Here is a 115,343-nt window from a genome sequence, read left to right as displayed (position 1 = left end):
TTAATGCTTGTCCACCTTTACCCGGATTTCCCCCAAGATAATTTGCTCCGTAAATCTGCACACTGGGCTGATTGGTATATAGAGTCATACTTCTGCCAGATTCAGGGGCGCTTAGACAGCCAAAGCGCGTTAATTCTGAGGCCGAAGAGTCCGTTAGGTAGCAATGATCTATTCCGGATGTAGACACAAACTCCTCATGGTTTTGGGCCATGGAGAAGGCCTTAGCTCGACGAAAATCTAGTACAGAGCCAGTAGCATTTTTCATTCCCGTGGGGATCCCATGGGCGTCCAGATCTAGCATCTTGGTACTGTCTATCTGTAATTGATGTTCTGCGTTACTCGTTGAACCGCTGCCTTCAAGATTGAAATAACTATGCTGAGTCAAGCTAATGGGGCAGGGCTTATTCACGGCGGCAAAGATCTCCATATAGAGATTATTCCCTACTAATCGATAATCTAGCTGTACGTTACAGATCCCCGGAAAGCCCATATCGCCATCAGGGCTGACTAAATTAAGACGAACGCCATCGGGCAGCGGCCCCATATGCCATTGCTTACGATTAAAACCTTCGGTGCCACCATGGAGGCAATTGCTCGCCTGATTAATATCTAACAAATATTCATCTTCACCGAAGCTCATCCTGGCATTGGCTACGCGATTGGCATATCTGCCAGCAATAGCGCCTAAGTGAGCGTCTTGCTTGAGGTAATCGTCAATTGAATCGCAGCCAAGTACGATATTGCCTCGCTCGCCATGACGGTCCGGAGTCCATAGGGAGCGTATTATTCCGCCTAGGCTCAATACTTCCATGGCTATGATGCCATTATCTATCCTGACACGTTCAATTTGACCACCACGAGGATCTGTCCAGGAGTCTAGCGGGCGAAAACGTACCATGAGATATCCTTAAATTGAATGATGTGAAGTATTGGTTACTAAGGCTAGCTAATTTATGAGCAATTATTATCCAAGGTAATAGTTCCTAGAGCCTTGGATAATAAGGTTTTAATAAACCTCTTCATTTACTCGGGTCGCGCCAGCACTGGCCGAACAGAGGTAAACAGTGGCTTCTAATCCTGTCTTTGTTGCGTATTGACTCTCAATTGCTTCGACCACTGCATCGGTCAAGGCATGATCCACTAAGGCCACGATACACCCACCAAATCCACCTCCGGTCATTCGCACGCCGCCGCGCTCGCCTATGACTTGTGAGATGATTTCGACTAAGGTATCGATTTCTGGCACTGTTATCTCGAAATCATCACGCATAGAGGCGTGGGATTGAGCCATCAGATCGCTTAATTTAGATATATTGCCCGCTTCTAACGCATGGCTGGCATGCTGAGTTCTGCGGTTTTCGGTTAGCACATGTCGTGCTCGTCGGTAGCAGACATCGGACAAGTCAGATTTAGCGGCTTCAAGTTGGCAGAGCTCAACATGTCTGAGGCTTTCTACTTCGAAGTGTGCGGCGACTTCCTCGCATTGCTCTCGTCTGAGATTGTATTCAGAGTTGACTAGTCCGCGCTGAACATTTGAATTCACTATGATCAGGCTCAGGCTATCAGGAATATGAACCGGTTCGCTGTCTAGGTCTTCGCAATCGATGAGCAGGGCATGATCTTGCTCGCCAAGGGCGCTGATCATCTGATCCATGATGCCACAGGCGCAGCCAACGTATTGATTTTCACCCCGCTGAGCCATCTGGGCTACGGCGAGTGGGGAAAGCCTAAGCTGGCTGCAATCATTGACTGCGGTGCCGAAGGCTACTTCTAAGGCGGCCGATGATGAGAGGCCAGCTCCTAAGGGCACATTACCAACCACAGAGATATCGAGTCCTTTAGCCGTGAGTCCGGATGCGGCCATGGCTGCAGTAAAACCTTTGAGGTAATTAACCCAGCCATCATCAGGATCCATGGTGCCTTCCTGTCCGAAGGTCCACTCTTTTATTTCTCCGGGGAAGGCATCGGATACGGCGCGATAGAGATCATCATCTCGGCGCTTTACGGCGAGGACCGTATGGAAATTGATGGCAGCGGGCAAGACAAAACCATCATTGTAATCTGTATGTTCTCCGATCAAGTTTACCCGGCCAGGTGCCAGGTAAAGATCGTCTGCAGTTGTGCCAAAGGTTTGCACAAATAATTTGTTCGCGCGCAGTGCGGGATTCGACATGCTTTAAAGCTTCCCTTATAAATTGTTTGCTCAATAACTGCCATTAGGCAGACGTTTAAATACGGCACTTGTTGACCGCTTCATTTTACTGTTTCATATCTAGCTTATGTATCGTCAACTAAATATGTAATTAAATATTACATAGGTTTTTATAGCATGAGTAAGCCAAGGCTGTAACTGAGTTTTTTCGATATTCTGATGTAATTCAGACAAATTGAGCCGTTTATCGTGGTTTTTAATCCTTTTTATAGGTTAACTTCTAGGTTTAGTGGGACATTCACCATAGAAGCAAGAGCGATGACTCAGGAATAAACTCCTTGAGCTCGCTCTACTTCGCAATACATTAGGACTTAGTCTTATGGACCTAGCTTTCTGTGATTGGGATAGGTGCTACCTCTTGGCCGCCGAAGACAAACTTGCTCAGTAGAAGGGTGACCAAGATAGTCGCAAATAAGGTTATCGCCATCATATGTATGAAGTGGAAAGGGCTCCACACGAAGGTGAATAGGGCGTATATCAATACCCCGAAGACCAGGCCAATCTTGATCGCCTTAGCGTTAACATTCTTAAACACCAAGGCGCAGATAAAGGCTGCTAGTACAGGCATAGAGTAGAGACCGTTGAGCTGCTGCAGCAGGGAGATGATGCTCTCCGATTGTGCAAAAACGGGTACTAGAGCGACGGAAATCAAGGTGAAGACCAAGGCCACACGTGTGCCTATCTTACGCACATCTGCATTGGGGTTGATGTAGTTCTGGTGGATATCACAGGTATAGAGAGCTGCTGCAGAGTTAAGGCAAGAGTTAAATGAACTTAACACAGCGCCGGCAATTACAGCCGCGAAAGCGCCGGATAACCAAGATGGTAATAGGTCACCTACCAACCTTCCATAGGCGACATCACCCACGTCACCATATAGCTTGAAAGCGACAATTCCGGGTAGGACGACAATGAAAGGCACGATCAATTTCATCACCACGGCGGCATAAAGCCCTTTCTGTGCTTCTTTTACCGACTTGGCGGCCAGGGCTCTCTGGGTGATCACCATATTGGTTCCCCAGTAGAAAATCTGAATGAAGACCATTCCTGTCAACAAGGTATGCCAAGGGATATCTGAGTTATCATCGCCAATAAGTGTAATGCGCTCAATGGGGATGCCTGAGAGATCCCAGTTAACTGCATTCATGGCCAGATATGAAACAATAATTCCCATGGCTATCAGACCTATGCCATTCAAAGTGTCGGATATGGCGATGGCTCTGAGACCGCCGAAAATGGCGTAGATGGCGCCGACAATGGCGAAGATGATGGCCAAGACTACGACGGATATTTGTAGGCCAAACATGGACTTCATAAACAGTGAGCCGGTGTAGAGCACCACAGGTAGCAAGATGAAGGCATAGCCCAGCATAAAGAGCACAGAGACCATGGCACGAATGCCCTTATCATTGTATTTTCGCTCCAGCAGCTCAGTCGTCGTGGTGCAGTTATACTCGTAGTAGATAGGGATAAGCCATTTTGCCAAGATGAGCAGGCCGATGGCGGCACCAATTTCCCACCAGGCAACCAGTAAAGCCTGGGCGCCGTTCATGCCGACTATCTGCTCGGCGCTGATATTAGTCATCATCAAGGAGCCTGCTACGACCACCCAACTCAGGCCTCCGCCAGCTAAAAAGTAATCCTTGCTGTCGTTGGCGTTTCGTTTGATGTTGCGACACTTGAGGTAGGTTATGAGTCCTACCGTAGCCGTTAGCCCTAAAAATATGACCAGTTGAATGATCTCTTCCATCTTGATTTCCTTTTTCTTATTCTAGGTTCACACTAATTTTCTGTTGTGGGAAGTCATCCTACGGCGGTTAAAACCAGTTGTTAAAACCAGTATTTATGCCAGCAGGATAACTCAGGTTAACACTAGTCTCTGGCCAGCTGCTGGAGTTGGCTACTCGAGTCGATGGGCACAAGAGTAAATTCGAAACTCATGGGCTGGGCCTTGATACGATAGGGTTCATGGACTTGTCTGCCCCATGAGGTATCTCCGCCTACACCCATCTGTTTGTAATCGATATTCCAGGTCACATAATCCCGAATGGGGATTTCGGCGCCATGATTTCGGGTCACAGGTACTAAGCCTGAAGCCGAGCTTTGAGCATCACCGCTTCTAAAGTCGATATCGGTCTGAGAGAAGGGCCATAGGCTGGTTTGTAACTCTTTAGCGGCGATGGCCATCAGGCCGCTTCCTGCATGATTAGTTACGGCTGCGTATCGAACCTGAGTTCGCTGGCCTGTTTCCTGTGGACGTGAGTAGCGGTGATATAACTTTTCGATAGGCAGTTGATACCAACCAAGTGGGTTGCCTGTGTATCGGTCGGCGTAAGTTTCTTCAGGACCGCGGCCGAAGTAACTCATGAATCGTCGGTCGAAGGGCAAGCGAGTGCTAAAGCCAAACCTGGGTAGATCCGCTAAATCCTTATTACCCGGCTCAAATTGGCTGTTAACCACTAGCTCTCCCTTAGTATTGAGCTGGTAGAGGGTGCTCAGGCTAAAGCCGAGTTTGGGATGGACTTGGGTGACCATAAGGCCTTTATTGTTAACCTTATCGATGGACTCGAGTTCAAGCTCAGATGCTGCATCTTGCCAAATTCCGCCCCATTCAGGCAGGCCATTACCGAGATCATTATCTGTTGGTGCTCGCCAGAAATTGACCATTAGGGGGGCGCTTATCTGAGGCTCTCCACCTGTGGTGACTCGGGTTAACCAGCCGGTATCTTTAGAGATGGCGTAGCTATTTTCATTGAGACTCAAGAGCCATAGGTCTGGGGTTTGGCTAATTTTGCTGGTGTGGCTTATCTTGCTTATCCTGGGTGAAGCCTGCTGGATCTCAAATTGCTCGAAGGCCAGTCTGTGACCCGAGGGCAACATGGGTTGTGGTGAATCGATTCGTGCGGTGACGAGTAGATGATAGTCGTAGTGTTTATTAAGCTTTAGTGCTTGCTCAGATCCGAGCTGGAAGTCGACAGTTTGACTCTTTCCGGCTGGAATTACCGGCATCTTCATCTGGCCGGTGTGGATTGATAGTCCATCTTGTTGCAATGACCAATTTAGCTCCAGACCCGCTGTGTTCTTAAAGTCGTATTTGTTACTCAGGTTCAAGCTTACCCTGGCGCCATCTATTCGAAAATTATCGAATCCAATAGGCTGATATACCTTCTTTACTTGGCTCAGGTGTGGATGAGGGTTGCGGTCGGGATCAACCAGGCCATTATTGAGGAAGTTGCCGTCGGTAGGCATATCTGGCTCATAGTCCTTGCCGTAGGCCCAATATCTTTGGCCTTTATCATTGGTGAAGGCCAGAGATTGATCGGCCCAGTCCCAGATAAAGCCACCTTGCAGGTTAGGGTACTGCTCGATGACATCCCAATAGTCTTGCAAATTACCCACAGAATTGCCCATGGCATGGGCATATTCGATCATGATTAGTGGGCGATCAGAATGATTCTTAGCATACTTTTCTATGCGTTCTATGGACGGATACATGGGCGCGACTATGTCGGTATAAGCTTGTGTGCCTGCCGGTTCATATTGGACCGGACGACTGGGATCTCGCTGTTTTACCCAGTGGTAAAGAGATTCGAATAACTTGCCTTCCCCAGCCTCGTTGCCCAATGACCAGATGATGATAGAGGCATGATTCTTGTCCCGCTCTAGCATACGCTCGACCCTAGCTTGGTGGGCTGGCAGCCAGCTCATCTCGTTGCCGAGCTGAGTCTTCTCGTCGATTGCCAGTGGATGGGATTCAATATTGGCTTCGTCGATAATATACATGCCATATCTGTCGGCGAGTCGTAGCCAGTAGGGATCGTTAGGATAGTGACTCGAGCGCACGGCGTTGATATTGCTTTGCTTCATCAAGCGTATGTCTTTTTCCATACTCTCACGGCTGACCACATGACCAGTTTTGGGATCTGTTTCGTGGCGGTCGACACCGCGTATTGTGATGGCCTTGTTGTTCACCAGTAGCTGGCCGCCTTTTATCTCTATATGGCGAAAGCCTATCTTCTGACTACTGGATTGGAGTAATGCTCCATCTAGGTCTCTTAGGTTGACGATAAGCTGATACAGGTTTGGTGTCTCGGCGCTCCACAGTTGGGGATGCTTGAGGGTGAAATTGAACAGCTCATCTTTCTGCCCGCCTAAACTGAGTGATTTAGCCCCTTTAGCGATATCAATGCCAGTGGGGGAGATGACTCGGTAATCTAGGGATATCTGCTTCTCTTTATGATGGTTCTTGAGCTTGAGTTTAAGTGCCATATCGGCGCGACTAAGATCGCCGTTGAGCCTATAACTTGCATCGATATCGACAACTCTCTGTGGCTCAGTGGCGTAAAGATACACATCTCTCTCTATGCCACTCATACGCAGCATATCTTGGCTTTCAAGATAACTGGCATCGCTCCAGCGGATGATCTTCATGGCGATCAGATTCTTACCCGCTTTCAAATAATCAGAGATATCAAATTCTGCAGGGGTCTTGGCGCCTTGGCTATAGCCCACTTCCTTGCCGTTGACGAACAAGGTGAAGGAAGATCGCGCCGCCCCAACATGGAAGAAGACCTGCTTGGCATTCCAGTTTTCGGGCAAGGTGATCACGCGTCGGTAGCTGCCAGTGGGGTTATGTTCGGTTGGCGCATTTGGCCAGGTCGTAGTGAAGGGATAGCGTTCATCTAGGTAGATGGCATGGCCGTAGCCTTGTGTTTCCCAGTTGCCGGGAACTTCAATGGTGCTCCAGCCTGACTCATCGAAGGAGTCGCTGGCAAAGTCAGATGGCACAGATTGAGGATTCTTGGCGTAATGAAATTGCCAGATCCCGTTGAGATCGAAAAAGTTGCTACTGTTACGGTACTCATCTTTAGTGGCCTTGCTGACCGAGCTGTAAGTAAAAAAGCTGGCGTGGGGGGCTTCTTTATTCACTTCAAAGATGGTGTGGTCTTGCCAACGATCGGCAGCCAAGGCGAGCTGGGCGGGTAGGCTCAAGCAGATGAGGCTAGCGGTTATCAGGCTAGTTAACTTGCTTTTTTTAGCTCGAGCAAAGCTTAACTCTGCTGGCATCTGTGTGTTAGGTATCAAGGTTAATATTCCTTTGTTATTGTTATCTTTTTCGCATTGATTCTATTGCTAAGTATTTTGCTATTCGGCTGCTTATTTTCTGATCCAGACGATGGCAATATGCTGTAGGTCTGGGCTGACAGCTATTCTTGAGGCGTAAACATGATGCTCAGATGGCACAGCTAAAGTCCCCACGGCTTGCCAAGTAGTTTTTTCCTTGGCCGATGACCAGGCCCTGAGTCGATTATCATCTATATTGAATATCCAACCATTGCTGCTCCAGGCGTAATCTTCGCTGCCATCATAGACAGAGACCAAAGGCGTGTGACTGCCAGATAGAGGCTCGAATCGCTTGATGATACGGTCGCCATCTTGTTGCTTATGCAGGTAACTGAAGGCTTTGTCGTTGGGAATTGCATGTATGCTGCGTCCGGCGTTTGCCACCACGAAGTGGCGTTCATCGGCGCCTAGTGTCAGATTTTCAGACGAAGGAATAGCTTCGAAATACAGGCTATAGGCATATCGAGCCCAGAGTAAGCTGCCTAATTCTGGGTGGTGGGCGTAGTAGCCAGTGGGGATCATGCTGTTGATGGCGCGGGTTCTGGGTTTGTCGCTCTCTTGCTGCCAAACACTCTGGTGGGGCACACCTTGTTCGACGATATAACGAATTCCAGCACTTGTGCCATGGGATTTCTTATCCGCCAGCTTATAGGCCAGTGGTTGAGGTGAGTATTCGCTCTCATCTGCTGTAAACGTCAGTTGTCTTATCTGAGGGGATGCGTTTTTAGCTAAATAGTATTCAAAGATGTCGTTATGCTCACCGCCTCTATCAGATGCGAATACTAAGCTCTGGCTATCGGCGCTAAATGCCGGCTGATTGTCATAGCCGTCTCGATTCGATATAGGCTTACCTATACCTAGCTGCCAATTGGATGTTTGCTTATCCAGCTGGAGAGGGTAGATCCAGATATCATAGCCAGCAGCGATAGCTGGGGAGGTAACTAAGGTGGTGGATAGTGCTAGCAAGGCGCCGAACACAGCTTGAAACAGTAGACTAGAACGATTGCCCGGGCAAGGGAGAAGAGCCTGTCCTAGGCCGCTGGTGCTATTTTGTGTTAACTCTGTATTGGCTTGGTTCACAGCAAGGTATTTCCCATCTTATGCAGATGAGAAATACCATACTAGACTGCTGGGATAATGTATACAATCTTAACTTTGTTGAATTTAGGCTTAACCTTTATTTTTCATCTCTGCGGCGTTAGATAAAGCCACATGAGACTCTGGCAGTAGGTCGTTGACTACATGGTCGACAAAACCGGCACCGGCGGCTTCATATAAATTGTATATGCTGTGGACTCCGGACTCTTTTAAAGATTCTCCATCTTCAGCAAATTGAACGATCGCGCTGAGTTTCCCCCGGTAATTTAGCCTGCGTAGCTGCTCTGCGGCAAATAAGTTACCTATATGGTGAGGCATGGCTAGCAATACGAGCTCCAGGTTCGGAGCATGTTCGAGCTTATCCCAGAAGTCCGTATCCGAGGCATCCCCTTGCACTACGTGACGTCCCTGCTTCTTGTGAAAATTAACTAGATCCAGTTTATGCTCTACGCCTAAGATTTCGCCGTCAAACTTGGCAGCTAATTCATCATAGGCACCGCTACCTATCCGGCCCATGCCTAAGATGAGGAATCTTGGGTTACCCACCTGAATAGGCCTGTCTTCCGGATGAAGGGGATGTTTCTCTAGTTTATGTAGTCGCCCTTGCATCTTGATGTAGAGACGATTAGAGGCGGCATTGAGCGGGGCGGCTAGCAGGAAGCTGATACTCAGGGCCACAGCTAAGATCACCATCCATTGTGGTGGCAGCCAACCCTTGCTGGTGGCTACGGCCGCGACGATCAAGCCAAACTCACTATAGTTACCTAAGTTAAATGAGGTCATGAGTGAGGTGCGGGATCTGAGTTTGAAACGGGTCAGCAGATAGAGAAACAGGCCTATCTTTAATGGGATCACTAACACTAAGATGGTCGCCAGACCTATGTCTGATACGCTAGGCAGGCCGTTGAGACCGACAGTCAGGAAGAAGGCGACCAGGAAGAGTTCCTTAAAGTAGAACAGGGACTTTGCCAGCTCAGAAGACTTGGGGTGGCCCGCTAATAAGATGCCGACAATAAGAGCGCCTAGATCGGGTTTCAGGCCAACAGCTTCAAATAACCAGCCACCGAGAACCAAGGCCATGACCAGGCCAAACAGCACTAGGAGTTCACCGTGACCGACACGGTCGAACGCCTTGTAAATAAGCGGCTTTGCAAAGGGAAGTAGGAGTAAACCGAAGGCCCACACCGAGGGGATGTCCCCCTTTGATATCGTCAGGAAGGCGACGGCGAAGATATCCTGCATGATGAGAATACCTATGGCGACCCGTCCATAGAGAGACTGCATGTCACCTTTATCTTCCAGTACCTTGACGGCGAAGATGGTGCTGGAGAAGCTCAATGCAAAGGCCAGCAAGGCTAGCTGGTTGAAATCCAGCCCCGTAAGCTGATCGAGTCCTATCATGCCGAGCAGCTTAAGCAGTGGGATGAAAAACAGCATAGATCCCATCAGGTGTAGGCTGGACCCTGCCCATACCTCAGCTTTAAATAGACTCCTGATGTCTAACTTCAGGCCGATGGCGAAGAGTAACAGGGTGACACCTAACTCGGCGAGTTGTTCGAGCAGGGGAAGGCTGGATTCATCTAGGCCAAACAGAAATAGTACAAAACCCGCAACCAGATAGCCGATCAAAGGCGGTAGTCCGACTCGGCTGACAAGCATGCCACAAGCCAGGGTGACGATTAGGATAGCGGGTTCCATGTTTCTCCAGTTTTCTTTTTGCAAATAAGAGTTAACTAGCTCTTATAGTATAAGAATTCGATGAAGTTTAAATGAATATTATGACAAACAAGAATAAGCCAGGTTCTAGGCCTGAAACCTGGCTTCACCATCACTGGCTCAAGAGAGTATCAAGGTGTTCGGAGAATTGAGCTGGTTTCATAAAACCTGTGACTCTGAGCTCATCCCGGTTCTCGCCTGATGGGTCAAACATCAGCAGTGTCGGTAGGCCCAATACGTCATAGTGTTCCAGTAGTTCGATATCTATATCATCATTCTTGGTGACGTCGGCCTGAAGAAAGACCAGGTTAGCCAGGCGCGCCTGAACTTGTGGGTCTTTAAATGTGATGGCTTCAAATTCCTTACAGGCCACACACCAATCTGCATAGAGGTCCAATAGCACTGGCTTACCTTGAGCCGCGGCTTTGGCCAATTCGGCGTTCAAGTCATCCAGAGACTTGATGCGCTTATGGGATATATGCTGTTCAGAGATTGCCGATACACTTGAGCCTTTATGACCTAAGTGTGTCATCACAGCCTGAAAGCCGTAGGAGAAGCTGGCAAGTAGCATTAATGTCAGCAGAATAGAACGGGTAGTCTGCTTCCAGTTAAACTCAGTGAGCTTATTCTGGTGCATTAAGTAACCGATTAAGGTGACTCCCCAGATGGACCAGAAAATATCTGAAACCAGCCCAGGCCAGATCCGGCCTATCATGACGATAGAAACGGCGATGAGCAGGAAGCCAAAGATTGTTTTTATCACATCCATCCAGCTGCCGGCTCTTGGCAGTAACTTTCCGCCAGAAGTGCCTATGATCAACAGAGGCAAACCCATGCCCATACTTAACACATACAAGGCAAGAAAGCCTTGTAGCAGGTCGCCTGTCTGTGCCACATACATGAGTGCACCGGATAGTGGGGCAGTAGTACAAGGTGAGGCGACTAGGCCAGATATAACCCCCATCATGAAGACGCCAATCACATTGCCGCCTTTTTGGTTATTGGAGAAGCTATTCATCTTCTCCTGCCATTTAGACGGGAGTTTTAGCTCATAGAGGCCAAACATAGACAGGCTGAGAACGAAGAACAAGACGGCCAGCGCTATGAGTACCGCTGGGTGTTGCAGTGCGGCCTGATATTTCATGCCTGCTGAGGCGACGACGAGCCCGAGCAGTGAGTAAGTGATCGCCATTCCCTGGACATACACCATAGACAGGCTAAAGGCCTTGGCCGTAGACAGTTTCTTGCCTTGGCCGACTATGATACCCGATAGAATCGGATACATGGGGAAGACGCAAGGGGTCAGCGCTAAGCCTATACCGAGTCCGAAGAAGATGACAAGAGTCCACAATAGGCTGTCACCGGACAACATCTGACTCAAGCTGTCTTGTTGAGTTGGGGTCTGTGGCGAGCTAGTTTCTGTGGTGGAAGTGTTAACTAGTGTCTCAGAATTGGCATCCAGTGAAACTGATTCATTATTGGCTTGCTGGTCATCATTGGCAGTGACCGCTTGTAAAATTGCCGTTCTCTTGGTCGGTGGGAAGCAGAGCTTATCTTCGGCGCAGCCCATAAATGTGACATCTAAGGAGCCGTCATTGGCGGCTTCCTTGATGGCAATTGGGATCTCGAGATAGGAATAGTAGACCTCTTGCTCGCCAAAATAATCATCTGTATGGGATCTGCCTTTCGGGATAGAGATCTCGCCCAGCGTTGCACCACGGGCTTCAAACTTGAGCTTGTCCCGATACATGTAGTAACCGTCAGCTATGACCCAGCTTACCTTGAGTTGGTTGCCTTCTTGGCTGAAATCGAAGACGAAGGCTTCATCCACTGGCATCAACTTAGGCTCATCTTTGAGGAAGTCGAATTTATTGCTACTGAAGATCCCCTCGCTGTGTGCCAAAGGTGTTAGCAGTAGGGAGGTGAACATTAATGTAATAGCTAAGGTAACTAATTTTTTCATGGGTGTGTGGTTTCTTGTTTCCATTTTAAATAGACGGTTAATTTTGGCTGAACATTCGATGACGCAATAAAGGGCCCTACACTCAGGCCATAGTATCAAGTTTCACGGATCCAATCTAAGTAGGCTGGTAACCCCCCTGTGATTGCCAGGGTAATTATCTCGGGTACCTGATAGGGATGAAGTTCTTGAATCTTTGCTTCCAGAGTCTGGTAGTTTTTTGATAAACATTTTATCTGCAGTGAAAATTCTTGCTCCTGACAAATGTTACCTTCCCATCGATAGACAGATGTCACCGGGGATGATATTTGGATACAGGCAGCAATATTTTCCTCTACTAAAGCATTAGCCAGTTGAGTAGCCGATTCTTGAGTAGGGCATGTGGTCATGACTAACATAAACTCATCTTGCATCTTTTCAGCGGTTCTCCCATAGAGAATTTAAAACTGTTTAAACAACATAGGTGACTTGAATGTGTTCAAAATCCATAAAGTTCAATAGAACTCAGTAAAACGTCGTACTTTAACGTGTTTAAGTCGCTTATACGTCATACTTTACGTTTATTAAAGCTTGCTGGCATATGGTAAGATTAAAATAGCTAGGTTAACACTTCAACTTGATTGCAATTTAACTCATACTCTTAAGCTTAAAATTAGTGGTTATTTAGGCCGATTACTAGTGAGCGCTAATTAGCGACTCTTTATGGTTTCGTTACCGATTAACCAAGGTTTTCCCTATGTCTTACTCGAGTTTTATTGAGTCTTACTTGAAAATAGACCCGGAAACCCCCATTTTGTTTTCATATTGAGTAAATAATTACTTATCAATTGCTAGAATTTGCGAGGTCAGTGTGTTTTTTCTTTTATTAGTTATTTTTGTTCTGGTGCCAGTCATTGAACTGAATGTACTGATCCGTGTCGGTGAGTCTCTAGGTAGCTGGACTACCATAGGTTTGGTTTTCTTCACTGCTATCGTAGGTGTATCTTTGGTTCGCAGCCAAGGGATCAGCACCTTAATGCAGGTACAAGAGAAGCTATCTCGAGGTGAGGCTCCAGGGCAAGAGATCGTCGAAGGTATGATGTTGGCGGTAGCGGGTTTACTGCTATTGATGCCTGGATTTGTTACCGATTTTATCGGTTTACTACTCTTGACGCCCTTCACCCGTATTCCCGTCGCCGGCTTTCTCTATAAGCGTATGCAGGTGAAAGTCGCCGCTAATGGTGGATTTCAAGCAGGCTTCGGTCCTGGTGGTCAAGCTGGCGGTCATCAGGGGGACAATCCATTTGGTAATCATGGCCAAGGTGCTAATCAAACCAGAAACCCAGAAGGTGGCGATACCTTCGATGGGGATTTCCAACATAAACCCGATCCTATCGAACAGCGTCTCGAGAGCCATCAGGTTCAGGATGTAAAAGAGGAAGATAAAGAGGGTAAAGAAGATAAAGATTCTAAGCACTAGAATCTTTACTTGTTAGGAACTTATTTTCGGGTTCTTCGGATAGAAATACTCTTCCCTGCTGTCTATGTGGCTGAATTTTCGCGTATTCTTGTAGGGGAGTTTCATAAAGCCAGATACTCCCTTCCCCTGAATTTTACCCACATGACTCAATATTCTATTTAAGCTGGCACGAAATGCTGCCTGCTTTCTGGGGTTGAGTAATCTTAGGTAACTGTGGATCTTCATATGCTTGGGTAGCACCTCGAAGATGATACATCCCGTATGGTGGATCTTATTTATCCAGACCAGCTCGGTCATTATTTCTGGGGGAAGTTCAAGGTTTTCGTCCGGGTCGCGGCCATCTTCGAAGTAGGAGTGCAGGCGAGATCTATCTTCCTGTGAGGGGGCACTCCCGACCTCAAACGGCAGTTGCTGCTCAGAGTCGATATCAAACGGTATGCTAGTGTCGTCCCGTTCCAGATGGAGCGTATTGCGGGCATTGAAGAAACAAGCCTTGAAGACACCTATGCGGCGGATCCCTCTGGCCAGAGTCACCATATTATTAACGGCTAATATCAGAGCCTGTTTCTCATCGGCGTTGTAGACAGCCAGATTTGAGTCGACAAAGATACCGGTTTCCCGCCAATGGATGGCTAAGCCTCCCGCGATAGAGTATTGGCTCAAGCGACCGACTGCGGCAATAAAGCCTTTCTCCGTATCTCCCATGCCAGCCATGAAGTTGCGGTAATATTTTTCCAGTTGCAGGTCGTCCATCTTATCTATGGGATCTTCTGTATTGTGCTCCTTGAGGAATGACTTCCTCGAGCTATATATCACAGTCTCAACATCTCGGTCTTCGGAAAGCTCCCAGATAGGTATCTCTTCAATTAATGCAGGCTTGGGAATATCAGGCAGATGCAGTCTATGGCTGTGAAGCATACTCTTGAGGAAGTAATCTCCGGCACGCTTACGCTGCTGTGGATCATCACTGAGCATACCGTCTAAGGTTCTGGCCAGTTCGACCGGAAGGCCGATTGAGGTAGCCTTGATTATCTTGCTGCCAAAACGGCTGGATTGCCCGGAGGCAATGGCATAGAGGGTCGCGGCCACACCTTGCTCATCGAAGCGAGTGCTAGATAGGGCACCGCTGAGCTGTTCTTCGCCAATAAAGTAAACGTCACCCATTCTGGCGTTAGTATGCTGATGATCGCTGGAGAGTAGATCCATCACGTTGCCATTGACTGGGTTTCCTTGAGCATCTCGTTGGGCGAACACAGCTGATCCCCAGTCTATGAGGGAGAGGTGATTATTTTTGATATCATAGACTAGGTTCGAGGGCTTGATATCACCGTGAACTAAGGGGCGACCATGGTGAAGATACTGAAGCACATGGGCAAGCTGCCTGGCGATACTCATCACCATATAAGCGGGTAACGCACCGAGTCTGAGGCAGAGCTGTTCCAGATCTTCCCCCGGAGCCCTGGCCATGACGAGAATTCCTTGCTTGCCAGCATGGGCAAACTTGATAGCTGGTGGGACATTAGGATGCTTGACCTGAGCCAGCATGAAGGCTTCCTCTTCCAACCTGTCTTGAACATTCTGTGGCAAGGTGACCCGAGAGAATTTAAACACATGAGATTCACCTTGAGAATTTATCCCGGCGAACACGAAACCATAGGCACCTTTACCTATGAGTGCTAAATCGACATATCCCAATTTCCCCAACTCTTGTTTACATAGCCTTATCCAAGCTCTGTGCTTTCGCGCATCATTTGCCTTGAGCAGATAGATGGATTGCTCTTCAGATATATAGAAATGCTGCAGTTGAGGACTAGGTTTAGGAGTTGTCTGTTTTGATGTGGTCATTTAGGGAGATAACACTCAGTCACTGAAGTAAGATCTGGCGTTCAGTATAGATCTAATCTTACATCAAATGCGAGGCCCATTGCCGTCAGTTCGTTTATCCATGAAGCCACTGCTTTTAACTCAAGGTCTTAATTTAGCAGCTTAGTAAGCTGGCTAACATTTTGGCTAAAACGAGTTGCTCAAAAATGTTCTCTCTGCCTATGGCATTATATTGGCGGCATCATTGACCTAAATCAATTCAGTTTTAAACCTTGGGATGTAATCTTATTCATTAAGAGAACAGTTTAATTGCCAAGGCAGATCATGCATCTGGCGGGGTTACTGAATAGGAGGGCATATGTCAGAAATTGATAAGGCTAGATTAATTGAATTATTAGCATTTCCAAGAAAACGCATTCTACAATCTATGGAGATGAGGTCTTGTCCTCATGCTGGTTTCTATAATGCTAACGATGAGCAGTGCCTCAACTGCCACCAGGAGATGGAGTGTGTATGGATGAACCATAATGATGAGCTGGTCGCGGTTGAGGAAAAATCGGTGACAGAGATTAAACAGCAGTTGCTCATCGCCGTCGATTTTGTCGATTCCAGTCTCACTCCCTATCATCTGTCGAGGCGAGATTGTGAATGTGATAATTGTGCCTGGCTGAAGAAAACGCAGAAATTCTTGGCTTTGAATTGATCCGCTTTATTGATTCTGGTTTATTTCTTCTGTTGTATTCAAGCTTTACACACGAGCAGGCTTCCTATTAGAGTATCGACCAAAGATAGCCTCCGCTCTCCAAGTCACCAGTACTGAATTGGACAGCCGTCGAATAGGACAGCAATATGGAACCCAGTTTTTGGCATGACAAGTGGGATGCAAAACATTTAGGTTTTCACTTAGGTGAGATCAATGCATTATTGATAAAATATTGGCCAGAATTAGCTTTAGGCAGTAATTACTCAGGCAGTGACATCAATGTGTTTGTCCCCCTGTGTGGTAAGTCTTTGGATATGTGCTATTTAGCTGAGCAAGGTCACAATGTGCTTGCCTGTGAGTTGAGTCAGAAGGCGGTCGAGCAGTTTTTCACTGAAAATAACTTACCCCACCAAATAGAACAATTAGATACCATTAATAAGTTCACTACCGAGCAGGTGACCATATTACAGGGGGATCTATTTACCTTAGATCCTGAGTCGTTTACTGAGATCAATGCCTTCTATGATCGCGCCGCATTAATCGCTTGGCCCGAGTCTATGCGTCTGGCCTATGTAGAGAAGATTGCTGCACTTATCCCTCCTAAGAGTATCGGCTTGTTAATCACCTTAGACTATCCCCAAGAGACACTTAAAGGTCCGCCATTTGCGGTGTCTGATGATTGGGTGATGTCGAATATGTCTGATACATTCGAAATTGAGAAGCTTAGTTGTGATGATGTACTGATGGATAATCAAAGATTCGTGAATAAGGGCGTGCCTTGGCTGAGTGAATCGGTTTATAAGCTAGTCAGAAAAGGCTAGGCGAGAACACCAACAAGTTGCCTAGGAGATACAGAGTAGACGCTTATTCTCGTTTTCTCGTTTTCTCGTTTTCTCGCTGCAGCTTTGCTGCGCTCTGTGAGGCAATAAAAAGCGACCAATAAGGTCGCTTTTCTGTTTTCGCTAAACTTTAAATCGTTTAGAGCCATGGGCTCAGCGATTAGAAGTTGTAACGTACACCGACTGTGAAGATGTTGTCGTCTTCTAGATCCACTTTTATACCCGCTAACTCATAGTCACCTTGATACATGGCATAATGACCATATATTTGAGTCGATTTAGCTATCTTATAATCGGCACCTATAGTGATCACCTGAACGTTGACGTCGGTAGCTGTGTCGATATCTACTGTGTCCTTAGTGATGTTCTTATAGTACTTACCGAAACCAGCTTCATCTTTACCGTATTGGGCTTTTAGATTAACGCCGTTTAGCTGGTAAGCTAGGTTGACGAAGTAAGAATTACCTTCTTTATTTGGAGTTGTCTGGCTTTCTGTGTTTTGGAACAGACTGCCCAGCTTGAAGTCACCCAATTTCACTTGGCCTACGACACGGTAAGCATCTATGCCACCGATAGTGTTATAGGCTACAGCTGCATAATAGTTTTGTACTCTTAGCTTCTTATCACCAAGAGTCGCACTCAGTGCGTACTGATCTTCATAAGATTCTTTACCTGCGTCATCTGTGTAGTTATCTTCCATCAGATATGTTGCGTTAAGTGTGACTAGACCGGCGATTTTGGGAGAGTAATACCATACACCGTCAGCTTTACGTGATTGACCACCTATCATACGGTTGATATCTGCATTGCGACTACCGAATAGATCGACTCCACCTTCGGCTTTCTTGAATACAGTATCGTTACGACCAACTAGCACAGTACCGCCTTGGGTTTTAAGACCTAAATAAGTGCTACGAGCCTTAAATACGTCTGAATTAGTAGAAGTGTTTTCAACCTGGAACTCCATCTGATAGATGATGTCGAAACCTTCGGAAATAGTCTCGCTACCTTTAACGCCTAAGCGTGAGGAGTTGGTTTCTAGTACTGTGCCACTTTTACCATCTTGAATTGTCGCGCCGGTATCTGAGTGACTGACTGATAGATCCAGACGGCCATAGAAATTAGGTCCATCGGCTAGCGCACCGAATGAAACTAAAGTTAAAACCGATGCAATAGAGGCAGAGATTAGCGTTTTTTTCATGTTTAAGTATTCCCAAGAACCTAAGTTCTTTTTCATTTTATAATAATTATTTATGGTTAATACACTTGGTTGTCGGGACACGCCCTCGCAACAAGTTCGGGGGTTATTTTACAGTCCCGTATCAATATAGTTGTGGGCAAGATCAAGTTTCCACTGTCACAAACCTCGTCTAGATCAAATAGTAACAAGATAAACCCTTTCAATTACAGCCTCTAGTTAATACCTAGTATTTGCAACATACACCAACAGGTACCTGTGCCTAACCAATCTAACTTTACCTGTTGCTTTATAAGGAAAAGCTAAAATTGTAGGGTAATTAATAAGACTTGTCTTTAAAATGTTAAAAAATGAACCTTGGTGATTTTTATGAATTATCTGGATATGGCATTACTTTTTCCGTTAGCTTTAGTCTTTAACTGGGAAATAAGATAAAATCTGCCAACTTTTGTTATGTGAACAAAATCTTTCCTTGTTAGCTATGCTCAGGTAAAGCTAGGTTCGTTTTGCGTTTCTGGCATGCTTGTTTGAGATTAGCGCTGTGAAGGAATGGTATTAAATTTATAGTCTGGAGTTACAGTTGGATAATCGGGTGCTCTCTGAAGCTTATCTTAATCGATTCGCGGGTATTGGCCGTCTCTATGGGCAAAAGGCCCTAGTTCAGTTTTCTCAATCCCATGTTGCCATCGTAGGTATAGGTGGCGTAGGTACTTGGGCTGCCGAGTCTTTGGCTAGGAGTGGTATAGGTGAAATCACTCTCATCGATCTCGATGATATTTGTGTTACCAATACCAACCGTCAAATACATGCCCTGAAACAGACCATAGGCGAATCTAAAGTTGAAGTCATGGCTCAACGTATTTTGCAGATCAATCCTGAGTGCAAGGTTAATCAGGTAGAAGATTTCATCACTACAGATAACCTAGGTGATTATTTCATTGGTAAAAAATATGCCAAGGAAGATCAAACTGATATTTTAGATTATGTTGTCGATTGTATTGATGCAGTGAAACCTAAGGCTGCAATGATAGCTTGGTGTAAGAGGCAGAAATTGCCCTTAGTGACCGTGGGTGGTGCGGGAGGGCAAGTTGACCCGACACAAGTTCAAGTGATTGACCTTGCCAAGACATATCAGGACCCTTTGCTGGCTAAAGTTCGTAACTTATTGCGGCGTGAGTATAATTTTTCTAAAAATTTACAGCGACGTTTCAGTATCGAAGCCGTTTTCTCTACAGAGCAACTCGTCTACCCTCAGGCTGACGGTAGTGTCTGTAATAGCAAGGCGAATGTAGATGGCAGCATGCGTATGGATTGCGCATCAGGTTTCGGTGCCGTGACAGTTGTTACCGGTACCTTTGGCTTTGTGGCGGCGAGTCGGGTTTTGACCAAGTTAGCCAATAAGGCTAACCACTCCTAGGTTTTATGATCTAGACCTGATTCATCAGGCCCGATTGGGAGATGGGATCGCTAAGTTCATCATCTGTTGAATATGGCGTGATCGGGAATGATATCAGGAAACAGGCGCCCCCGAGTTCACACTCAGGCTCGAACCTGATGTTTCCTTTGAGCAAGATAGCAGCATTATAAGCGGCCGAGAGTCCAAGTCCTGTGGCACCTTCGCTACGTGAAGTGGTATAGAAGGGCTCGAAAATATGAGTGGCCGCTTCTGTCGAAATCCCTGGGCCATTATCCTGTATCGAAATACTTAGGTTATTATCGACTAGCTTTGCCCTGATTATGATGATGCTCTTCTCCACTTTCTTAAAGGCGTGAGAATATGAATTGGAGAGAACATTACCTGTGATCTGCTTTAGCAGGCTTTGGTTAGTTTTTATTTCTAGTTCAGGAGCGATATCAAACTGCACTTCTACCTCTTGTTCAGTGAAGAGGATCTTCATAGACTCATGACTATCTATGAGGGCTTGCCTTAGATTGAATGTCTTCAGCTCTTCAGGATTCTGCCGGGCTGCAACGCTTTTAAACTTCTGTATCAGGGTGCTAGCCTTAGTAATATTGTTAACGATTAATGCACAGCTCTCCTGATGCTCTTCTAAGATGTCATTGATTTCCTCTAAGGTAGCGTCTTCACCGTGTATGAGTTGGAGCAGCTCTTTGACATGTATCATTTGGGAGGTTGCAGCCGTCAAACAGATCCCTATTGGGGTATTTATTTCGTGTGCGACTCCCGATACAAGCCCTCCTAATGCTGCCATTTTTTCCTGTTCGACTAACACTTCCTGAGCACGCTTTAATACCAATAAAGACTGTTCTAGTTCCTGAGTTCTCTCCTTTACCTGTCTTGCCAGCTCCTCTTTATAACTGGTTTCTAGGGCTAATAATCTTTCTCTATCGGTTAGTGCATCTTGCAGTTCCTGTTTCGATTTTTTAATGTCAGAAAATGAGGTTCTTAGTTGCTGTTGCATGGTATTGATTGCCGATGAAACTTGATGGAACTCATCTCCCTCCTTATTATTCTGATCAAATTTGAGCGGCTCGAAGGGGCTATCTAGATCTAATCGCTGACAATAGAGACTCAGCATATGCAGATGCCTGGCAACCATGTACCAAACGAGAAATAGGATGAAACCTGCGACGATGAATGTTTTTATCGCATTGAAAAATAATATAATAATGGCTCTTTTTAACAGTTTCTCATAGACGGCTTTAAGATCGGCTTGAACCAGTAGGCTGCCAACCGCAATAGTGTCATTTCCAGAGTCATAGGTGAGCTCGAACGTTTTTTCTATGGTATTTTCAGGCGTTGGGGTACCAGAGGTCCAGACTTGACCACTATCATCGTGGATCGAAATATAGGTGATGTCGGGTAGTTGAATTAAGCCATTGATCTGGGTGTTGATCAGCCTTTCATCGATCACCCAAATACTCGCCGCCAATACATCTAAGTTAACTTTTTCGATACTGGTAAACTGTCGGGTGATACGATCGACATCGCCTTTATAGTCATTTACCAGTTGAAAACCTGTGGTGATCAAGGTGATTAATGAACTAAATAATATGATTGATATTGTTAATTTACGGCCTATTTGGCTCTTGATTAACCTGCTAGTGAAAGTATGCATGGACCCTTTTCTTAAGCATTGGAAGCTAAGTCTGATCTGCTCACTCTCGCCTTCTCATTATGTCAAAGTAAGCATCCCTCCATAAGCATAGTCTGCCGATCACTTATTGAGTTAGTTAGTAGCTTAAAAATTAACAATAAAACTTAAATATCTGAAATTAATATTTTTAGTCTATTTGTGGCATTAATTTTGCTTTTACCTTGTATAAGTACAGTTTTTTGACACTAGGTATCCTTATGCAGAAAATAAACACACAGATATTTAAACCTTCGATGCCTAAGCAGCTGATCTTCAGCTCTATGCTTTGGTTGGCTATCGTGAGTGGGGCCTTACTATTTGCACCTGTAGGTATTTTGACATCAGTTCACTTAGAAGCTGCTGTTAGTGCTAATTCACATTTCATCGGATTGGGTTTCATTATTGGCATCGCTTACTTGATCACTCAAGTGGTGAATTATTTCTTAGATGAGGCTATCAGTGCGTTAAAAATAAAGCGGACTACCGAGATTATCGAAGAGAAAGTGAGGCTATTGGATCCGACTGAGCGCGCTCTTTTGCGTGAATTTTTTCTCCAGGGTGAGACCGTATTGACTCTACCGCAAAATGAACCTGCAGTTAAAAGTCTACTGGCGACTAGCATCATAGAGCTGTTGGGTAATCAAAAGAATTATGCAATACAAGGCTCAACATCGGATTACAAGATCTCCATGCGTGCAAGAATTTATCTAAATCGACAAGTGCTAAGATTGCCGGTAGGGGAGCCTAGCCAGGAAGAGATGAAAAACCTGATTAAAGCCAGACCCACTTTTGCCAATAACGTGACAACCCCGAGAAAGCATGCTGCTTAGGCTGATGCCACTGCTAAGTATTTTACTAAAATCATGCTTAATGAATGATAGTGTCTAAGCAATTATGCTGCTGGAGTTTGAGTGTTTGAAGTCAGCATAGGCGGGAGTCTAGAGCTTGAATTATAAAAAATAGGGGCAAAATAATATGCCCCATTTATATAAGAAGAAACATAAGTTTAAGGTGCAATTTATCGAAATCGGTTTATTTATTCTGGCTTAGATTTCTGAATAAACATCCACATAAGGTATCCCATGATACCTATGGTGCAGAAAATAACGATCATTGACATCAGTCCGATAGCGTTGCCAAACATCAAATCTAACCAAAAAGCCATAGTGAAGTCCTCTTTCAAAAATCAATTTCTAGTGCATACCCCTAAGCTAATCTTGTTTCGATGTTAATTTGCTGATCTCGATCAAGAATTGAATCGAATCGTTAATAGTCTGAGGGTGAAGTGTTAAATTTGTGCGCTGGATCTCATTTGGCTATTTCGACCTCTCAGGATTGGGAGTGATATAAGTTAATCGATGGGGACTCATTATTCCTATGTGAGGTATAAATACTCAGATGAGAGTGAAAATTGTTCGGTCAGTTATTTTCTGCTTTTAAAGACTTGCCATTAGCCGCCTCAAAGGTATAATGCCGACACTTACTAAGGTACTCGCTACTTTAGTAAGTCTATTTGATTAAGCCGGTGTGGTGGAATTGGTAGACACGACGGATTCAAAATCCGTTGCTTTCGAGCGTGACGGTTCAAGTCCGTCCTCCGGTACCAATCGAATAAAGGAACCTGCCATTGTGCAGGTTTTTTTATGCCTGAAATTCAGTGGCATTATTTTTCAGGTACTAAAAAGGGAGGCCAAACCTCCCTATTCAATAGAGTCTTTTACTCTAGATTTTTATAGTAATCAATGTTTAGCTCTGCAATATCTTCAGCGGTAAACCCAAGATGTCGTCTCCCGAGCCTGCCAGATACCAGATGATGCCAATGAGGGCTCCCACGGTGAGAAAATACCATACAGTCGAGAATATCTGTCCATACCTGTCCAGAGGTAACAGATGACTCTGATGGCGTGTCTTCCATTCGAATACTATCTCTAAGCTACCTATAAGAAGCAGAAATCCTAATAATGCCAAGCCTAAGGTGTAGCTTAGATAGACGCCCACAGCAGCCCCGGCGACACAGGCGGCCAGACCTAAGATGCTGTTCATGGAAAAGCTGATGCTCTTTAAGATGTGTCCACCGTCAAGTGGGAGTATAGGTAATAGGTTAAATAGGTTTAACAGGGCGTTAAATGCGGCAAGACCGGCGAAAAACACGTTGCCAGTTAACCAGTAGGCTATCAAAGCCATGATGGACATGAGTAGGCCAAAGGTTGGCCCCATGATAGATATCACTACGTCTTGCCAGCGAGTGTTGATCTTCTCGTCGCTGAGGGCTAGTCCTCCCATAAATGGGATCAGGTAGATGCCCTTGGTTTTCATGCCAAAATGTTTCATGGCTCTGATGTGGCCATATTCGTGAAATACCAAACAGGCGATCAAGGCTAAGGCAAACTGGAAAGAGAATAACCAGGAATAAGCGGCCACACTGGCACCGGCTAAAACAAGCTTAATGACTTTTGCGCTTTTAAGTAGCTTGAATCCCAAGGAAGCCAAGCCGACTAAACTGACTTTGCGTTTCGCTTCGACAGGCTTTACCGGCACTTGTCGTTCGATGTCTTTGCTGTTTCTACTACCTTGATCTACCAAAGAGCCATCTTTCATTAAGCGATAATCTAAGTTAAATGGTTGCCAAATGAGATCGATTTCAAGACTTATCTTTATCCTTTGGCTTGGTATAGCTTGTTCAGGGGCTGTATCGATATTGACAGGATTAACTTGAGTGGAGAGTTCAAAATCATGGCTTTTTAGCCCCTCATTATCTATAGAAGCCTGCTTGACGGAGACTAAGGTATCGCCCCAAAAAAGTTGTTGCCAACCCGCCATAGAGCCTTCTAATCTAAGCTCCTTACCTAAACAATCAATTTTTAATAATTCCACAAATTTTCTCTTAGATTTTTTGTTATTCAATAGGTTTTATGGGGGGATTATGCATGGAAAGTTTGGGGGAAGCGAGAGGGTAAAGTCTAGATTTAACGAGTAAGAGTTAGTTAAAATATAAGCAGAGCAGCTATGACACTTGCAGCCCTGACTTGAATCCTTAGGGATTAAACCAGAGCCACTAAGCCAAGGCCACTAAATTAGAACCTTAGCATGCTGAGTCATTAAGCTTAGGGCACTAACTGCGATTGTTATAATCGAAGGTGATCTCTTGATCTTGATTGAATACCATACAGGTACCGTGTTCTCTCTGAGTTCGGTTAAAGGCTTGGCCTATATGAATCTCGACATTGGCAAAAATGTGTTTATGAGCTTCTATGCGGTTTTCTTGGTAATAACCATCTATTTCCTGCTTGATCAAGGCATATTCGAGCTCTTCCCTTGCGAGTTCATCTAGCATGCGTTGCTTCTCATCCAGCATCATTTTGACTTGTTCTACCATCATGGCATCACCTTGCCATTCACTCTTGGGGGGCAGTTTCTTGAGTCTGGCTTGGATCTCTAACTTAGCCACAAACATAGACTTAATACTTTGATCTAGCTCTTTTAGGTTTTTCTTCAGGTCACTCTGTTTCATGGCACAAAACACTTCCGTTTTAGTGCCTGCGGTTGCACCTATTATCACGGCTTTAAGCCCCTTGTCGGCTTTAACTATGCCGCCAACGAGATCGCCTCTTCGTCCATTTGCATCACTGACTGTGAGCTTCTGTTTGGTCTTGGTGTGACTGTGAAGTAGCTGTTTAGTGACGAGTATCTCCCCCTGAGCATCGAGATCTGAATACTGGATAAATTGAGCGCAAATCTGGCCTTTAGCCTGGATTTTAGTCGATAGTTCATTTTCTTTGAGCTGTCTGCCTATGATCCCTTTACTAACAATCACATCGCCTTCTGCTATTAAGGTCGATGAATCGACAAAGCCCATTACGGTAATGTCCCCGGAGCTTTTTACTACCATGCCTTCGTGTACATCTCCTGTGATCATTACGCTGCCTTTAAAGTCGACGTTGCCATAACCAACATCAACATCCTTGATGTTGAGCACATCATCGACTTTCATGCCTGTCTTAGTCTCGACGGGCTGGCCTGCTACTATCGCGATCAGGTGATTCGAATTGGCTGGATCTAGCCCAGATCCATCGCCTTCTGTGAGCTGGAGATCTTTTCCGGGTACAGGGAATAGCACTTCACCATGTATGTTATAACCTTTACTCCCCAGTGTTGCCGGGTGTTTCACCATCAAGAGATCTTTAGGTTTCACCATGATGACGGAACCTAAATTACGCATATCTACTGTGCCATCTTCCCTCTCTTGGGGTTGCAATAAACGTTCTCTGGCGAGGGGCACTTTGCGTTCAAGCTTGGCGTTGGTGCCATTTACACTGGGTTTTCCTGTTGCTATGACACTACGACAAGTCTCACCAGGCTGAAGTTGAGTTAACTGTTTCAACAGGGTCTGAATCTTAACTTTACTCAGCCCCATGCCTACATTATTGGTTTTGAGTGATTTCAAGATATCTTGGATAGTGACTTCATTCCCCCCCCAAGACGCCGTGAGTTGCATCTGCGCGCTCATCTTATCTTCATTTATCTCTACTTCAATCAGGCCGTCGCGACGCTCGGCTATTTGAAAAAACTGTTCGAATTGACCGTCATCTTGGCCACAGAGTTGATTGACCTGAATGACTGCTTTTTGAATGCTAGGTTCGAGGGGAAAGAGGCAGTCGAAATCAGGGAGTGTCAGAAGAGTAAGGATCGCAGCTTCAGTGAGTGGACCATGTGTGTTAGGTGTCACCTTAAATTCGGCAAAGCTGTTATCGGCACTTAGTTCAATGAGTTCTGGAGATAGCATAGTCAATTCCGATGTAATGATTAATTATTATTTTTATGGGGTTTGTATTGCTTTACTACTGTCCGAGTATAACAGTATAAAGTTTCGGCTAAGAAGCCCTAACTGACTGAAAATTGAATGGAGTCTAAAAGATTGATACTAAATTGATTTTGAGCAACAAAAGGGCCGAAAGTGGATTTATCGGCCCTTTTGTTTAATTTGTCGGAATTACTGAAAGGGAACTACTTATTGAATTTGTTAGAATAAATCTTATATTTGTTGTTTTCGGCGATCACGTTTACCTGACCAAAATTATCTAGAATGATATCGCTATAGGCTAGATGTCGATTGGCTACTATGTGCCACACTCCACCTTTTTTTAGTTTTTTTACACTATCGCTTACAAAGTTTTTCACTATTTCGGTAGTGCCCTTGAGCCCATCGTGGAATGGCGGGTTAGAGATGATGCCATCAAATTTATCTTGAGTTTGGTTTAAGCCATCAGATGGATAGGTTGCGGCAATAAAATTATTGGCTTTTAATGTGAGCTCGCAAGAAGCTAGGGCCATGGCATTGATATCGACACATTCAATTTGTAGTTTTGGCTGTGCCTTGAGCAAGGCGGCTGCAATGACGCCGGCGCCGCAGCCGAAATCTAATACCCTGCCTTTCATCCTTGGCAGATTAGATAGCAATAACTTGGTACCTTCATCTAATCTTTTCTCACTAAATACCCCGACTAAGTTACACACAGTAATTTCGCCTTGGGGAGTATCTAACTGATATTTACTGACCCAATCAGCAAGTTTAATCTTGGGAGCCTGGTCGATAAGCTCACTGATATAAAGTAGACAGTGGCGAGCATTGTCTACTTTAAAAGGCTTATCAAAATAGGCAGGGATCTGTTTGACTATAGAGCGAACGCCGCCTTTATTTTCACCCACTACCACTAGCTGTCCACCAGGCTTCAAGTGCTGGCCGGCTAAGTTTATGAGGTAGGCGGCAAGTGCCTTCGCCTTAGGGTAATAAATGATCGCCGTATCAAACAGTTCGTCATTTGGCAGGCTATGGCCAAAAAATATCGACAGTTCTGAACTGGTTTCAGGCTCCATTTGCAGGTGATGATGGTAGTCCAGAGCCAGTGCGGTGACCTTATTGGCATGCTCTAATAGATGCTTAGGCAGATGATCGTCTTCATAATTGATTACTAATACATTTTGATTATCGAATAAATTACTATTTCTAAGAATGACTTGAGATGGATTAGTTAACACGACGACCACAGTTAGGAAATTTGAGCGCCTATTATATCTTAAAATTAAAGATCTCTATCAGTTTTTAGTCTGATATATACAGATATGGATTAGATTAAGACTTTAGGTAAGTGAATATTTCTAAATTTGCTTATGAGGGTCATGGAGGCTATTTAAAATAAATCACTATTACTAGTAACGACTTGGAGTAAATAGTAAAGGAGTGGATTTTTTTTGAAAACATTTGAACCCAGATATTTCAGTGTAAATTCTCTCCTTTAGGCAATATTTTTTAAGCGGTATAAGCATTCTTTGCCTAAGCTGTAGATACGTGAACTAGGTATGTATCTTCTTGGTTTGCTGGTGCAGTGGCATGGCTTATAAATCGCTTATGTGTGGATAAAGAATAGTAAGGAGACTGGTTAATGCGCCTCTTGGCTACATGGATGTTAATGCTGTATCTTTTTTGTTCTCACTCGAGCGCAGCTCAGGTCATAGTGAATAATTCAGCCATCGATTTTCCCTTACCCGCTCAAGAGTTACGCTTGATTTTTTCGATGCAAAAAATCTATTGGCCCGACGGTCAAAAAATTCAAGTGTTTATTCTTTCTCCCAGCTCAAAACTTCATAAAGAATTCTGTTTTAAACAACTAGATATGATGCCATATATGTTACAGCGAAGGTGGGATCGTTTAGTTTATTCCGGCACCGGAGAGCGGCCTATAATTTTAAACAATGAAGCCGAGATGCAGGCGCAAATTGCAAGCACTCCTGGTGCGATAGGCTATGTCGCAGATCTTAGTATTGGCGGTGTGAATAGACTGACTAGGAGTTTTTATGAAACTAGCCGCTAATTGGTTTATTGGCATATTCTTGATGCATGTTTCATTTTTTTCTTACTCCTCCGAATGGCAACTTAATGGTTTTGTCGGACAGGGATTTATCGCAGCCGATGATACTCAGTTCGTCGTTGGCGAAGATGACACTAGTTTCAATATTACCGAAGCGGCATTTGCTGTGTCATGGAAGCCTATGGAACACATACGTATTGCCAGCGCCCTCAGTTACCGGCAGTGGGGGAGTCTCGCCGAAGGTGGTGCTAATTTTGATTATCTATTTGTCGAATACAGCCATCAGGTGGGTGACGGGATCCTAGGTATTCGTGGCGGGCTATTTAAAAATGAAACTGGTTTCTATTCCAGTACCAGAGACGTTCCCTTTACTCGGCCGAGCATCATGTTGCCTCAATCTATCTATAGTGATTATTTTCGTGATGCGCAATTGCATATAGAGGGAGGAGATCTGTTTGGTATGCATCAGATATGGAACGGAGCCATTGATTGGCATGTGTCTGTTGGCAAGGTTGATGTCACCGAAGATTTAGACCGAAATGTGATGGGCAGCGAGAAGTTAGGTTGCTTCGGTTCTGAGCGCTATTACTCCGGAGATATAGAGTTTCAAAATGACAATCTGAGATTCGGTCTCACTTATTACGACGCAGAAGTCAGTTACCATCCCTATGAAGAGACTTATTACCCTGGTGATATAAGGTTAAAAAATTGGGTGGTCTCGGGACAATTAAGATATTGGATTCTAGAGTTTACAGCCGAATATATGACTGGGGATAGGCTCATCAATGGCCTGGTATTTCCGCCTATGGCCGATGAATTCGTCGACTCGGGTATTGGCTATTATCTCGATTTTAGGGCCTATCTTCCCCATGAAGTCGAACTTTTTGTGAGATTCGATAAACATATAGACGATAAAGATGATGCAGATGGTAAGGAGTTTGAGGCTACAACAGGTCTGCCGGCTTATTTTTCTTACACAGATGACTGGACCTTAGGGGCTCGTTGGTTTTTAAATAGTGATTGGTTGTTGGCCGCAGAATTTCATTGGGTCGAAGGCGCGTCTTGGGTGACCCCCATAGTAGCCCCAGATCCATCCAAGCAGTCGAAGCATTGGTCAATGTTTGCGCTGCAGCTTTCTTATCGATTCCAGTGGTGATGCTATGACTATGGCCTTGATTGAAGCTCGGACAATATTGATCAGTGTTAAGTGGAAGCTGCTGGCTCCAGTGATGATGCTATGACTATGACTATGGCCTTGATTGAAGCTCGGACGATATTGATCAGTGTTAAGCGGAAGCTGCTGGCTCCAGTGGTGATGCTATGACTATGGCCTTGATTGAAGCTCGGACGATATTTATCAGTGTTAAGCTGAAGCTGCTAGCTCCAGTGGTGATGCTATGACTTTGGCCATGCCTGAAGCTCGGACGATATTGATCAGTGTTAAGCGGAAGCTGCTGGCTCCAGTGGTGATGCTATGACTATGGCCTTGATTGAAGCTCGGACGATATTTATCAGTGTTAAGTGGAAGCTGCTAGCTCCAGTGGTGATGCTATGACTATGGCCTTGATTGAATCTCGGACGATATTGATCAGTGTTAAGCGGAAGTTGCTGGCTCCAGTGGTGATGCTATGACTATGGCCTTGATTGAAGCTCGGATGCTATTTATCAATGTTAAGTGGAAGCTACTAGCTCCCGTGGTGATGCTATGACTATGGCCTTGATTGAATCTCGGACAATATTGAACAGTGTTAAGTGGAAGCTGCTAGCTCCAGTGGTGGTGCTATGACTATGGCCTTGATTGAAGCTCGGACGATATTTATCAATGTTAAGTGGAAGCTACTAGCTCCCGTGGTGATGCTATGACTTTGGCCATGCCTGAAGCTCGGACGATATTGATCAGTGTTAAGCGGAAGCTGCTGGCTCCAGTGGTGATGCTATGACTATGCAGCCTGAATCTCGGACAATATTTATCAGCCTTAAGTGGAAACTGTTAGTTGCGGTACTGATCATTCTCACCATCTTAGGTGGCTTCTTAGGTGGCTTCGCATATAGGCAACTCATCAATCAGCAGAATTACTTACTGGAATTTCAGCGGGATAAACTAGCTCAAAACCTCGAGACCTCTATTTCTTTGAGTGTTGAGCACTCACTATCAGCGGCTCAACAAATAGCATTGCTGGTCAATGATGCTCAGCAAAGCCCATCTGGCTACCAAGCCATGTTAGCGCTTCATTGGCCAGATCTACAACTCTACTGGGAGCTTGAACGCTTGAGTCTAATGTCACTATCTGGCCAGGTGCTCGCCCATGCCGGTAGGTCACTGGAAAGCGAAGAGCTAGGCTGGTTTGAGTCGGCAGCGGTTAACTTGGATCCACATTGGCGCATCGTATGCCATCGAGAGTGTGTTATTCAGGTCTTAGTGCCTCACTTGTTGCAGGGCGAACCACACTTTTTATTTATGGAGTCTGGCCTGACGGATATTTTGGCTAGATTTAGGATCAATGAAACATTTGACCTGGCTGTGTTAGCCCCGACGACAGATGCTGATAAGGGGCCAAGCTATTGGGGGAGACAGGTTTATAGCATAAGTAATAAGCACACTAGCTTATTCCAGTTAGAGCTAGCAGCGGCTCAATTTACCTGGGAGCAGATAGAGAGCTGGGGAGGTATTTATAAGGTGGGCGATGAGCTATCTGTCCTGTGGATTTTTCCTTTGGCTAAAGGGGAATCCCCACCGGCTATATTAGTGATCAACAATATCAGTGATTGGCAGTCTCTTCTCAATGAATTTCAGGAGAGTATGTTGGGCACCTTGCTATTCAGCTTAGTCTTATCTGGAATTCTGGTCATCCTAGCTGCCTGGGCTCCTGTGGTTAGTTTGAGTCGTCATGCAACTCTGCTTCCTATGCTTGCAGAACATGATTTTGATACGCTCAAAGCCTTGTCACCTAAAACATCTTCACTCATTGTCGACGAGGTGGACTTGATCAATATTGCGACGCTAAATCTTGCCGAGCGGTTGCAGAATTTGGAGTTGGAAGTTGATGAATATACTTGTGAATTAGAGCGACTCGCCATGTTAGATACCCTGACGGGGTTACCTAATAAGGCCATGCTAAATCATGAGCTAAAGAAGACGATCGCCTGTGTCGGACGTATTCACGATAAGATCGCCTTGATGTTTCTCGATCTTGATGAATTTAAAAGAATTAACGACACATTAGGCCATAGTCAGGGAGACGAGCTATTAAAGATCGTAGCTAAGAGGCTGAATCATAGTGTCCGTGCTATGGATACGGTATTCAGGCAGGGGGGAGATGAGTTTCTTATTTTACTCAGGGGGATCCGCTCTGAAGAAGATGTGCGTAAGGTTATTCATAAGATCTTTGCCTGCCTGCAACAGCCGATAGTGTTAGGGCATCATAAATTGATCGTCACCACCAGTATTGGAGTTGCCTATTGTGAGAGCAATAATGTCAGGGCAGAAGAATTGATCAAATATGCCGATCTGGCTATGTATCAGGCTAAAGATGCTGGGCGTAGCAATTACCGAGTGTTCACCCAAGAGATGCTACAAAGGGCGAATAACAAGTTGATGATAGAGCAAGATATTGGTGCAGCTATCGAAGAGAAGCAACTGTCACTCTCCTTGCAGCCGATAGTGTCACTCCCTGATGGCAAGGTGAAAGGGTTCGAAGCGTTAATCCGCTGGCATCATCCTGAGAGAGGACTGATCATGCCGGGAGATTTTATTCCCGATATTGAAGACAGTGAAGCCATCATACAAGTAGGTAATTACGTGCTCGAAGAGGGAGGGGCTATCTTAGCCCGGCTGATTGAGCAGGGCTGGGAGGATCTCTACCTTGCAGTCAATCTGTCGGCGAAACATTATATGGACCCTGGTCTGATCCCTCTGGTTCAACGCATCTTGTCAAAATACAATATCCCCCCCCAAAGTCTACTGTTAGAGGTCACAGAGGAGAGTGTGATCGAGAATGTGGATCTAGCCTTGTCCTCGATGAGGTCATTGAAGTGTTTGGGGGTTCGAATAGCCATAGATGATTTTGGTACCGGCTACTCCTCCTTGAGTTACCTTAAGCAGCTACCCTTCGATGTACTCAAAATCGATCGTTGCTTTACCTCAGGGGTACTTGAAAATAGTGTAGATACTCATATTGTCACCACAGTCATAGATCTAGCACACAACCTAGGCAGAACTGTGGTTGCCGAGGGCATAGAGACTCAGGAACAATGTGATTTTCTCGCCGCAGCCAGATGTGAATTGGCTCAGGGGTATCTGTTCTCCAAGCCTATAGATGAGAGGAAGGCCTTCAGGATACTCAATGAGATAGAGGGTGATGGGGTGTGGCCAGTAGAGTCATTGCCCCAGCTCGCTAAGCTGGGGAGTTAATGCTTGTGTTTGTGGTTATTTATTTGACTGAGACTTGGACTTAGCTTTAGGCAGTAAGCTGATGAGTTTATTCGCGATATCTGTGTTGTCCTGATAACCTGCAAATAGGCTAGCTGCGGGACCCGTTGCGAATACTTGTACGTCGACGCCTGTGTGTCCGCCTGTAGTCCAGCCTGTGTTTGAGCGGCTATCTATGAGGTGCTTTATGCTTGTGGTCATCACCTCTTTACCTTGCATACGTGCTCGCGCTAATTGAGACGCTTCATCTTCATTCGGCTCGAAGCCTAAATTTAAGCTGACTCGTGCTAACCAGTCATCATGAATGAGGGCATCGTTTGCGATAAAATCCGGGCTGGCTTGTACACCCCTGATGATACTGGTATTCCAGCTATACTCGCCGTTGGCACCTATGCTTAAGCCACCGGTATTGTGATCTGCCGTTACTAGCATGAGCGTATTGTCATTGTTCCTGATGTATTGCTCTACGACTTCTATTGCATTAGCGAATTCTTCCATCTCGCCCATTGCCGTCACAATATCATTATTGTGTCCGGCCCAGTCGATCAAACTGCCCTCGATTAGCAGCACGAAGCCTTTGTCATGTTGAGATAAGAGTTCTAAGGCCTTAGCCGTCATCTTGCTTAGCTTGTTCTTGTCATTATCATCGATTGCCCATGGCAGTTGCACATTGGCAAACAGGCCAATGACCTTACCTTGTTTGATAGAATCCAGCTGGTTAAAGTCCGACAGGTATTGATATCCCTTAGCCTGGAATTTTTCTATCAGACTGACAGGGAAATACTTTTTGCCACCGCCCAACATCACATCGGTATCAGTTGTAAGGTAGCTTTTAGCTAACGCATCATAATTGCTACGGCTTTCATTGTGGCTGAGAAATGCGGCCGGAGTAGCATGGTTAATCTGTGATGTCACCGCCACTCCAGTAGCGAGTCCTAGAGCCTTAGCTTTTTCCATTATGGTAGGAATCGTCTGCTTATTGATATCGACAGAGATAGCCCCATTATAGGATTTAACCCCAGTGGCTAGTGCCGTTGCCGCGGCTGCCGAATCTGTGACATAACCACTCACTCTAGCTGGGTATGTACTCGAGGTTCCCACTAGCAAGCGGTCGAATACCGTCTGCTCTATCTCTTGTGTATCTGGGTTGTCTTTATAGTATCGATAGGCGCTGGTATAGGCGGGGCCCATACCGTCACCTATCATGATCACTATATTCTTAGGGACACTCGGTGCGTCACCTAACATCGTCTGCGCCGGAGTCATAGCTTGAGCAGCGACGCTCATGGTGCCGACTAGTGCCGCACCAGCCAATATACATAGTTTAAATATTGTCATTTTTTGCGTCGCGCCCATTGCTAATATCCTAGCTTGTTTTAACTCGTGCTTAGATTGGATTAATTAGCACATAAGTAATGTCTATATCACTTATGTGCTTAAGTCTGTGCTTCGATTGCGTCCATTAGCATACTTGTAATGTCCACATCACATAAAAGGCTTAAATCTTCGCTTTAAGCCTTGCTTCGATTGCGTCCATTAGCATACCTGTAATGTCCACATCATAAGCTGCTTCAATCTCTTTGATGCATGTCGGGCTAGTGACGTTGATTTCGGTAAGCTTATCGCCAATCACATCCAGGCCGACGAAGATAAGCCCACGTTTCTTCAGTTCAGGACCTATGCTGCGTGCAATGTGCCAATCACTTTCAGACAGAGGCTGGGCTACACCACGACCGCCAGCGGCTAAGTTGCCTCGTGTCTCGCCTTTTTGTGGGATACGAGCCAAGGAATAGGGCACTGGCTCACCATCGATGACCAAGATACGTTTATCACCTGAGGTGATGTCAGGAATAAAGGCTTGGATCATGGCATATTGCTGGCCGTAATTAGTTAGCGTTTCAATGATCACGCCTAAGTTTGGATCATCTTTCTTGACTCTGAAGATGGAGCTACCGCCCATGCCATCGAGTGGCTTGAGTATGATATCGCCTTTTTCCTGATAGAAGTTACGGATACGGGTCTCGTCTCTGGTCACAATCGTTTCCGGGGTAAACTCGGAGAACCAGGCGGTGAATAGTTTCTCATTGGCGTCACGCAGGCTCTGAGGCTTATTGACGATCAGTACGCCTTCCTCTTCGGCTCGCTCGAGCATGTAGGTTGCGTAGATAAACTCGGTATCGAATGGTGGGTCTTTGCGCATCAAGACAACATCAAGATCTGACATAGGCGTATCGATAGCTTCGCCTAATTCAAACCAGTTGTCAGGATCTTGTTTGACGCTTAAGGCGCGCATATTGGCCATAGCCTTACCATTAACCATGGCAAGATCTCGCATCTCCATATAGAAGAGCTGATATCCACGACTCTGAGCCGCGAGTAACATAGCGAAACTAGAGTCTTTCTTGATGTTAATGTCGCTGATGGGGTCCATCACTATGCCGAGCTTGATCATCTATTCGCTTCCTTATTTCCATCATATGTCGATGGACCAATTGAATTCTGTAATGTGCTTTTGTAAGAGGTTTAGCTGCTAATATTTTGCGCTCTTACACAATTTATTTGCTAAAGCCTAGAACTTGCTAGCATCCAGGCCTAGAACTAGAACCTATAAATCACCAAATTTGAGTTGCAGTGCGCTGATAGCCGTCAGCGCCGCGGTTTCTGTTCTAAGTACTCTAGGCCCCAATAAGATATCGGTAAATTTATCTTGCTCAGTCTTGAGTATCTCAGTTTCTGAGAGCCCGCCTTCCGGTCCTATTAAGAGTCTGACCTTGGGGACGTCGAGAGACAAGCCTTGGATACCATGAGATGCCCTAGGGTGCAGATTTAATTTAAGTGAATCTGTCTGTTCACCACACCAAGCTTCTAATGACATGGCTGGCCTGATTTCTGGAACCCGACTGCGGCCTGATTGCTCACAAGCGCCAATGACTATCTTCTGCCACTGGTGTATTTTTTTCTCTAATCTCTCGCCGGAGAGTTTGACACCACAACGCTCTGAAAACAGAGGTGTGATGGTATTGACGCCCAACTCTACAGATTTTTGAATGGTAAAGTCCATACGATCGCCACGGGAGATCACCTGTCCCAGATGAATATGTAGCGGCGACTCACTGGAGTTAATACTGGAAGATAGGATCTTAACAGAGACATTCTTCTTACTGGCAGAAATGATCTCAGCCAAATAGTCATGCTCGCTACCATTGAACAGGCTAATTTGTTCGCCCTGGCTCATTCGCAGCACTCTACCTATGTGCGATGCCGCCTCATCATGGAGTGCTAAGGTGTCACCGACTGCCAAAGGTGAGTCTTGGTATATTCTCGGGATTCTCATCTATTTTTTACTCCGCAATCTGGGTATTTACAGCAAGTGAGTCACAGGCTTGTTTAACAAAAGGGTTATGGTTTCCCTGAGTTCGAGCGATGGCTTGGTCTCTCTTGCATTCGATAGTATCAACTGGATAAGTTTTATCCCATGCTTTGAACAGTTTTAATTGGCTCTTGGCGATTTTTAAACCATAGGCGGCTTGCATGTAGAGATAGGTGCGGGCAATGCGTCCTCGAGTGTAGCTCGGAGGCTCAACCTTACGAGATTTAAAATCGACCACCATGGCGCATTGACCGTATTGCTCTGGCTTAGCGTTCCATTGGCTGAAGCGATAATTGCTCCGGTCGCCGTTAACCTCGCCAACGGCGGGCACCATATTATGCAGATCAGCCTCCATGATTCTAAATATAGGATCATTTTTAGTGCAATTTTTTCGTCCCCCCTCATGCCAACATTGTCGCTGGTGGCCCAATGCCCAGGCTGGGACTATATGTTCCCACTCGATGCGCTCGGCCCGTTTCTCTTGCTTTCTTGCCTGGTAGCCACAGCTTTCCAGATCCGGCCCCCACTTTTTCCCTTGGATTTTGATATCACAGCCACAATAGAAACTAGTGCTTGGCAGCTCATTGCTATAGAGCTTTTTTGCCAGTCGTTTAGCCTGGCTAAAGCTGGTAGGGTGAGAAGGTGATGCGAACGAAGGCGATGATAAGAGTAGACTTAGCACTAAACCCATAAAGGCAGCGCTGAGTGTCGAAAAAAATTTCAATGGTGTTCCCTAAAACAGGGCTAGCATGCCCAAAGACGATAGGCAGAACTAGTGTCTGCTCTTTTGCGGGATTTTACGGGATGAAGGGTAATAGAAGCAAGAGCTTGGTTGAAGTAAGATCAGTTAAGCTCTTTTCAGCTCCTGTTTGCAGCGTCTGCAACGATACTTGGTTTCACCTCTGACTATCTTATTGTGACGGCGAATGCTTAGAGGAACACTGCCACAACTGCATAAATAATCGAAGGTTTTACCTGCCACAGATTGAGTGTTTAGAGTATGAGTCGTGGCTGGCTCTAGTTGATAAATCTTAATCATTAAGGCTTGCCACTCCCTGCCATGGGGTTTGACCTTGCCATATAATTGATAAGCCAGCAGGTGACAGATTTCGTGGGGGATAACTTGGTCTATGTAGGCCTGATGGTTTTCTGCCAGTAAAGTGGCATTGAACCTGAGTAAATTGAGTTGCAGGTGAGCCGTGCCCGCACTCTTACCCTTGAGTTTAAAGTTGATTTCTGGCCGTGAAAAAGTCCTGTCCAGGCTGGCCTCTGCTTGTCGATAACAGTCTAATACCTGTTGAGCTACCTGCTGGTGGCGTTCATCCTCAAATTCATATTTGGCTTGCTCAGCCGAGCAGACTTGAGTTGTTTTTTTCGATCCGAATAAGTTAAACATGCAGCCCTGATTTACAACTATAGTGCTAAAAATGAATGCCAGAGCTGGGATTATACAGTAGTTAATACCATTGCGAGTTGGATAATGACACTAGTCAATTGATCATTGATTAGTGTCATTTACTCGCTAGGAATAAGAGGCTATAAGCTCTTGGCTCCTGCTATGACCATGGCTTTGATCTGCTCGACTATATCGGTTTCTGTTTTAGCATCGAAACCTTTCACTCTCGGGGTATGGATATGACCGACAGGGATCTTACTGTTAAATTGCTGCTGCAATAAGACTGCTCGGTATGAGATCTCATTCGATAGGTAACCACCGCCAGAGCCTTCAACTGAGGTGGCTGCTTGCAACTCAGATAAGGAGGAGGCGTTAAATTTGCCTTTCCCTTGAGTGGTGACACCATGGTTATCGTTTACCTTCCATTTAGCCGAATCTCCCTGCACTGATTGCATGGCTTTAACCGGGAGAGAAAACTCTACAAACTCGGGGCCGTTAAGTGTCTTACCATTAAACATAGGTGCGATTGGATTTTCATGGTTGGCGCCAGTGAGTATATTTAGGTTATCCGGTGCTGTTGCGCTGCGATTACGCCCAGGGAAGCGTTCGAGATCGAACTCGTCGCGACCCATGCTGACTGTGATAATCATATCCAGGCTATTTTCACGGTAATAAGGAGTGAGCAGGGATTCGATTATACCTAGATCGAAGTCGGCGAAGCGTACTGGGATCATAACCGTCTGTATTTGTGCTTGCTTGCCATTAACCGAGAATTGATAGCCATCCAGTGCCAATGCCGCTAAACCTGAAGGATTACTCTGATCGATATTACGGTCGAGGAAGAAAGGGTCGAATCCAGTCAGCAAGATTTTGACCTGGGTATCGGCCTCAAAGCTTATATTGCTGAAGCCTCTGGAAGACTTTTCGATAGCACTTAGGTTTATATCTCTTTGCCAGGGAGCAATTTTGAACGAAGGCGCTTGCTGCTTAAGCAAGGTTTTCATGGCCAAACGCCCCCAGTACAGAGGACGGTCATCCTGGCCTCCTGATTGTACATCCCTGACAGCCTGCTGCCAGAGTCGCTCTCCCTGTCTGGCAACCATCTGAGTCATTTTCAACTCATGGGTTTGCTCACTGTACTGTTCGCCTAAGCTATTGATCAAGGCTTGATAGCGTCCGACAACTTTGGGTATGGCTTGGACTGCGGTGGGGATGCGAGCCTCTTCTATATCCAGATTAGCCATAGTTGCTGTGCTGAACATTGCACCGGTGAAAAGTCCCGCAACTGCAATTGCTAAACTGGATTTCGTCATGGCTTGCTCCTGATATTTTCTGCTGTTATAGCTAATGATTTCTAGGGGGATTGATTTTGTTCTTGATGATTATGGAACAATTTAGTGGGTTATCAATTTGAATTGATTATGGTCTTATATAAGTATGCATGACAAGTGAGTGCAAATAAAGCATCTGGTTTGTTGCGTTTTTGGTGAGGTGTGGCAGCTTAAAGTCATCTGGGAGAAGTTTTAAGCTGTAAGTAGATTCAATTTTTTCAAGTTTTACTGCCGTTCTAAACTTGTATCAGGAGTTAGCTGCTTACTCGATTATTTGTGTTCCATTAGCTTTTACTTAGCGCTTTCTCCGCTCAGCCTCTGGCTTATAACTTAGAGCTTACTTTAAACCTACATCATCAATGATTGCAGTGATTCCTGGCTGCTGAAACGTTTGGTGAAGAAATCTAAGAATACACTGATGTTAGTGGCTAGCTGCCTTCTGCTCGAGTAGACACCATAGACTTTAAATGCCTCGATGGGCCATTCTTGAAGAATGGGTACTAGGGAGCCGCTGGCTAGCTCATTTTTGCATACCGAGTTAGATAACATGGCAATACCAAAATCATCCAGAGATAGCTTTTTCACCATCACGGCGCTGTTGACCCTGACCTTACGTTTGAAGCTGACCATGGTTTTTCTATTACCTTTCCCCAGGGGCCAGATGGGTGCTGAGCGTGAGGTACCCAATAAAATGCCATTATGATTGGCTAATTCTTGTGGTGTGGCCGGCGTGCCATTGGCCTTCAGGTAACCTGGGCTGGCGACTAAGATAGGTTGACGTTCAAACAGCAGACGGGCGACTAGGTCTGAGGATTGCAATGGCCCATATTTGATGGCGATATCATAGCCTTCACCGACCAGACCCACTTCACTGTCGGTAAACTGCACATCCAGTTCTACATTAGGATAGAGACGCATAAAGCTGCTACATAGATTGGCGATAAGTTCTTGGCTAAATGAGACAGGGATAGCTATGCGCAGGGAGCCGGAAACATGGTTATTGGTGTTCTCTATGGTGGCTTTAGCTGCCTCTATTTCGTCACGAATGCTGATGCAATGCTGATAGAAGAGCGCACCAACCTGAGTGAGACTCAAGTTTCGAGTATCTCGCTGCAGTAGACGTACGTCCAGTTGCTCCTCTAACTGAGCAACTTTACGACTTATGGTTGATTTTGGGATGCCTGTTTCGCGGGCTGCTTGAGAGAAGCCTTTGGCTCTAACAACCGCTGCGAACAGCATCATACCGTTAAGATCTGGCATGTTTTTATCACTGTCTCAAATATGGAACAAAGTGTCTATCCTAGTTTAATGGTATTTGACACCTTAACAAAGTTATATTTACGGGCTAAAAATTTTAGAGGCTAAGCAGAGGATCAATAGATGACCAGCAAAAATCAGCCCACAAACAAGACTCAGGCTCAATCTGCCGACCCGCTTTTCCTGAAAGCAGAACATCTGGCAAAAGACTTTTCGCTGTTTCCTGAACACAGCAAACAGAGCCTAGCTGAAGAGATCAAGGGTCTCTTGGGTGAAGATACAATTCAGTCTAACTTGAAAGAGTTGGAACTTCTCGATGTCGATGGTTACGTCGCGAAGGTGATACAACCTACATTAGATAAAAACCGTGCAGGTGCTAAGCGTGTGATTGCCGATCTTAAAGGCAAGCTTATTACTGAAATCCACCAAGGGCCTTTTTACAGTGCCGAGATCGAATTGAACTTCGGTACTCGCACTCGCCGTATTGGTTTTATTGCACAAGAACGTACCACTAATAACGGTGCTTGGATGCCTGAGCATCACTTGGCGGCATGTAAGGCCATTCGCAAGTTCGCAGAACTGGCTATGCCTATCATCTATCTTATCGACACCCCAGGTGCCGATGCAGGTGAAGTGGCCAACAGCCAGAACCAGGCTCACAGCATCTCTAAGGCGATTGCCGAGAGTGCTAATGTCGATGTGCCCACCGTAGGTATCGTTATTGGTGCCGGTTATTCAGGTGGTGCTATTCCACTTGCAGCGGCTAACATCTTATTGTCACTACGTGATGGCATCTTCAACACCATTCAACCTCAGGGCTTGCAGAGCATAGCCCGTAAGTACAACCTGTCATGGCAGGAGTGTGCTAAATCGGTAGGTGTTGCACCTGAAGAGCTATATACCTCGGGCTGTATCGACGGCATTATCGATTTCTCTCCGACGGATAAAGATGAGCGTCAGCATAACCTTCGCCGCGCTATCATCAGCAGTGTCGAAGCCGTTGAAAATGCCGCCGTGCAGTTTGTGCGAGAATCGAAAGACTTGCGTGAGCACTATGATCGCAGTCTGGCTCGTTTCTTGAACCCATCGAAGAGCCTAGAGGCGCTGGAGCACCACGCCGAGCTGTCGGTTGCTTTCAACCCGACCATGCACCTTAACTTGTTTGGTAGTTCATACCGTTACCTGCGTTATCTAACCCTGCGTAATCGTATTCAGTCTATCTCTCAAGATCAGTACGGTCGCCTGTCTAAGGTGAGCGTGCCTGAAGGTGACTTGCTTGCGCGTATTCAGCAAGAGCAAGACCGCGTATTCCAGTCTTGGCTATCAAGTCCGGATAAGCTGGTTTATGACGAAGAGCTAAACAAGCTTTGGGGTAATTTCACCGCTAAGCGTGATGAAGCCTCTACCGAACGCAACATGTTGACTCGTTTACTCTTGGGTGAGCCAAAAGAGAACTATAAGAAGGCCCGTAAGGCGCTTATTTTCAATATCAGTTGGTCTCTGTTTCACCGTTGGAAAGGCAATGCCGAGAACAACTTCAAAGGCCTGATCCAGTATCTGGAGACTCTTCCATCTGAAGTGACTCAGGCTGACTGGCCAGAGCTTAACAAGCTAACAGTACTGGATGTGGTTGTTCATGACGAATTACGTGAAGACTTCATCTGGCAGTGTCATAATATTCTTGTCTTCAACGCGCTTTATGACAATGTCGTTGGCAACTTAGCCTCTATCGCTAAAGAAGCCATGATGTCTAAGAGCTTGTCACGTGCATCGGTTGATAACTTACTACACAGTTCAATCGACCGTGCCTTATCGACTCAAGATGTCACCAACGATAAGAGTAAGTTCTACAAGTGGCTCAAGTATTTCATGAATCAGTCTAACCGTGCTGAACTCCTGACTAAGACTGAGCAGTGGAAGAGCGTAGGTTTCCCTCAGTTGAACGATAGCTTGTTCGTTATCTTGACTTACTTCTTCGAGCGTCTACTACCTGAATACTTCGCTAGTGAAGAAGAAAACAGTGAATATACTGGTGCAATCAATCCAGTACGTATCGGTCGTCGTAAAGATTTCTGGAACCGTCTCACCATGGGTTATCAGGATCTCTTGATCCAGAAGGTCCTTCGCGATCAGAAGCGTACAGGTAAGATGGGCTGGGAAAGTATTATCGGTAAGTTCTTCACCGATTTTGACGAGATCAATGGCGACAAGATGTCAGCTAACTTGCTTAACTTCCCCGGTTTCCGTCTCTCTATCGAAGATGCACTGGATAAAGGTATTCGTCCCTGTGGTCTTATCACAGGTTTGGCGGATTTTGAGCGTAATGGTCAACAGATGCGTGTTGGTGTTGCGGTCTCAAACACAGCTTTCCAGGCGGGCGCCTTCGATATGGCCAGCGCTGAGAAGTTCAGTGCGCTATTGATCGAGTGTGCTAAGCGTAAACTTCCTGTTATTTGTTTCATCAGCTCAGGTGGTATGCAGACCAAAGAAGGTGCTGCTGCACTCTTCTCCATGGCCGTGGTTAACGATCGTATCACACGTTTTATTCGTGATAACGAGCTGCCAGTGCTTATGTTCGGTTTTGGTGACTGTACCGGTGGTGCACAGGCGAGTTTAGTGACTCATCCATTAGTGCAAACATATTACCTATCGGGTACTAATATGCCGTTTGCGGGTCAGATGGTTGTTCCTGCTTACTTGCCTTCTACTTCGACTCTGTCGAACTACTTGTCGAGAGTACCTGGTGCGATGAATGCCTTGGTGACTCATCCGTTCAGCAATACTATCGATGACCAGTTAGCCAGTATCGATCCTCTAATGCCTAAGCCTACGGCTCAGATTGAAGATGTGATTGCTAATGCTCTGTCAACTTTAGTTCCAGAGATGATGTCTGCCGATGAAGAGATAGTTCAGGACGATCCTCGTGAACTAATGAAGCCTATCAAGAAGGTATTGATTCATGCTCGTGGTTGTACCGCAGTTAAGCTAATTCGTAAGGCCCATGATAACGGTATCGATGTTGTTTTAGTGGCATCGGATCCGGATATGACTTCAGTGCCGGCCGATATGCTTAAGGGTAATGATAAACTGGTCTGTATCGGTGGTAACACCTCAGATGAGAGTTATCTCAACGCATATTCAGTGCTTAAAGTTGCCGAGTATGAAAATGTCGATGCCTTGCACCCAGGTATTGGTTTCCTCTCTGAAAGCCCTCAATTTGCCGCGCTTTGTGTTAATAACGGCGTTAACTTCGTTGGACCTAGCGTTCACAGCATGACGACCATGGGTAACAAGTCTAATGCGATTAAGACGTCTCAGGACAATGGTGTTCCCGTTGTACCTGGTAGTCACGGTATCTTAAGCAATGCGGAGCAGGCGGTAAACGTTGCTAATGAAATCGGCTATCCAGTGCTGCTTAAAGCGGTACAAGGTGGTGGCGGTAAAGGTATTCAGGTCGTTGAGCGTCAAGGGGACATGATCAGCCTGTTCCAACAGACTGCTACCGAAGCCGCTGCGGCGTTTGGTAATGGTGACCTTTATCTGGAGAAGTATGTCACTTCACTGCGTCACATCGAAGTACAGCTTCTGCGTGATAAGTTTGGTAATACTAAGGTATTGGGTATCCGTGACTGTTCAGTTCAGCGTAATAACCAGAAGGTTGTCGAAGAGTCTGGTTCGACCATGCTGCCACCTGAACTGAAAGAGAAGGTACTTCAATATACTCTCGATCTAGGTAATGCGACGGATTACATGGGCGCAGGTACGGTCGAATTTATCTATAACTTAGATACTAACGAAGTCTACTTCATGGAGATGAATACGCGTCTGCAGGTTGAGCATCCAGTTACCGAGGCGACATCGGGTATCGATATCGTTAGTGCAGGTTTTGATATCGCTGCGGGTCGTTCGATTGAAGCTCTGGAGCCACAAAGCAAGGGTTACGCTATCGAAGTTCGTGTGACAGCCGAGAAGGCTGCACTGGATAGCAATGGTGTGCTTCAACTGTTACCGCATCCAGGTATGATCACCGAATATGCCATGCCAGAGCGTGATGACATAGAGATCATCTCTATCGCAGAGGCGGGTAAAGAGGTTTCACCTTACTATGACAGCTTGATCGCACAGATAATCTGCCGTGGTGAGAGTCGTGAAGATGTGATTAATAAGCTGCACGATTACCTCGCCGACCATGTGGTCATTAAGGGGATTGCGACTAACATTCCGCTACTGACTCGTATCTTGAAAGATGGCACCTTCAACGAAGGTGTATACGACACTAACTACTTGCCTCGTCTGATGGCCGAGTTAGATGTACCTGAATTGATTGCCGAGATGGAAGCCGCTGCGGAAACTGTCGGCGTCGATACTGCTTCACTGCGCGTCGGTGAGAGTAACGAGCTGAAAGTGATGGCACAAGGGGCTGGTATCTTCTACACCTCTCCAGCACCTGGTGAAGCCGACTTCGTTAAAGAAGGCGATATAGTTACTACGGATCAGACTTTAGCGCTTACAGAAGCTATGAAGATGTTCTCGCAGCTAACTTTGGCTGGTTATAATCGTCAGGATGCGGTTCTGTATCCTGAAGATAAGAAATATCGCATCGAGCGAATTCTTAACAGCAACGGTCAGCAAGTCTCTCAAAGTGATCTACTGTTCGTGGTATCACCTGTAGACAGCTAATTCTTTATCGCGCACTGCAATGCATGCGCTTTAGTCAGAGTTAACGTCATAATCCCCATCACATTCGATGGGGATTTTTTTTGCTTATTTTATTTATTTTCCCTTCAGCTTGTTTACTCGGGCCTTGATAAGACTCTTCTAGATTAATACCAGTTGTTATAAGAGCCCATGCTATATGGCTAATTGGGACTGGTTACCAAGCCAAGATTCAAACCTCATATGTTCAAAATTCAAATTTTCAATAACTTAAGACTATTTATAACTAGCACATTGCTGATTTGTCGATAACTGTTCTATTTTTAAAGGGAGCTCCTCTATGCCTGATTAAGGTTTCTATGCCTGATAAAATAACCAAGAAGAAGCTAAATAGAATCATAGACAAGATAGTCGATGTTTCGTCTCGAGCCCTAGGCGGAAGCGTTTTATTGCTGTTAGCTCACTTTGGTGTGATGAGTCAGGCACAAGCTCGTATCCATGACCATTCAGAGCAGTCAGAGTTCAACTTGAGTGTTAACGGTTTCGGTACCTTAGGCTTAGTGAGAAACTCAAGTGATGAACTCTATTTTCATCGAGAGCTCAGCATGAATGCCAGTGATTCTGAGTATTCCTTTAAGACTGACAGCTTGCTGGGCCTGCAAGTCAACGCAGATCTCACCGAGAGTCTAGATGCCATAGCTCAACTGGTATTAAAAGACAGGGCAAGCGATATGGCTCTGGATAGCTTAGAGTTGTTATTTCTGCGCTATCGTCCAAATCGTGATTGGGCCATCAGGCTGGGAAGGACCAACACAGATCTGTATATACACTCAGAATACAGAAACGTCAGCTATGCCTATCTCTGGTCCAGACCTATTCCTGAGTTTTATGCCATCACCTCAGTTATTGCGAAAATTGATGGCGTCGACATCAGTTATACCCATAATTTAGAAGGAGGTACCTGGGAGACTAAGTTGGCCTATGGGGTTACCCACTCTGTGCTAGCCGTACAGGCTAATCGTTTTGAGATCGATATAAAAAATGTCTTCGCGCTTACCTCCATCTATACGTGGGATGAGTGGACATTTCGACTCGCGGCCGCTGCGGTAGAAGTGGATGAGTTAGATTTTTTGTCTAATGACGTGGTTGATGGCCTTAATCTCGTGCCTGATACGTTATGGCCTGAGGCCAGTAAAATGGCCCAGGATATAGATGGGCCGGGTCAGAAGTTGCAATATTATGCTCTGGGTTTGCAATACGATCATATGAACTGGGTTATTCAATCGGAGCTTGGCTATGTCGACTCTGACTGGGGAATAATACAATCTTTCTACAATGGTTATCTGAGTGTGGGTTACCGTGTCGATGAGATGACATTCTATGGTGTATTGGCCAATATCGATAATTCAGGAGAGCCTACTAGCTATGCTTCACCGCAATTACCAGCTCACTTCCCCCTACAACTCACGGCACAAATTAATGCCTTGTATGAAGGGGCTTTGGAGGCTTTTACTTCTAGCAAGATAGAGCAGACGAGCTTGAGCTTAGGTATGAGGTGGGATCTCTACCCTAATACCTGCATTAAGTTTCAATGGGATCATATCTGGATCGATCAAAGGTCCGCGGCGATGTGGACTCAGGTTCAAGAGCAAGTCGGGGATACTGAGGTCGATCTCTTGTCAGTTAACTTTAGTTTTATCTTTAACCTATGAAGTATCTGATTGGATTACTCACCTTAATACTCACTCTGCCCCTTAGAGCCGAAGGGGATCTGCTGGTGGTGGTGAGCCGTGAAAGCCATGTCGAGTCATTGACCAAGAGTGAAGTGGTGGATCTGTTTATGGGCCGGTATGTGAATTTTCCCAATGGGGATAAGGCCAAGGTGTTCGATCTGGCACCCAAATCTGAGCTTAAAGGATTATTTTATCAAAAGTTGGTCAACCGGACGGAGGCGCAAATTAATGCCTATTGGGCCAGATTACTTTTCTCTGGTCGTAACACTCCCCCAAAAGAAACTGAGTCTGCGGATCAATTAATTCATGAGCTGCTGAGTTCGAGGCATGGTATAGGCTATATTTCTAGTCAGGATCTAACAAATTCACTAAAAGTGGTATATCGATTTGAGGCGCTTTAGACATCAGCTGTATTTTAAAGTAGCACTGGCTATCGCGCTGAGTGTGGCTCTTGTGGCTGCTCTGAGTTCATACTTTTTTTATTTCCAAGAGATAGAGAGGAATGAACTCGGCTTGTGGGAGCATGTTAATCAGTTGTCCAGAACCATAGAGAATACGGCTTCTATTGCCGTGTATGTACAGGATGCAGTGTTAGCGAGGGAGATCATCGATGGTTTGGCGATTAATGACGTAGTGTCAGAGGCTGAATTGATCAGTGATCCGGGATTTTCTGTGTATTCCGGAGAGGTAACGCTTATAGGCCGAGAGGGAGTCTCGACCCTGATCTTGTACCACCCTTTCTCAGAAAGTGAGGTAATAGGCCAGCTTAACATTTTGCCTAATGAGGCATTTATTCATTTTAACGCCAAGAACTCCGCCGTAAATCAGGCGCAGCAGTTGGCACTGCTGACTTTAGTCACGGCCTTACTTGTGTCGTTTATTGTCCATAAGGCGCTGACATCACCTCTGAATCGGATCATTAACCGTTTCGAAGAGGTGAAACCCGGTGAAGATATTAAATTAACAGTACCTAGATTTCACCAGAAGGACGAGATTGGCAGCTTGGTGAGAGGGATTAACTCTCTGGTCTCATCTCTGAATCAGTCTATAGATTCTGAGCGTAATTTGAGAGAAACGACTCAAGTCTTGGAGAAGAAATTCAGGCTCATTTTCGAACAAGCCAGTGCTGGGATCTGCCTTATAGATAATGACAACTTGCTGGTTACCGCTAACCCAGCTTTTCAGCGAATTATCTATAAATCACATACTATCTCAGATGCCATAGGCCTAAGGCTCACAGATTGGTTTTACAATAAACTGCAATTAGAGAGCTTTCTTACGGATATCAGACAGAGTCATAACTTAGATACGGTTGCCTTAGATCTTAAGATGAAGACCCTAGCGGGATCGCCCGATTGCTGGGTACATTGCTTATTTTCAAAGGTGTTAGATGACGATATGCAGAGCTGCCTGATGATCGAAGTGCTGATGTATGATGTTACCGAGCGAACCGAGAGGGAGATCAATACCCGTTTCGAAGCCGATCATGATGGTTTAACTCATCTTAGGAACAGGAGAGCCGGTAGTCGGGCTCTGATTGAGTTATTTGATAGGGCTGAGGCGAATGATAAGATCGCTGTGCTAATGAATATCGATCTGGATAATTTCAAAATAATCAACGATACCAATGGCCATGAGGCTGGGGACATGGTCTTGATCGAGATCGGTCGCCGTATGATGGCGGTGTTCAGAAATGACGATCTGTGTATTCGCTGGGGAGGTGATGAGTTTGTCGTAGGGTGTTACTTCGATAGCAGTCGATTCGAGGAGCGTAGTCTGCCGGCGATTGAGAAACTGGCCTCGGAACTCAGGTGTGTGTTAAATCAAGATGTGAAGCTCAGCAGTGGCGAAGATATTAAGATAGGCGCCAGCATAGGCATCGCCATGTATCCGCAGCATGGGGATAATTTGCAGTCTGTGTTGAAGGCGGCCGATAATGCCATGTATGTCTCGAAGCAGAAAGGGCGTAATCAATATAGCATCTTCGATTCAAATATTATGAGCGAGCCTGATTCTTGCCCTAAGAGTGAGTAAAGATGCTATTGATTAACGAGCAGAAAGGGCGTAATCAATATAGCATCTTCGATTCAAATATTATGAGTGAGCCTGATTATTACCCTAAGAAAGACTCTGAAACTAAGCCTCAGACAGAGACAAAAAATGAGTAAAGATGCTACTGATTAACGGGAAAAATAAAGCGGTACTAAATAGACCTAGTTTAATAACTCATGCTCTTCAGGAAGTTGGCGACTGATCCAGAGGATCAATTTATGTTTCATATTTGGCCCGTCTTCCTTGTCCACAGCCAGAGGCTGTATCAATTTATCTGTCACTAGTAGGCGATAGATGCACTCCACCTTATCTTTCGGTGAGATCCCTTTACCGAAATCGTCAAAGCCACGCTTTTTAGCATAGCCTACGCCAATTTCCATGGCGAGTTTTAACAGTTGTACATCGTGTTTACCTTGCTTCATATGAGCTTCCTCAAAAGGTGTATTGGTCTTTTAACCAAATTACCTGAATTGAATGAGATAGCAAGGTCAGGTTTTAGGTTTGAATCAAGATGGCCTGTCTGTTTTAACTTACTTTAATGCCTAGGATCTAAAGTCTAGCTTCTAGGAACTTCTGATGTCTCCAAAGCTGCATTTCATCTAGCCTTCATTTACCTATACTCGACTCTCTGTAAGCTCTTAGGTTGAGTTTAACTTTTTTCTTGGCCTCAGCAGATTGTCGAGAAATTTCAATTAGGTCTATGGTCCTGTTTGACACCTTAAAACCTCTATTTGGGAGGTTTTTAACTCATTGATTTGGTTGTATTTATTTTTATTGGTTTCTTTGTTTATGAGTGTTAGCCTTGGCTTCCGGTAACGGGTGAGATCTAGCAAGAGGCGTTAATTGAATAGAAAAAATGAGGTGTTCCTAGGGGACAATTTTAGTCATCTGGATATGAGTAATTCACATTTTGACCAGTGTAAATTCTATAACTGTAATTTTAACCATACAGATCTCAGTGACAGTCATTTTGTGGGCTGCTCATTTATAGAGCAAGGTGCCGTAACAGGTTGTAATTTTGAGTACGCTAATTTACAAGATGCGAGCTTTAAAAATTGTCAGTTATCTATGGTTAATTTCAAAGGTGCTAATTGCTTCGGTGCTGAATTTAGGAACTGTGATTTGAAAGGGTCTAACTTTCTAAAGACACGCTTTGCCAATCTGATAAGCAGACAAGTGTATTTTTGCTCTGTGTATATCACAGGTTGCAACTTGTCTTACGCTAATTTTGAGCGGCAATGTATCGAGAAGTGCGATCTTTTTGAAAATAAATGGATAGGTGCAAATTTATACGGGGCTTCGTTTAAGGGCTCAGATTTGAGCAGAGGTGAGTTTTCCAGTGATGTTTGGGGTCAGTTTAATCTACAGGAGTGCGATCTTTCTCATGCTGAACTATATGGTTTAGACCCGAGAAAGGTGGATCTGAGCGGCGTTAAAATTTGTATGTGGCAGCAGGAGCAGTTACTCGAGCCTCTTGGGCTGATTGTTGGACCCGATTAGCCTTAATAAGCTAGATAAAACTTAGAATAAACCACCTCAAAAAGGTGGTTTATGTTTATGTAATCTGCTGCCATGCTTATATTTATGTGGCATTTCAAGCAGGCTAGCTCCAGATATTGGAGATAAAAATTACACTCTAGGCATCAATTTTTAATCCCGGTTAGCCTACTTTTACAGTATCCCAGCTTATAAAGCATCTAAGCATCTAAGCGTTAGTGCTCATATCCAGTCAGCTCCATATAGCCTTCACCTTTATGGCTCCCCGAGACTATGACAGGTCCTTCCCAGTAACTGATACTCAAGGGCACTCTAGCATCTGGATTGAGCGCATCGGTGCGAATATCAATATTTTCTGAGGGTATCGAAATATTCCAAGCAACAGGATAGGAAATGGAGTCTATTTCATGCCAACTCGCTACTTGAAGATGAATATCTTTGGAGGCTATATTACGGCCGCTGCCATCGGCAAACATTCTGCGGCCGCTATAGAAGCTAGATTTGTCCTGCCCTCTAAGTTGGAAGAGCATCAAACTTGACCCATCTTCTAATCTAAGGGCAAACCAGTCCCAGCCAGCCTGTGTCTTGTTGAGAAACTGCGAGCTCCACTCTCGGTCCAACCAGGCATCGCCGCTGACTTCATGGTCTACTCCATCGATAGTTACCGAGCCTGAAACCTGGATAAAAGGTTGGCTGTAATAATGGGAGGCTACAGAAGCGTCGGCGCTTTTAATGCTGTAACCATTCTCACCCTGGAGCTGATAGGGCGCACTCGTTTCCAGTGTTAACTGATAGCTAAACTGCTCGGCATCGACCTTGAGCTTGGCGGGGAATAAGTCTGCTCCTGTGCCTGTCCACTGCCAGTCATCTATCTTTATGGTGAGAGGATTGGTTGAAACATCGGCCAGCCTTGGATGGCGCCTCGACCACCTCTCTTCGGCAAAGTGTAATGTCTTGCTCGTGATGGCTGCATGGGTCATAAAAATCTGCTTACTGGCCCAGTCTGAATCGATAAGCTTAATGTGTGAGGCTGCTTTCTCAGCGGCTTTCTCAGCGGGTTTTTTAGGGGGTGTTTTAGGGGATAGGGCGACACGGAACTGGGTCCATTGCAAACCTAGTTGCTTGCCTTCATCTGTCTCTAAATTGGCGGTGAGATACCACCACTCCTGACGAAAATCATCGTGGGATAGATGATCTTGGGGAAATACTATAGGTCTGCTTTTATCAACTTGAGTATAGCCAGCTGCATCATAGCCTAACAGGCTTACCATAGGCGATGATGTAAGCGTCGAGGGCTTAGAGCAGGCGGTAAGCATGGTGATAGCCAGTAATAAGGATAGGATTGGCTTAGGCATCATATAACTTCTCTCTGCAGGCTGGATATTAGCGGTAGCATGACTAGGGTTCGCATAAACATCATATAACCTCTCTTTGCAGGCTAGAGATTAGCGGTTGCATGATTAGGGTTTGCATAGACATCATATAACTTCCCTCTGCAGGCTGGATATTAGCGGACGTTTGGTTTGAATATACAAAGGAAAAGCCACGGCCAATAAGCTGGCGATTAATGCCAGTATGACCACCCGACCGTAGGCAAGCCAGTCCCACTCCATGGCGATACTCCAGCCGAAGGCTTGTAGGGTGACTTTATTGATCAGTAGATATCCTAAAATAGCCCCCGTTGGCAAGGCGAACAGGCAGGTAAACAACACGATAATCAACATCTGACCGAAGACGAGTGTGGTGAGCTGACGGCGATTAACTCCCATGGTGTAGAGCCTAGCCATAGGCGCCATTCTAGCCTGAGTCACCATAAAACAGGCGCTAAATAGTCCGATAGCCGCCACGAGTAAGGTCAAGGTATTTAATACCTGAGTGATAGAGAAGGTGCGTTTAAACATGATGATCGCCTGCTGCTTAATCTTCTTCTGGCTAAATATCATGGCATCGGGTATCGAGAATACGTGTTGTAACTCTTGTTGCAGTTTTTGCTGCAGCTGCAGTTTTACTTTGTCCGAGTTCCCTGCAAGGTTTATGGCCAGACTCATGGGCGTCTGTGGAAATCCATTGGCTCGCCAAGTCTCGGGGGAGATGATGACCTCGCCATAGGGATTACCGTAATCGTAGAACACTCCGCCCACGGTAAAGTGATTATCAGGCAGCGCCTGTAAGTCTATGTTGTCACCTAGTTCGAGGTTTAACTTGATGGCGAGAGGCTCGCTGATCAGCACGAGTTTATTAGCAAAAAACGCTGGCCACATATTCTCCACTGTCTCTTTAAATACTGTGGTCTGGATTAAGGACTGCTTATCTCGAGTGACGATATTGATGGGCAGCTTGTCTTGTTTACTGCTGAGGTACCACTGTTTATAGATGGCATCCACATCTTGGTGTTGCTTTAAAAAGGCTTCTACCTCGGCCATCTGCTTCGATGCTGGTCTGATATAGAGCTCGGCGTGGAGTCTGGCATCGAGCCAGTTTTTCAAGGTGCCCTCGAAGCTGCCCACTAAGGTATTCATGGATATATTGGCTGTCAGGGCGAGTAACATGGCCATCATAGCCAGTGACAGGGGGGCGATTAGCTCCTTGGTTTCGGCGACCTGATAATGTAATAAACCTTTAGGGGACACCTTTAATAGCTGACTGACCATAAATGCCAGAGACCAAGGCAGGGCTAAAGGGATGGCGATAACTACTAGGCCAAGCAGGACCATGGTATAGCGATAATCTTGGCTGAAGGGCAATAATATCGATGCCAGCAACCCTAGGGTGAGGGCAATCAATAATTGGTATAGATAGATCTTATCGGCACTTTTTTGCTCAGTGAAGTGATTTGAATTCCCGGCCAGAGGCTGGCGGATTAGCTGAATAAATAATGAGGTTGAGGCTGATAGGGCGGCGAGGAAAGTCAGGCCTATGGCCTGAAATAACCAGCTCAATTGCCAGTTACCCGGCAATATTTTAGCGCCATAAAGCTGCTCCAATGTGACCGATACCATAGGCTGCAGCCAATGACTGAGCTGTAATCCCAGCATAAAACCTATGATAGACCCCACTATGACCCAGAGAAGAAGCTCGATGCACAGGGCTAACATTAAAGGAGCCTTGGCTATGCCTTGTTGCTGAAGCTGTGTCAGTAATCTCTGTCTCTTGAGTAAGCTATAGCGAACCCCGTTATAGGCGATAAAGAGGCCGACCACGAATGCCAGCAGGCTCATAGCGGTCAGGTTAAGATGAAAGCTCTCAGTTAGAGCGATGAGACCATCGCCATTATCACTCTCAATTAACATGCCTCGATTGCCAATAAGGCGTTCTAAATGGCTCTTATTACTGCTTACGTCAGAGAACAGAGCGATATAACTGAGTTCATTGGGTCGCTTGAGTATGTGCTGAGCCAGAGATATATCCATTAAAATATCTGAGCCCAAGTTGCTGGCATCATCTAAGGCCATCACATGTATTTTGACGCCCCCGAGTACCAAGTCACCGTCTTGGGAGAACTGCTCAGCTAAGGATTTGCTGGCCAGCACTATAGGCGCGCCAGATAAGATATCTCCTAGGGGAATATTTAATGAGAAAAGTCCGCTGCCAGCTTTAGCTCTTGCTTCACTATTTACTTGAGAGCCGGAGGCTGGAAAAGAGGTGAGGGCGGCCATAAGGTCGCTACCTTGGATACGCCAACGTGTGCCATTTGAGTCACTGGCCACGCCTTGCAAGACTGGCAGGCTATTGTTGAAACCATTGGCGCGAATATCGAAGTACAGGTCTTCATCCAGACGCTTACTGCCAAGTGGCGGAATGATAGACCATTTGGCTTGCTGACTCAGTAGCTCGGTGGCTGAGCTGTAACTCGCAATGGCGTTTTCATTGGTGGTGCGAACCCCTATCAACAAGGTAACGGCCAGAATAATACCGATACAGATGGCACCAGCCTGTAGCGGGGCTTGGCGGTAATGGGCGAAGAAGACCTCAAGGCAGAGTCGGGTCATGGGGATAAGCTTGGTATCACTCATGTATTTGGCCATTATTCAGATGCCAGCGCCGCTGCATAAACTGGGCGCATTCCATGCTGTGGGTGACCATAATAATACTGGTGTCCTGCTCTGCGGCCAGTTCACACAAGAGCTTCATCACCTCTAAACTGGCGAGTTGATCTAAGTTGCCGGTGGGCTCATCGGCTAACAAGAGTCTAGGTTTATGGGCCAGTGCCCGTGCGATGGCGACTCGCTGCTGTTGACCACCGGATAAGGTTTCTACATGGCGCTTTAGTAAGGGTCTAAGACCTAAACTATCGACCAGATGATCGCACCAAGAGTTCCAATCTAAGCCGTTGAGTCTGAGTGGGAATGCAATATTATCTTCGACGTTAAGCGGGGTCAGCAGGTTAAATTGTTGAAACACCACGCCTAATGAAACTCGCCTAAAATGACTCCAGAGATTATCGCTCCATGATGTGGTGATTTCGCTCAGCAGGCTGAGGGAGCCCGCATCGGGACGTTCGAATCCGGCGATCAGATTAAGCAAGGTGCTCTTGCCACTGCCGCTGGCACCAGTGAGCGCTATGGTGTCACCTTGGGTGAGCAGCAGGTCGAGTCGGTCGAGGACCCTGTGAGAGACCCCTCCATCGATAAACTCTTTAGTGATCCCTTGCAGTTGAACTATCTGTTCTGTCATAAGGCTCCATTGGGAAAGGCCTGTTCCATTATGGCTAAATACTCTGGCTAAATACTCTGGCTAAATACTATGAGTGAGCCAGTTAGCATGTCGAAGCATACATCATTTCGAATCTGGACCCTTTGACCTTTACAGAGTCAATAGAGCCGCACTAATCATAAGCCTATCTTAGGCATAGCAGCTTGGGATACAAAGTTTAATTCGCTCAGGTTTTTATCGCGAAACCGCTTTTTTAGAACATGAATAGTAAATATGAAGTTTATTTACTATTCATGGCTATAAACTTGACTGCTTGCAACGTAAGATAGCCGCGAATTTTGTATGTCACTCTGTAAGCACAATGAATCAAGTTGTAAGAAAATCTGCTGCTTTACCTCTAGCGAGTCCTAAAATCGCCATCATAGGTGGTGGTGTGGCGGGCTCCACCATAGCCCTGCGTTTTGCCGAGCTAGGTATAGATACTAGCTTGATTGAAAAAGGTGACAGCTTAGTCAATGGCCCTCCCTTTTGCCATCTACATGCTGGCGGTAATCTTTACCGAGAAATATCAGATGAGCAGTGTTTAACCTTACTGGTGCAATCTATCGATACGGTAAAAGTATACCCGCAGAGCGTCAATAAGCGGCCGACCGTCATCGCACTACCAAAAAACGATCCCAGTGATCCCAGAGATTTACTGCCGCGTTTAGAGAAGTTACGCGCTAAATACGCCTATTTAGTCCAGCAAGACGCTAGCAATGAAGTGTTAGGTGAACCCGAGCAGTATTTTCGTTTGTTTGAGCGAGCCGAAATAGAAGCCCTTAAATCCAGCGCCTTGCCAGAGCAAGCCTTATGTCCGAGTGATTGGTTAGTGGCTTTCGCTCAGCATGTCGACTTGGACAACTTAAAATTCCCGATAGTGTTAGTGCAGGAATATGGCCTGTCAGCCTTTCGTTTTGCTGCTATCGCGAGCATGGCGATAGAGAATTTACCCGCTTGCCATCTACATACCAATACGCAAGTTGTGGCGTTGGAACAGCTCGCTGGCGCATCAGGCTGGCGTGTATCGATGAAAAAACATGATGAAATCGAGACCATTCATACCGATTTTGATTATGTGATTAATGCCTGTGGCTTTAAGAGTGGCGAAATCGATGACATGTTCAGTGCTAAACGTCGGCGTATGGTCGAGTTTAAAGCTGCCTATGTTGCCCATTGGCCAAAGTGCAGGGGCTTATGGCCAGAGGTTGTTTTTTATGGGGAGCGTGGTACACCCCAGGGCATGGCACAATTGACGCCTTACCCAGATGGTTATTTCCAATTGCATGGCATGACTCAAGATATCACCCTGTTTAAAAATGGCTTAGTGGCTAGCGGTGAAAATAGTGCCCAGCCGAAACTTGCCGAACGTTTCATCAATAAGATAGAGCGACAATGGCCGGCAGAGCTTATCGAAGAGAGAACTTTAGGTTCTATTGAGCATATAGCTCAATATATTCCAAGCTTTAGTCAGGCAAGCGTCGCGGCTAAGCCCTTATTCGGCGCGCAACAAATACCTGGGGATGATGCTGATTTACGCACGGCGGATGTGTCGTTTTATGGTAAGAATTATGCCCGTACCGAGATAGTGAAAGCCTCTTCGGCATTAGCCGCTGCCGATGCAATCTTGCAAGACTTGATTGCAAATGAGCTGGTGAACTCAGCCCTCATCACACAATACGCGGTTGAGCATTATTTCCCAGTAACGGGCCAATGTACTCAAGAAGAAGTGACTGCCAGAGCCGAAATGTTGGCTAGGCAGCGCCAGTACCCTCAAGCCTTAGCGAAGAACTTTTAACTTCAATATGTGCTTAAAAAGTATTAGCCGCCGGATACTTGTCTTATCCTCTCGGCCGGAACTCTTAGCTGCTGCATCAGATAAGCTTTGAAATCGGCTTGGTAAGGCTGATTATCTACGGCTTGTTGCATGCAGTACAACCAGGCTTCACTTTCTTTATGGCCCACGGACAGATGTTTATGAGCGGCCGGGATATTGATTGAACCATAATGCTGTGAATACAGCTTAGGGCCGCCAAGCCAGCCGGAAAGGAAATAAGCGAGTTTCTGACGGGAATCAGTAAGATCACCAGGATGCATATCCCGGATCTTCTTTGACGAGGAGAACTTGTCCATATTCTGGTAAAACTCATCAACCAAACGAGTCAGACCCGCTAAGCCACCCGCCATTTGGTAGGAGTTGTCACCAACACCAAATTCATCATTTTTTGAATTCATAACTTCTGCCGAAATCTGCTGTAGGGTTAACTCCAAACCTTTTGATGTAGAGCTAATACCACTGATTTTTGATTAGTTCAATATCGTACTTTGTTGAGGTCGCTTTCACCAGTAGGCGGAAGTTTTTCCGAACTTTGTTTGGAGCTGTACGGTCTTGTAGCAGAGGAATATCTCTAAACTTAATTTGGATGAAAGTCGTGGATATCAAACTGGAACCCTTGGCACCAGCTGGCTGAGATATTTTTTATATTGTCTTTCCGGCAATGATTTTGGGCCGGAATCCATCTCTTTTACTTACCTGTTAATTTTAATATGTGGCCTTACGGCGGAGAAGGGATTCGAAACTTCGTTTGGAAACTTTACCTATCAGTAAGGTTCAAAGTTACAAATCAGCCTGCCGACATCAGAAAGGGAAAGATAAAAGAGAACCATCTATGAGTTCTCAGCCTCACTTTGGCATTGAATACATAACTCTGCGATAGAGTGTATCGTGAGCCTACCGATACCAATACTCTCACCACATTCAAGACAAATCCCATACTCCTCGGGTTCGAGCAAGATCTGCTTGATACGCAGGAGGTGCTGCTGCATCAGCAGCTCACCGGCTTGTGCCATCTGTTGCTGCTGAATCGCGTCTATGCGAGATATTCGGCCGACCGCTTGCTGGTCGAGTTGCACCGGGGCGCTGCGTTCGTGGATTGATTCTATTTGCTGCTCTAAATCGATTAGCTCATGTCTGAGCTTAGTGAGTAGCTCTTGTTTCTCGGTTGAGGTGAGATCTGCTTGTTTCAAGAGTCAGTCTTCGATTTAGGATAGAACTTACTAAATTATCTGACTTACTTTGATATAGCAAGGGTAAAACAAGTGGGTATAGCAAGTGCAAACAAAGGATATTAAAAAGGTGCACTCAGCTCATGATTGGGCTTTGACTGTGCACCTTTGTCTATGTTTTTTCGCAACTCGCAACTCGCAACTCGCAACTCGTCGCTTATCGCTTATCGCTTATTGTTTAGTCTTAACTTTCATCTTCAAGAGAATATGGCAGTGGCTTAATCGTCAGCGATGAGCTTTCATCTCCTGCGATTCTAAGCTTGTCACTGGTTTGGGTATCATTTGGCAATACGGCAGTCAGTAAGACTTGCTCGCCGGATTGAACGACTTCGATGATGGTGCCGGTTCGCTTGAAGCCATCGTCTAAGGCTAGCTCTAGTCTGGTTTCCAGGCTGACAGTCTCGCTACTGGTGCCGCTTAGGATATATAGGGCGCGCTTATTGCCACCGCGATATTTCATCCGCGCTATGGTTTCCTGACCCATGTAACAGCCTTTCTGGAAGCTGATGCCGTTAATGCCCTGTAGGTTACACATCTGAGGCACAAACTGGCTCTGATGTGAGGCTGCTAGGTTGGGGTAACCCGATTGGATCTCCAGAGCCTGCCAGGCGGTGGCATCGACTATCTCTTGACTGATAGATGTGAGCAAAAGTGCTGCGGCTGTTTCTTCCATCATTATGATGAAACGGTCATTGTCTTTAAGCAGCAAGCCACCCGATATCACGGTGACCTCTTTGTCGATGCTAGTATTGTTGTCGGAGCCGAAACGCTCATCGATCCAAGTTTTCGCCTGTTCACCGGCGACGCCTAATAGTAAGAAGTTGTCGGTAACATCGACTAGATCAGCCTTGCTAAATACCGCATATTTAGCCAGTTGAGGTAGATCTAGGGCCAAGATATCCGCAGGCATCATCATGAACAGGGTATCTTCGAGGGAGAAGGTTCTGAAACTTGCCAGCATCTTGCCCTTGGGATCACAGTGGGCTCCCCAGCGCCATTGGTCGCTCTGTAAAGAGCTGATGTCCGTGGTGACTTGTCCATGGATAAAGCTGCGGCCTTGCTCACCTGTGACGCTCATTAGCCCCAAGTGGGACAAATTAGAGAAGAATAGCGATGGAATTGGGTCATTCAAGCTCCAATTGGGCTGAGAAACTGAAAGCGTCATATCATGATCCTAGGAAATAAACGGGCTGGAAAGGGATGATTGTAACTCGAAATTACCAGAGCGGAAATAAATAGCCCACATAATTGATAAAAATTATGTGGGCTATTAACTTTTAGTCTTGACTGGTATTTAGTGCAGCAGCATAGTGTGAATTGTACCTTCGATGGCCTTCATTTGTTCCACAGCCTCTTCGGCTTGATCTGAATCGACCTGTATCACCAGATAACCACTTCCAGCCCTAGTTTGCAGATTATGTTGAAAGGAGATTTTGATAATTTTTTAGAACAGCTTGAGCAGCTTGAAATGAAATAGCCCACATAATAAGTAAAATGATACGGGTATTAATTCGGTAATGACCTAAAGGGGTATTTGCCTAGGCAGACTGCTTTCTATGGGATAGCTATCAGTGCAGTAAGCGAGTTTTAAATAGTGCCTTCGATGACTTTCATATGTTCCACAGCCTCTTCGACTTGATCTTAATCGACCTGTATCAACAGATAACCAATTTAAGCCCTAGTTTGAAGATTATGTTGAAAGGATATTTTGATACTTTTTTAGAACAGCTTGAGCAGCTTGAAATGAAATAGCCCACATAATAAGTAAAATGATACGGGTATTAATTCGGTAATGACCTAAAGGAGTATTTGCCTAGGCAGACTGCTTTCTATGGGATAGCTATCAGTGCAGTAAGCGGGTTTTAAATAGTGCCTTCGATGACTTTCATTTGTTCCACAGCCTCTTCGAGTTGATCTGAATCGACCTGCATCACCTGATAACTAATATCAGGGCTAGTTTGGAGGCACTTATGTTGAACAGTTACTTTGATACTTTTTTAGAATAGCTTGAGCAGCTTGAAATGAAATAGCCCGCATAATAAGTAAAATTATGCGGGCTATTAATCTTTAGTCTCAGACTGGGCTTTAGTGAAGCAGCCTAGTGCGAATAGTACCTTCGATGGCCTTCATTTGTTCCAGAGCCTCTTCGGCTTGATCTGAATCGACCTCCATCACCACATAACCAATTTCAGCCGTAGTCTGTAAGTACTGGGCAGCAATGTTGATGCCTTTCTCTGCAAACGCTTGGTTAATCTTGATCAATATACCGGGACGGTTATGGTGTATATGCAGTAAGCGAGACGCGTTTTTATGTTGCGCCAGAGACACTTCCGGGAAGTTGACCGCAGTCATGGTCGAGCCATTATCTGAGTATTTAGCCAGCTTGCCAGCCACTTCTATACCAATATTTTCTTGAGCTTCTTGAGTGCTGCCACCCACATGAGGGGTCAGGATGACGTTATCTAGGCCCCGTAGTGGACTGAAGAACTCGTCATTATTCGACTTAGGCTCAACCGGGAATACATCGATAGCGGCGCCAGCCAACTTTTCACTGCGGATAGCCGATGCGAGAGCATCTATGTCGACAACTGTGCCGCGAGAGGCGTTGATTAAGATACTGCCTTGCTTCATATAGGCAATCTCGGCTTCGCCTATCATATTTTGAGTTTGCGGAGTCTCAGGTACGTGGAGACTGACGACATCAGCGAGAGACATTAACTCTTGCATCGAATGAATTTGCTGGGCATTGCCCAGTGACAACTTGTCTTCGATATCGAAGAAGATCACTCGCATGCCGAGAGTCTCAGCCAAGATGCCGAGTTGCGTACCAATATGACCATAACCGATAACACCTAAGGTTTTCCCACGGGCTTCAAAACTGCCTTGGGCACTCTTAAGCCATCCGCCTCTATGTGCCATGGCATTACGCTGTGGAATACCACGAAATAGCATAATAATCTCGCCAAGCACCAGTTCGGCAACGCTTCGGGTGTTGGAAAATGGAGCGTTGAAAACTGGGACACCAAGTTTTTCAGCAAAATCTAGGTCAACCTGGTTAGTTCCGATACAGAAGCATCCGATACCAACAAGCTTTTCAGCTTGGCTTAACACTGTTTCATTAAGTTGAGTGCGGGAACGAAGACCGACAAAATGGGCTTCTTTAATAGAAGCTATTAAGGCTTCCTCTCCTAAAGAGGCCTTGTGGTATTCGATGTTGCTGTAGCCTGCACGTTTAAATACATCAACCGCAGATTGGTGGACGCCTTCCAATAGCAGGATCTTGATCTTATCCTTGTCCAGCGAATGTTTCGCCATGATTTGGGTACCTTCTTCGATTATTGGTATTTTGTTAACTAAGTTTATTTTTAATTTATTAAATTATTAGTATTCTTTTGATACTTGTCAGACCAAAGTAGCATTTTTTTTAGGCACTGTGGAGGGCTAGATGGCTAAAGTTATTATTCTTGTATCAAAACAATAGAGTTTATCTGTATATGAGGTTCCTATTTTGAATAAACAGCTTACTTGGTTAGTGATTTTTATGTCTGTGTTGGTTTGGTCGGCTATCGAGCCCAAAGATCCGTTCACTTGGTTTTTGGAGGTGTTACCGGCTCTGGTCGCCTTGCCGGTTTTATTTCTGACTCGAGAGCGCTTTCCACTGACGCCTCTGGCTTATGCTTTGATATTGCTTCACTGCATCATACTTATGGTAGGTGGACACTATACCTATGCCGAGGTGCCCGTTTTTGACTGGATCGCCGATATTACTGGCTCAGACAGAAATAATTACGACAAATTAGGCCATTTTGCTCAGGGATTCGTGCCGACTTTAGTCGCTCGGGAGATCTTTATTCGCTTAGATATAGTTAAACCTGGGGGCTGGTGTAATTTCTTGTCATTGTGCTTCGCCCTAGCGTTTTCTGCATTTTATGAGTTAATTGAGTGGTGGCTTGCTCTGCTAACGGGGGATAATGCGGAAGCATTTCTGGGGACTCAAGGCTATATTTGGGATACTCAATCGGATATGGCGATGGCGCTGTTGGGTGGATTGATATATTTGATAACACTTGTTAAGTTCCATGATGTACAGCTGGCTAGGTTTAACGTATGACAGTGGATTGCTTTATTCATCATAAAGTCTACTGGTTTTTTATGCTTTAAAAGTCTAAGGCTATCATGCTTAATAGCTAAACCTGATTGTAAAGCAACTTTTTGTTTGATTTACATTTGATCGATACTTTTTTACTATAGCGTTACAAGTGAAACTATCCGAATCTACTAAATCTATAAACAATAGTAATCATTCTGGTTGATAGGGAAGATTGACCACCTCCGCCTTACAGAGAACAAGTAAACTTTTCAGGGAGAGAAGTGTATGAGTAAGATTGAAGAACTGGTGTTCTTACACCAAGTCGCCGCCCCATGTCACTTGGCTATTTTGGCCGAATCTATTGGACTCAAAACCCGTATAGTGAAGCAGGTATCTGAGCTTGATCCTGAGAGGGACCATAACTGTTTCTATCTGATAGAGCAGGAGGGAGCCGCGTTAGACAGTAAGGGGATCCCGCTATTGGCATCTCGTCTGGTGTCCCATGTTCCGGTTGCACTCTATCAGGTTAATCGCGAGAAACTTGATCCTGAGTCAGCCTTGTTACTTGGGATACGCGGTTTGCTCTATGCAGATCAGCGTATGGACCTCTTGTTAACAGGTTTAAGAAAGATGGTGGCCGATGAGCTTTGGTATGACAGGACTCTGATCAGTAAGATGTTTCGCCAACTGGTGAGCCGCTTAGACAAGACCAATGATTACTCACAAGATAACGCAGCCATGCTGCAGATGCTTACCAACAGAGAGCGCACTATCATTAAGCTTGTGTCTAGTGGTGCTAGAAATAAAGAGATCGCCCATCAACTCTGTATCAGTGAACACACGGTGAAGGCACATATCTCCTCTATTTTCAGGAAGACGCAATCGCGTAATCGCGTTGAGCTACTGAGATGGGCACAGACCTATCAGAGCCATTTCGAGCTCTGCTCCTAACAGGCAGTTACAAACAGTTATGCTTGATTAAACTGTCTACCTGGTAGTCATGATTTAATATTTAAGTGTTAATTTTGACCGCTGCCGAGTGATTGCTACTAACGAAATATGCTAGAACGGTCTTTATGGCCGCTTTTTTATGCCAGAAAAATACAGATGCTAAGGCTTATTAACTGCTGCTGTATAAAAAACGCTCTTTATTGTTGTTTTTTATTAAGGTTTTGTAAATATCTGTAACAGCTTAATAAATTGGAATAATGTATTTGTCATTAGACTCTGTTCTTAGGTAAGTATTTGATTTTTACTCGCTAAAGTCTCACTCTGAATTACTTGTTCTAATTAATGTTAAATGGTTTTGACTTTTCTCTATATTTAACAAGTATTTATAATCCATTAATGTGATTTACCCGTCTTTTTTTTGTCATTCAAGTCTGTAAGAATCCCCCCGCACGTTAATAAAAAATAACGGCATATTATAATAATGGGGTTGAATAAATGGATAATGTTAAAAAAATGTCAGTGCTTGCACTGTCTATTGCCGCAGCTTTGCCGATAATGGCCAATGCTGATGTGATGATCAGCGAATATGTAGAAGGAGATGGTGGCAACAAGAAAGCCATTGAGCTTTATAACACAGGAGATAAGCCTGTAGATTTATCTGGCTACACCTTGGTGAGACACGGTAATGGTGCCGCGACGGCTTCGTTAATGGTTACGTTAAGTGGCACAATCGCCGCTAAATCAACCAAGGTAGTGGTACATAACCTTGCCGATATTCCATTAGATGCAGGCATCGATCAGCTTACCAGCACAAACATGACCTTTAACGGTAACGATGCCGTTGACTTGATGAATGGCACTAAGGTTATCGATAGAGTCGGTATCCTGTCTTCCGATGATTTTGCCAAGAATATTACCCTGCAGCGTAAAAATGATATTAGCGTGCCCCAGGCTACCTGGAACCAGAGTGAGTGGACCAATAAAGGCACTAACTATTTGGCCGGACTTGGTGCTCGTAGCGGTGATTATGTCGGCGGTGGCGACGACGGTACTGGCGGGGTTGAGCCAGAATTTAGCTGTGTTGGCGCTAGCTTCACTCCTATTTATGATATTCAGGGCACAGGCTTTAAGAGTCCTTTAGTTGCAGAGGGTAAGTATAAGTCAGACTCAGCTATTACCATTCAAGGTGTGGTCACGGCTCGGGGTGATAAGCAAAAGGGCATCTTCGTGCAAGAGCTTGAGGGGGATGATTCAGTGTTCACCTCAGATGGTATATTCGTCTACCTAAATGACCTGGCTCCTGAAGCAATACAGCCTGGTGTCACTGTGTGTATTCAGGGCATGGTCGAAGAAAAATACGGTCAGACCCAGCTTACCGACATAGGTACAGATATCGCCATCTATGGTGATGCCGAGGTGCCAGCAGCGGAGCCACTGTATATCGTCGAAGGTGAAGCCTTAGCCGATACTCTAGAGCGTTTAGAGGGGATGAAGGTGAGACTCGATGCCAGTACCGACATGAAGGTTACCAACATGTATGGTCGCTATGGTGATTCTCTTGGGCTTATCTTGGCTCATAAGGCACCTTTGATGAAAGCCACTCAGGTAGAGCTACCAGGTTCTGATGCAGCGGCGCTACTACAGGCAAAAAATAAGCTTAATCAACTGCAGATCTTACCCAGCGTGAAGACTGATACTGGTGTGGTTCCCTATATTCAGGACTTTAACGCCGATACAGGCTACCTTCGCATCGGTGATACCATCACCAACTTAGAAGGCATGATTGGCTATGGCTATAGTAAATATAACCTGATGGCCACCAATCAAATCTCTGCAGCGGATCTGCTGCGGGCTAATGACAGAACTGAAACACCGGATATCGCGACAATCGGCGATATCCGCGTTGCCAGCTTTAACGTACTTAATCTATTTACCAGTGATAGCAGTGTCGGTGGCGCATTGAATGTATCTTGTAGAGATCAAGATGACGCCGATGCGAGCCGAGGTTGTGGCCGTGGTGCTCATAGCTTGGATGAGTACCTGTTGCAACGCACTAAGATAGTTAACGCTATCAAAGAAATGAACGCCGATATCCTTGGCTTAATGGAGATTGAGAACAACGGCTTCGGCGCAACAAGCTCGATTCAATATTTGGTCAATGCCCTCAATGCTGAGCTGCCGGCGGCCGACGCCTATGCCTTCATTGCCACTGCCGATTCTGAGTTTATCGGCACTGATGCCATTACTGTAGGGATTATCTATCGTCCGGGAAAGGTTAAGCCTAGTGGTGATGCCTTCATTATCGCCACGCCGGAGCAACATGCTCCAGCGGGAGTGGCGACACGTGAAGACTCAGATAAGGTCTCCCTTAGTCCTGCTTATGACAAGTATCAGCGCCACAGTTTAGGCCAAGGTTTTGCAGTCAACGGCGAGAAGCTAACCATTGTGGTCAACCATCTTAAGTCTAAGGGCTCTAGCTGCTTGGAAGATTGGACTGAGTTTGCCGAGAAGAGTGATCCCGCAGATCTACAGGGACACTGTAACGAATTCCGTGTATCTGCGGTTAAGGTATTGGGTGAGTCACTCAAAGATGTTGAGGGCGATCTGTTAATCATCGGCGATCTAAATGCCTATGGCTTAGAAGATCCTTTGCGAGTGCTAACCGATTTTGATGCCGCCACTTCAGATCGTGATATCGTCGGCGCATCTTGGACTACGCTCGATGGCAAGGTCTACGAGCAGACCGGTGGAGTAATAGATAAGGGGTTTGGCTATATTAACCTCAATACTCAGGTACATGGTGTAGATACTTATTCATACAGCTATGGCGGGGAGCTAGGTAATCTAGATCATGCTCTGGGTAATGCAAGTTTGGCACAGAGAGTCATAGATATTCAGGATTGGCACATCAACTCGGTCGAATCTAATTTGTTCCAGTATCCGGGAAAGTACTCCGGTGACTTGGCAAAGTCAGAGAATGCATTCCGCTCTTCGGATCATGACCCTGTGATTGTCGCTCTGAGTTATCCGTTACCGACTCCAACACCTGAGCCTAGTCCTGAACCTAAGAAAGATGATGGTGGTTCCTTAGGTTATCTGGGATTGGGATTATTATCATTACTGGGTTTACGTCGTCGTAAGCACTAATTTTGTAATGACTCTGTACTAAGCCTAAACCGCTTTTAATTTATTAAAAGCGGTTTTTTTATACTGTTTCTCATACTGTTCTTTAAATTCTATGAGTAAAGTTTATAAAAGTGTAACTTGGAATTAGATTGGTGATTAACTGGCTGTTTTCATGTGTTATTTACTTTCTCTATGGTAAATAATCGATCTTATCTTGCTGTTTTTAGGCCTGCGTCTTGCTTGTGTTCACCACTTAACCTAGTTCTAGATGCCTACATACCAGTATTCTAGCTGTGTTTTGGGCTTGTTCATTCATCTTGATTATAATGGTATCGCCTTGCAGGTTTTTACGCTTGCTAATGAATGAAAATGTTATTTATCTCTGATAAAACTCGGCTTAATTCATAGCTGTAACTTAATTCTGTATAATCTGACTCCATCACATTGTTTCATCGATAAAAAATGTATGGAAGTTTTCAACAGCATCTAAGGTTAAGCTCTACTGGCTGTTCTGGAATAGTGTTAACTCCTCTTACCTGTTTAAACTTACAAGGCTAGCCAGTAGACTGTGGCCTAATTATTACGACAATGGACCTAGTCATGAGTATTTGGTTTAGACCGGTGAGCTTAGAAACGTGTGCCAAGATGGAAGCAGGCATAAATGGCAAGGGCACCTTGATGCAAACTATGGGCATAAAGATCACCGAAATCGGTGACGATTATATCGTGGCGACCATGCCAGCCACTCCAATGGTTCATAATCCCTTAGGCATAGTTCATGGCGGAGCCAATGTAGCACTGGCGGAAACGGTAGCAAGTTATGCGGCCAACTTCGTGGTAGATTTTGAGAATTACTATTGTGTTGGGCAAGAGATCAATGCCAATCATCTTAAAGCTTCCAGAAATGGTGTGCTAACCGCGACGGCAAAACCTGTGCATTTAGGTAAGAGAAGCTCAGTGTGGGAGATTCTTATCCATAACAGTGGCGGCGATCTCTGTTGTATCTCACGTATGACCGCAGCTGTGGTGAAGCGCTAGCCGTTTTCTTTACTCATTTTTCTGTGTAATGAACTGTAGATTTAACTGAGTTTTGTTCATAATGTTGAATATATCTCGAGCTAGACACGCAGTAAGTTAAAGGGAGTAAACATAAAATGGACAGTATAATAATTTGGGAGTGGGTAGGCTATCTAGCCTCTGTGGTTGTAGCCATCTCGCTTATGATGTCAAACATCAAAAAATTACGCTGGTGGAACTTGATCGGTGCGGCTTTATTCGTAGCCTATGGCTTAGCCATAGATGCCTTGCCTGTTGCCCTGGTGAACTTCTTTATCGTACTCATAGATGCGTATTACCTGGTCAAAATGTATAAAGCCGAGAAAGCGCTTAATGAACAGCCCTGAGCTTAGCTTGAGCGAGAGATTCTGAGCTTAGCTTGAGCTAGAGATTCTGAGCTTAGCCTGAGCGAGAGGCTCTAAACTTAGTAAGCAGCTCTGAGCTGGAATAACATCTTGATCTGGATAGAAGTTTTGTGTTGATAAAAGTGCCTGCTAGCAGCATTCGTTAGCGGGTTTTTTTATGACTGACACCCATACTCCCACGTTTCCCCCCTAGTTTTATCAAGTTGAACCACATATATCTCTCCTAGAATACCTTTTCTACAGGGCTTAACTCTGTACCTGCCTTTTGTTGATTTATATCAATATCCATGTTTTAAAAAGATTAATAATCATTAAATGCCATTCAAGCTATTCGTTTAAATGTATCTATTCACAGCCTATTAAATTGTTAATCTGTAAAGTGAATTGCGTAAATCGATTTTAATCGTTTTTGAAACTTGTACTTTTGAACTAATATTTAGTCATCGACATTTTACCGCTAAGCAGGCTTGCCAAAAGAAATGGCTAAAAGCACTGACTAGAGCATTGACCAAAAGTATGGAGGCGCGACATGGCCACGATTTTGGATTTTATCGAAGACTGGTTGAACTAATCGACCCAAACGACTGAATTAAAGCATTAAAGAATTAAAGAATTAAAGAATTAAAGAATTGGAGAATAATATGACGACACAAGCTAACTACTTAACCAGCCAAAATGGCGCGCCTATTGCTGACGATCAAAATTCCATGACGGCAGGTGAGCGAGGTCCGGTACTGCTACAAGACTTTCATCTGTTAGAAAAACTCGCACATTTTAACCGTGAACGTATTCCAGAGCGTATCGTGCATGCCAAAGGCACTGGGGTTTACGGTACTTTTACTCTGACCAAAGATATGAGCGATTACACCATAGCCGATCATTTCAATGGTCTTGGCAAACAAACCGAAACCTTCATTCGTTTTTCTACCGTAGGCGGTGAAATGGGTTCAGCCGATGCTGAGCGTGATCCCCGAGGTTTTGGCCTACGTTTTTATACTGCCCGTGGTAATCACGACATAGTAGGCAATAACACACCGACTTTCTTCATCCGTGATGGCATTAAGTTTCCTGACTTTATTCATACTCAGAAGCGCAATCCTCAGACTAACCTCAAAGATCCACAAGCCATGTGGGATTTCTGGGCATTGAATCCCGAAGCCCTGCATCAGGTGACTATCTTGATGTCGGATCGCGGCATTCCGGCTAACTACCGTCAGATGAATGGTTATGGTTCACACACCTATTCATTGTGGAATGATAAAGGCGAGCGCTTCTGGGTTAAGTTTCACTTCAAGACCAAGCAAGGCATAGCAAACCTGACCCCTGAACAGGCCGATATTCTTAAAGGGATCGATCCTGATTCATCTCAGCGTGACATGGTTGCGGCGATTGCAGATGGTAACTTCCCACGTTGGGCGGTTAAGGTGCAAATTATGCCGGAAGCCGATGCCAACACATATCATATCAATCCATTCGATCTGACTAAGGTCTGGCCTCACGCCGATTACCCGCTGATAGAGATAGGTGAGCTCGAGCTTAATCGCATGCCAGAGAACTACTTCGCCGAAGTCGAGCAAGTAGCATTGGCCCCGAGTAACTTAGTGCCAGGTGTTGGCGTATCACCAGATAAGATGTTACAGGCACGCTTGTTTGCCTATGCCGATGCACAGAGATACAGAATCGGCACCAACTATAACCAACTACCTGTGAACTGCCCACATGCCACTAAGGCAAACCACCATCAAAGAGCCGGTGCCATGGCGGGGACTCAGTGTCCCTATAACGGCAGCCAAACTGGTGGAGATGCTAGTGTTAACTACGGGCCTAACAGCACTGCAGCTGCATTAGTTGAGCCGAGCAATTTCGCCGAGCCAGCACTGCGTCTCGACGGTGAAGCCGATAGATACAGCCGTTATAATCAAGATGATTTCACTCAGGCGGGTAACCTCTATCGAATCTTCCCCGAAGTTGAGAAGGCCAGATTGATCACCACTATTTGTGGCAGCTTGAGTCAGACGACTATGGATGTGCAGCAGACCATGGTCGAGCATTTCACCAAGGCGGATGCGGACTACGGTAAGCGTATCAAGCAGGCATTGGGCTTGTAATTCTTAGTCGTTACCTCTGTTGAAATTGAAAAGCCAGTGCTTAGAGCACTGGCTTTTTTGATCATAGTAATGAGTAATGAGTGACGAGTGACGAGTCGTAAGCTATAAGCGGTAAGTTAAGCGAGTGCTTTTCTTAAAACTTATAACTAAAAACTTAACGCTCGTGAATTAACGCTCGTTAACTAAAACATCAGGGTCGCGGCACCTAAGAGTGCAAACAATACCGCACATCCACGATGAATTAGGGTTAGCGGCAATTTATCCGCACTGAAGTTTCCGGCCATGACCACAGGAGCGTTAGCCAGAAGCATGCCCAAGGTCGTGCCCATGACTACCAGAGCTAGATCATCGTATTTCGCCGCTAATACCACAGTGGCTATTTGAGTTTTATCGCCCATCTCGGCGATAAAAAACAGAATGAAGGTGGCAATGAAAGGTCCCATCTTATAGAAGCGGCTCTCTTCACAATCGACCTTGTCCGGGACTAATACCCACAGGGCGATAGCAAAAAATGAAGCAGCGACTAAGTAGCGCGCATGTTCCGGGCTAATCAAGCCTATGGCCCAATTACCTAGCCAAGCAGCGGAAAAATGGTTGAGCAGAGTCGACAGGAAAATACCGAGAATGATTGCCGTTTTACTGCCCTTTATATGGCTAAATCGGGCGGCGAGTATGAGAGCTAGCAGTTGAGTTTTGTCACCGATTTCGGCGATCGCAACCGTGAAGGTTGATGCGAGTAGTGGTTCTAGTGCGTCCAAGAGTCTTCCTTATAGGGGGGCAAAAATCCGAGTACAGAAAACCGGCCCCCCTTTGTTTATGGGCGGTCACTGCACTCAGGTCTTGCAAAACAATATTGAGTCATCACGTCATATTGTTGTGAGCACCATGGCGTTGTGGCCAAGTATGTTGACACTCACTCAATTTTTGCCTTTTAGTAAATCGATTTCGACAACAAAAATTGCTCGCTACTCCCCTGAAGTAGAGGCGGGCATTATACATTTTGATGGCCGAGTCGCAATATCTGAGTTCTCGAATTGGTAATAAAGCTCAGTGAAAAAGTCACCAGTGACACAAGTGTTTCCTGCTTGTTGGAAACTTATTGAGCCAGTGTTCAAACTTGTTTACACTTGCTATAGATGGCTTGCTCACTAGGTTTGTAGCTGTTAATGTCGCAAGCAGTCATTTTAGAGAAAGAGCAGCAATGAAATATTCCTATCTGTTTTTAACCCGATTTATACAGCCTCAGTGGCTTTGTCGATAGGGTAAAACAACTATTAACTGAGCCATTGAGGCCAATTGAAACATAAGGTCGATTGACCGGATTCGATTGGGGGCTGTTAATGAAGATTCGAAATTGCTAAATCTCTCCTTCAAAGTCGTTCTAAATCTGACCTACCAAAAATCTAGAATAAAAATATATCTAACAGGACAATTTTGTGAATTTAAAAATGCTTGGCTCAATCGCTATCGTTGCGGGGACTGCAATCGGTGGTGGTATGTTGGCCCTACCTTTGGCCACGGCTTCATTGGGTACACTGCCCGCGCTACTCCTACTCGTTGTGATCTGGGGGATCTCCATCTATACCTCGTTATTGATGCTTGAAATTAATCTGCGCACCGGAGTGGGCGATAACGTACACGCCATAACGGGCAAGATTTTAGGCAAATTTGGTCAGTTGTTTCAGGGGGCCTCATTTATGAGTCTGCTGTTTGCCTTGACCATGGTCTATCTTATGGGGGGATCGTCTCTGCTAGAGTCGAGGTTTGAACCCTTAGGGATCACCTTGGACAACCAGGTCGCAGTACTCTTATTTACTGTATTATTCGGCGGTATTATTGCCGTTGGGGTTGGCTGGATTGATAAGATCTCTCGGTTCTTGTTCACGACTATGGTGGCTTTGCTGGTTATCGTGGTGGCTTTCTTGTTTCCCGATGTCAATTTGTCGGTCATGTTGTCAGATACTGCCAGTCAGGCGATTTCGACAGGTGAACTAAACAACTTGTGGTTAGCCGCAGTACCTATCGTCTTCACTTCATTTGGTTTCCATGTATGTATTGCGACGATAGTGCGTTATATGGATGGCGATCAAGTATCACTGCGCAAGATCTTAATTATTGGTTCAACCATACCTCTGATTAGCTATATCCTGTGGTTGATGGTGACTCTGGGGACCTTAGGTGGCGGGACTGTTTATGGCTTCGAGGGCTCATTGCCTTTGTTGGTGACAGCCTTGCAAGGTTTGGCTCATTCAGAAATTTTGAAGCAGTGTATCGACCTCTTCGCTAACTTGGCGCTTATTACCTCTTTCCTCGGTGTGACCATGAGTCTGTTTGATTATGTGGCCGAGTTGACTCGAGCCAAAAATGATTTTGCCGGTCGTGCTAAGACTTGGCTGATCACCTTCGTGCCGCCTCTACTGTGTGCTCTGTATTATCCTGATGGTTTCATACAGGTGCTGGGTTTCGCTGCCATTCCTCTGGTAGTGATGATCATCTTCCTGCCGATTGCTATGGCACTGAAGCAGCGTAAGCAGAACTTGGGTGGTTATCAGGTCTCAGGTGGTACGCCAGCGCTAGTTATTGCCGGTATTTTAGGCGCAGTTATCATAGGTTCACAACTTTCGGTTGCCCTATAGAATAAACGTCACTCCACTTATGTAGATGACCTTTACACATGCTTTGTAAGGGATTGATTCACACGCTGTCTTAATGGCGGTGGCATATGATAAAGTCGAGCACGAATAGAGATATTTGGCTCGGCTTTTTTATGCCTGCGATTTGGGGTAACGGCTAACCATGGCTCTAAAATAATAAAATATAAATCAGCACCAGCAAAACAGAATAATAATTAGCAATTAATAATTTGAAATGGAATTAACAAAATGAATAAATGGCTTCTCACCGTCGCTGTTGCCGCCACTTTTGGCGCACAGGCCGACGAAGGTATGTGGCAACCATACCAACTGCCCGCAATGGCTGACGAACTTAAGGCTAAGGGATTAGAGATAGATGTGAAATCTATCTCTAAATTAACTGAATTTCCAATGAATGCGGTTATCAGCCTAGGTGGCTGTACTGCATCATTTGTCTCTGCAAAGGGCCTGGCGGTGACTAATCATCATTGTGCCTATGGCTCAATCCAATACAACTCAACCCCAGAGAAAAACCTGCTTAAAGATGGCTTCCTAGCTAAGTCTTACAGCGAAGAGCTACCGGCGACACCGGGTTCTCGTATCTATGTGACCGAGGCGGTGACGGATGTGACTGACAAGGTCAAGCTGGGCTTAGAAAACAAGCTTGGTCACCATTATTATCAGGGTGTAGAGCTGAAAGAAAAGTCTTTGGTTGCCGAGTGTGAGGCCGAAGCTGGTTATCGCTGTCAGGTGCACAGCTTCCACGGTGGCTTAGAGTATTACCTGGTTAAGCAGTTGGAGATCCGCGATGTGCGTCTGGTATATAACCCAGCAGCTAGCGTGGGTAAATATGGCGGCGATACCGATAACTGGATGTGGCCACGCCATACGGGGGATTTCTCCTTCTATCGTGGCTATGTGTCTAAAGATGGCAAGCCAGCAGATTTCAGTAAGGACAACGTACCTTATGAGCCAAAGAGTTTCTTAAAGGTCTCGGCTAAAGGCGTGAGTGATGGTGATTTTGTTATGGTGGCGGGTTATCCCGGCCGCACTAATCGTTACCGCACCGCCAATGAAGTCGAGAACCAGTTCGAGTGGTCATACCCTGAAGGTAAGATGCTACGTGAGCGTATCATAGAGATCATCAAGGACACGGCACTTGAGGGCAGTGATGAGCGTATCAAGTATGAGAGCTTAATTGCAGGCTTGGCAAACTATGCCAAGAACTTCACCTCTATGATCGAGTTCTACGGTAAGTCGACCATACTCGAAGATCGTCAAGGTCGTGAGTCAGACTTGTCTAACTGGATCAATAAAACCAGTAAGCGTAAAGCCAAATATGGTGAGACCTTGGCCGAGCTGGATAGCTTGATTGCCGAAGGCCAGGAACATCAGGCCCGAGATACCATTTTAGGTTATATCCGCTACAGCACCATGATGCCTACAGCACGTAAGTTATATCGTTTAGCTAATGAGAAACAAGTTGACGATATGGCTCGTGAACCAGGTTATCAGGAACGTGACATGACACGTTTCAAGTCGAGCATGGAACGTATCGATCGTCGTTATGCAGCCAGTGTCGATAAGGCCTTAGTGTTCGATCTGCTTAAGCGCTACGCCGTATTACCCGCAAGTGAGCGTATTGCGGCTCTGGACAAGGTTTTTGGCATCGGCAAGAAGCTAGATGAGAAGCAGTTGTCTAAGACTCTAGATAAGATGTATGCCAAGACCACACTGGGTGACATGGATACGCGCCTTGCTTGGTTAGACAAGCCGGTTGCCGACTTTAAAGCCTCGAAAGACCCCTTCATTCAGTTTGCCGTGGCCATGTATGACACCGACATGAAAGCTGAGAAGAAGGATAAGGAGCTTGGCGGTAAGCTAATGAAAGTGCGCCCTCAGTATATGGCCGCGATTATTGCTTACAACACAGAGCAAGGTAAGCCGGTTTATGCCGACGCTAACTCAAGCTTGCGTGTGACTGTGGGTCATGTGAAAGGCTACTCGCCTCAAGATGGCTTAAAAGCTGTGCCATTCACGCGTCTGGAAGGCATTTTGGCTAAAGACACAGGTGCGGATCCATTCGATGCGCCGTCTAAGCAGTTGGAGCTTATAAAGCAGAAGCAGTACGGCGACTTCTACATGAAATCTATCGACTCAGTGCCGGTTAACTTCCTGTCGACCTTAGATACCACAGGTGGTAATTCAGGTTCACCGACCTTAAACGGTCGCGCCGAGCTAGTGGGTCTGCTATTTGATGGTGTTTACGAGAGTATTATCGGTGATTGGGGTTACGATCCTGAGTCTAACCGTTCTATTCAGGTAGATAGCCGTTACATGCTTTGGGTGATGAAGTATCTGGATAATGCGGATAACTTGTTAGCCGAGATGGACATAGTTTATTAGCGGCGAGTTATAAGCTGTAAGTTTTAAGCGATAAGTTAAGGACTATGAGTTTCGAGGTTCGAGATTCGAGCTACGAGCTACGAGCTACGAGCTATGAGATTCGAGATTTGAGCTACTAGCTTGCTAGTTTCTAGGGGAATCTCTAAGAATTTGAATCTAGGTGTTCACTTCGAATCTAGGGCTAAATGTTGAAGTTAAGCGGTCACTTAGGTGGCCGCTTTTTTATTTGTCAGATAACAAATTGAAATATTTGTCAGATAACAAATTTCTTAAATATCTATTGTGGGTTCATTGGGCTGGTTTTATTATTTGGTTAGTTTATTGAGAACCATAGCTTCATTGGTGTTTATTGCTTGCAGCAGGCTCACATGCAGCTACTTCTGTGGGACGCTGTAAATATGTCCCTATACGCTCTGCGGTTTCATCCTTGAAACCGAAGCCCACAGCCGCATCCACATCAGGTTATACATTTCTTCGATTTGATTTTTATTGCTCACTAGATTGCTTTGGACATGAATATAAGCTGTTAGGCAAACCAAACTGGAGCGATTAACCACGGAGGACTCGAAGGGTCACGAAGAAAGGCAAAGGCTAAAGTCTGTAGAGGTCTTCTATCTTCATCTTTATCTCAGTGTTCTCCGTGGAAGCGCAGCGCACTTCTACTTTGAACAAGGGGATATTAGGTGTGGGGCAGAGGTATGCCTGGTCCGTCTTTGTCGTTGGTTAAAATAAGCGACGAAGAAGCAAAAACCAACTGTTATTTGTCCTTTTGAGTGACTTGTTAGCATACCTGAACTCGATCATAAATTCGTTCATCAAATGGTTCGTAAAAATTACAATCTGATACATATAATGTGTAAGGAGAAATTGAGCTTGCAACAATAAATGGTATACCTGATTTTTTATTGATTTCGATTCCTGCATGCAATGTAGCTTGATTATTTGCATTAGAAGGTATTTCTGAAGCTAAACCTTCACTCTGTACCATTGCACCTTCAGTTTCACCTATCATTTTAGTTTTTTCTTCGGCATTGGCAGGCACAGTCCATTCTGCTTTACTTAAAATATTTAACCCTACCTCCGGTGAAAAATCTGCTCCATCCAATACTATTTCGGGAGATACAGATAGATTATCTTCTGAAATAGATATAGGAAACACTTCAAACCAATGTGCAACATATTCTTCCTTTATACAAATAGTTACTGTTTTTCCATTTTTCAAAATAAAGGACACTACCGAAGGGTATGAGCCCCCCTTATATATTTTCACTTTTGAAATACCACTATTCAAGGATAGCAATAATGTTTTTTCTTCCTTACTGATTTCAAAGTGCATGCTGAACCTATGGGTATGCTAACGCCCTAATAATGGGCAAAAAATTGTTGGCTAAAATGTTGAAGAACGAAAACATCCAACTGTTTTTTGTCCTTATTAATTAGCTTGTTATACATTTTTTACACCTGAAAGTGAATCTAGCCTTTCTTTGATTGCCACTTCAAGTTCATTGTAATTAGACTTTGCATATACTCTACTATGATCAGAAGTCCAACTAAGTAATTTTTCACTTCCATCATCTCTTATGGTTGATACATTTCTAATGTAATCCTGCAATTGTGACAAGATAAGAGTGGTTATTTTATGAATAGATTTGGGGTAAAAGGGAGTGCTGGTATGAATGGTTTCTGATGTTGTCATTATCGAGTGAAACAGATTCAAAATATCCTTATCTTTTTCTTCCATTGAATCACTTGATTTCAATTTATACTGAAGCTGTTCTGCTTCCATATTTAATTTAGTAAGTGATTCCCAAACCTTTTGATAAATATCGAACTCTTTATCAAAACGGCTTTGATCTACATGAGCTATTTTTTCCAAGGACTTTTCTAACATAAGATTAGACGCGTCGAGGTCTGCTTTAAGTTTTGATATTTCTCTATCTTTAGCCTTTTCCAAGTTAACTTTTTGATTTAAAAAGTACAATTTATATGCGGCTACATTTAGTGCAATAACAACTGCACTAAGCCCACCATATAACTCTAAAAATTGAAAAAATGTTGGCAAAGTGCTACCTCACTCTAGAAATGTATAACAGTATATTAGGCTGAATTCCGAATAAGAACGGTCTTAATAAGAACAGGTCTCCAGTACATTAATCACTCAAGACTAACAGTAAACCAATGTCTCAACAATGAGTTATAGCATAGAAAGAACTCAATCCCAGTTTCTCTGCCTGAGTGAAACAAAGAACCTCCATCATTGCATAAAGTGCAATGTTCACTCAGGGAAACCAACAAAGGGGTCGGCAACAAAGGGGTCGGGGCGAATAAGGTCAAATTTTCTTGTGATTCACCAAGTGCGGCTGCGAGCTTTCAAAACATGGACGTTTTGGCAGAGCCCACAGGGAAGACTCTTTTGAAATCAAGAGCCAGCGTCTCGCAGAACCTTCTCAAAATAAATAGTGCATATCCCTCGCCGGACAGGCGATAGATTGCATTGAAGGTAGATTAATAAACACACTTCCCAATACTAAACCAGTCAAATGAACCCAACAGAAAATGTAACCCGCTTCATTCGAAAACTAACAAGCTTTGCGGCAAAATGAGTTACAAACTCGAAACTTAGATTTACCCACAAACCTCAATCGAAGAGAAAAATAATCGGGTGTAGATGCGGCCGTGACCGTCCGTGACAAGGATGTCACGGCCGAACTTACAAGGACGTACTCGCAGTGTGTCACGGAAGTATCTGCACATCCCTCGCCGGCAAGGCGATAGGTTACATTGAAGGGGCGGTCTCCAATCAAACTACCCAAAATAAACTCAAGTTGAAGCTAAAACAAAAATGTAATTAACCTTCATTCGAAGGTCGGCAACTCTCTATGAGAAGAGCCTGCTCTAAAGCTGTCAGTTGTCTCATCTCTCCTTCTTTTAGATCGCCAAGGGCTAAACTTTGAATGTTTACCCGTTTAAGGTCGACAACCTTATAGCCTAATGCCTGACTCATGCGGCGGATCTGTCGGTTGAGCCCTTGGGTGAGTATGATCTCAAACTTGTTATCATTAAGGCGGGTCATCTTACAGGGGAGGGTGGTGACATCTCGGTAGCTGACGCCTTGGGCCATCTTGATTAAGAAACTATCCTCGAAATTGCCATCGACTTGTACATGATAAGTCTTGCTATGACCGAAATCTGGGTGCATTAACTGCTGCGTAAGCTCACCATCATTGGTCAATATCAACTGGCCACGGGAGTCCTTGTCTAAACGGCCCACTGGGTAGAGGCGTGGATTGTCAGGCAATAGATGCAACAGAGAGCTGGGGTCATGGGCCAAGAGGCGACAATCTGTGCCGACAGATTTATTCAGCATCCAATACTGCTTAGATTCGACACCCTGAATAAGCACTCCATCGAATTTGAGTATCTCTAGGCTAGTAAGGCCTGATGGGCTCTCGATTAAGCTGATGGTATCGATATGATTGGCCAGACGCCCATCTAGGGTTATATGGCCGTCTCTAATATAGCGAGTCGCGGCCTTACGGGAGCAGAGTCCTGTCATGGCAAGGTATTTAGCCAGCCGCATACTTGGTTTATCTTGAGTCATTAATCGGCGCCGTGATGGTGTAAATCCAGTTTAGGCGCAAGGTTAGCACCTAATCACTTAACTGCGACTAAGTTTAAGGCTTCTAGCTAGGTTTTAAGTCAGGCTATCAGGCTTTAACTCTGCTAGCCTGACTCAGCATGATACTGCTCTATGGCTAATTTTCTGATATTGAGCGCCAGTAACACGCACCAGAGCATAGTGATATTGGTCTGTAGCCACATATTAAGCGCGACCCAGCAGATGTCACCCCCCTCATGCAGACAAGGAGTGAAGTCTAAGGTGCTCCAGTCCAGTTGATAGATAAGCCCAGACGCACTAAGAAAGCCAAAGATGGCCAGAATAAATAGCGGCCTTGAGCAGATCTCCTTGTGGTTGAAGCGAGTCGATATGGTAAACAGGTGCAAGACGAAGGTCGACATCAAGAAGCTGGTGGACACCAGTCTATGCTCGTTTAAATAATTAATGGGGAAGACGCCGATGAGAATAATAGATAGTCCCACCCAAGAGCCTGCAATTGACAGAAAGTGGCTGAAGTCACCTAGCTTAAGCAAGTAAAGCCCATACATGGCGAGTAGAATGCAAGTGCCAGCAATAATCAGTGACATGTTAAACACATAGGCGAGAGGTGATTGAACATAATCGCCGAGGAAATCTGAACGTCTGAAGAAGACCTGCATGCCGATATCTTGATATTCCGCCCAGACAGAGATGGAGATCCCTACCGATGTGACGCAAGCACCGACTAAGATCATCAATACGACTAATCTGTGTAGATCATAATGGGTCGAATGGGTGTCGAGCTTAGTTTGTATCACAATGTTGTTTGATTCTCTTCAAGGATATATCAGGCTGAAAACAAAAAAGAGCGCATAAGCTGCACTCCTTCATTTATATCGACGAGTTATATCTAGTCGATACTCAATATCCCTATCAATTGGCTAACTAAGCACTTGCTGTTAGGCGCGAGCTTATTAAGTTTAATCTAAGTCGACTTTAATCTGCCCTATTTAAGCAAGGTCTACAATAGCACATTAGTTGTAGCCATTTTTAGCATGCGAATAAAGGTGCCATGAAATAGGCTTATGAAAGGAGGCGGATTAGAAAGCGGTAAGGTTTTAGGGAGCTAGGTTACAAATATTAAGAAGATATAAGGGGTAGGCTAGAAAGCAGGATAGGCTAGATGATGCTAAACATTCTCGTGTTCTCGTGTTCTCGTGTTCTCGTGTTCTCGTGTTCTCGTGTTCTCGTGTTCTCGCATTCTCGCATTCTCGTGTTCCTGCTTTATCCCCTCCATCTCTGGAGGGAACATTCAGCCGAGTTTTATTAGCTGGTACGCTTACGGAAGATGACAACTGAGATAGCGACTAGGGCCAAGATCATGCAATACCAAGCGTGAGTAACGGCTTCCAGTGGTGAGATACTGAAGGTCGATGCGATTAAAAGGGCCTGAGCTCCATAGGGAATAAGTCCCTGAACGATACAGGAGAAGGTATCCAGGATGCTCGCAGCACGCTTAGGAGTTACTTGATGCTTTTGTGCCAGATCTTTAGCGATATCACCGGTTACCACAATCGATACCGTGTTATTGGCGACACAGGTATTGGTCAGGGCAACGATGCCAGCCATGCCTAATTCAGATGCGCGAGTCGAAGCGCCACCCTTAGCTTTAGAGAACTTAGCGATTAACTTTTCGATTTGCTTGCTGACAAATTCCAGTCCACCTTGCTGCTGCATCAGAGCCGCTAAGCCGCCCACTAGCATAGAAAGGATGAAGATCTCCTGCATATTGCCAAAACCTGCATAGATATCCTGACCAAATTGGATAACGCCGTAGTCCATGGTGACTAGACCCGTAATACCGGCTAATAGAATACCTATGGTGAGTACTACAAATACATTAAGACCCGCAACGGCCAAGATTAAAATAGTCAGGTATGGGATCACCTTTATAAATTCAATCTCCTGGACGGCCACATCGGCCTGGCCTTGGCCCGCGAATGTGAAAGCTATTAGGGTGATGATTGATGCTGGAATGGCGAAGATAAGGTTCTCTCTGAACTTGTCTTTCATCTCACAGCCTTGGGTGCGAGTCGCCGCAATTGTAGTGTCAGAGATGATAGAGAGGTTATCTCCGAACAAGGCACCGGAGATAACCGCACCAGCCATCAGGGGCAATTCTATCTGGGCTTCGTTGGCAACACCAAGGGCGATAGGTGCGACTGCAGCTATGGTACCCATAGAGGTACCCATGGCAGTAGCTATAAATGCTGCAATGACGAAGAAACCGGGTAGTAGTAGGTTAGACGGCACTAAAGACAGGCCTAGAGCAACTGTGGCATCGACACCACCTGTCGCTTTAGCCACAGCGGCAAATGCACCTGCGAGCAGATAGATCAGACACATGGCTATGATGTTTGCATGGCCTATACCGGCAATGAAGGTATCTATGCTCTGGTTGAGTCTCTGCTTAGAGATTATCAAGGCAAAGATAATTGCTGGCAGTATCGCTACAACGCTAGGGAGTTGATAGAAAGCAAAATCAACGCCCTGGCTTTGGAAGTACAGTCCGGCACCGATAAACAGCGACAGGAAAAGAAATAGGGGTAGCAGTGCAATAAATGATGCGGTAGGTGCGCCATTAGTTTGAGTGCTTTTGTCTTGGGGACTCATAGGCGCATCAGATGAAGTGGTCAAATTGTTCTCTCTTGTCTTATAACTTTGTCTTAAAAACGGAACTACTTCTATTCAATTTTAGTTCTGTTTTGTTATGTAAATAAACCCTAAGTCCCATGCCTCCATAGCTGGAACACGTCGTCTACTCCTGCTTACCATATGAGTGAATTGTTAATTATCTAGCTCAACTACGTCTGGTATAAGCTCTATGGTAGATCTCAATAGTCGGCAGGATATGAGATAAATAGACGTCTGTCAATTTAGACGTCTAGATGTTTTTACTTCTATCTGTTTTTTTCTTGCCCGTTCAGAATGAGTTACCGCTATGCCACTGTTAGAGTGTGATTTTTATATAAACTGGAGACACTTTTCTTACTAGCCGTTATTGTTAACAAGATGTAGGGGATAAGGCAAGTGTTTCGCTGCTATCTTCATCTCTGCCATCCGATTATGTTCCTCCTAGTCGGTATATGTCACTCTGAGCTGCTGGTTGACCGAGATATTACCACCGCCAATCTTCATATCTGCCATCCGATTATGTTCCTTTATTGGTCTAGATATGGGTACAAGATATAGGTCTATTTAATTTCTTGTACCTCTGAAGCTTGATTATCCTTGCTGTCAGCTGCTAGTTGATCGAGATGTTGGCACCGCCAATCTTCATATCTGCCATCGGATTATGTTTCCTCTATAGGTCTAGATATGGGTACAAGATATAGGACTATTCTATTTCTTGTACCACTGAAGCTTGATTATCCTTGCTGTCAGCGGCTTGTTGCCTGAGGTATTGCCACCGCCAATCTTCATATCTGCCATCCGATTATGTTTCCTCTATAGGTCTAGATATGGGTACAAGATATAGGTCTATTTTATTTCTTGTACCTCTGAAGCTTGATTATCCTTGCTGTCAGCTGCTGGTTGATCGAGATGTTGGCACCGCCAGCCCAAACTCTCTAGTTTAATGGCAAATTCATCGGCTTTGGCCTCACAGTAACCGGCTTGGTTTTTTGCTTGCCATAAAGTCTCACTGGAGTTCTTTTTACGGTAGTTCACCTGACAGGGAACAGACTCTAATGGATTCTTGTAGATCACCTCGATGATCCTTTGTTGATTGTCTAGCTCACAGATATATTGTTCGCTCGCGTTGGCTGTCACGCTCAAAATGAGGCCGGTGAAGATGGCGATTACTTGGTATTGCATGGGAGCTCCTAAATCAATTGTTGAACTTTTTTCATTCAGTTTTAATTTTTAACCTTTTATTTACCCAAAGCCAACTAAAAGGTGCTGCTCAGGCTATACAAGTCCGAGGGAAAAACTTAAAATTTAAGCTTGAAAAACAAAGGGTCAAATAATGAAGTTACAAGAGATAGATAAAGTTGTATATCGTAGGCGCCTGAATGTGGTGACTATTGCGCTGGTTGCTGGCCTGCTCTTGTTATCCTTGGCTTTCGGGTCTGGACTCATAGCCTTGTTCGGTGAGGTTAATGATGTGAGCGGTGAGGCGACGGGGAATTTTCATCTTAATCTATTCGGCGTTGTCATGGCTGCCATACTATCTGTTGTGGTGCTTATGCAAGTCAAAGACAAGCCCTATATGACAGAAGTCTATTACGTCTGGCGGCTCAAGGCGGTGCATAACCGTATTTATCGTCGGTTAAAGAAGATCAAGGCCGCTGCTGCCACTCATGATATCGATGCCTTGGCCATATTGAGTTTCTATTATCAGGGGCAGAAGCTGGTTTATCAGCTCGATAACAACACGCTTACCTTAAGTAAGTTAGAGAAAGACATCAGTGACCTGCAAGCCGTTATTAATGAGCACCATCTGACGGTGTCGGCTGAAGATTTTAATGTCGAATTGCTCAGTAAGTTTTAAATAGGCAAAGTATCTCAGATATCCATTGGTGGCAGCATGCTAAGTTCTCGCAGAGATAGCATGGGTCACCACTGGTCTTTTTATTGGTTTAGTTATTGGTCTAGTGACAGGGTAGATTCGTGGTGACAGTCCAGTAATAGAAGGATTTGGTCTAAACTTGTAGTTACCATCTATACACCTCACCGCTTATCGCGACTAAGGTGAATCATGAAGAAAGCCATCATGGGCATCACCATGGTAATCATACTGCTTGTGGGCAATCTTTTCCCCCTACAAGTGACAGCCGATCATGCGCTCAACATTGCTATCGTCGAATACCCTCCCTATGAATTTACCCGCGACACACCAGAAGGTGGAATTGAGTTCGATGGCATATCGGTAAAATTGGTCGAAGAGGTCTTTAGACGCATCGAACAGCCAATATCCCTACAGGTTCTCCCTTGGTCCAGAGCGCTTAAATTATTGAAAGAGGGCAAGATTGACGGATTATTCGAGGTGCTTATTAGGCCTGAACGACTCGTCTATGCCGATTATAGTCGGCAAGTACTGATGGAAGAGGTGGTGATGCTATTTGTGGCTGAAGATTCGGATATAGAGTTCGATGGCGATCTGGCTACACTTGGTGATTATCATTTTGGTATGAGGAAAGACTTTAGTTATGGGACTGTTTTCGATAATGCGGTGGAGACCAAGCTGCTTAAAAGGGTGAGTGTCGATGTTACATCCTCGACCTTGTTGCTAAAGCTGTGTACTGGAGGCATAGATATTCTTATCGCCGAGAAGGACACCATTTTTTATGTCGATAAAGAAATTAAAGCGCTACAGACTAGTTCGTTAAAACGTTGTAAGAAGATAAAACGATTAGTAAAAGAAGTGCAATCGACACCGACCTATATGGCCTTTTCTAAGAAGAGTCATCTTAGCTATGTTAGGGATCAGTTCGATGTAATATTACTGCAGATGAAGCAGGATGGCAGTTATCAGCAGATCATAGGAGAATGGAAACAGTCTAATATAAAATAGTCTATTAGCTAATGATTGTATTGGCCAAGGGTGGCTTATCACTGAGAATGGCGCTGATTGATACGAGTTTTAGCGACTAGGTATGGACTTGATGACTTTAAGGTGAACCTGCTAAGGAGTTATAGTTAACCATTCTCCTTAGACAAGATATGCTGTACACAGGCCGATCTAAGTAATGAAGTGAAGTTCTTTACGTCCCCGTGATGGTTTAGGGCTTCTATGTATAGGCTCGCGATAAATTGGTTTCTTTTCACACCTTGGCTCTCAGCAATCTGATCTAATAGATCCCAAAACAACTTTTCTAATGAGATGCTGGTCACATGCCCCTGGATTCGAATGGATTTCTGAATAGGCAAGTAATGGCTGGTAGGGTTATCGAAATACAGATTATCCATGACTTTTATTCGCACACTCCATGTTATTTAATTTGTTGAATTCTAAGGTATTATATATCTTCACTGTCTTTATTACCATTCAGGGTAGCGTACAAACTTTCTAATTTACCTAGTAATTACAACTCATTATTTCTTATTCGGTTATGCGTGTCGGGATAAGATGATAATTTCAGGCTCTTGAGCTATGAGTTCAGGCATCTCTTTTTTTAGACGTTTGAAGTGTCCGGTATTTTGATGCTTTTCAAATGCTGCATGGTCGACAAAGCTCTTGATGAAGATGAAATGTCCCTGTTTTTCATTTTCTTGATGAAGTTCATATTTGACACAGCCCAGTTCATTTCGAGTCGGTTGAACTAAACTCTTGAGGAGCTCAAGTAGTGCTTTTTCTTTGCCACTCTGTGCCTTAAAACGTGTTAACACATTGATCATATTTGTGCCCGTAGTCAAGATTTACTGCCGATAATGAAAGGGTGGGCTAATGTAAGTGACTTGGTTAATGAAAGGGTAGCAAAGGGGTACTACATTTAAGTTAATTAGACTAAGTAACTTCTTTCTTTACAGCTCTTTGAGTCAGATCACTTTGTTAGTGAACAAAATTTAAAGCTATGGCTAATCAGGGTGAAAATATATTGACCAGAGTGTTTTTCGAACAGAAAATGATACTCATAAGATTAATAGCATCTTCCTATCTACTTGCGCGTCACCTAATATGACCAATGTACACTAAGGTCAGAGCTGCAAAATGATGACTAGCTAAAATAAAGAAGCCTATTTTAATTAAGGTTAGGTTGCTCTTTATTTGCAGTAAAAGCTGATTATCATTGATTCCTATTGAGTAAAAACTTCATTGAATATTTTTTTGAGTAACTCAATTTTACTGGTTTCACCTGGTTTGTTTTTAGACACCATGGAGAGGTTATATTAATAACTGGCACTTTTTATGGTGAATAATCTTGAGTCGTTGTGACTCGATAACCTATCGAGGATATATGATTTTAAGCCTGATGTTCATTGATTGCTATTGAGTAAAAACTTCATTGATTCCTATTGAGTAAATACTTCGTTGAATATTGTTTTTAGCAACTCAATTTTACTGGTTTCACGTGGATTATGTTTAGACACCATAGAGAGATTAAATTGGTAGCTAGTACTATCACTATGAATGATTTTTACTTGCTTGGACTCGAGTTCCTGTTGAATGTAACTCAGGGGGAGGTAGCCTATGTAGCAGCCGGAGAGGATTAAGGTTTTACGGGTATCAAACTGGTAAGCCTTGGCACATAGGTTGAGTCGTTTTAATTGCTCCCTTGCCTCAGAATCTATATCTATGCCAGGATGAATCGCCGGGGTCTGAGCTAGCATCTGGTTACTTATCTCATCATCTTCAAGCTGGAAAAATGGATGAGAATGGCTACAGCATAAATAGATGGGTTCGCTATATATGGTTTGGTAATCCAGTCCTTCGACCTGCTGGTAGCTAGGGAGTAAGCCTATATGGACTTTCTCTTTAAGCAGGCACTTTTCGATATGCTTGAGGGCTTCATTGTCGAGCACCAGATGCAGTTGCGGCTGAGCTTTATGTATCTTCTTCACTACCTCTGCCAGTTTTAGCTGCATATGCGAGTCTAATTGTTCGGCGCACAGTATGATTAATTCCCCACTCAACTCTTCACCTAAGCCATTAACTAGCCTAGAGAAGTCATTAAGCGAGTCGAATAACTCTATGCAGGCATGGTAGACCGTTTGGCCATCTTCTGTCAGGGCGAAACCGCCTCGTCCTCGGCTACATAACTTAAGCTTCATTCGGCTCTCAAGATTAGACATATGCACGCTGATGGTCGAGCGGGTCACACCAAGCTCAGCTTCTGAAGCAGAGAAGCCGCCGTTCTCGACCACAGTGCGAAAAATTCTCAGCAGGCGTAGGTCATATTCGGTGACTGTTTTGGGGAGGATAGAAGACTTGCTTATGGTTTTATTCAAATTTACCTGCTTAACATATGAAAGTTTTATGAGCCTAAAACATAAGGTTTATTGTTTTGTATTTAACCTGAGTTGTTTTTGCTATTCAATAGGAAACATTAACAGGCCTATCGAGTACCCGTTATTTTGCGTGAGGCGCAAACTGGTGCTCTAGGCAAGATGACTGCACACAGGAGTGATAATGCAACAAGTTAACGATTCAGGATTAGTGAAGTTAAGCTCTTATATAGATGGACGCTGGAGTGACAGCTCGGAGCGGTTCGATGTCATTAATCCTGCTAATGACAGGGTAGTGGCTCAGGTATGCAACGCAGGTATAGCCGAGACTGAAGCGGCTGTTGTTGCCGCTAAGAAAGCCTTACCTGCTTGGTCTAAAAAATCGGCCAACGAGCGTGCGGTCATTTTGCGTAGCTGGTTTAACTTGATGATGGAGAGTCAGGATGATCTAAGTCGCATCTTGACCTTAGAGCAAGGTAAGCCCTTAGCCGAAGCTAAAGGGGAGATAGCTTACGGTGCGGCCTTTATCGATTGGTTTGCCGAAGAGGGCAAACGAGTTTATGGTGATATTATTCCTTCGCCTACAGGTGATAAGCGGATTATCGTTATTAAGCAGCCTGTAGGAGTTGTCGCTGCTATCACGCCGTGGAACTTTCCTAATGCCATGATCGCCCGCAAAGCGGCTGCTGCTCTGGCTGCAGGTTGTACCTTCGTGGTGCGGCCTTCACCCTCTACGCCTTTGTCTGCACTGGCTATGGCCGAACTTGCCGAGCGTGCAGGCGTGCCAGCCGGTGTGTTCAACGTGGTTGTCGGCTTAGATTCATCTGGTATGGGCAAGGTGCTGACTCAGCATCCGGATGTGTCTAAATTCAGCTTCACCGGCTCAACAGCGGTTGGCAAAATATTGATGAATCAAACGGCCACAAGCGTAAAGAAGGTGTCGATGGAGCTCGGCGGTAACGCCCCCTTTATCGTATTCGATGACGCCGATATCTATGAGGCAGTCCAAGGCGCACTCATCTCTAAATATCGTAATGCAGGCCAGACCTGTGTCTGTACTAACCGTGTTTTAGTTCAGCGTAGTGTGGTTCAGGAGTTCACCGATAAATTTGCCAGTGCGGTGGCTGAGATTAAGATTGGCAATGGCTTAGCCGCTGGTGTCAACTTAGGCCCAATGATCACATCAGAAGCGGTCGATGGCGTGCATAAGTTAGTGGAAGAAACTGTCGCTGCAGGGGCAAAAATTATTGCCGGAGGCAAGCGCAGCGCTGCGGGTAACAACTTCTATGAGCCGACAATTCTGACTGGGGTCACTAATGATATGCCCTTGGCTAGCAATGAGATTTTTGGCCCAGTAACGCCTATCATCAGCTTCGATACCGAAGAGGAAGCCATTAAAATTGCCAACGATACAGAATATGGCTTAGCAGCCTACTTCTATTCCCGGGATATTGGTCGAGTGTGGCGTGTGGCTGAAGGATTGGAGTTCGGCATGGTGGGTATCAACGAAGGCATCATTGCTAATCCGGCGGCGCCATTTGGTGGTATCAAGCAATCGGGTAATGGCCGTGAAGGTTCTAAGTATGGACTCGATGACTATATGGAAATCAAATATATCTGCATGGGTGGTCTAAATAGCTAAGGCTAAATTGAAGCGAGTCTAGATTTTCTCTACAAGTCTGGCTTTAGCGTTTTAGGCAACTGAGACTGCTTAGGCCAGATGGGGGGAATCTGGGGTAATGTGACATTATTGGATCCCAGAAGTGAAGTCTAAGCTATCTAAGTCTAGTCATAAGCCTTATCTGCTGCAAATAGCTGTGGGCATATTCTAAGAAAACTTGCCAAGTCACTAAGTTCAGCGTAAAACTGCCTCAAAGAAGCTAAATCTCTCTACTTTTTAAAGAAACTGGAAGGCTGAATTTTGGATCATTTTGTTTGGAACATAGACCCCGTATTGATCTCCTTCATGGGGCTAAAAGTGCACTGGTATGGTGCCCTGTTTGCGACGGCTATCGCTTGTGGTTTTCAGGTGATGAAACGCATCTATATCAAGGAAAAGTTGCCTGTCGAGTCGTTAGATAATCTGTTGATGTATTGTGTTATCGGCATCATCATAGGTGCTCGACTGGCGCATTGTATCTTCTACGACCCGGCTTATTATCTCAGTAACCCTCTGAAGATATTTGCTATCTGGGAAGGAGGCCTGGCCAGCCATGGTGGTGGTTTAGGCGCAATTCTTGCGCTCTATTATTACCGCCGTAAGATGGATATGCCTTTCTTATTCCTGCTGGATAGATTGGCTATAGCCACTGCAATCTTTGGCTTTTTCGTGCGCATAGCCAATTTCATGAACTCAGAGATTTTAGGTCTGCCGAGCAATGTACCTTGGGCTATTATCTTCGAGCGTGTCGATATCTTGCCTCGCCATCCGGCTCAGCTATACGAAGCGTTCGCTTATTTGGCTATCTTTATCGGCCTATGGGCAGTGTATAAATACACTGAGATGAAGCAGAAAGAAGGCGCTATTTTCGGTCTGTTCCTAGTATTGGTGTTCAGTGCGCGTTTCGCTATCGAGTTCGTCAAGGTTAAGCAGGCGGCCTATGCCGAGGGAATGACCCTGAGTGCGGGTCAATGGCTGAGTGTGCCATTCCTCATCGTCGGAGTCGTGCTCTTGGTTTTGCCTTACTTGAATAAGAAAGTAAGGGCTTAATTCGAGTCATTTTATCTTAGAATAAAAAGGCGCCACAGACATGAGTCTCTGGCGCCTTTTCTTTAACTTATACCGGTTTATTATTAGGCGATAATCGTATCCAGACGATACATTACAGATCGTTAATCTACAGGTTAACGGCTTAAAAAATGGTGATAAATAGTGTAAAATAGCCGTATCAAAGTCACTGGCCTGTGACAGGCTTTTATCGCTGCTTCTTTGTTCGAATTTTTAATAGAAAATTTAGTTTGTCTATACTCAGATTTTCACTCTTAATCCATTACCCCATAAACGTAAAATAGAATTAGACTGGTATCCCAGTGTCTGAATTCACACTCTTATTTTCTTACTTAGAGGACTCGGATAGATATGTCATACGAAATACTCCTGCTGGGTATCGCCCTGTTGATCGCAATAGGCATTCTATTGCACCATCCCTCGAAAACTTTAGGGATCCCCTCTCTTTTGATTTTCATGGGCGTTGGTCTGGCGCTTGGCAATGGTGAGTTTGATTTCGTTTATGATAATCTGGCGGTGACTTCTATGGTCGGCGCCGTTGCGCTGAATATTATCGTGTTTGTCGGTGGCATTAACACTTCAAATGAGAGTATCAAGTTAGCCTATAGAGAGGGCGGGGTTCTTTCGACGTTCGGGGTCTTGTTCACCACATTGATCTTAGCTGCCCTGTTATATCCGCTGACCGAGTGGAGTCTGGTTATCTGCTTGTTATTGGCCGCAATAGTCTCCTCCACAGATGCTGCCGCCGTGTTCTCAATTTTAGAATCTAAGAAACTTAAGCTAAAAGAGAAGACTGATACTGTGCTCGAATTTGAGTCGGCGACCAATGACCCGGTAGCCCTGATTATGGTAGTCATTCTAACTGGCATCGCCTTGGCGCCGGAGAAGGCGATATCGGGTTGGGAGATAGCTCAGACTCTGCTGATCCAGTTAGGTGCAGGAATCATCATTGCATATTTGGTGGGAAGGCTCGCCGTTTATCTGCTTAACACCATACATTTAGAGGAGTATGGCCTGATCCCTGTATTCGTGTTGGCGAGTTTCATCATAGCGGCCTACGGCAGTGACTTGGCCGGTGGCAACATATTAATCGCCTCCTATGTGGTAGGCGTGGTGATAGGTAACGGCATTAAGCGAGGCAGGGAGGTCAATAAACACTTCTTCAATAGCCTCTCTTGGCTGGCTCAGTCGTTGATGTTTATCATATTGGGATTGCAGATTTTTCCTCAGACCCTGTTTTCAGTGTTCTTCTTGTCGCTTATTCCTGCCGCTTTACTCATGTTTGTGGCCCGGCCCTTGGCGGTGCAACTCTGTTACTTGCCTTTTAGAAAGGCGAGCTGGCGCAAGCGTTTGTTTATTTCATCTATCGGTCTCAAGGGGGCTACTCCCATAGTATTTTCCTTGATCCCTGCCGCCGCAGGCGTCGAAGGAGCGATAGAACTGGTACATGTGGTGTTCTTTATCGTGCTGTTTTCGATACTACTCCAAGGCGGCGCCATAGAGCCATTAGCCAATAAGTTGAAACTGAATAACAAAGCCAACCCTGGAAAGGGATAGCTAAAAGAGAAATAAATAATCTTTAATCTCTGTTTAGCTTGTTCACGTTGAACTAGCTTGATAATCTGCGGTAATGAAAAGCATATCCCTTAGTTACAATCCTCAGTTATCTTGGTGGCGCTCTCTTCTTTAGAGCGGCACATCTCATCATGTTCTTTAGCCGCCGGATGGTAGCTAATTGATCTCAGTCATAGTGTCTCCGGTGGTGTTAATCAGGAGTCAATTATGCAAGTAAAATCAAATTTTAAGCCCAATGTTAAATGTATCGATTCGGTCGAAGTAAACTGTTTGGATAAGCAGGAATCGGTTCAGATCACAAGCGATTTAAGCACGAAGAAAGAGAAGGTCCTTACGGGAGATCGTGCCACGGGTCAGTTACATTTAGGCCACTATGTTGGCTCCTTGCAGCAGAGAGTCAAACTGCAAGATATGTATCATCAGACGATCTTAGTGGCAGATATGCAGGGCTTGACCGATAACGGTCATCAACCGCAGAAAGTCGCATCGAATATTCTTAATGTGGTGGCAGATTACCTCGCGGTTGGTATCGATCCCCTAAAGACCAGGATCTGTCTGCAGTCCGCCATCCCAGCTCTGGCTGAACTTACCATGTATTATTCTAATCTGGTGTCTATCTCCAGATTAGAGCGCAATCCCACGGTGAAAAATGAGATCCAATCTAAGTCATTCGGTCGCAGTATTCCTGCGGGGTTATTATACTAATCCTACTAAATATGTGACCTTTCAGCGGGAGTTCAAAGCGCTGTAGGCAAGGCGGTTGCTTGAAGCTAATAGTTATTCTATATCGAAAGCATCTAACGCAGCATAAAGTGCTTTGAAACCCGCACGGTGTGAACCTCTCAGACATTCCACTTCTGTGTTTCATTGACTTCAAAGGGAATAACCATTTCTGCATCAATGCGCCTTGAATTGAAAAGCCTGAGAGGCTCTGAACTGACCATCTATTTAGTGAGATTGGTATGAACCTATCCTATCAGTCAGGCGGCCGATATCACGGCATTTAATGCCACTCTGGTTCCCGTTGGGGAAGATCAATTACCTATGTTGGAACAAACCAATGAGATAGTCAGAAGGCTGAATCATATCGCAGGCAGCGCCATCTTGACCGAGTGTAAGCCTCTGCTGAGTAAGGTATCACGCTTGCCCAGTACCGATGGTCTCAGCAAAATGTCTAAATCTATGGGCAACACCATAATGCTTAGTGCCAGTGAGCGGGAAATAACTAAGGCGGTTAAGTCCATGTATACCGATCCAGGCCATCTGCGAGTGGAAGATCCCGGTAAGGTGGAAGGCAACGTGGTGTTTACTTATTTAGATGCGTTTCATCCTGATATCGATTATATCCTTAGGCTTAAAGAGCAATACCGCTGTGGTGGGCTAGGGGATGGCAAAACCAAGAAAATATTGGAGGAGTGCCTGCAGGAAACCTTGAAACCTATTCGTGAACGCAGAGCTATGTTTATCGATGATAAGGCGCAGCTGATTGACATATTGAAGCGAGGAACCGAGCAGGCTCAGGATGAGTCGAATCGAGTGCTAATGTCAGTGAAGCAGGCTTTTGGTTTAAATCTGTTTTAAACCGCTCAAATTCAATTAGATTGCTATTTTTATGCGAATGGGATCAATAGTCCCAGCTCTCCAAGGCGCCATCCGAGCTCAGGGTGATTAACTGGCCGCTGGGGTTAATGGCCATGTCGAGCACTGTGGTCCCGGCGGTAAAAGCTGTGATGTTCCAGTGCTTGTTTTCCTTGCCTGAGCTTATATCCCAGCTCATGATTTTCTGTTTTGAGCTCGCTGTGATGAGCGTCTTGCCCCGGTCGACAAATATCGCTTGTCTAAAATAGCGATAGCGATCTAGGAAGGCTAACTGGCCGATACTCTTACCAGAATATGAGTCGACTATGATGTGTTTATCTAAGGCATCGGCGATAAAGAGTCTTCGCTCTGCCTCATCGAAGCTGATGCTGGTGATACGCAGGGGCAAGCTAAAGTCCTTGATCACTTGTCCATTGCTACTGGCCCAAATGAGCGCATGTCCATCATGGGCTGCCGACAATATTCGTTCGTCATATGAGAGAAATTCAACATGACTGATGGGCCCGTCATGGAGTTGAAACATAGATAATTGCTTGCTTTCGAGATCGACGCTAATCACAGAGCCTTCGTTCATACCGAGTAAAACTCGTTTTCCGTTTTGATTCAGAAACAGACTGGAGATACTGGCATCACTATCGAAGCCCTGTGCAAGCCAGGAGAGCTCGAGTCGGCCGCTGTTGAGATCAAATATCGATACTCGATGCTTTCCCGTCACCGCCAGGTACTGACTATTTCCGGAGAGTGATACCAAGTAAGTAGGCTCATCGAAGTCTTCTACCTGCCATTGATGTAACAAAGCTTTTGAGACGTTATCCCATACCGATAACTCACGGGTGCGGCTCAAGGTGACTGCAAGCTTGGCATCGCTGGACAGGTCTGCATCGATGAGATTGTCTGCGATATATCTATGAATTGAGTTTGCTTGCTGTTTGGCTACAGGTTTACTGCAGCCTGTGAGAATAAGACCGAATGCCATCATAGAAACGGTAACGATTATAGAGGCGAGCTTATTTGAGTAGTTATGGGACAAGATCAATCTGGCTCGAATCAATTAAGCGATAACCGATACTAGCATATGCTTAGCTAGTATCGGTTATTGGTCTTTTAACTTACTGTTTAGTGAGTTATTTTTGACTATTTCAATCTATAAATAACTTCGACCTTGTCTCGAATGCTGACCTGGCCCTCTTGATAGCTTTCGGCTACATCATAGCTAGGGCCGGCGTTCATGCGTAGCATCACTGGCTGAACCGGGCGCTGACTTAAGTAACGGATCTCCCAGATCCCTTTAATCTTCTCACCGAAGCCCTCGGCGAGTTTCTTGGCTTTTTGCTGAGCATCCTTAATGGCAGCCAGACGAGCCTTGTCTATGTATTCCTCTTCCTTGCTGGTCTTAAGCACTATGCTATTGATCCGGTTGATGCCCTCTTCGAGCGCCGAGTCTAAGATTTCATTGAGACGGGAAAGATCATCTATGGTGACGACCAGTCTGCGGCTTGCGCTATAACCTGTTAGCTCGGCGGGCTTGTCTTTCTGATAATGATATTGTGGCTGTAAATTCAAGTTGGCACTCTGGATCTTGTCTCTCGAAATACCAGCCTGCTTTAAGCGGGCGATAAACTTGGCCACGGCCTGATCTGAGGTGTCTTTAGCAGCCTTGGCTGTCTTCTCTTTGACGGTCACTTCGACATTGATCTCGGCCATATCGGCAGCAACCTCAAGCTGGCTGCTTCCCATGGTTTCTAAGTGAGGAAAACTCAGCTCAGCGGCTTGGGCGAGGGGAGAGATAAAGATAAGGCTGCTCGATACCAGTGCGGCTAAAAGTGTTTTATTCATGATTCTCTACTCCAGATCTTAAAAGTACAAAGGAAGATACTGTTAAAGATGCAGTTAAAAGTTAAAGGTAAATAGGATTTCTGAAGTTATAAACGCAGAGGAAACAGGAAAGGGTTTTATTTTTTACAGCTAATGCATCTAATTGTGAGTTATCGCCATCATAGATTGCCTGCCTAAGCTTAAGATCTCAAAATATCCACCCCTTGCTGGTGGATTTGTTTGTGGCTGTTTTCTTTGACTATACTATTGCTAACGGTGGCTGTGATTAGCTATGTCTTACCCCAGTGAAACAGCGTGAGCTATGGAGGTAGTATGTATTTTATTAGAAGAAACCTGTTGTTAGGTTTAGCCATTGTCTTATGCTATCTAGCTGTCATTCTCTACAGCGATAAACTTGAAGGTGTATCTTTATCTACTGAGGCCCATGTTTACGGTACCGAGCAGGCCTACGGCAGAGCCGCAGTAGACCATAGAGTGTCCTTGTCTGACATTCGTGACATGGCTCAAGTCAAAACACTAGGACCCCAATCTGGATACACTCAGTTAAAGAATGCAATTAACATCAGCAGTTATAATGAATTTTCCAGCGTGACTAATCCTACTATGGCTGAGGTCGGCAGCAATAAAAAAGGCAGTGGTGTTCAAGCTAATATGCTTAAAAGTAATCTTAGCAAAACCAGTGATAAAGTGATTGCCCGAGCGAGTGTTACCGCTAGACTCGAAGCCTTAAGGGAGTTACACCAGCAGCCTAGTTACAAGGTCAAGATCGAGAAGAGACGAGTGAACAGTGTGCTCAATTTGGCTATCTTTTTTCTGGGGGGCGCCATCATGCTCTTGGTGCTCACAGGGGATAATCACAAGCGTGAATTCGATAAGAAGATGGTATTTCTGTCGGCGTTAATCTTAATCGATTTTGTGTTTATCGGTGGCCAATTTACCATGTTAATGCCCTTGATAGGCTTAGCCGTACTCTATGGCAGGCATTACTTAAGCAATAATTTTACCCCTCATGAGGAATAGGGCTATTTAGAGCAATACTGGTACCGATTGCTAGTCATGATTAGCCTAAATTCATCAAGGGGGGCTCAGGTAAAGAAGCCTAAGGTGGGGAATATGAGTAATTCTAATGATTAAAGGCGCCAAACTCGCTCAAGTGGCTAAAGCAAAATACAGTATCGGCGAGCTGATACATCACAGATTATTCGGTTATCGCGGCGTGATCTTAGATGTGGATGCCGATTTTCAACTCAGTCCAGAGTGGTATGAGATGGTGGCGCGCAGCCGACCAGCCAAAGATAAGCCCTGGTATCATGTGTTGGTGGATCAGGCGAGTCATTCAACCTATGTGGCCGAGCAGAATCTTGAGGCCGATCTCAGTGGCGAGAAGATCAATAACCCCATGATGAATGACTATTTCACCGAGCTGCGAGGCGGGCATTACATCACAGATAGAAAAGCGAACTGATGTGCTCCGTAAACTTAATGCAGATCCTAATAAGCGCCTAAGGCTAAGCTAGGCTGCGATTGCTGTTAAAACCTTTTCTTGATTTAATCTATTGTTAACTGACAATGGACCCCCATCCCGTTAGAATACCCTTCAGATTATTTTTCATCAGAGCCAACTCCATGCATGTACACATCTTAGGCATCTGCGGCACCTTTATGGGGGGGCTAGCACTGCTTGCCAGAGCCGAAGGTCACAGGGTCACAGGTAGCGACGCCAATGTTTATCCGCCCATGAGCACTCAGCTCGAGGAGCAAGGTATCGAACTGATTCAAGGTTTCGATCCCAGTCAGCTTGGCAAAAACGAAGATGATGCACCGGACTTAGTGGTGATTGGTAATGCCATGAGTCGAGGCAACCCTTGCGTGGAAGCTGTGCTTAACCGCGGCATCGCTTATACCTCTGGGCCACAATTCCTGGCTGAGCATATTCTTAAGGGACGTTGGGTGCTGGCGATATCGGGTACCCATGGCAAGACCTCTACGTCGAGTATGCTGGCATGGATATTAGAAGATTGTGGCTATGAGCCTGGCTTCTTGATTGGCGGCGTACCGCAAAACTTTGGTGTATCGGCCCGCCTCGGTAATTCCCCATTTTTTGTGGTGGAAGCCGACGAGTATGACAGTGCCTTCTTCGATAAACGTTCTAAGTTTGTCCATTACCAAGCACGCACTCTAGTGATCAACAATCTCGAATTTGATCACGCCGATATTTTCGATGACTTGAAGGCGATCCAACGTCAGTTTCACCATGTTATCCGTACTGTACCGGGAGAGGGCAAGATCATCTGGCCCAAAGACTGTGAGGCGGTGCAGCAAGTGATCGATATGGGCTGTTGGAGCGAGCAAGAGGTTTATGCTGGAAACTGCGCGGATCTGGTATCGGTTAATAAAGGATCGTCTGCTGGGGACAACAAAGGCACTTGGTCTAGCCAGTTAATCGCCGCTGACGGCCACAAGTTCGAGTTATTTTTCGATGGAGAGTCTCAGGGCATCTTAGATTGGGCCTTGATAGGCCAACACAATGTTGAGAATGCTACCATGGCTATCGCAGCAGCGCGTCATGTGGGCGTTAAGCCACTGGCTGCTATTCAAGCCTTGGCTCAATTCGAGCCGCCTAAGCGTCGCATGGAGCTGATTGGTACTATCAAGGGTATAGATGTTTATGATGACTTTGCTCATCACCCAACAGCTATCGCTACGACTTTACAGGGTTGTCGTGCCAAGGTGGGAGAGGCCAAGATCACCATTATTCTTGAACCACGTTCTAATACCATGAAGAGTGGTGTACACAAGGACACTTTGGCAAATTCTATGTCCCTCGCTGACGAGGCATATCTCTATCAGGGCGACAGTATCGACTGGGATATCGAAGCTGCGATGGAAAAAGCCGAGTTACCCGTATCTGTGCTATATGACATAGATGAGATCGTGGCGGCTGTGGCTAACAAGGCGAACAGTGGCGACACTATAATTGTCATGAGCAATGGCGGCTTCGGCGGATTGCATAAGAAGCTGTTAGAGAAGTTGCAAGATCAAGTTGTAAGTTTATAAGTCATAAGTTTTAAGAAAAGGTCATAGGGAATTAAGTGTGTCCTCAATATTTCCTATGCTTTGTCTTGAGCTTACCGCTTAGTACTTACCGCTTATAACTATTTATCGAGATTTTATGAGCTATCCAAAAAAGCAAAAGTCGATCAGTTTGGCCTGGACAGGTGCCTCGGGGGCACCTTATGGGCTCAAGTTACTCGAGTGCTTGTTAGCCGCCGATTATCAGGTGTTTTTGATGATCTCCAGCGCGGCTCGTGTCGTGCTGGCAACCGAGGAAGGCGTGCAACTCAGTGCCAATGGCAATAAGGCTGAAGTACAGTTAAATGAGTTGTTTGCAGCCAGAGGCGAGTATGGGTCGCCGCTCAAGGGATCCTTACATGTATTAGGCAAGGATGAATGGTTCTCGCCCCCAGCTTCTGGTTCTGCGGCGCCTAAGCAGATGGTGATCTGTCCCTGCAGTACTGGCACTCTAGCCGCTGTAGCGACGGGAATGAGCAATAGTTTGTTAGAACGTGCCGCCGACGTAGTGATTAAAGAGCGCGGTCAGCTTATCTTGGTACCAAGGGAAACCCCCTTTAGTTCCATACATTTAGAGCATATGTTGTCTCTGTCAAAGCTAGGGGCGACCATAATGCCGGCGGCTCCTGGTTTTTATCATGATCCCAAATCGGTGCAAGATCTGGTAAACTTCATGGTCGCCCGAATTCTTGACCATTTGGGCGTAGAGCATGATTTAACAAATCGTTGGGGTTATGATAAACATAACGCCGAAGATAGCGATAAATAAGACACTTATAGAGTCAGTTGAAAGTAAAGTTGAGAGAGTTATGAAACACACGATTGAAGAGATGATCTCCGCCCAGGAGATCGATCTAATACTGGACCAATTAGCCGAGAAGATTAATGCTCATTATGCTAACAGCGAGCGCCTGTTGATGGTGGGCTTGTTGAAAGGTTCTGTGGTCTTTATGGCTGATCTATGTCGTCGTATCAAGGGCCATGTTGAGATCGATTTTATGTCGGTTTCCAGCTATGGCAATGCCATGACCAGCACACGTGAAGTGAAGATTCTCAAGGATGTGCAATCTGACATCAAGGGGCGTGATGTACTAATTGTTGAAGATCTTATCGATTCAGGTCACACACTCAACAAGATCCGCGAGCTGTTATTGTTGCGTGAGCCGAGTAGTCTAGCCCTCTGTACCTTGCTCGATAAGCCAGAAGGTCGTGAGGTAGATGTACCGATAGACTTTATCGGTCTGACCATTCCCAATGAGTTTATTGTTGGCTATGGTATCGATTACGCCGAGCAGTACCGTAACTTACCCTATATCGCTAAAGTGATTCCTTCAGAGTAAGTAATCCCAGGGTATTTAGCGAAGATAGTTTTATATTAAAATTCCCGCACTTGCGGGTTTTTTTTTACTTAAATGTCCCAATATAAGTTCATTCAGTCTCCGAATCTCGATTAATATTAATCGGTATCATGACTCGTTTTTACCGATGACATTAATTTATTCAATGGGATACATTCAGATTTTCATGGCCAGTGACATACTGGAATTAGGATATACATGGCGAATACAAAGAATTCCCCGGTTTACGCTCTCGAGATCAAAGATCTAAAGAAAACCTATAAAGGTGGTGTTGAGGCAGTAAAAGGGATCAGTTTAACGGTGGAGAAGGGGGATTTCTTCGCCCTGCTTGGACCTAATGGCGCAGGTAAATCTACCACGATAGGTGTGATTAGCTCACTGGTGCAGAAGTCTTCGGGAAAGGTGTCTGTGTTTGAACACGATATCGACAAAGAACTAGACTTGGCCAAGCTGCGTATCGGTCTGGTACCTCAGGAATTCAACTTTAATCAGTTTGAAAAAGTACTGCAGATTGTGGTTAACCAGGCCGGCTATTATGGGGTGAAGAAAGAGGTCGCCTTGAAACGCGCCGAGAAGTATCTGACTCAGTTGGATCTGTGGGAGAAACGAGATAGTCCAGCTAGAGCTCTGTCTGGTGGCATGAAGCGTCGACTGATGATAGCAAGAGCCCTGATGCATGAACCTCAGTTACTAATATTAGATGAACCTACCGCTGGGGTAGATATTGAGCTTAGACGCTCCATGTGGACCTTCCTCACCGAACTCAACGAGCAAGGTGTGACCATTATCTTGACCACTCATTATCTCGAAGAGGCCGAAATGTTGTGCCGTAATATTGGCATCATAGACAAGGGGCTTCTGGTCGAATGCACCAGCATGAAATCCTTGTTGAGTCGATTGAATATGGAGACATTCGTACTGGATCTTGGCAAGGATCTCAGTCTAGTACCGAGGCTGGATGGTATTAAGTGTCGCCTGATAGATAGTCATACTTTGGAAGTCGATGTGGCCAAGGAGCAGAGCCTTAATGGTGTATTTACCCAGCTCAGCGAGCAGGGCATAGAGGTACTATCCATGCGCAACAAGTCAAACCGATTGGAGGAGTTGTTTGTGGAATTGGTGGAGAAGGGATCCATTGAGCCGCTGGCACATCAGGAAGACTCAGCCAGTAAAGGAGCATCATCATGAACATGAAAGCCCTATATGCCACCGCATTTAAGAGTATTTTGACCAAAGAGATCAATCGTTTTACTCGTATCTGGATACAAACCTTAGTGCCGCCAGCGATCAGCATGACCTTGTATTTCCTTATCTTCGGTAATCTAGTGGGTAAGCGCATAGGTGAGATGGGCGGTGTTAGCTATATGGAGTTTATTGCTCCAGGCTTGATTATGATGTTGGTGATCACAGCTTCATATTCTAATGTTGCTTCGTCATTTTTCAGTGCCAAGTTTCAACGCAACCTAGAGGAGCTGATAGTAGCACCTGTGCCGCATTACGTTATGATTGCTGGGTATGTGGGGGGAGGAGTGGTTCGAGGCCTGTGTGTCGGCTCTATAGTGACCTTAGTGGCCATGTTCTTCGTCGATATCAGCCTGCATCACGTGGGTTTAGTCATACTCACAGTATTATTGACCTCGATCTTGTTTTCACTGGGCGGGTTAATCAACGCAATATTCGCTAACAGTTACGATGATATCAGCATAGTGCCTACCTTCGTGCTGACACCCTTGACCTATCTGGGAGGCGTGTTTTACTCATTGTCACTGTTACCCGATTTCTGGCAAGGCGTGTCACAGTTAAACCCTGTGGTGTACATGATCAACGTATTTCGTTACGGTTTCTTAGGTTACGCCGACATCAGTGTGCCATTATCTGTTGCCGTGATGCTGGGTTTCTGTGTTGGATTATGGGCGCTTGCCTATTACCTTATCAGTCGTGGAATAGGCCTACGTAGTTAACCTTATCGCGATAAAGTACGGGTTCCTAGGTGTCGGTATCTAGGGACTCGTTTCTCATTTTCTGCTCTTGCTGTTACTTATCTAAATACTTAATAATTTCAAATGCTTGCTCTACTGTGTTTGCGCCTAACTTAGCGGTGCAGCAGTGGCCTAGTGTGCTGGCGTGTTGTCTGATGCGGCTTAATACTTGTGCGAGTGACATTGGCTCAGTGGCCGGTATCCAGCTTAGATGCTTATTCGGAATATTAGCGTCTAGTGTATCTAGTTTGAGACAAAAGCTTACTCCAGAGGAGTCGAACAAGTGACTCAAATCGTCTATATGTCCTTGGGCTTCTAACTCCCAGTCTTGTTCATTTTCAAGGTAGACGAGTTCATCATCTTCCATGTGGATCAATATGGCGGGCCATTGGATTTTTGTTTGAGATTGTGAGGCAGGCTGAGCTGTATGTTTCATTTTATTTGTATCGCTTATCTTGTCTATTTTGTATCAGTATTATCTTCCAAGTTTGGCTCGGCCTCTATTTGCATTTTGCGCTCCTTGAGAAGATCTATGGTGACTTGATTGATATTAACGAGATCATCGAAGTAAGTATTCATCTCTTTGACCTCAGTGAGATATTCAGCATTATTGTTATCTTTCTTTTCCCAATAGCGCTTACGTTCAATTTTTTTTAACTCACTGGCTTTGAGAATGCTGAAATAACTTAGCTCCTGAGTTAAGCGGTATATCTCACTCTTGAGTAGATGCAGTAATTTCTCTTTTGAGATGACTTGCTGACTCAACAGAGCTTGCAGGGGGTCGATTGTATTTTCACGTTTATCTGAATCTGTCTCTGTGGTGATCCCAAACTCATATTCTATTTTATGCTGACTAGAATCTTTCGGGCAAATAGTCTGGCTAAAGACAACTTTATTATCTTTAATGCATTTATAAATACTATTGGCTTGAGCCGAATTAACCATAAGACAGAATAATAGGCAAGCCGCTAAACGACAATTTAACCTAAGTCGCTGGGGGGAGAGCTGAGATATTCTTGTTAGGATCTCTCTTGCCATTGGGCTTAACTTCCTCTGTATTACCTGTCATGTCCTGGTAAATAATTTAACGGACAAGTTTTAGCCGACTGTTTATTGGGTATTTACCCAAAATCCCTTCAGTCTTTAGCGCTGTATTTTCAATTAATACTATGGCGTAACTTACTAGATAAAACCAGTTTATTACATTTTTTGATGGACAGAATTAGCCCAAGTTTAATTGTTGTTTTAGAAGATTTAAGATTAATCAGTAAGTCGTGAGGAGCGGTATTTAGCAAGGGCACCCTTAGGTGCCCAGAGCCGATACTAGTGTGAGCTGTCTTGATGTGAGACGCGTGGGATTAGCGCTCGAAGCAGAGGTTATCAATCAAGCGGGTTGTGCCCATATAGGCTGCGGCGACAATCACTAAGGCTTTATGTTCTGCTTTAGATGCCGAGAGATCGATGGCGCTGCGAACTTCTAGATAATCAGGTTTAAAACCTGCCTCGACGAGCTCAGCTTTGGCCTGGCCAATAACATCTTCGATGGCCTGAGCTGACTTAATCTTGACAGACATGGCATCCATTACCTGTTTGAGTTTGGCGGCCTGCTTTTTCTGTGATGGAGTCAGGTAACCATTACGAGAACTCATGGCCAGACCCGACTCTTCACGTATGGTTTCGACTCCTATTATTTCGATAGGCATAGAGAGATCTTCGACCATGGTCTTGATCACCAGTAGCTGCTGAAAGTCTTTATTACCAAATAGGGCTACATCGGGTTGGACGATATTAAACAGCTTGCACACTATGGTCGCAACACCGCGAAAGTGACCCGGACGGCTGGCGCCACACAGCTGATCACAGATCTTGGGAACTTCGACATAGGTCTGTTGTTCTGTGCCCTTGGGGTAGATGACTTTTGGGGTCGGAATAAACAATAGTTCAGCCCCTGCATCTGTTAGGGCCTGTTGATCGGCGGCCAAGGTTTTAGGGTAAGCATCTAGGTCTTCATTCTGACCGAACTGCATAGGATTGACGAAGATAGAGGCGACCACATGATCGGCTCGTTTTACCGCTTCCTTGATAAGGGTGATATGGCCTAAGTGCAAGTTGCCCATAGTGGGAACGAAGGCGACGGTTTCGCCCTTGGCGTGCCAGGCACGAACTTGCTCACGTATTTGTGTTATCTCTTGGGTGGTGATCATCTTGATTGTGCCTGTCACTGCGCTTTGATAAGACCTGCCTGATGGCAATCCTTAGCTATTTTCATATTCTTGGTTATCAGCATCGCCGGCTTAACCTGTGTTATGCCGGCGACCTTGTCCATGGTTTTATCTAGAGGGACAAATAATTGTCTAACTAAATGTATGATCACTGCCCGGGAATATACCCTTCTCGACTTCATCGATATAGGCACGAATGGCTTCACGGATCTCACCGGTCTGCTTGAGGAAGTTCTTAGAGAAGCGAGGAATATAGCCAGTAGAGATGCCCAGAACGTCATGCATGACCAAGATCTGGCCATCTGTATCGGCGCCAGCACCTATTCCAATCACTGGGATAGTAAGGACTTCGCTGATAGCTTTTGCTAATGGCGCAGGAATACATTCGACCACCAATAGCTGAGCGCCTGCCGCTTCTAGGGCTTTGGCTTCATCTAAGATGCGCTGGGCATTGTCTGCATCACGTCCCTGGACCTTAAAGCCACCGAATACATGAACCGACTGAGGTGTAAGACCTAGGTGAGCACAAACTGGAATGCCACGCTCGGTTAACTTGGTCACTGTTTCTAATAGCCAATGGCCGCCTTCAACCTTGACCATGCTGGCACCGGCTTGCATCAGCACGGTAGCATTGGTCATAGCCTGCTCTGGAGTGGCGTAACTCATAAATGGCATGTCGGCGATAAGCAGAGCACGTTTAACTCCACGACGAACGCAGCGAGTATGATAGGCGATATCTTCGACCGTGACCGGCAGAGTATCATCATGTCCTTGAAGTACCATACCCATAGAATCACCTACGAGTAATACAGAAACTCCTTCACTGTCGAATGCGCTGGCAAAACTTGCATCATAGGCTGTGAGTGAAGTGAACTTTTTACCTTCCTGCTTAAACTTGAGCAGGGTAGAGCTAGTTATCTTAGACATAGTGACTTTCTTAAATCTGATTAAAAAACGGTTATGAATTCTTGATAGATAGTTGTTATATGCTAACTCCCACCAGAGTTCAATATTATCTGATTATTTGTTCTAATTCTGCGACCAAATCTTCATTGATAAGCCTGTTGAGTTCGGTACCACATGGCAGTGTCAGATTAGGTGCAATCTCGGCAAGGGGGATAAGCACGAAGCTGCGCTGTTTCATACCATAGTGGGGAACTGTGAGTCTGGGAGTCTCTATGGTCTGATCGTCATAGAGTAAGATATCGAGATCTAAGGTGCGTGGACCCCAACGTTCTAATCTGACCCGACCCTGTTCATTCTCTATCTTCTGTAATGCGTCTAACAGCTCGATGGGATCGAGACGAGTATGGAAACAGGCAACAGCATTAACATAATCAGGCTGGACTACATCGCCCATGGGAGCCGAGCGATAGTAAGAGGATATTGTGAGTGAGGGCTTGATGCTAGAGCCAGCGAGCTCGGTCAGTGCCTTACAGGCACTGTCGAGCTGAGATACTGGGTCGGTTAGGTTTGCCCCGAGAGCAAGATAAACCTTGGCCATTAGCCGGCAGGCTTATCCGTTGACGGGCTAGCTGCTTGCTCGCCTGTATTCTCCGAGGTCTTCTTAGCCGATGGCTTACGACGACGGCGCTGATTCGAATTACGGTTACGACTGCCCTTGTTGACTGAGCGAGCTATGACGCTACGTTGCTCTTCACCACCTTCGACAAAGCTCTTCCACCAAGCGGCAGATTTAGCCACTGCGCCACCCTCTGCGCTTGCTCTAAGCAATAACAGATCATAGGCAGCACGGAATTTAGGATGTTCGATAAACTTGAAGGCGCGTGTCCCTTGGTTACGATCGAATCGTAACTGTAGTTGCCAGATATCTTTCGCCGGAGTACTGAAGCGGCGTGGAATACTGATGGTACTACATTGTTGCTCCATTACATCGCCCATAGCGGCGTAATAGGCATCGTAAAGACTTAAACCACCCTCTAAAGCGATATCATCGGCGCGTTGACTGAGGGGGTACCAAAGAATCGCGGCGTAGAAGAATGCTGGAGTGACCGTTTTCTCGGCTTTTACCCGAGAATCTGTACTCTGCATTATGCTCTTCATCATCTTATTCGCCGGGCCATTTGGCTCATCGACAAGTTGACTATTGACCAGAGGGAATAGTGGTTCAAACAGACCTAGATCACGCATCATGTTGAAGTTATTCAGTGCATGACCATTGAAGAAGAGTTTAAGGATCTCTTCATACATGCGGGCCGCTGGGATATCTTTCAACAGAGGTGCCAATTCAGAAATCGGCGCAGCTGTGTCTTTCTCTATGGTCATGTTGAGCTTAGTGGCGAAGCGCACTGCTCTGAGCATACGCACAGGATCTTCACGGTAGCGGGTATTAGGATCGCCTATCATCCTGATGGTTCGAGACTGAAGATCCTGAAGACCACCGCCATAACTGTGAATAGAGAAGTCACTGATGTCGTAATAGAGCGCATTGACGGTGAAGTCACGGCGTTCGGCATCTTCATCTATGGTGCCATAGACGTTATCACGCAGCAGTCTACCTTCGGCATTGGTCTTGGAGATTTTCTCTCCCGAGTCCACATGATGACCGCGTAAGGTAGCAACTTCGATGACATCACGGCCGAAGACGATATGGGCCAGACGAAAGCGTCGGCCAATGAGTCGACAATTTCGGAACAGACCCTTGATCTCTTCAGGTGTGGCATTGGTGACAACATCAAAATCTTTAGGTTGTAATCCCAGGAGAATATCGCGCACGCCGCCACCGACTAGATACGCCTTAAAGCCAGACTTATGTAGGCGATAGAGTACCTTTATGGCGTTTTCGCTCATCTGTCTCCGAGAAATATCGTGATCTTGTCTCGGGACAATGTCCAGACTTAAGCCTGAATTTGTAGTTTCTTCAGTCGTCTGTTTGTTATCAAATAACTGTTTACAGAATTTGCTAATACGGCGAAAAATGGGACACCTCGGAATTGCATCTGTACCGTGAAAAAGTACTATGGGTTACAACAAGGCGGCTATGATACCCCAAATGAAACCTAATGAGTATATTCTTAAGCTTGGATGATTTCTGTTTGCTTAGGGACTAAGGAAAGATCGAATTGTGCGACGGCCTGAGAGACCATTTTTTCCATTTGTTGTTCAGGCGATACTCGGGCCTGGCCTAAAAATGCTAAGGCGGCATTGAAGCTAATTTGGGGCTGAGCCTTGTCTATGGCAGCGGCATAGTTCTGTTTCGAAAGTTTCATCCCTGGGCTGGTGCAGATTAGGGGTAAGTGGAGCCATGTAGGTGGCTGCTGATTAAACATCTGAAACAGACTGATTTGCCTACAAGTGGGGATAAGCAAGTCACTACCCCGTGTCACCTCGGTAATTTTCTGGAAACCATCGTCCATCACCACGGCCAATTGATAGGCAAATAAACCGTCACTGCGCTTGATGATAAAGTCCTCAGTGGCAAAGTTATTATCAACCCTGACTTCTCCCATCTGCACATCGTCAAACCTATCAATGCCTGCAGTATTGCGGATGCGAATAGCGCCGCTGATGTGTGGCTGAGTTAGCCGACCACAGCGTCCATCATAGGTCCCGCCCATGGCTTTGATCTGTTTGCGGCTACATTGACAGTAATATGCCTTGTCTTGTGCCACTAACTTGTCTATCTGGTGCTGATAAGTATCGAGACGCTCACTTTGATATAAGACATCGCCATCCCAATGAAGTCCGTAGGCCTCTAAGGTGCGTAATATGTCATCCGTTGCTCCTTGGATTTCCCGAGGGGGATCGATATCTTCGACCCGAACCAGCCATTGGCCGTTTTGTGAGCGGGCACGCAAATAACTGCCCAGAGCGGCAACGAGTGAACCAAGGTGTAAGGGGCCCGAAGGAGAGGGGGCAAAGCGGCCGATATATTGTTGGTGATTCAAATTATTTCACCTAAGACAAGATTAACGCAGAATTGGATTATAGAGGGGAGAGGAATGAGAGCGGGGCTAGGCCCCGCTTTACTTATTCTTGCCTATGCTTACTAGATATTAAAGCAAGGTGAGTCAGATTAGCCTGCCATCTGCTTTTCTTTAATCTCTGCAAGTGTCTTACAGTCGATACACTGATCGGCCGTTGGACGAGCTTCTAAACGGCGTATACCGATTTCGATGCCACAAGAATCACAGAATCCAAAGTCATCATCTTCAATTTTCTGAAGTGTCTTCTCGATCTTCTTGATCAACTTACGTTCTCTATCTCGAGCTCGAAGTTCTAGACTGAACTCCTCCTCTTGTGCTGCACGGTCCACAGGGTCCGGGAAGTTAGCCGCTTCGTCTTGCATGTGGCTTAGAGTACGATCGACCTCTTCACGCAATTGATTACGCCAAGCATCCAGAATCGTTCTGAAGTGGCTCGACTGATTTGCGTTCATGTACTCCTCACCAGGTTTTACCTGATAAGGTTCTACACCTGCGATAGCGAGCACGCCGAGTTTTTTAGTGCCTTCTGGCATAACGCATCTCCTGTTAATCATTTGCGTTGTAGGGCGCTTGTATTTTAAGGCCGATATCTATACCAGAAACTGATACAGCAAGCAAACTTTTTGTGTTGCGATAATGATATTCCTTGACTATGTCCCCTATTCTTAATTAATTCAACTTTTACCGTTCATTTAGAGTTTGACAGGACAGGATTTAATCAAGAAGGAGTGATTTGGCGACATTTCTGCACAATAGGCGAATATTTCGACGCCAGATTGATGTGCCTTTATGAGAAGTTGGGCATATTCTGGATCAATATGAGCGGCCGCTTGTACCGAATCGATACCAGTATGCTGCACCACAAAAAGTAAAACGCCTCTGTGGCCCAAGGCGACCATCTCCATTAACTCTCGCAGATGCTTCTGTCCTCGGGTGGTAACTGAGTCAGGAAAGTAGCCTTGTCCCTCTTCTAATAAGGTGCAACTTTTTACCTCTACATAGCAATCAGGTTTAGGACTCACACTAGACTCGTCCCGCAAAAGAATATCGATACGGCTATTTTCACTGCCATATTTCACTTCACGTTTAAGATAACCGTAGCCCTGTAGCTCTGTGATGACGCCGGATTTAATGGCATCTTCTGCCAGCTGGTTGGCTCTGCCGGTATTAATGCCAATAAGGTGGCCTTGGTCGGACTCGGCCAGCTCCCAGGTTCGTGAGTATTTACGTTTAGGGTTATCTGAGGTAGAAAACCAGACTCTTTCCCCCTCAAACAAGCAATTCTTCATGGAGCCAGTATTGGGGCAGTGAATGGTAACCAGGCTGCCATCTTCGAGTTCGATATCCGTAAGGAAGCGTTTGTATCTTTTGATTAATTTTCCCTGTTGGAAAGAGGGACTGAACTCCATGACTTGAGATCCACGATTATTGAAATAATGGCACAAGGTTATCAGCTTTTAACTGTCGGTATCGGATTCTATGCAGTAAACTGCGTGCAAAACTAAATAAGAAATAGTTCAGTAAGGAACCCCATGACAGACTTAATGAAAGTTACTCTTAGCAAAGATGCACCTGCCGCCCATTGGGGCAAGGCTGATGTTACTTTTAGCAATAATCTGGCGATTATTCATCTCCAAGGTGAAGATGAGTTGCGTCAGATCCAGCAAGCGGCACGTAAGCTGCGTAGCCAAGGTTTATCGACCATAGCGCTGGAAGGCGAGTTGTGGAGTGTGGACTCACAGTGGGCCTTCTCTCTGGGCTTCACCACGGCTAAGTCTGAACCAGATGTGCGTTGGACCGGTGATGACTCGGCTCAAACCGAACTCAACAACCGTCTCGAGAGTGCGAGTTTTGCGCGCCACTTGATCAATGAAACCCCTGAGAATCTGGCTCCTGTTAAGTTAGCTATTCTGGCTGCACATTGGTTGTCTGAGATCGGCGGCGATAAGGTGACTTACCGTATTATTGAAGGCCAAGAGCTTTTAGAACAGAAATGGGTCGGTATTCATGCCGTGGGCCGTGGCAGTGAACGTCCTCCAGCCATGCTTGAACTTGACTATAACCCGCTAGGAGAAGATGCACCTGTATCTGTAGCCTTAGTGGGTAAAGGCATTACATTCGACTCAGGCGGTTACAGTATCAAAGCCACTGAAGGCATGCTGGGTATGAAGTGTGATATGGGCGGCGCATCCACAGTGACAGCAGCCCTTGGTCTTGCGATGAAGCAAGGATTGAATAAGCGTGTGAAGCTGTTTCTTTGTTGTGCTGAGAATCTGATCAGTGGCCATGCCTATAAATTGGGTGACATCCTGACCTATAAGAACGGTGTTAGCGTCGAAGTGGTCAATACCGATGCCGAAGGACGCTTAGTCTTGGCCGATGGTCTACAGGCTGCATCAGCTACGGGTGCGGAATTGGTCATAGATGCTGCAACCTTAACTGGCGCGGCTGTGATGGCGGTGGGAACTAACTACAATGCTATCTTCTCCCCCTCGAGTGAAGTGCTGGCAATGGCACAAGCTAAAGCGGCCGAAGTGGGTGAGCGTGTCTGGCCTCTGCCGTTAGATCCTTGGCATCGCGAGATGTGTCCATCTGCCTATGCCGATACGGCGAACAGTCGTCCCATGAAAGGTGGTGGAGCCGGCGGCGCATCAAATGCGGCAGGCTTCCTGTGGCGTTTCGTGTCACCGGATGTGAAATGGCTGCATATGGATCTAGCCTCTGCCTTTGCCGACTCTCCAAATGGACTTTGGGCTGCAGGTGGTACCACACACGGTATGCTGACCATAGCTGGCTTGCTTCACGACTAAGTTTAAGCCTGATATAGCCAAGTTTACCCAGCCAGAGTGATAGTGACTCTGGCTTTTTATTTTGTGGGTGCTCATTCCTCGAGCAAGTTATACCGATTGGTATTGAGTCTGATATATCTGCTTATTTAGGCTGGATTTATCGCCCGTGTTCACATGTCACTCTGGCGCTGATGAGCTTCATATCTTTCCTGCTAGATGATGCAATGATTAGCCAGTTAGACTAATGGCCAAGATTGTAAAATATGGTATTCGACGCCACGTTCGCCGCTGACAGATTGATATAAGTGCATCTGATTTGGCGTCAGTGTGATCGGCGTTAAGCCCAGCTGCATCAGAGTTTCTTTAGGTAGCAACTTGGCTTTCCTGAGTAAGGTAATATGGGGAGTGAAATGGAGGTGGGGGCGAGTTAGCTGCTCGACGCCATTGTCTATGGAGCTGCTAGGTGCCGATTTTGACTGTATCGAGTGAATAATCCTCTGGCAATGTTCCACGGCGTAGTACAAGTCAGGATTGAGTGATACCTGAGTCAAGGAAGGCGCGGATAAACACAGGACTTGAGGTTTACGCCACAAGGTTAATTTGTCAAAGGTGATGCTAAATTTTGTCCAGCCATCGGTGTGAGCCATTAGATCGATAGCCTTAATTAACTGAGCAAGACAAGCATCATGGGTTTGACCGAGAAAGGCCAGAGTCATATGGAAATTGTTTCGATTGACTGGGCGGCCATAGCCTTTGTGGCCAGCGGCCTTCAATAGAGACTGAATATCACAGAGCTGATTAACTTGCTGCTTAGTTGGCGAGACACCTAAAAATAGTCGCTGCATCTTACTTCCCTCGTTCTTTATATTATGGCGTGAAAATACCTGTACAGGCTAAGTTTTTATTTATAAATGCATTTTTATCATATTTGACGACTCGGTGAGTCAGAGTTCACTGGGACTAGAGCCCATGCCATCGCCTCAGCAATAATGTACACTGGGTCGCCATTAATCATCGAGACCTCACTTCCCTTGAATCAGTTACCCATACACCAGCTGCTCTCGCCCTTGAGAGAGGCTTTTCATGCCAATAATCAAGTTATTCTGGAAGCGCCCACCGGTGCTGGTAAATCCACGGCCTTACCACTGGCCATGTTGGATTGGAGTGAGCTGAAAGGCAAAATCTTGATGCTGGAACCTAGGCGTGTGGCGGCAAGGAGTGTGGCGCATTATATTGCCAGCCAGAGGGGATCTCAGATAGGCACTGAGGTAGGTTATAGAGTTAGAGGCGAGTCTCGTTGTAGTGATTCCACTCGATTAGAGATAGTCACCGAAGGTATTTTGACTCGCATGATCCAGCAAGATCCCGAGTTAAGCGGAATCGCCTTGATTATCTTCGATGAGATCCATGAACGTCATCTCACTACGGATCTAGGTTTGGCGTTGGCGCTGGAGATCCAAGGATCATTTCGAGAGGATCTTAAGATCTTAGCCATGTCAGCCACGCTTGCTGGTCTGCCACTATCGACTCTGATGCCAAACGCCTGCTCACTGCAGAGTGAGGGCCGCAGCTTTCCGGTCGAGCTAGGTTATCGAAGCCTGGCTGAATCTAAGGGGCGAACTCAAGGGAGCAATCCTTATCAGAATCGCAACCAAATCTGGTTAGATCATATGGGGAAATGTATCGTCGACTTGCTCAATGGCGATGATAAAAGTCCTGCTAGTATCGACAAAAATGGTTCATTGCTAGCGTTTCTTCCCGGTCAGGGGGAGATCATGCGCCTACATGATTATTTGGCCAAGCGTTTAGATCTCAATGTATTTTCTCTTTGCCCCCTCTATGGCAGTCTGCCGGCTAAGGCCCAGGACAGGGCCATAGCTCCAGCCACAGATGGCAAGCGTAAAATCGTCTTGTCTACCAATGTTGCCGAGTCGAGTCTGACCATTGACGGTATCACTATGGTGGTCGATTCCGGTTATAAACGCCATGCCAGCTTTAACCCTAAAACCGGGGTGACGCGTCTGACACTCAAACGCATCAGTCAGGCATCTGCGGCCCAAAGGGCGGGGCGCGCGGGGCGTCTATCTGCCGGTTATTGTTTGCGCCTCTGGAGTCAAGAGGAGCAAGGGCGACTATTAAAGGCGGATGAGCCGGAAATTTTGCATAGCGATCTTCTTCCTATGTCACTGGATGCAGCCTGTTGGGGAGTCAAGGCGCTTAATGACTTACCTCTGCTGACGCAGCCTTCGAAGGCCAATGAGACCGTGGCCTGGCAGTTGCTTGAGTTATTAGAGCTGGTCGATGTACGCAGAACCTTGACTCGCCATGGCAGTCAAGCCTATCAGTTGGGATGTCATCCTAGGCTGGCGCATATGTTACTCAAGGCCAAGGTGCTTTCGGCAAATCAGGGGGATGCTCATCTGGTGGGATTGGCTTGTCTACTCGCTGGGATTTTAGAATCCCGCTCACTGGGTCGACATGGCGTCGATATCAGTAACTATCTTAGAGAGGCCATTCAGGGCGAAGCCGGTAAACAGGTACGTAGTTGGATGAAGAAGCTCAAGGTTAATCTTGACCTGAATCATCTGGTCTCATCTGTGGGTTCCGGTGATATTGCCCTGCTGCTAGCATTGGCTTTCCCAGACCGAATAGCTAAGAGCCGAGGTGTGTCTGGCTATCAACTGGCAAATGGCACAGGAGTGACTCTTCCCGAGCATGATCCATTGGCCCGGGCCGATTGGTTAGTGGTAGCGGATTTCCAGGAGAGTGAGGGCCGAACCAGTGGTAGAGTCTATTTGGCGGCGGAGATAGATGAAGATTTGTTTAAGAAACGCTTATCTTTTTTGGTCAAGAGTCAGGATTATTGTGGCTGGGATGATGGCAAAGGACGCTTTTTTGCCGAAAGGCGACAGCGAATCGGTCAAATTGTCTTGAGTAAGACAGCCACCAATAAGCCGGCAGTCGAGCAGATAAAAGCGGCAATATTTGAACAGGTTTATAGTAAGGGATTGGAATTGCTTGATTTTAACCCTAAGACATTACAGCTCCAACATAGAGTCAAACTAGCAGCCGAGCTTGATGCCGATACTGGCTGGCCGGATATCGGCGAGCAACATCTATTAGAGACCTTGGAAGATTGGCTGGGACCTTACATTAACGATGTCAGAAGCTTGTCACAACTGCGGGCTCTTGACTGTTATACTCTGCTGCTTAATCTGTGTGAGTGGGATAAACAGCAGCGCCTCGACAAGCTTTTCCCCTGTCATTGGCCTATGGCGACTGGCACCAGAGCGAGTATTACCTACGATGATGCGGGCAGGGCCAGGCTCAGTGTCAGGCTACAAGAAGCATTAGGTATGGCGCAGAGCCCTATTCTAGCTAATGGTAAGCTTACTGTGACCATGGAGCTGCTCTCTCCGGCCCGTAGACCTTTAGCCTTAACTGCCGATCTGGCCAGCTTCTGGCAAGGGCCATATGTTGAAGTTAAGAAAGAGATGAAAGGCAGGTATCCCAAGCATCTGTGGCCAGATGATCCTGCCAATACCTTACCGACCCGCTTTACCAAGAAAAAGACATTTAGTAGAAATGATCGCTAGTTCCCTGGGCTAAGTTCCCGGGGATTGAAACCTTTTTTCGGAATCATGATGACAAAGAAAGTAGTATCTAAACAAGGTGCCAAGAAAGCACCATCTAAAGCTAAGCCGCGTAAAAAGTCTTCAGCTAAAAAAGTATCCCCTGGTTGGAAGCGTAAAGTCTGGTCTATCAGCTGGAAGCTAGGTGTTATTGCCATAGCTGCAGTGTCTATTTACAGCATCTATCTGGATCAAATCATAGCGCGGAAATTCGAAGGGCAGAAATGGCACCTTCCCGCTCAGGTATTCAGTCGCTCCATGGCCCTTTATCCCGGCGCCGCAGTCAGTCATAGCCAATTGATCTCTGAACTTAAGTTACTTGGTTATCGTAAGGTTTCTAACCCCAGACAGGTGGGTGAGTTTTCCGCTTCTAGGACTAGAGTCGATCTCTGGCGTAGGCCTTTTCTGCATCCTCAAGGGGATCAGGCGGAGCAGAGAGTGATGATAAGCTTCGACTCTCAAGGTGTGGATTCAGTTGTCAGAACTGAAGATCATCGTCAACTGGCAGTGTTTCATCTCGAACCTGTATTACTGGATCGCATCATCACAGGTGATGGTGAAGACAGGCTGTTTGTGAAAGCCGCTAAGATGCCGCCAGCGATTATCGAAGCCCTGATTCTAGTGGAAGACAGAAGCTTCTACGAACACCACGGCGTGAATCCTTTAGCTATTCTCCGAGCCTTGATGGTTAACATAAGCGCTGGAAGAACTGTGCAAGGGGGCTCGACACTGACCCAGCAGCTGGCTAAAAACTTCTTCCTGTCCAGCAAGCGCTCACTGGTGCGTAAGGCCCGTGAAGCCTTGATGGCCCTGATCATAGATTTTCGTTACGGCAAAGATGAGATCTTAGAAGCGTATCTCAATGAAGTGTACATGGGTCAAGATAAGGCCCGTGGCGTACACGGCATGGGGCTAGCGTCTCAGTTTTATTTTGGTCGTCCTATCGCCGAATTGACTCTGTCCCAACAAGCCTTCTTAGTGGCCGTGATTAAGGGACCTTCTTATTACAATCCTTGGCGTTATCCTGAGCGAGTTCAGGAGCGCAGAGATCTGGTGCTGAGACTCTTAATGGAAGGTGAGAAAATCTCTGTGGCTCAATACAAGGCGGCCGCCGAGTCTCCTCTTGGATTGAGAAAATCAGATAGACCCGTGCATCAAAAGTTACCCGCCTTCTTTGCCGTGGTGAAACACGAACTGGCGAGACGATTCGGAGATACCTTACTCAAGCAGTCGGGAATTAAGGTTTACACCACACTGGATCCTATGGCTCAAGAAGCGGCTGAAAAATCGGTCAAGAAGGTGATGGCTCGACTGGGTAAGAATATTAAGCAGCTTCAGGTAGGCATGGTGCTGACCGATAAGGCTTCTGCTGGCATTGCTGCCATGGTGGGAGATAAGTCTCCTGGCTACAAGGGCTATAACCGCGCCGTTGAAATACGTCGTCCTATAGGTTCCCTGATAAAGCCTTTTGTCTATGGTACTGCGCTTATGCAAGGTGATAAATATAACCTGGCGACGCCACTGAAAGATCGGCCTATTACCTTGAAAAATGGTCAGGGTAAAACCTGGTCGCCACAGAATGTAACCAGAAAGTTTAGCGGTGAAGTCCCCTTACTTACGGGTTTGAAGAAGTCGATGAATGTGCCTACGGTAAACTTGGGCATGGCCATAGGAGTCAGTAGTGTGGCGACAACCTTAGACAAGGCGGGGTGGAGGGAGCCTATCTCTGAGTATCCTTCTATGCTGCTTGGGGCGGTTAATGGATCGCCCTTGATGGTGGCTCAGGTTTATCAAACCATTGCCGATCATGGTCGATACCGTCGACTATCTTCCATCACAGCGGTTTTAGACAAGGACAATAATCCACTGCCTGTATCAAATATTCCTCAGAGTCAGGCGATGGACCCCGCGACAAACTTCTTGGTGCAATATGCCATGACTCAAGTGGTGCAATCAGGCACTGCAACTCGTCTTGGTAAGGCCTTCCCAGGGAAAGTTTTAGCGGGTAAGACAGGTACCAGTAACGACTCTCGCGACTCTTGGTTTGCCGGTTTCGATGAACGTAATGTGGCGGCAATTTGGGTTGGACGAGACGATAACGGTAAGACTGGCCTTTACGGCAGTAACGGCGCCATGGCCGTCTACCAAAACTTTCTCGAAAATCGTCCGCCGATCAGCTTAAGACGTACCCCTGTCAATGGCGTGGTGAATGCACACTTCGACAGAACCACAGGTAAGGCCATGGAAGCAGGCTGTGCAAACACCATAGCACTGCCCGCATTGGCTGCAAGCTATCATCCTGCCATAAACTGTGGTGAACCCTTGTCTTGGTGGCAGAAGCTAACTGGTGGTTGATCTAGCTAATTATACCAAGTGGTATTAGTTGGCAAGGAGGGCTTGTGGAATAACAAGCCCTCTCAGTATTTTCAACTTGGTATCTTGGCTGGTGTTGATGTTTGCTTAGTTGCATAAGGCATTAGCATCATCTTGTCCAAGACCCCTAGCTTCATTCGAAGTCGATGCAAGGGGGCGGCCAATTAGGTTCGTCTCAAAATCCCATTTTATTTTTCAATAAGATTAATTGCTCAAATAAGCTTGTTACAAATGACCCAGTCTAGATGCGGCTGGGCCCTTGAATGGCATTTCCGCTCTATGGCATCCATGCCCAGCACTTAGGTCTGGTGATAAATTCAAATAGATCTAGGGTGTAATAATACGTTTAAATACCCATTAGAGAATGATTCTATTGG

At 45.5% G+C, this 115,343-nt stretch carries 91 protein-coding genes, 1 tRNA gene and 1 pseudogene (1 of these 93 cut by a window edge); 41 read left to right on the top strand and 52 right to left on the bottom strand.

What is annotated here, in order from left to right; genetic code table 11:
• The 8 genes from SVI_RS17500 to cutA all read right to left on the bottom strand — a co-directional run.
• On the bottom strand, positions 1-898 hold the 5' portion of the coding sequence (locus SVI_RS17500) for an aldose epimerase family protein (RefSeq protein WP_013052978.1). The gene continues 137 nt to the left of window position 1, outside the view; the window shows 898 of its 1,035 coding nt (coding positions 1-898); the start codon lies at positions 896-898; the stop codon falls past the left edge of the window.
• Positions 899-1,006: 108 nt separating this feature from the next.
• Complete coding sequence (galK, locus tag SVI_RS17495) at positions 1,007-2,173, bottom strand: galactokinase (RefSeq protein WP_013052977.1); 1,167 nt, start codon at positions 2,171-2,173, stop codon at positions 1,007-1,009.
• Between the two features lie 364 nt (positions 2,174-2,537).
• Complete coding sequence (locus SVI_RS17490) at positions 2,538-3,962, bottom strand: solute:sodium symporter family transporter (protein ID WP_013052975.1); 1,425 nt, start codon at positions 3,960-3,962, stop codon at positions 2,538-2,540.
• Positions 3,963-4,084: 122 nt separating this feature from the next.
• A complete protein-coding gene (locus SVI_RS17485) occupies positions 4,085-7,297 on the bottom strand; it encodes a glycoside hydrolase family 2 TIM barrel-domain containing protein (protein WP_231847749.1) in 3,213 nt (1,070 codons plus the stop codon).
• 72 nt (positions 7,298-7,369) lie between these two features.
• Positions 7,370-8,416 (bottom strand): TolB family protein, encoded by a 1,047-nt coding sequence (locus SVI_RS17480; RefSeq protein WP_013052973.1) that lies wholly within the window; start codon positions 8,414-8,416, stop codon positions 7,370-7,372.
• Between the two features lie 90 nt (positions 8,417-8,506).
• On the bottom strand, positions 8,507-10,132 hold the full coding sequence (locus SVI_RS17475; protein WP_013052972.1) for a cation:proton antiporter family protein: 1,626 nt from the start codon (positions 10,130-10,132) through the stop codon (positions 8,507-8,509).
• A gap of 130 nt (positions 10,133-10,262) precedes the next feature.
• Positions 10,263-12,113, bottom strand: coding sequence for a protein-disulfide reductase DsbD (locus tag SVI_RS17470; protein ID WP_013052971.1), 1,851 nt, complete (start codon positions 12,111-12,113; stop codon positions 10,263-10,265).
• A gap of 95 nt (positions 12,114-12,208) precedes the next feature.
• Positions 12,209-12,523, bottom strand: coding sequence for a divalent-cation tolerance protein CutA (gene cutA, locus SVI_RS17465; protein ID WP_041420065.1), 315 nt, complete (start codon positions 12,521-12,523; stop codon positions 12,209-12,211).
• Between the two features lie 437 nt (positions 12,524-12,960).
• Between cutA and SVI_RS17460 the strand changes: the two genes are divergently transcribed.
• A complete protein-coding gene (locus SVI_RS17460) occupies positions 12,961-13,569 on the top strand; it encodes an FxsA family protein (protein ID WP_013052969.1) in 609 nt (202 codons plus the stop codon).
• Positions 13,570-13,581: 12 nt separating this feature from the next.
• Here SVI_RS17460 and SVI_RS17455 read toward each other — a convergent pair whose 3' ends face one another.
• Entirely contained in the window at positions 13,582-15,414 is a 1,833-nt protein-coding gene (locus SVI_RS17455) for a protein kinase domain-containing protein (RefSeq protein ID WP_013052968.1), read from the bottom strand.
• 337 nt (positions 15,415-15,751) lie between these two features.
• Between SVI_RS17455 and SVI_RS17450 the strand changes: the two genes are divergently transcribed.
• Positions 15,752-16,096, top strand: coding sequence for a hypothetical protein (locus tag SVI_RS17450; RefSeq protein ID WP_013052967.1), 345 nt, complete (start codon positions 15,752-15,754; stop codon positions 16,094-16,096).
• A 146-nt stretch (positions 16,097-16,242) separates the two neighbouring features.
• Positions 16,243-16,917, top strand: coding sequence for a thiopurine S-methyltransferase (locus SVI_RS17445; protein WP_013052966.1), 675 nt, complete (start codon positions 16,243-16,245; stop codon positions 16,915-16,917).
• 178 nt (positions 16,918-17,095) lie between these two features.
• Here SVI_RS17445 and SVI_RS17440 read toward each other — a convergent pair whose 3' ends face one another.
• Positions 17,096-18,136, bottom strand: coding sequence for a porin (locus SVI_RS17440; protein WP_013052965.1), 1,041 nt, complete (start codon positions 18,134-18,136; stop codon positions 17,096-17,098).
• Between the two features lie 577 nt (positions 18,137-18,713).
• Between SVI_RS17440 and tcdA the strand changes: the two genes are divergently transcribed.
• Positions 18,714-19,550 (top strand): tRNA cyclic N6-threonylcarbamoyladenosine(37) synthase TcdA, encoded by an 837-nt coding sequence (gene tcdA / locus SVI_RS17435; RefSeq protein ID WP_013052964.1) that lies wholly within the window; start codon positions 18,714-18,716, stop codon positions 19,548-19,550.
• A gap of 10 nt (positions 19,551-19,560) precedes the next feature.
• On the opposite strand, the gene SVI_RS17430 is transcribed toward tcdA, so the two are convergent.
• Complete coding sequence (locus SVI_RS17430) at positions 19,561-21,213, bottom strand: sensor histidine kinase (RefSeq protein WP_013052963.1); 1,653 nt, start codon at positions 21,211-21,213, stop codon at positions 19,561-19,563.
• Between the two features lie 236 nt (positions 21,214-21,449).
• On the opposite strand from SVI_RS17430, the gene SVI_RS17425 reads away from it, so the two are divergent.
• A complete protein-coding gene (locus SVI_RS17425; protein WP_013052962.1) occupies positions 21,450-22,061 on the top strand; it encodes a superinfection exclusion B family protein in 612 nt (203 codons plus the stop codon).
• 206 nt (positions 22,062-22,267) lie between these two features.
• Here SVI_RS17425 and SVI_RS20930 read toward each other — a convergent pair whose 3' ends face one another.
• Positions 22,268-22,396: a DUF3149 domain-containing protein gene (locus SVI_RS20930; RefSeq protein WP_013052961.1), complete on the bottom strand. Its 129-nt coding sequence runs from the start codon at positions 22,394-22,396 to the stop codon at positions 22,268-22,270.
• 356 nt (positions 22,397-22,752) lie between these two features.
• Between SVI_RS20930 and SVI_RS17420 the strand changes: the two genes are divergently transcribed.
• Positions 22,753-22,837 (top strand) — tRNA-Leu (locus SVI_RS17420).
• Between the two features lie 140 nt (positions 22,838-22,977).
• Here SVI_RS17420 and SVI_RS17415 read toward each other — a convergent pair.
• The 3 genes from SVI_RS17415 to SVI_RS17405 form a co-directional block, all read right to left on the bottom strand.
• Positions 22,978-24,105 (bottom strand): site-2 protease family protein, encoded by a 1,128-nt coding sequence (locus SVI_RS17415; RefSeq protein WP_013052960.1) that lies wholly within the window; start codon positions 24,103-24,105, stop codon positions 22,978-22,980.
• A gap of 238 nt (positions 24,106-24,343) precedes the next feature.
• The gene (locus tag SVI_RS17410; RefSeq protein ID WP_013052959.1) at positions 24,344-26,014 is read right to left on the bottom strand and encodes a DUF342 domain-containing protein; all 1,671 of its coding nucleotides are present in this window, start codon (positions 26,012-26,014) and stop codon (positions 24,344-24,346) included.
• 221 nt (positions 26,015-26,235) lie between these two features.
• On the bottom strand, positions 26,236-27,267 hold the full coding sequence (locus SVI_RS17405) for a methyltransferase (protein ID WP_013052958.1): 1,032 nt from the start codon (positions 27,265-27,267) through the stop codon (positions 26,236-26,238).
• Positions 27,268-27,698: 431 nt separating this feature from the next.
• Here SVI_RS17405 and SVI_RS17400 point away from each other — a divergent pair, with 431 nt between their 5' ends.
• The 3 genes from SVI_RS17400 to SVI_RS17390 all read left to right on the top strand — a co-directional run bounded on the left by SVI_RS17400 (position 27,699) and on the right by SVI_RS17390 (position 32,508).
• A complete protein-coding gene (locus tag SVI_RS17400; protein ID WP_231847748.1) occupies positions 27,699-28,100 on the top strand; it encodes a hypothetical protein in 402 nt (133 codons plus the stop codon).
• Positions 28,084-29,253: a hypothetical protein gene (locus SVI_RS17395; protein ID WP_041420064.1), complete on the top strand. Its 1,170-nt coding sequence runs from the start codon at positions 28,084-28,086 to the stop codon at positions 29,251-29,253. Before SVI_RS17400 ends, SVI_RS17395 begins: the two co-directional genes overlap by 17 nt.
• Before the next feature lie 780 nt (positions 29,254-30,033).
• Complete coding sequence (locus SVI_RS17390; RefSeq protein ID WP_013052953.1) at positions 30,034-32,508, top strand: putative bifunctional diguanylate cyclase/phosphodiesterase; 2,475 nt, start codon at positions 30,034-30,036, stop codon at positions 32,506-32,508.
• A 15-nt stretch (positions 32,509-32,523) separates the two neighbouring features.
• Here the strand turns inward: SVI_RS17390 and SVI_RS17385 are convergent, their stop codons facing one another.
• The 7 genes from SVI_RS17385 to SVI_RS17355 form a co-directional block, all read right to left on the bottom strand.
• Complete coding sequence (locus tag SVI_RS17385; protein WP_083779945.1) at positions 32,524-33,864, bottom strand: alkaline phosphatase; 1,341 nt, start codon at positions 33,862-33,864, stop codon at positions 32,524-32,526.
• A 160-nt stretch (positions 33,865-34,024) separates the two neighbouring features.
• Positions 34,025-34,978: a glutathione synthase gene (gene gshB, locus SVI_RS17380; RefSeq protein WP_013052951.1), complete on the bottom strand. Its 954-nt coding sequence runs from the start codon at positions 34,976-34,978 to the stop codon at positions 34,025-34,027.
• Between the two features lie 153 nt (positions 34,979-35,131).
• Positions 35,132-35,860, bottom strand: coding sequence for a 16S rRNA (uracil(1498)-N(3))-methyltransferase (gene rsmE, locus SVI_RS17375; protein WP_013052950.1), 729 nt, complete (start codon positions 35,858-35,860; stop codon positions 35,132-35,134).
• A 7-nt stretch (positions 35,861-35,867) separates the two neighbouring features.
• Positions 35,868-36,587, bottom strand: coding sequence for an endonuclease (locus tag SVI_RS17370; protein WP_041420453.1), 720 nt, complete (start codon positions 36,585-36,587; stop codon positions 35,868-35,870).
• A gap of 156 nt (positions 36,588-36,743) precedes the next feature.
• Positions 36,744-37,292, bottom strand: coding sequence for a SprT family zinc-dependent metalloprotease (locus SVI_RS17365; protein WP_013052948.1), 549 nt, complete (start codon positions 37,290-37,292; stop codon positions 36,744-36,746).
• A 140-nt stretch (positions 37,293-37,432) separates the two neighbouring features.
• The gene (locus tag SVI_RS17360; RefSeq protein ID WP_013052947.1) at positions 37,433-38,605 is read right to left on the bottom strand and encodes a hypothetical protein; all 1,173 of its coding nucleotides are present in this window, start codon (positions 38,603-38,605) and stop codon (positions 37,433-37,435) included.
• Between the two features lie 366 nt (positions 38,606-38,971).
• Positions 38,972-39,883, bottom strand: a complete 912-nt coding sequence (locus tag SVI_RS17355; RefSeq protein ID WP_013052946.1) for a LysR family transcriptional regulator — start codon at positions 39,881-39,883, stop codon at positions 38,972-38,974.
• Positions 39,884-40,003: 120 nt separating this feature from the next.
• On the opposite strand from SVI_RS17355, the gene SVI_RS17350 reads away from it, so the two are divergent.
• From SVI_RS17350 to SVI_RS22020, 5 genes are all read left to right on the top strand, one after another.
• Positions 40,004-44,560 carry an ATP-binding protein gene (locus tag SVI_RS17350; protein ID WP_013052945.1) on the top strand — a complete coding sequence of 1,519 codons (4,557 nt, stop codon included), beginning with the start codon at positions 40,004-40,006 and terminating at the stop codon, positions 44,558-44,560.
• Positions 44,561-44,895: 335 nt separating this feature from the next.
• On the top strand, positions 44,896-46,248 hold the full coding sequence (locus SVI_RS17345; RefSeq protein ID WP_013052944.1) for a hypothetical protein: 1,353 nt from the start codon (positions 44,896-44,898) through the stop codon (positions 46,246-46,248).
• Positions 46,245-46,670 carry a hypothetical protein gene (locus tag SVI_RS17340; protein WP_013052943.1) on the top strand — a complete coding sequence of 142 codons (426 nt, stop codon included), beginning with the start codon at positions 46,245-46,247 and terminating at the stop codon, positions 46,668-46,670. The genes SVI_RS17345 and SVI_RS17340 overlap by 4 nt, the downstream gene beginning before the upstream one ends.
• Positions 46,657-48,303 (top strand): sensor domain-containing diguanylate cyclase, encoded by a 1,647-nt coding sequence (locus tag SVI_RS17335; RefSeq protein WP_049791120.1) that lies wholly within the window; start codon positions 46,657-46,659, stop codon positions 48,301-48,303. Before SVI_RS17340 ends, SVI_RS17335 begins: the two co-directional genes overlap by 14 nt.
• 2 nt (positions 48,304-48,305) lie before the next feature.
• Positions 48,306-48,437 (top strand): hypothetical protein, encoded by a 132-nt coding sequence (locus tag SVI_RS22020; protein ID WP_013052941.1) that lies wholly within the window; start codon positions 48,306-48,308, stop codon positions 48,435-48,437.
• Between the two features lie 45 nt (positions 48,438-48,482).
• Here SVI_RS22020 and SVI_RS17330 read toward each other — a convergent pair whose 3' ends face one another.
• Positions 48,483-48,743 carry a DUF5062 family protein gene (locus SVI_RS17330; protein WP_013052940.1) on the bottom strand — a complete coding sequence of 87 codons (261 nt, stop codon included), beginning with the start codon at positions 48,741-48,743 and terminating at the stop codon, positions 48,483-48,485.
• A 421-nt stretch (positions 48,744-49,164) separates the two neighbouring features.
• Between SVI_RS17330 and SVI_RS17325 the strand changes: the two genes are divergently transcribed.
• Positions 49,165-49,821, top strand: coding sequence for a Qnr family pentapeptide repeat protein (locus tag SVI_RS17325; RefSeq protein WP_013052938.1), 657 nt, complete (start codon positions 49,165-49,167; stop codon positions 49,819-49,821).
• A gap of 212 nt (positions 49,822-50,033) precedes the next feature.
• On the opposite strand, the gene SVI_RS17320 is transcribed toward SVI_RS17325, so the two are convergent.
• The 3 genes from SVI_RS17320 to SVI_RS17310 form a co-directional block, all read right to left on the bottom strand.
• Positions 50,034-51,176 carry a lipocalin-like domain-containing protein gene (locus SVI_RS17320; protein WP_013052937.1) on the bottom strand — a complete coding sequence of 381 codons (1,143 nt, stop codon included), beginning with the start codon at positions 51,174-51,176 and terminating at the stop codon, positions 50,034-50,036.
• Positions 51,177-51,296: 120 nt separating this feature from the next.
• Positions 51,297-53,831 (bottom strand): ABC transporter permease, encoded by a 2,535-nt coding sequence (locus tag SVI_RS17315; protein WP_157608724.1) that lies wholly within the window; start codon positions 53,829-53,831, stop codon positions 51,297-51,299.
• Positions 53,824-54,492 carry an ABC transporter ATP-binding protein gene (locus SVI_RS17310; RefSeq protein ID WP_013052935.1) on the bottom strand — a complete coding sequence of 223 codons (669 nt, stop codon included), beginning with the start codon at positions 54,490-54,492 and terminating at the stop codon, positions 53,824-53,826. The genes SVI_RS17315 and SVI_RS17310 overlap by 8 nt, the downstream gene beginning before the upstream one ends.
• 340 nt (positions 54,493-54,832) lie before the next feature.
• Here SVI_RS17310 and SVI_RS17305 point away from each other — a divergent pair, with 340 nt between their 5' ends.
• Positions 54,833-56,308 carry an FAD-dependent oxidoreductase gene (locus SVI_RS17305; protein ID WP_013052934.1) on the top strand — a complete coding sequence of 492 codons (1,476 nt, stop codon included), beginning with the start codon at positions 54,833-54,835 and terminating at the stop codon, positions 56,306-56,308.
• Between the two features lie 23 nt (positions 56,309-56,331).
• On the opposite strand, the gene SVI_RS17300 is transcribed toward SVI_RS17305, so the two are convergent.
• The 4 genes from SVI_RS17300 to serA all read right to left on the bottom strand — a co-directional run bounded on the left by SVI_RS17300 (position 56,332) and on the right by serA (position 60,891).
• A complete protein-coding gene (locus tag SVI_RS17300) occupies positions 56,332-56,745 on the bottom strand; it encodes a group II truncated hemoglobin (RefSeq protein ID WP_013052933.1) in 414 nt (137 codons plus the stop codon).
• Positions 56,746-57,177: 432 nt separating this feature from the next.
• On the bottom strand, positions 57,178-57,537 hold the full coding sequence (locus SVI_RS17295) for a TraR/DksA C4-type zinc finger protein (protein WP_013052932.1): 360 nt from the start codon (positions 57,535-57,537) through the stop codon (positions 57,178-57,180).
• Positions 57,538-57,760: 223 nt separating this feature from the next.
• A complete protein-coding gene (gene ygfZ / locus SVI_RS17290; RefSeq protein WP_013052931.1) occupies positions 57,761-58,741 on the bottom strand; it encodes a tRNA-modifying protein YgfZ in 981 nt (326 codons plus the stop codon).
• Positions 58,742-59,661: 920 nt separating this feature from the next.
• Entirely contained in the window at positions 59,662-60,891 is a 1,230-nt protein-coding gene (serA, locus tag SVI_RS17285; protein WP_013052929.1) for a phosphoglycerate dehydrogenase, read from the bottom strand.
• Positions 60,892-61,084: 193 nt separating this feature from the next.
• Here serA and SVI_RS17280 point away from each other — a divergent pair, with 193 nt between their 5' ends.
• The 6 genes from SVI_RS17280 to katB all read left to right on the top strand — a co-directional run bounded on the left by SVI_RS17280 (position 61,085) and on the right by katB (position 69,272).
• Positions 61,085-61,687, top strand: coding sequence for a DUF2238 domain-containing protein (locus tag SVI_RS17280; protein WP_013052928.1), 603 nt, complete (start codon positions 61,085-61,087; stop codon positions 61,685-61,687).
• Between the two features lie 264 nt (positions 61,688-61,951).
• Positions 61,952-62,617, top strand: a complete 666-nt coding sequence (locus SVI_RS17275; protein WP_013052927.1) for a helix-turn-helix transcriptional regulator — start codon at positions 61,952-61,954, stop codon at positions 62,615-62,617.
• 495 nt (positions 62,618-63,112) lie between these two features.
• On the top strand, positions 63,113-65,764 hold the full coding sequence (gene exeM, locus SVI_RS17270) for an extracellular exonuclease ExeM (protein WP_013052926.1): 2,652 nt from the start codon (positions 63,113-63,115) through the stop codon (positions 65,762-65,764).
• 579 nt (positions 65,765-66,343) lie between these two features.
• Positions 66,344-66,781: a PaaI family thioesterase gene (locus SVI_RS17265; RefSeq protein WP_013052925.1), complete on the top strand. Its 438-nt coding sequence runs from the start codon at positions 66,344-66,346 to the stop codon at positions 66,779-66,781.
• 116 nt (positions 66,782-66,897) lie between these two features.
• Positions 66,898-67,146 (top strand): YgjV family protein, encoded by a 249-nt coding sequence (locus SVI_RS17260; protein ID WP_013052924.1) that lies wholly within the window; start codon positions 66,898-66,900, stop codon positions 67,144-67,146.
• A gap of 659 nt (positions 67,147-67,805) precedes the next feature.
• Positions 67,806-69,272: a catalase KatB gene (gene katB / locus SVI_RS17255; RefSeq protein ID WP_013052923.1), complete on the top strand. Its 1,467-nt coding sequence runs from the start codon at positions 67,806-67,808 to the stop codon at positions 69,270-69,272.
• A 182-nt stretch (positions 69,273-69,454) separates the two neighbouring features.
• On the opposite strand, the gene SVI_RS17250 is transcribed toward katB, so the two are convergent.
• Positions 69,455-70,030, bottom strand: a complete 576-nt coding sequence (locus SVI_RS17250) for a TMEM165/GDT1 family protein (RefSeq protein WP_013052922.1) — start codon at positions 70,028-70,030, stop codon at positions 69,455-69,457.
• A gap of 678 nt (positions 70,031-70,708) precedes the next feature.
• On the opposite strand from SVI_RS17250, the gene SVI_RS17245 reads away from it, so the two are divergent.
• Both SVI_RS17245 and SVI_RS17240 read left to right on the top strand, forming a co-directional pair.
• Positions 70,709-71,908 carry an aromatic amino acid transport family protein gene (locus tag SVI_RS17245; protein ID WP_013052920.1) on the top strand — a complete coding sequence of 400 codons (1,200 nt, stop codon included), beginning with the start codon at positions 70,709-70,711 and terminating at the stop codon, positions 71,906-71,908.
• A gap of 246 nt (positions 71,909-72,154) precedes the next feature.
• Positions 72,155-74,311: a S46 family peptidase gene (locus SVI_RS17240; RefSeq protein ID WP_013052919.1), complete on the top strand. Its 2,157-nt coding sequence runs from the start codon at positions 72,155-72,157 to the stop codon at positions 74,309-74,311.
• Between the two features lie 781 nt (positions 74,312-75,092).
• On the opposite strand, the gene SVI_RS17235 is transcribed toward SVI_RS17240, so the two are convergent.
• From SVI_RS17235 to SVI_RS17210, 6 genes are all read right to left on the bottom strand, one after another.
• Positions 75,093-75,647, bottom strand: a complete 555-nt coding sequence (locus SVI_RS17235; RefSeq protein WP_013052917.1) for a hypothetical protein — start codon at positions 75,645-75,647, stop codon at positions 75,093-75,095.
• Positions 75,648-75,755: 108 nt separating this feature from the next.
• Positions 75,756-76,373 carry a hypothetical protein gene (locus SVI_RS17230; RefSeq protein ID WP_013052916.1) on the bottom strand — a complete coding sequence of 206 codons (618 nt, stop codon included), beginning with the start codon at positions 76,371-76,373 and terminating at the stop codon, positions 75,756-75,758.
• 786 nt (positions 76,374-77,159) lie between these two features.
• The gene (locus SVI_RS17225) at positions 77,160-77,912 is read right to left on the bottom strand and encodes a pseudouridine synthase (RefSeq protein ID WP_013052915.1); all 753 of its coding nucleotides are present in this window, start codon (positions 77,910-77,912) and stop codon (positions 77,160-77,162) included.
• 122 nt (positions 77,913-78,034) lie between these two features.
• Positions 78,035-78,727, bottom strand: a complete 693-nt coding sequence (locus tag SVI_RS17220; protein WP_231847747.1) for a DUF998 domain-containing protein — start codon at positions 78,725-78,727, stop codon at positions 78,035-78,037.
• A gap of 508 nt (positions 78,728-79,235) precedes the next feature.
• Positions 79,236-80,582: a Na+/H+ antiporter NhaC family protein gene (locus tag SVI_RS17215; protein ID WP_013052913.1), complete on the bottom strand. Its 1,347-nt coding sequence runs from the start codon at positions 80,580-80,582 to the stop codon at positions 79,236-79,238.
• A gap of 867 nt (positions 80,583-81,449) precedes the next feature.
• Positions 81,450-81,785 carry a hypothetical protein gene (locus tag SVI_RS17210; RefSeq protein WP_013052912.1) on the bottom strand — a complete coding sequence of 112 codons (336 nt, stop codon included), beginning with the start codon at positions 81,783-81,785 and terminating at the stop codon, positions 81,450-81,452.
• Positions 81,786-81,936: 151 nt separating this feature from the next.
• Here SVI_RS17210 and SVI_RS17205 point away from each other — a divergent pair, with 151 nt between their 5' ends.
• Complete coding sequence (locus SVI_RS17205) at positions 81,937-82,461, top strand: DUF3087 domain-containing protein (RefSeq protein ID WP_013052911.1); 525 nt, start codon at positions 81,937-81,939, stop codon at positions 82,459-82,461.
• Positions 82,462-82,668: 207 nt separating this feature from the next.
• Positions 82,669-83,484 carry a substrate-binding periplasmic protein gene (locus SVI_RS17200; protein ID WP_013052910.1) on the top strand — a complete coding sequence of 272 codons (816 nt, stop codon included), beginning with the start codon at positions 82,669-82,671 and terminating at the stop codon, positions 83,482-83,484.
• Between the two features lie 125 nt (positions 83,485-83,609).
• Here SVI_RS17200 and SVI_RS17195 read toward each other — a convergent pair whose 3' ends face one another.
• From SVI_RS17195 to SVI_RS17185, 3 genes are all read right to left on the bottom strand, one after another.
• Positions 83,610-83,879, bottom strand: coding sequence for a ribbon-helix-helix domain-containing protein (locus SVI_RS17195; protein ID WP_013052909.1), 270 nt, complete (start codon positions 83,877-83,879; stop codon positions 83,610-83,612).
• Positions 83,880-84,020: 141 nt separating this feature from the next.
• Positions 84,021-84,308, bottom strand: coding sequence for a putative quinol monooxygenase (locus SVI_RS17190; protein ID WP_041420063.1), 288 nt, complete (start codon positions 84,306-84,308; stop codon positions 84,021-84,023).
• Between the two features lie 615 nt (positions 84,309-84,923).
• Complete coding sequence (locus SVI_RS17185) at positions 84,924-85,847, bottom strand: LysR family transcriptional regulator (protein ID WP_041420448.1); 924 nt, start codon at positions 85,845-85,847, stop codon at positions 84,924-84,926.
• Positions 85,848-86,040: 193 nt separating this feature from the next.
• On the opposite strand from SVI_RS17185, the gene SVI_RS17180 reads away from it, so the two are divergent.
• The 5 genes and pseudogenes from SVI_RS17180 to SVI_RS17160 all read left to right on the top strand — a co-directional run.
• Positions 86,041-87,498, top strand: a complete 1,458-nt coding sequence (locus SVI_RS17180) for an NAD-dependent succinate-semialdehyde dehydrogenase (protein WP_013052906.1) — start codon at positions 86,041-86,043, stop codon at positions 87,496-87,498.
• 279 nt (positions 87,499-87,777) lie between these two features.
• Positions 87,778-88,566 (top strand): prolipoprotein diacylglyceryl transferase, encoded by a 789-nt coding sequence (lgt, locus tag SVI_RS17175; protein ID WP_013052905.1) that lies wholly within the window; start codon positions 87,778-87,780, stop codon positions 88,564-88,566.
• A gap of 369 nt (positions 88,567-88,935) precedes the next feature.
• Entirely contained in the window at positions 88,936-90,141 is a 1,206-nt protein-coding gene (locus SVI_RS17170) for a potassium/proton antiporter (protein WP_013052904.1), read from the top strand.
• 225 nt (positions 90,142-90,366) lie between these two features.
• Positions 90,367-90,864 carry a hypothetical protein gene (locus SVI_RS17165; RefSeq protein WP_013052903.1) on the top strand — a complete coding sequence of 166 codons (498 nt, stop codon included), beginning with the start codon at positions 90,367-90,369 and terminating at the stop codon, positions 90,862-90,864.
• 261 nt (positions 90,865-91,125) lie between these two features.
• Positions 91,126-91,740, top strand: a pseudogene (locus SVI_RS17160) (tryptophan--tRNA ligase); the annotation flags it as partial.
• A 43-nt stretch (positions 91,741-91,783) separates the two neighbouring features.
• Here the strand turns inward: SVI_RS17160 and SVI_RS17155 are convergent.
• Together SVI_RS17155 and SVI_RS17150 are read right to left on the bottom strand one after the other, a co-directional pair.
• A complete protein-coding gene (locus tag SVI_RS17155; RefSeq protein WP_231847746.1) occupies positions 91,784-92,788 on the bottom strand; it encodes a WD40 repeat domain-containing protein in 1,005 nt (334 codons plus the stop codon).
• A gap of 104 nt (positions 92,789-92,892) precedes the next feature.
• A complete protein-coding gene (locus tag SVI_RS17150) occupies positions 92,893-93,594 on the bottom strand; it encodes an oxidative stress defense protein (RefSeq protein WP_013052900.1) in 702 nt (233 codons plus the stop codon).
• Positions 93,595-93,906: 312 nt separating this feature from the next.
• Between SVI_RS17150 and SVI_RS17145 the strand changes: the two genes are divergently transcribed.
• The 7 genes from SVI_RS17145 (at position 93,907) to SVI_RS17115 (ending at position 99,985) form a co-directional block, all read left to right on the top strand.
• Entirely contained in the window at positions 93,907-94,614 is a 708-nt protein-coding gene (locus tag SVI_RS17145) for a hypothetical protein (protein ID WP_013052899.1), read from the top strand.
• A 106-nt stretch (positions 94,615-94,720) separates the two neighbouring features.
• On the top strand, positions 94,721-95,059 hold the full coding sequence (gene hspQ, locus SVI_RS17140) for a heat shock protein HspQ (protein ID WP_013052898.1): 339 nt from the start codon (positions 94,721-94,723) through the stop codon (positions 95,057-95,059).
• 161 nt (positions 95,060-95,220) lie between these two features.
• Positions 95,221-96,651 (top strand): UDP-N-acetylmuramate:L-alanyl-gamma-D-glutamyl-meso-diaminopimelate ligase, encoded by a 1,431-nt coding sequence (gene mpl / locus SVI_RS17135; RefSeq protein WP_013052897.1) that lies wholly within the window; start codon positions 95,221-95,223, stop codon positions 96,649-96,651.
• A gap of 115 nt (positions 96,652-96,766) precedes the next feature.
• The gene (locus SVI_RS17130) at positions 96,767-97,435 is read left to right on the top strand and encodes a flavin prenyltransferase UbiX (RefSeq protein ID WP_013052896.1); all 669 of its coding nucleotides are present in this window, start codon (positions 96,767-96,769) and stop codon (positions 97,433-97,435) included.
• Positions 97,436-97,475: 40 nt separating this feature from the next.
• A complete protein-coding gene (gene hpt, locus SVI_RS17125) occupies positions 97,476-98,006 on the top strand; it encodes a hypoxanthine phosphoribosyltransferase (RefSeq protein WP_013052895.1) in 531 nt (176 codons plus the stop codon).
• A gap of 216 nt (positions 98,007-98,222) precedes the next feature.
• The gene (locus tag SVI_RS17120; RefSeq protein WP_013052894.1) at positions 98,223-99,212 is read left to right on the top strand and encodes an ABC transporter ATP-binding protein; all 990 of its coding nucleotides are present in this window, start codon (positions 98,223-98,225) and stop codon (positions 99,210-99,212) included.
• A 2-nt stretch (positions 99,213-99,214) separates the two neighbouring features.
• Entirely contained in the window at positions 99,215-99,985 is a 771-nt protein-coding gene (locus SVI_RS17115) for an ABC transporter permease (RefSeq protein ID WP_013052893.1), read from the top strand.
• A gap of 73 nt (positions 99,986-100,058) precedes the next feature.
• On the opposite strand, the gene SVI_RS17110 is transcribed toward SVI_RS17115, so the two are convergent.
• The 9 genes from SVI_RS17110 to sfsA form a co-directional block, all read right to left on the bottom strand.
• Entirely contained in the window at positions 100,059-100,439 is a 381-nt protein-coding gene (locus SVI_RS17110) for a DUF4144 domain-containing protein (RefSeq protein ID WP_013052892.1), read from the bottom strand.
• 23 nt (positions 100,440-100,462) lie between these two features.
• Positions 100,463-101,041 carry a DUF4124 domain-containing protein gene (locus SVI_RS17105; protein ID WP_013052891.1) on the bottom strand — a complete coding sequence of 193 codons (579 nt, stop codon included), beginning with the start codon at positions 101,039-101,041 and terminating at the stop codon, positions 100,463-100,465.
• A 320-nt stretch (positions 101,042-101,361) separates the two neighbouring features.
• Positions 101,362-102,207: a pantoate--beta-alanine ligase gene (gene panC / locus SVI_RS17100; protein WP_013052890.1), complete on the bottom strand. Its 846-nt coding sequence runs from the start codon at positions 102,205-102,207 to the stop codon at positions 101,362-101,364.
• Between the two features lie 150 nt (positions 102,208-102,357).
• Positions 102,358-103,152, bottom strand: coding sequence for a 3-methyl-2-oxobutanoate hydroxymethyltransferase (panB, locus tag SVI_RS17095; RefSeq protein ID WP_013052888.1), 795 nt, complete (start codon positions 103,150-103,152; stop codon positions 102,358-102,360).
• A gap of 85 nt (positions 103,153-103,237) precedes the next feature.
• Positions 103,238-103,729 (bottom strand): 2-amino-4-hydroxy-6-hydroxymethyldihydropteridine diphosphokinase, encoded by a 492-nt coding sequence (gene folK / locus SVI_RS17090; protein ID WP_013052887.1) that lies wholly within the window; start codon positions 103,727-103,729, stop codon positions 103,238-103,240.
• Positions 103,729-105,036, bottom strand: a complete 1,308-nt coding sequence (locus tag SVI_RS17085) for a polynucleotide adenylyltransferase PcnB (RefSeq protein WP_013052886.1) — start codon at positions 105,034-105,036, stop codon at positions 103,729-103,731. Before SVI_RS17085 ends, folK begins: the two co-directional genes overlap by 1 nt.
• 224 nt (positions 105,037-105,260) lie before the next feature.
• The gene (gene gluQRS, locus SVI_RS17080; RefSeq protein ID WP_013052885.1) at positions 105,261-106,133 is read right to left on the bottom strand and encodes a tRNA glutamyl-Q(34) synthetase GluQRS; all 873 of its coding nucleotides are present in this window, start codon (positions 106,131-106,133) and stop codon (positions 105,261-105,263) included.
• A gap of 128 nt (positions 106,134-106,261) precedes the next feature.
• A complete protein-coding gene (dksA, locus tag SVI_RS17075; RefSeq protein ID WP_013052884.1) occupies positions 106,262-106,705 on the bottom strand; it encodes an RNA polymerase-binding protein DksA in 444 nt (147 codons plus the stop codon).
• Between the two features lie 159 nt (positions 106,706-106,864).
• Positions 106,865-107,581 carry a DNA/RNA nuclease SfsA gene (gene sfsA, locus SVI_RS17070; protein ID WP_041420062.1) on the bottom strand — a complete coding sequence of 239 codons (717 nt, stop codon included), beginning with the start codon at positions 107,579-107,581 and terminating at the stop codon, positions 106,865-106,867.
• A gap of 123 nt (positions 107,582-107,704) precedes the next feature.
• Between sfsA and pepB the strand changes: the two genes are divergently transcribed.
• On the top strand, positions 107,705-108,982 hold the full coding sequence (pepB, locus tag SVI_RS17065) for an aminopeptidase PepB (protein WP_013052882.1): 1,278 nt from the start codon (positions 107,705-107,707) through the stop codon (positions 108,980-108,982).
• Positions 108,983-109,197: 215 nt separating this feature from the next.
• On the opposite strand, the gene SVI_RS17060 is transcribed toward pepB, so the two are convergent.
• On the bottom strand, positions 109,198-109,806 hold the full coding sequence (locus SVI_RS17060; RefSeq protein ID WP_013052881.1) for a 2'-5' RNA ligase family protein: 609 nt from the start codon (positions 109,804-109,806) through the stop codon (positions 109,198-109,200).
• 144 nt (positions 109,807-109,950) lie between these two features.
• On the opposite strand from SVI_RS17060, the gene hrpB reads away from it, so the two are divergent.
• Both hrpB and mrcB read left to right on the top strand, forming a co-directional pair.
• Complete coding sequence (gene hrpB, locus SVI_RS17055) at positions 109,951-112,557, top strand: ATP-dependent helicase HrpB (protein ID WP_013052880.1); 2,607 nt, start codon at positions 109,951-109,953, stop codon at positions 112,555-112,557.
• Between the two features lie 48 nt (positions 112,558-112,605).
• Positions 112,606-114,948 carry a penicillin-binding protein 1B gene (mrcB, locus tag SVI_RS17050; protein ID WP_013052879.1) on the top strand — a complete coding sequence of 781 codons (2,343 nt, stop codon included), beginning with the start codon at positions 112,606-112,608 and terminating at the stop codon, positions 114,946-114,948.
• Positions 114,949-115,343: the final 395 nt, after the last annotated feature.

The sequence above is a fragment of the Shewanella violacea DSS12 genome (assembly GCF_000091325.1).
GTDB classification, from domain to species: domain Bacteria; phylum Pseudomonadota; class Gammaproteobacteria; order Enterobacterales; family Shewanellaceae; genus Shewanella; species Shewanella violacea.
Note: the sequence above shows the minus strand (reverse complement) of the source record. Positions and strands in the feature narration are given on the sequence as shown.

Excerpts from the sequence above, each read along its gene's own strand:
- SVI_RS17425 (WP_013052962.1), top strand. The coding sequence starts at position 21,450 with ATGCAGAAAATAAACACACAGATATTTAAACCTTCGATGCCTAAGCAG.
- hspQ (WP_013052898.1), top strand. The coding sequence starts at position 94,721 with ATGATTAAAGGCGCCAAACTCGCTCAAGTGGCTAAAGCAAAATACAGT.
- SVI_RS17260 (WP_013052924.1), top strand. The coding sequence starts at position 66,898 with ATGGACAGTATAATAATTTGGGAGTGGGTAGGCTATCTAGCCTCTGTG.
- SVI_RS17235 (WP_013052917.1), bottom strand. The coding sequence starts at position 75,647 with ATGCACTTTGAAATCAGTAAGGAAGAAAAAACATTATTGCTATCCTTG.
- SVI_RS17110 (WP_013052892.1), bottom strand. The coding sequence starts at position 100,439 with ATGAAACATACAGCTCAGCCTGCCTCACAATCTCAAACAAAAATCCAA.
- SVI_RS17315 (WP_157608724.1), bottom strand. The coding sequence starts at position 53,831 with ATGAGTGATACCAAGCTTATCCCCATGACCCGACTCTGCCTTGAGGTC.
- SVI_RS17310 (WP_013052935.1), bottom strand. The coding sequence starts at position 54,492 with ATGACAGAACAGATAGTTCAACTGCAAGGGATCACTAAAGAGTTTATC.
- SVI_RS17440 (WP_013052965.1), bottom strand. The coding sequence starts at position 18,136 with ATGAAAAAAACGCTAATCTCTGCCTCTATTGCATCGGTTTTAACTTTA.
- SVI_RS17490 (WP_013052975.1), bottom strand. The coding sequence starts at position 3,962 with ATGGAAGAGATCATTCAACTGGTCATATTTTTAGGGCTAACGGCTACG.
- SVI_RS17165 (WP_013052903.1), top strand. The coding sequence starts at position 90,367 with ATGCAAGTAAAATCAAATTTTAAGCCCAATGTTAAATGTATCGATTCG.
- dksA (WP_013052884.1), bottom strand. The coding sequence starts at position 106,705 with ATGCCAGAAGGCACTAAAAAACTCGGCGTGCTCGCTATCGCAGGTGTA.
- SVI_RS17395 (WP_041420064.1), top strand. The coding sequence starts at position 28,084 with ATGAAACTAGCCGCTAATTGGTTTATTGGCATATTCTTGATGCATGTT.
- SVI_RS17305 (WP_013052934.1), top strand. The coding sequence starts at position 54,833 with ATGAATCAAGTTGTAAGAAAATCTGCTGCTTTACCTCTAGCGAGTCCT.
- SVI_RS17410 (WP_013052959.1), bottom strand. The coding sequence starts at position 26,014 with ATGCTATCTCCAGAACTCATTGAACTAAGTGCCGATAACAGCTTTGCC.
- SVI_RS17470 (WP_013052971.1), bottom strand. The coding sequence starts at position 12,113 with ATGAAAAAATTAGTTACCTTAGCTATTACATTAATGTTCACCTCCCTA.
- SVI_RS17200 (WP_013052910.1), top strand. The coding sequence starts at position 82,669 with ATGAAGAAAGCCATCATGGGCATCACCATGGTAATCATACTGCTTGTG.
- SVI_RS17370 (WP_041420453.1), bottom strand. The coding sequence starts at position 36,587 with ATGGGTTTAGTGCTAAGTCTACTCTTATCATCGCCTTCGTTCGCATCA.
- SVI_RS17445 (WP_013052966.1), top strand. The coding sequence starts at position 16,243 with ATGGAACCCAGTTTTTGGCATGACAAGTGGGATGCAAAACATTTAGGT.
- katB (WP_013052923.1), top strand. The coding sequence starts at position 67,806 with ATGACGACACAAGCTAACTACTTAACCAGCCAAAATGGCGCGCCTATT.
- SVI_RS17345 (WP_013052944.1), top strand. The coding sequence starts at position 44,896 with ATGCCTGATAAAATAACCAAGAAGAAGCTAAATAGAATCATAGACAAG.
- SVI_RS17300 (WP_013052933.1), bottom strand. The coding sequence starts at position 56,745 with ATGAATTCAAAAAATGATGAATTTGGTGTTGGTGACAACTCCTACCAA.
- SVI_RS22020 (WP_013052941.1), top strand. The coding sequence starts at position 48,306 with ATGCTATTGATTAACGAGCAGAAAGGGCGTAATCAATATAGCATCTTC.
- SVI_RS17105 (WP_013052891.1), bottom strand. The coding sequence starts at position 101,041 with ATGGCAAGAGAGATCCTAACAAGAATATCTCAGCTCTCCCCCCAGCGA.
- SVI_RS17205 (WP_013052911.1), top strand. The coding sequence starts at position 81,937 with ATGAAGTTACAAGAGATAGATAAAGTTGTATATCGTAGGCGCCTGAAT.
- SVI_RS17085 (WP_013052886.1), bottom strand. The coding sequence starts at position 105,036 with ATGAGCGAAAACGCCATAAAGGTACTCTATCGCCTACATAAGTCTGGC.
- SVI_RS17385 (WP_083779945.1), bottom strand. The coding sequence starts at position 33,864 with ATGACAATATTTAAACTATGTATATTGGCTGGTGCGGCACTAGTCGGC.
- pepB (WP_013052882.1), top strand. The coding sequence starts at position 107,705 with ATGACAGACTTAATGAAAGTTACTCTTAGCAAAGATGCACCTGCCGCC.
- sfsA (WP_041420062.1), bottom strand. The coding sequence starts at position 107,581 with ATGGAGTTCAGTCCCTCTTTCCAACAGGGAAAATTAATCAAAAGATAC.
- SVI_RS17150 (WP_013052900.1), bottom strand. The coding sequence starts at position 93,594 with ATGAATAAAACACTTTTAGCCGCACTGGTATCGAGCAGCCTTATCTTT.
- SVI_RS17340 (WP_013052943.1), top strand. The coding sequence starts at position 46,245 with ATGAAGTATCTGATTGGATTACTCACCTTAATACTCACTCTGCCCCTT.
- SVI_RS20930 (WP_013052961.1), bottom strand. The coding sequence starts at position 22,396 with ATGGCTTTTTGGTTAGATTTGATGTTTGGCAACGCTATCGGACTGATG.
- ygfZ (WP_013052931.1), bottom strand. The coding sequence starts at position 58,741 with ATGACGCTTTCAGTTTCTCAGCCCAATTGGAGCTTGAATGACCCAATT.
- SVI_RS17145 (WP_013052899.1), top strand. The coding sequence starts at position 93,907 with ATGTATTTTATTAGAAGAAACCTGTTGTTAGGTTTAGCCATTGTCTTA.
- SVI_RS17455 (WP_013052968.1), bottom strand. The coding sequence starts at position 15,414 with ATGACCACATCAAAACAGACAACTCCTAAACCTAGTCCTCAACTGCAG.
- panC (WP_013052890.1), bottom strand. The coding sequence starts at position 102,207 with ATGATCACCACCCAAGAGATAACACAAATACGTGAGCAAGTTCGTGCC.
- hpt (WP_013052895.1), top strand. The coding sequence starts at position 97,476 with ATGAAACACACGATTGAAGAGATGATCTCCGCCCAGGAGATCGATCTA.
- SVI_RS17475 (WP_013052972.1), bottom strand. The coding sequence starts at position 10,132 with ATGGAACCCGCTATCCTAATCGTCACCCTGGCTTGTGGCATGCTTGTC.
- SVI_RS17450 (WP_013052967.1), top strand. The coding sequence starts at position 15,752 with ATGTCAGAAATTGATAAGGCTAGATTAATTGAATTATTAGCATTTCCA.
- SVI_RS17275 (WP_013052927.1), top strand. The coding sequence starts at position 61,952 with ATGAGTAAGATTGAAGAACTGGTGTTCTTACACCAAGTCGCCGCCCCA.
- panB (WP_013052888.1), bottom strand. The coding sequence starts at position 103,152 with ATGTCTAAGATAACTAGCTCTACCCTGCTCAAGTTTAAGCAGGAAGGT.
- SVI_RS17060 (WP_013052881.1), bottom strand. The coding sequence starts at position 109,806 with ATGCAGCGACTATTTTTAGGTGTCTCGCCAACTAAGCAGCAAGTTAAT.
- SVI_RS17365 (WP_013052948.1), bottom strand. The coding sequence starts at position 37,292 with ATGTTTAACTTATTCGGATCGAAAAAAACAACTCAAGTCTGCTCGGCT.
- SVI_RS17195 (WP_013052909.1), bottom strand. The coding sequence starts at position 83,879 with ATGGATAATCTGTATTTCGATAACCCTACCAGCCATTACTTGCCTATT.
- rsmE (WP_013052950.1), bottom strand. The coding sequence starts at position 35,860 with ATGAGAATCCCGAGAATATACCAAGACTCACCTTTGGCAGTCGGTGAC.
- galK (WP_013052977.1), bottom strand. The coding sequence starts at position 2,173 with ATGTCGAATCCCGCACTGCGCGCGAACAAATTATTTGTGCAAACCTTT.
- exeM (WP_013052926.1), top strand. The coding sequence starts at position 63,113 with ATGGATAATGTTAAAAAAATGTCAGTGCTTGCACTGTCTATTGCCGCA.
- SVI_RS17130 (WP_013052896.1), top strand. The coding sequence starts at position 96,767 with ATGAGCTATCCAAAAAAGCAAAAGTCGATCAGTTTGGCCTGGACAGGT.
- mrcB (WP_013052879.1), top strand. The coding sequence starts at position 112,606 with ATGACAAAGAAAGTAGTATCTAAACAAGGTGCCAAGAAAGCACCATCT.
- SVI_RS17360 (WP_013052947.1), bottom strand. The coding sequence starts at position 38,605 with ATGACGAAATCCAGTTTAGCAATTGCAGTTGCGGGACTTTTCACCGGT.
- SVI_RS17190 (WP_041420063.1), bottom strand. The coding sequence starts at position 84,308 with ATGATCAATGTGTTAACACGTTTTAAGGCACAGAGTGGCAAAGAAAAA.
- serA (WP_013052929.1), bottom strand. The coding sequence starts at position 60,891 with ATGGCGAAACATTCGCTGGACAAGGATAAGATCAAGATCCTGCTATTG.
- SVI_RS17180 (WP_013052906.1), top strand. The coding sequence starts at position 86,041 with ATGCAACAAGTTAACGATTCAGGATTAGTGAAGTTAAGCTCTTATATA.
- SVI_RS17120 (WP_013052894.1), top strand. The coding sequence starts at position 98,223 with ATGGCGAATACAAAGAATTCCCCGGTTTACGCTCTCGAGATCAAAGAT.
- SVI_RS17350 (WP_013052945.1), top strand. The coding sequence starts at position 40,004 with ATGACCAGCAAAAATCAGCCCACAAACAAGACTCAGGCTCAATCTGCC.
- SVI_RS17390 (WP_013052953.1), top strand. The coding sequence starts at position 30,034 with ATGACTATGCAGCCTGAATCTCGGACAATATTTATCAGCCTTAAGTGG.
- SVI_RS17330 (WP_013052940.1), bottom strand. The coding sequence starts at position 48,743 with ATGAAGCAAGGTAAACACGATGTACAACTGTTAAAACTCGCCATGGAA.
- SVI_RS17430 (WP_013052963.1), bottom strand. The coding sequence starts at position 21,213 with ATGCATACTTTCACTAGCAGGTTAATCAAGAGCCAAATAGGCCGTAAA.
- folK (WP_013052887.1), bottom strand. The coding sequence starts at position 103,729 with ATGGCCAAGGTTTATCTTGCTCTCGGGGCAAACCTAACCGACCCAGTA.
- mpl (WP_013052897.1), top strand. The coding sequence starts at position 95,221 with ATGCATGTACACATCTTAGGCATCTGCGGCACCTTTATGGGGGGGCTA.
- SVI_RS17115 (WP_013052893.1), top strand. The coding sequence starts at position 99,215 with ATGAAAGCCCTATATGCCACCGCATTTAAGAGTATTTTGACCAAAGAG.
- SVI_RS17170 (WP_013052904.1), top strand. The coding sequence starts at position 88,936 with ATGTCATACGAAATACTCCTGCTGGGTATCGCCCTGTTGATCGCAATA.
- SVI_RS17355 (WP_013052946.1), bottom strand. The coding sequence starts at position 39,883 with ATGCCAGATCTTAACGGTATGATGCTGTTCGCAGCGGTTGTTAGAGCC.
- SVI_RS17210 (WP_013052912.1), bottom strand. The coding sequence starts at position 81,785 with ATGCAATACCAAGTAATCGCCATCTTCACCGGCCTCATTTTGAGCGTG.
- SVI_RS17240 (WP_013052919.1), top strand. The coding sequence starts at position 72,155 with ATGAATAAATGGCTTCTCACCGTCGCTGTTGCCGCCACTTTTGGCGCA.
- gshB (WP_013052951.1), bottom strand. The coding sequence starts at position 34,978 with ATGATCAAGCTCGGCATAGTGATGGACCCCATCAGCGACATTAACATC.
- SVI_RS17400 (WP_231847748.1), top strand. The coding sequence starts at position 27,699 with ATGCTGTATCTTTTTTGTTCTCACTCGAGCGCAGCTCAGGTCATAGTG.
- SVI_RS17265 (WP_013052925.1), top strand. The coding sequence starts at position 66,344 with ATGAGTATTTGGTTTAGACCGGTGAGCTTAGAAACGTGTGCCAAGATG.
- SVI_RS17215 (WP_013052913.1), bottom strand. The coding sequence starts at position 80,582 with ATGAGTCCCCAAGACAAAAGCACTCAAACTAATGGCGCACCTACCGCA.
- hrpB (WP_013052880.1), top strand. The coding sequence starts at position 109,951 with ATGTACACTGGGTCGCCATTAATCATCGAGACCTCACTTCCCTTGAAT.
- SVI_RS17320 (WP_013052937.1), bottom strand. The coding sequence starts at position 51,176 with ATGATGCCTAAGCCAATCCTATCCTTATTACTGGCTATCACCATGCTT.
- SVI_RS17225 (WP_013052915.1), bottom strand. The coding sequence starts at position 77,912 with ATGACTCAAGATAAACCAAGTATGCGGCTGGCTAAATACCTTGCCATG.
- cutA (WP_041420065.1), bottom strand. The coding sequence starts at position 12,523 with ATGCAAGATGAGTTTATGTTAGTCATGACCACATGCCCTACTCAAGAA.